Origin of the sequence: Rathayibacter sp. AY1C9, assembly GCF_002932315.1 — a bacterium.
Lineage (GTDB): Bacteria > Actinomycetota > Actinomycetes > Actinomycetales > Microbacteriaceae > Rathayibacter.
Genome location: NZ_PSVZ01000013.1, coordinates 1 through 92,822, shown reverse-complemented (window position 1 = coordinate 92,822; position 92,822 = coordinate 1). Strand labels below are relative to the sequence as shown.

Genomic DNA, 92,822 nt, shown 5'->3' with positions numbered 1-92,822 from the left:
CCTCCCGAACCGAAGGAAGACCCGCCCCCGTGAGCATCGAGATCAACAACGAGTCGAGCGTCCCCGTCGACGAGGCCGCCCTGCTGCGCCTCGCCGGCTACGCGCTCGACTCGCTCCACGTCCACCCCGACGCCGAGCTCGCGATCGTGCTGGTCGACGAGGGCGCGATGGAGCAGCTGCACGTGCAGTGGATGGACGAGCCGGGGCCGACCGACGTGCTCAGCTTCCCGATGGACGAGCTGCGTCCCGGGACCGAGGACGAGCAGACCCCCGCGGGGCTCCTCGGCGACATCGTGCTCTGCCCGCAGGTCGCGCAGTCCCAGGCCGAGTCGGCCGGCCACTCCGTGCTCGACGAGCTGCAGCTGCTGACCGCCCACGGGCTCCTGCACCTGCTCGGCTTCGATCACGCCGAGCCGGAGGAGGAGCGCGAGATGTTCGGCATCCAGCGCGACATCCTGGTCGGCTTCCACATCAGCGAGCGACGCCGCTAGAGCGCGCCGTGCCCACTCTCCAGCTCCTCATCGCCGCCCTCGCGCTCGTCGCCGTCGGCGGCTGGTTCGCCGCGACCGACGCCGCCCTCGGCGTCCTCTCGCGCAGCGACCTGCTCGACATGGCCCAGCACTCCCGCAGCGCCCGCGCTCTCCGCGCGATCGCGGGCGACATGAGCGCCCACGTCAACGTCGTCAACTTCTCGCGGATCGCGGCCGAGACGACGGCCGCGGTGTTCGTCACCACGGTGCTGGTCGTCGAGGTCCCGCAGCTCTGGCTCGCGCTCCTGCTGGCGGTCCTGATCATGGCGGCGGTCTCGTTCGTCCTGGTCGGCTCCAGCCCGCGCAGCGTCGGGCGCGCGAACGCGCGTGCGGTCCTGTCCACCAGCGCCTCGCTCGTGCACGTGCTCCGGCTCGCGCTGGGTCCGGTCGCGCACGGGCTCGTGGCTCTCGGCAACCGGGTGACGCCGGGGACCGGGCGCTCGGCGGGGTTCTCCTCCGAGGAGCAGCTGCTCAGCATGGTCGACGAGGCGACCGAGCAGGACGTGCTCGAGCAGGACGACCGCGAGCTGATCCACTCGATCTTCGAGTTCAACGACACCTTCGTCCGCGAGGTGATGGTGCCCCGCACCGACATGGTGACGATCGAGGCGACCTCCTCCGTCGGCGCCGGCATGGGGCTCCTGCTGAGCCGCGGCATCTCCCGGCTCCCCGTCATCGGCGACGGCGTCGACGACGTCCTCGGCGTGCTCTACCTGCGCGACGTGGCCCGGCACACCTACGAGCGGCCGGACGACGACGACACGGTCGCCGATCTCGCGCGCCCGGCGCTGTTCGTGCCCGAGTCGAAGAAGGCCGACGAGCTGCTCCGCCAGATGCAGCTCGAGTCCAACCACCTCGCGATGGTGGTCGACGAGTACGGCGGCATCGCGGGCCTGGTGACGCTCGAGGACCTGATCGAGGAGCTCGTCGGCGACATCTCCGACGAGTACGACCGCGAGGTCGACCTCTTCGAGGAGACGGCGCCCGGGGTCTACCGCGTCTCGGCGCGCCTGCCGGTGGACGAGCTCGGCGAGCTGTTCGAGCTCGACCTCGAGGACGACGACGTCGACTCGGTCGGCGGACTGCTGACCAAGGCCTACGGGCGCCTCCCCGAGCGCGGCGCGACGGCGCGGATCGGCGGAGTGCTGCTCGAGGCCGAGCAGGCGGACCCGCGCCGTGGGACCATCTCCACGGTGATCGTCCGCCGCGATCCCGATCTGGACACCGCCGGCGAGCCCGGCACCGGCCCCGTCGCGATCATCGCGGACGGCGGCACCACCACCCCCAGCCCGAGCACGGCTCCCACCCGCGGAGCCACGGGCGATCAGCACGAGGACGCACGATGACCGACACCACTCCCGCCGCCGCTCCCTACCGGGCGGGCTTCGTGTCCTTCGTCGGCCGCCCGAACGTGGGCAAGTCGACGCTCACGAACGCCCTCGTCGGCGAGAAGATCGCCATCACGAGCTCGAAGCCACAGACCACGCGGCGCGCTATCCGCGGCGTGGTGCACCGCACCGACGGCCAGCTGATCGTCGTCGACACCCCCGGCATCCACCGGCCGCGCACGCTCCTCGGCGAGCGGCTGAACTCGCTCGTCACCTCGACCCTCGGCGACGTCGACGTCATCGGGATGCTGTTCCCCGCGGACGAGCCGATCGGCCCGGGAGACCGCTTCATCAACGAGCAGCTCGACTCCTTCCCGCGCGCTCGGAAGGTCGCTATCGTCTCGAAGGTCGACCTCTCCTCGAAGAAGTCCGTGGCGAAGCAGCTGCTCGCCGTCTCGGAGCTGCGCGAGTGGGACACGATCGTGCCGATCTCGGCCGTGACCGAGGAGCAGCTGGACGTCCTGGCCGTCGAGCTCCTGCGCCTGATGCCCGTCTCGCCCGCCCTCTACCCGGAGGAGGCGGTGACCGACGAGGACCTGTCCTCGCGGATCGCCGAGTTCATCCGCGAGGCCGCCCTCGAGGGCGTCTCGGACGAGCTGCCGCACTCCCTCGCCGTGACGCTCGACGACATGGTCGAGCGCGAGGACGGCTCGCTGATCGACATCTACGCCAACGTCTTCGTGGAGCGCGACAGCCAGAAGGGCATCATCATCGGCAAGGGCGGCCAGCGCCTGCGCGAGGTGGGAGCCGTCTCCCGCGAGCAGATCGAGCGCCTGCTGGGCCGCCGCGTGTTCCTCTCCATCCGGGTGAAGGTCGCCAAGGAGTGGCAGCGCGACCCGAAGCTGCTGGGGCGCCTGGGCTTCTGACGCCGGAGGACGACCGCGGTCACCCTCCAGGACGACGCCCCCGGGCGCGCGGACCCGTAGCGTGGTCCTCATGCGCGCCCTCCTCGACCGACCGGCGGCCCTGCCGATCGCCGGGGCGCTGCTCGCCGCCCTCCACCTGCTGCTCGGGCTCACCGGGGCCACTCCGACCGAGCGGATCGCCGGCGGCCTCGTGCTCGCGCTGGCCCTCGCCGTCGCGGGATTCCTTCCCGCGCTCGCCCCCTCGCTCGTCGCGGTCGGCGCGCTCGCCGACGGAGGCGTCCTGCTCGGCGGCGTCCCCGTCGACGGGGTCCTCGTCGGCCTGGTCGTCCTCTGGCAGACGACCCGCCGGGTGGGCCCCTGGACCCGTGCCCTGGCGCTCGCGGGCGGCCTGATCCTCGCCGGGATCGGCGGCGTCACCGTCGCGCTCGGCCTCTCCGGCCCGCTCGATCCGTCCGGGCTCCCGGCGCGCGTGGAGTTCGTGGTCCTCGCCCTGGTCGCCCTCGCGGTCGCCTCCGTGCTCGGTGCGGCGAAGGTCCTCGTGTACCTCAACGCGCTGCGGGCGCCGGTCCTCGCGAGCGATCGGATCGACGCGCTGCTGAACCGGGTCGCCGGGCCGCAGGACCCCTTCGCGGTGGGGGTCGCCGGTGGTCAGGCGCTGGTGCTCCTCCTCGTCGCCGGCCTCCCGTTCGCCGGGGTGGAGGGCGCGATGCAGCTGCTGGTCGCGGGCGTGCTCGCGGTCGCGCTGGTGCTGCACCGGCGGTCCCCGGTCCTCGCCCTCTCGATCGCCTGGGCCGGTGCCGCCCTGCAGATGAGCGCGAGCCTCGCTCCCGGACCCGCGGATCTGGCCATCCTGGCCGTCCTCTTCGGCGCCGGCGCGTCGGAGTCGCGGCGGATGCGGATCGCGGGAGCGGTGTCGGCCGTCCTCGGCGCCGTGATCGCCGTCGTCTACCTCGTCCTCGTCTTCGACCTCGTCGCGAGCGCCTACGACGGCCTCCTGTCGGCCGGAGCCACCTTCGGCGGGATCCTCGCGACGCTCGGCCTCTCCTGGACCATAGGACTGCTCTCCCGCTCGGTCCGCCGGGCGCGTGAGGGCCAGACCCTGCGCGCGCAGGCCGAGCAGGAGCGCGCCCGGGCGCAGCGCGAGCTCGACACCGTGGAGGAGCGCAACCGGATCGCCCGCGACATGCACGACGTCGTCGCCCACTCCCTCGCCGTCGTGATCGCGCAGGCGGACGGCGCGCGCTACCTCGGCGCCACCAGCCCCGAGCAGACCGACGCCGCGCTGCTGACCATCTCCTCCGTCGCCCGGGACGCCCTCGGCGACGTGCGCGTGCTCCTCGCCCAGCTGCGGCACTCGCAGAGCGACGGCCCGCAGCCCGGCGCCCGCGACCTGCCGGCCCTCCTCGACAGCGTGGGCGGAGCCGGAGCCCCCGTCCGCGCCGAGCTCGCCGTCGACCTGGAGGCGGTGCCGCGCGCCGTCGGTCTGGCCCTGTACCGGATCGCCCAGGAGGCGACCACGAACGCTCTCCGCCACGGCCGCCCGGGCTCGCCGCTCGACATCGCCCTGCGCCAGGACGGCGGCGAGCTCGCCCTGACCGTGCGCAACGCCCGGTGCGCCGACGTCGAGCGCGACTCCCTGCCGGGCGATGGCCACGGACTGGTCGGCATGCGCGAGCGCGCCGCGCTCGTCGGGGGAGTGCTCGCCGCCGGCCCGGTCGGGGACGACTTCGTCGTCGACGCGCGCCTGCCCTCCTCCCCGTCCCTCGCCCGCACCGCCCCACCCCTCGCCTCCGGAGGCAGCCCCGCATGACCGACACCATCCGCCTCGTCCTCGTCGACGACCAGGCCCTCTTCCGCGCCGGCATCCGCATGCTGCTCGGCTCGCAGCCCGACCTCGAGGTGGTCGGCGAGGCGTCGGACGGAGCGGAGGGCGCGGAGCTGGTCGCGCGGCTGGCCCCCGACGTCGTGCTGATGGACATCCGGATGCCGGGCGTCGACGGGATCGAGTCGACCCGGCGGATCCTCGCGGACGCGCAGGAGCGGCGGGTCGAGCCTCCGCGCATCCTCGTGCTGACCACCTTCGACCTCGACGAGGCCGCCGCGCGCGCCATCCGGGCGGGCGCGAGCGGCTTCCTCCTGAAGGACACGGAGCCCGGCTTCCTCCTCGCCTCCGTCCGCACCGTGCACGCGGGGACCGCCGTGGTCGCCGCCTCCGCGACCCGCGAGCTCTTCGAGCACTTCGGAGCGGCGGGCAGCGGACGCGAGACCCCGCCCGCCTTCGCGACCCTCACCGACCGCGAGCGCGAGATCTTCCACCTGGCCGCGCGGGGGATGAGCAACACCGAGATCGCGCGCGCCGAGTTCCTGAGCGAGGCGACGGTGAAGACGCACATCAGCCGCACCCTCGGCAAGCTCGGCCTGCGCGACCGCGTGCAGCTGGTGGTCTACGCCTACGAGAACGGCCTGGTCTCCTAGAGCGGGACGCCGGGGTGACGCGCCGCGGGGGCGGTGCTACCCTGACCGGGTGCGCTTCGGACAGCTCCTCCTTCTCCGCCGCGACGAGATCTGATCCTCAGGCCATCCTCGTCGCGGAGTCCGTCGTCGGCTGAACCATCCCTCGCCCGCGAGGTCGATCCGCATCCGGATCCCCGCGAGACCGCCCGACCGGCACCGCCCACCAGCGGAGCCGCACGCGAGCGGGATCGGTCACGAGCGAGAACAGACACGTGCGCACCACTGCGCCGGGAGAGCACCTCATGCTGAACAACCAGAAGCCGTCGCCCATGCCGATCGGCAAGTACCGTCCCTTCCACGAGCTGATCGCCGTGGACCTGCCCGACCGCACCTGGCCGTCGAAGCGCATCACGACCGCGCCCCGCTGGTGCGCCGTGGACCTCCGCGACGGCAACCAGGCGCTCATCGACCCGATGAGCCCCGAGCGCAAGCGCATCATGTTCGATCTGCTGGTCCGGATGGGCTACAAGGAGATCGAGGTCGGGTTCCCGAGCGCGAGCCAGACCGACTTCGACTTCGTGCGCAGCCTCATCGAGGAGGGCGCGATCCCCGAGGACGTCACCATCCAGGTGCTGACCCAGGCCCGCGACCACCTGATCGAGCGCACCTACGAGTCGATCCGCGGCGCGCGCCAGGCGATCGTGCACCTCTACAACTCCACGAGCGTGCTGCAGCGCGAGGTCGTGTTCCGCAAGGACCGTCAGGGCATCATCGACATCGCGCTGGCCGGCGCCCGCAAGTGCCGCGAGATGGAGTCGACCGTCCCCGGCACGGCCGTCTACTACGAGTACTCGCCCGAGAGCTACACCGGCACCGAGCTCGACTTCGCCCGCGAGATCTGCGACCGGGTCGTCGAGGTCTTCGAGCCGACTCCCGAGCGCAAGGTCATCCTGAACCTGCCCGCCACCGTCGAGATGGCCACCCCGAACGTCTACGCCGACTCGATCGAGTGGATGAGCCGCAACCTCGCGCAGCGCGAGAACATCGTGCTGTCGCTGCACCCCCACAACGACCGCGGCACGGCCGTGGCGGCGGCCGAGCTGGGCTACCTGGCCGGTGCCGACCGGATCGAGGGCTGCCTCTTCGGCAACGGCGAGCGCACCGGCAACGTCGATCTGGTCGCGCTGGGCGTGAACCTGTTCACCCAGGGGATCGACCCGCAGATCGACTTCAGCGACATGGACGGCATCAAGCGCACCGCCGAGTACTGCAACCAGCTGCCCGTGCCCGAGCGCAGCCCCTGGGCGGGAGACCTGGTCTTCACCGCCTTCAGCGGCTCGCACCAGGACGCCATCAAGAAGGGCTTCGAGGCGATGCAGGCCGAGGCCGAGCGGACCGGCCGCAGCGTCGACGAGCTCACCTGGGCCGTGCCCTACCTGCCGGTCGACCCGAAGGACCTGGGCCGCTCCTACGAGGCGGTCATCCGCGTCAACTCGCAGTCCGGCAAGGGCGGAGTCGCGTACCTGCTGAAGACGGACCACGCGCTCGACCTGCCGCGCCGGCTGCAGATCGAGTTCTCGGGCGTCGTGCAGGCCAAGACCGACGCCGAGGGCGGCGAGGTCACGAGCGAGCAGATCTGGACGGTGTTCCAGGACGAGTACCTGCCCGCGCCCGCCGAGCGCGCCGACGAGAAGTGGGGCCGCTTCGAGCTGCTGCGCACGAACACGTCGAGCGATCTGGGCGGCAGCATCGCGCTGGACGCGGTCCTCCGGGTGGGCGACGAGCGCGTGTCGGCCAGCTCGCGGGGCAACGGCCCGATCAACGCCTTCGAGGCCGTGCTGGAGCAGCAGGGCGTCGAGGTCCGGGTCCTCGACTACGTCGAGCACGCGCTCAGCGCCGGCGGCGACGCGCTGGCCGCCTCGTACGTCGAGTGCACGGTGAACGGCCGCACCCTGTGGGGCGTGGGCGTGGACGCCGACATCTCGACCGCCTCCCTCAAGGCCATCGTCTCGGCCGTCAACCGCGCCCTGCGCGAGGAGGTCCCGGTCCGCGAGCTGGCCGGCGCCTCCGCCTGATCGGGCCCGATCCCCGCCGTGGGAGCCGTGATGCGTCGCGGCTCCCCCGGCGTTCCCGTGCGCGGACCGCGCGGGACTCCGCTCCCTGCGTCCGGGTCGGCCGCCGCTAGGTCCGGCGGCGCCAGCGCAGGCGCGGCACCCCGCTGAGCGCGCGCTGCTCGGGCAGGCTCCAGCCGTAGCGGACCGCGAGCAGGCGGATGACCGTGGTCACGCCCACCGCGAGCGGCGCGGCGAAGTCGATCGTCACTCCGAAGCGCAGCGCGAGGACCAGGACGCCGGTGCCCACCGAGGCGGCGACCGCGTAGAGCGAGCCGACGTGCATCAGCGCGATCGGCCGGTTCAGCAGGATGTCGCGGACGACGGATCCGCCGACGGCCGAGACGGTGCCGACGAACACGGCCGGCACCTCCGGCACGCCGAGCGACAGGGCTTTCGTGGTGCCGATCGCGCCGAAGAGCCCGAGGGTCAGCGCGTCGAGGGCGGTGATCGTCCCGTCGACCCGGTTCAGCAGGTGCTGGAGCAGCATCCCGAGCAGGGAGGCGGTCACCGCGACGATCAGGTACGCGTCGGTGTGCAGGGCCACCAGGGGCGTCTGGAGCAGCAGATCGCGGAGCACGCCGCCGCCGAGGCCGGTGGCCGTGCCGATGATCGTGACGCCGAGCAGGTCGATCCGGCGGTCGCGGAACTCGCCCGCGAACATCGCGCCCTGGAGGCAGCCGATGGCGATCGCGAGCAGGTCGGCCCAGGCCGGGATCTCGAAGAGGGAGGCTGCCACCCGGACATCGTTCCACGGCGCGGGCCCTGCTCCGGCCGGGCTGCCAGCCGGGTGTCGGGGGTCGGGGGGATAATCGGAGGATGCCCACCTATCGCGACGAAGCCGTGGTGCTCCGCACGCACAAGCTGGGCGAGGCCGACCGCATCGTGACGCTGCTCTCGCGCAGCCACGGCAAGATCCGCGCGGTGGCGAAGGGCGTTCGCAAGACCGGCTCCAAGTTCGGCTCGCGGCTCGAGCCGTTCATGGTCGCCGACCTCCAGCTCTACGAGGGCCGGAGCCTCGACATCGTCACGCAGGCCGAGTCGCTCGGCGCCTACGGTGCGCTGATCGCCGCCGACTACGACAGCTACACGGCGGCGAGCGCGATGGTCGAGACGGCGGACCGCCTCACCGACGCGGACGCCTCCCTGCAGCAGTACCTGCTGCTCGTCGGGGCCCTGCGCTCGCTCTCGAAGCACGAGCACGAGCCGGTGCTGACGCTCGACTCCTACCTCCTGCGGGCGCTCTCGATCGCGGGCTGGGCGCCCAGCTTCGAGGACTGCGCGCGCTGCGGCGCTCCCGGGCCCCACGGCGCGGTCGTGGTGCAGCTCGGAGGCGTCGTCTGCGCCGACTGCACGCCGCCCGGCGCACCGCGGGTCGCTCCGGAGGTCGTGGTCCTGCTGGGCGCACTGCTCACGGGAGACTGGGCCCACGCCGAGACCACCGAGCCGACCACGCGGTCGCGGGCGAGCGGAGTGGTCGCCGCCTACACGCAGTTCCACCTCGAACGCGGTCTGAGATCCCTGGAGCACGTCACCCGATGAAGCCCTTCACCCACAAGGACGCCGAGCCGTACCGCCCTCTCGACTGGACCGGGATCCACCCGCCCGCGATCCCGCGGAAGGCCGTTCCGGGGCACGTCGCCATCGTGATGGACGGGAACGGCCGCTGGGCGAACTCCCGCGGCCTGACGAGGATCGAGGGGCACAAGCGCGGCGAGACGGCGCTGCTGGACGTCGTGGCCGGAGCGATCCAGATCGGCGTGAAGCACCTCAGCGTCTACGCGTTCTCGACCGAGAACTGGAAGCGCTCGCCCGAGGAGGTGCGCTTCCTGATGGGCTTCAACCGCGATGTGCTGCACCGCCGCCGCGATCAGCTCAACGAGTGGGGCGTGCGCATCCGCTGGGCCGGCCGGAAGCCGCGCCTGTGGGCGTCGGTGATCAACGAGCTGCAGTTCGCCGAGCGGATGACCGCGGACAACGACGTGCTGACGCTCACCATGTGCGTCAACTACGGCGGGCGCACCGAGATCGCCGACGCGGTGCAGCGGCTCGCCGCCGAGGTCCAGGCGGGGCGGCTCAAGCCCTCCGGCATCTCCGAGAAGACGATCGCCAAGGCGCTCTACGTGCCCGAGATGCCGGACGTCGACCTCTTCGTGCGCTCCTCCGGCGAGCAGCGCACCAGCAACTTCCTGCTCTGGCAGAGCGCCTACGCCGAGATGGTGTTCCTCGACCGGCTCTGGCCGGACTTCACGCGGACCGACCTCTGGGACGCGATCGAGCACTACTCCGGCCGCTCCCGCCGCTTCGGCGGCGCGGTCGACGTGCCGGGGGCCTCCTCGTGATCCGGGTCGGAATCGTCGGCTTCGGGCTCGCGGGCAGCGTCTTCCACGGTCCGTTCCTCGCGGCGGATCCCGCTTTCGAGGTCGTCGCCGTCTCCACCCGCGACGCCGGTCGGAGGGCCGCGGCCTCCGCCGCGCATCCCGAGGCCCGGATCGTGCCCGACCTCGACGCGGTGCTCGCCGAGCGGCCGGAGCTGGTCGTGCTCGCCTCGCCGCCGTCGGTGCACCGGGAGCAGGCCGTCCGAGTGCTCGAGGCCGGAGTCGCCGTCGTGATCGACAAGCCCTTCGCACCGAGCGCGGCCGACGCGGACGCGATCATCGCCGCCTCCGAGCGGAGCGGTGCGCCCGTCTTCGTCTTCCAGAACCGGCGCTGGGACGCCGATCTGCTCACCCTCCGCCGCCTCCTGGGCGAAGGGGTCCTCGGCGAGGTCCTCCGCTTCGAGTCGACCTTCGAGCGCTGGAGCGCGCCGAAGACGGGCCGGTGGCAGAGCGAGACGGGTCCGGCCGAGGGTGGCGGGATCCTCTTCGATCTCGGCAGCCACCTGGTCGACCAGGCGCTGCTGCTGTTCGGCCCGGCGGTCGTCACGGCGGCCGAGACCCGGACCGTCCACGAGGGCTCCGCGAGCGAGGACGACGCGTTCGTCTCGCTCCTGCATCACAGCGGCGTCCGCTCCCACCTCACCATGAGCCGCGTCGCCCGGGCGACCGGCCCCCGCTTCCGCGTGCTCGGCACCCGCGCCGCCTTCAGCGTCGACGGTCTCGATCCGCAGGAGACCGCGCTCCGCACCGGCGGCGCCCGACCGGACGACGACGGCTTCGGCGAGGTCGCGCCGGAGGGATGGGGCGTCCTCGTCGACGACTCCGGCGCACACCCCGTGCCGAGTGAGCGGGGACGATACGCCGCGTTCCTCGAGCAGGTCGCGCTGTCCCTCCAGGACGGCGCTCCCTCGCCGGTCGACGTCCGCGAGGCCCGCGAGGTCGTCGCCGTGCTCGAGCAGGCGCACGCCCTCGCCGCCCGCTGACCGGGCCCGCCGCCGGCGCGCCCGGTCGCTCCCCGGTCTTGGCGATCCGGCTCCGGAGCGTCATCCTCGAGAGGTGAGCACCGCACTGCCGAACTCCGCCGACCTGCGCGCGCGCTTCGCCGGTGCCCGCGGCTACCACAACGCCTGCACCCTCGGCCTGCCGCCGCGGCAGACCGTCGAGGCGCTGCGGGCGGACCTCGACGGCTGGTCGTCCGGGGAGAGCACGGCCGCCGCCTACGGCGCTGTCGCCGAGCGCGCGCGTGCCTCGTTCGCCGCGATCGCCGGCGTCCCGGTCGACCGTGTCGCGATCGGCTCGCAGACCTCCGCCATGGCCGCCGTGCTCGCCGCCTCGCTGCCCGACGGGGCCCGCGTGCTCTGCGTGGACGGCGACTTCTCCTCCATCGTGTTCCCCTTCCTCGCCCAGGCGCACCGCGGAGTGACCGTGCGCTCCGTCGCGCTCGAGGCGCTGTCCGACTCCGTCGAGGACGGGGACGACCTCGTCGTCTTCTCCGCCGTGCAGTCCAGCAGCGGAGCGCTCGCCGATCTCGACTCCGTCCTCGAGGCGGCCGCGCGCCACCGAGTGCGGACCGCGTGCGACCTGACGCAGGCGGCCGGCGTCCTGCCGGTCGACGCCTCCCGCTTCGACGCGACCCTCACCCACGCCTACAAATGGCTGTGCTCGCCGCGCGGAGTGGCGTTCCTCACCGTCTCGCCCGCCTACGCGGCCGAGCTCGTCCCCGTGCAGGCGGGCTGGTACTCGGGGGAGGACGTGTGGTCGTCCTGCTACGGACCGGCCATGCACCTGGCCGAGAACGCCCGCCGCTTCGACGTCTCGCCGGCCTGGCAGGCGTTCGCCGGCGCCGAGGCGTCGCTCGCTCTGTTCCGCTCGCTCGACCTCGACGCGGTCTGGGCGCACGCCTCCGGCCTCGGCGACCTGCTGTGCGAGCGGCTTGACCGGGAGCCTCAGCACCGGGCGCTCGTGTCCTGGCCGGACGAGGGGGGAGCGGACCTGGAGCTGCTGCAGGCCGCGGGTCTGCGCGTCTCGGGCCGCGGCGGCCGGCTCCGCATCGCCTTCCACCTCTGGAACGACGAGTCCGACGTGGACGAGCTCGTCCGCGTGCTGCGGGAATAGCGGGGCGCCCCCTCCGTTGTCCTGGGGGGTGAGTGCTGAGCCGAGCCCCCTGTCCGTCGACGTCTGGTCCGACATCGCCTGCCCCTGGTGCTACATCGGGAAGCGCCGGTTCGAGCGCGGGCTCGAGGCCTTCCGCGCCGCGCACCCCGAGGCTCCGGAGGTCGTCGTGGAGTACCGCAGCTTCGAGCTCTCGCCGGACACGCCGGAGGACTACCGCGGGGGAGAGGCGGCGTTCCTCGCCGAGCACAAGGGGATCCCGGAGGCGCAGGCGCAGCAGATGCTCGACTCCGTCACGGCGATCGCGGCGGGCGTCGGCCTCGACTACCACTTCGAGTCGGTGCGCCACGTCAAGACGGTCACCGCCCACCAGGCGCTCCACCACGCCAAGGAGAACGGACTGCAGCTCGAGCTCGTCGAGCGTCTCCTGAGCGCGTACTTCGTCGAGGGCCGCGACCTGGCCGATCCGGAGGTGCTCGCCTCGCTCGCCGGCGAGGTCGGGCTCGACCCGGCGGAGACGCGCCGCGCTCTCGAGGACCGGCGCTACCTCGGGCGGGTGCAGTCCGACATCGCGCAGGCCCGCGAGTACGGGATCTCGGGGGTGCCGTTCTTCGTCCTCGACGGGCGCTTCGGCGTCTCCGGCGCCCAGGAGCCGGCGGCGTTCACCGAGGTCCTCGAGCACATGCTGGAGCAGCGGGCGGCCGTCGCGTGAGCGGGCCGTTCGAGATGCTCGGCGACTCCGGCGGGCCGCTGTGCGAGGACGGCGTCTGCGCCGTGCCGCAGGCCGCGGAAGCGCAGGCCGAGGTGCCGCCGATCAGCGCGGAGGCTCCTCCACGGTGATGTCGGCCACGGTCGCGCCGTAGGCGGCCACGAGGGCGTCCGCGTCGACGAAGGCGCTGCGCCCGTCGGCGCCGGCTCCCATCGCGACGCGGCGGCCGAGGATCCGCTCGTCGGCGTAGACCGGCCAGGCCGTCGTGGAGCCGATCGGGGTGATGGTGCCGCGCCGGTAGCCGGTCGCCTCGAGGGCGGCCGTCTCGTCCGGGAGGCGGAGCTTGTTCACTCCGACCACCGCGCGCAGCTTCGGCCACGCGATCTGCCGCCCGCCGGGGACGAGGGCGAACAGGTAGCCGCCGTCGTGGCGCTTCACTACGAGCGACTTCACGATGTCGCCGGGCTCGATGCCCAGCAGCGCGGCCGCCTCGTGCAGGCTGCCGGCAGCGGGCCTCTCCACGATCTCGACCGCCAGGCCGCGGGCGGACGCGTCCGCCTCCAGCCGCTGCGAACCGTCCTCCACAGGTGTGCTCCCGTTCATCTCTCCACCTCTCAGCTCGTCACTCCGCCTTCCCCAACACAGGATCTGGGAGAATCGATACCGATGTCCTCCACTCTCACGGCCGCCCCGCCCGCGCGCACCGCGCCGGCGCTCCGGATCGGCCCCCTCGAACTCGACGCGCCGGTGGTGCTCGCCCCCATGGCGGGCATCACCAACACGGCGTTCCGCCGCCTCTGCCGCGAGTTCGGCAACGGCCTCTACGTGAGCGAGATGATCACCTCCCGCGCGCTCGTCGAGCGCACGCCGGAGTCGATGCGCCTCATCCGCCACCACCCCAGCGAGTCGGTGCGCTCGATCCAGCTCTACGGAGTGGACCCGGTCACGGTCGCCGAAGCGGTCACCATGCTCGTCGCCGAGGACCGGGCCGACCACATCGACCTCAACTTCGGCTGCCCCGTGCCCAAGGTCACCCGGAAGGGCGGGGGAGCGGCCCTGCCGTGGAAGCTCCCGCTGTTCCGGCAGATCGTCGAGGGCGCCGTGAAGGCCGCCGGCGACGTCCCGCTCACCGTCAAGATGCGCAAGGGCATCGACCCGGACCACCTCACCTACCTCGAGGCCGCCCGTGCCGCCGAGGGCGCCGGGGTCGCGTCGATCGCGCTGCACGCGCGCACCGCCTCCGAGTTCTACAGCGGGCACGCCGACTGGTCGGCGATCGCCACGCTCAAGGAGACGGTCACGAGCGTGCCCGTGCTGGGCAACGGCGACATCTGGTCGGCCGAGGACGCGCTGCGGATGATGGCCGAGACGGGCTGCGACGGAGTCGTCGTCGGTCGCGGCTGCCTCGGGCGCCCCTGGCTCTTCGGCGACCTCGCCGCCGCGTTCGCCGGCTCCGACGAGCGGTTCCGCCCTTCGCTCGGACAGGTCGCCGAGGCGTTCCGCCGCCACGCGGAGCTGCTCGTCGACTTCTTCGAGAGCGAGGAGCGCGGCTGCCGCGACATCCGCAAGCACGTCGCCTGGTACTTCAAGGGCTACGCCGTCGGCGGCGACCTCCGCGCTCGCCTGGCCACCGTCGAGTCGCTCGCGCAGCTCGACGAGCTCCTGGCGACGCTCGACTGGACGCAGCCCTATCCGGGCGAGGCGGCCGAGGGGCAGCGGGGCCGCGCCGGCTCGCCCAAGGTCCCCTCCCTCCCGGACCGCTGGCTCGAGTCCCGCGAGCTCGACGCCGGGCAGCGCGACGCGGTCTCGGCCGCCGAGATCCACAACAGCGGTGGATGACCGCGCGCTCTGGGGGTACTCGCTCGTCGACACCGAGCGATTCCTGCCGGAGGACCACTCGACCCGCCGCTCCGACTTCGCCCGCGACCGCGCCCGGCTCTTCCACTCCAGCGCGCTCCGCCGCCTGGCCGCGAAGACCCAGGTGCTCAGCCCCACGGCGGGCGTCGACTTCGCGCGCAACCGCCTGACCCACTCGCTCGAGGTGGCGCAGATCGGCCGGGAGCTCGCCACGAGCCTCGACCTCGACCCCGACGTCGTCGACACGGCCTGCCTCGCGCACGACATCGGGCATCCGCCGTTCGGGCACAACGGCGAGCGCGCGCTCAACACCTGGGCCGAGGGGATCGGCGGCTTCGAGGGCAACGCGCAGACCTTCCGGCTGCTCACGCGGCTCGAGCCGAAGGTGTTCGGCGACGACGCCCGCCCCTACGGGCTGAACCTCACCCGCGCCAGCATCGACGCGAGCTGCAAGTACCCCTGGCCCGACACGCGCTCGGTCGCGGACCCGTCGGGGCGCGCCAAGTTCGGCTTCTACGCCGACGACGCCCCCGCGTTCGCCTGGATGCGCGAGGGCGCCCCCGAGGGGGTGCGCTGCATCGAGGCCGAGGTGATGGACCTCTCGGACGACATCGCCTACTCCGTGCACGACTTCGAGGACGCGGTGGTCTCCGGCTACATCGACGTCGAAGCACTCGGCTCCCGCGCCGACCACGAGGACCTCGTGCAGTCGATGCACTCCTGGGTCGGCGGGGAGGTCGGACACGACGAGCTCGTCGCCGCCTTCGACCGTCTCGACTCGCTCGACGTGTGGGTCTCCTCCTGGGACGGCTCCCGCCGCGACCAGGCCCGGCTCAAGAACCTCACCAGCCAGCTCATCGGCCGCTTCGCCGCCGCCGCCACCGAGGCCACCCGCGAGGCGTACCAGCACCCCGACCTCGTCCGCTTCGGCGGCCACGTCGTCGTCCCCCGCGAGCAGCAGGCCGAGATCGCCGTGCTCAAGGGGATCGTCGCGACGTTCGTGATGTCGCGGAACACCCGCCAGCCCATCTACGCCCAGCAGCGCGAAGTCCTCACCCGCCTCGCCGACACCCTCCTCGACCGCGGCCCGGGAACCCTCGAGCCCGGCTTCGCCGAGGACTGGCACGCCGCCCCCGACGACGACGCCCGCCGCCGCGTCGTCGTCGACCAGGTCGCCAACCTCACCGACCAGAGCGCCCTCGCCTGGTTCGAGAGGCTGTGCTGATGCGCTGAGCCGGGCGGCGCCCGGCTCAGCTGTGCCGCCGGTCCCTGCTCGGCGTCACCGCGGTCGGCTTGTCGAGGTGGTGCGTTCCAGGGAGCGGGGTGCGTCCGCCTGAGGCGATCCGCTGTTACGCGGATCGTCCGTTCGGCGGTGCTCGATTGCACGCCGGTCCTCGCCCGGCGTGGCGCGGTCGGCTTCTCGGGGTGGTGCGGTTCGTGGAGCGGGGTGCGTCCGCCTAGGGCGATCCGCTGGCACGCGGATCGGCCGTTCGGCGGTGCCGGGGGCACGCCGGTCACCGCCGGGCGTCACCGCGGTCGGCTTGTCGGGGTGGTGCGTTTCGTAATGCGGGGTGCGTCCGCCTAGGGCGATCCGCTGGCACGCGGATCGGCCGTTCGGCGGTGCCGGGGGCACGCCCGTCACCGCCAGGCGTCACCGCGGTCGGCTTGTCGGGGTGGTGGGTTCCAGGGAGCCGGGTGCGTCGTCTGAGGCGATGTGCTGGTGTGCGGGTCGGCCGGTCGGCTCGGAGGGCGGGGAGGGCACCGCACCGCGAGGCGCGGAGGGGCGCGGGGCGGCGGGTACGGTGAGGGCGTGGGAGCGGAGCGGACACGGCAGCGGATCCTCGAGGCGGCGACGGAGGAGTTCGCGGCGCACGGGCTGGCGGGAGCGCGGGTCGACCGCATCGCGGCACGGTCGGGGATGAGCAAGCCGATGCTGTACTCGCACCGGCCGACGGCGCGCGAGGCCGTCGCCGCCGTCGTCCGCGTCAGCGCGGAGGGGTACTCCGCGCCCGGCACTCCTGCCGGCTGCTTCGTGCTGAGCGAGCCGCGGCTCGAGGCCCGTCACCGCGAGATGGAGGCGCTCGTCGCTGCCCGGGTCGAACGCGGGATCGAGGAGGGCGACGTGCCGCCGGAGACGGACGCCGGATCCGTCGCCGCCTTCGTCGTCGCCGTGCTCAGCGGGATGTCGACGCAGGCCCGCGACGGAGCACCGGCGGACCGCATCGCGGTGATCGGCGAGCTCGCACTCGGCGCGCTGCCGGCGGCCACGGGCGTGCGAGCCGCAGGGCGCACGCCGGGAGCTCCCGGATGAGACTGCGTCGGCCGCGTCTCGGCCTCCTCGCCCTGGTCGTCGCGGGGCTGCTGCTGGTCCAGCCCGCCGCGGCCTCGGCGGCACCGCTGCTCCCTCCCGCGAACGGCGTCCTCGACTACCAGCTGGGAGGCGCCTACGCTCCGGCGTCGAGCGTCACCATCGTCGACCGCGACCGCACGGACGCGCCCGCCGCCGGCCGCTACAGCATCTGCTACGTGAACGCCTTCCAGACCCAGCCCGGCGAGAGCGCCGCCTTCGCGAAGCGGCACCCCGAGCTCCTGGTGAGGCGAGCGGACGGGAAGCCCCTCGCCGATCCGGGCTGGCCGGACGAGTACCTCTTCGACGTCTCGACCTCCGCGAAGCGGACCGCTCTGCTCGCGATCGTCGGCGCCTGGATCGACGGCTGCGCCGAGGACGGCTTCGACGCCGTCGAGGCCGACAATCTGGACAGCTACACCCGCTCGGGCGGGAGGCTGACGAAGTCGCAGGCGCTGGCGTTCGCCACCCTCCTGACGGCGCGCGCTCACCGCTCCGGCCTGGCGATCGGCCAGAAGAACGGAGCCGATCTCGCCGCTGCCGGGAAGAGGACGGTCGGCTTCGACTTCGCCGTCGTCGAGGAGTGCCAGGTCTACGACGAGTGCGCGGCGTACACGGACGTCTACGGGCGCCAGGTCTACGAGATCGAGTACACCGACAACGGCCGGTCCGCCTACTCCGAGGCCTGCGCCGCGCAGGGCCGGAGCATCTCGGTCACCCTCCGCGACCGCGACGTCGTCCCCCGTGGCGCACCGGGCTACGTGAACCGGCACTGCTGACGCCGGGCGGACGCTACCGCAGGGCTCCCAGCACGACGGCCGCGGCGCGGGCGACCAGCGCGTCGTCGTAGTCCGCCTCGGGGTCGTTGCGCGTCGAGAGGATCGACAGCACGACCGCGTCCCGCCTGGGAGGCGTCACCACGGCGACGTCGTTGCGGATCCCGCCGGCGCCCCCGGACTTGTCCGCGACGCTCCAGCCGGCCGGAGCGCCCGCCCGGACGAGAGTGTCGCCGGTCGCGTTGCCGCTCATCCAGTCGAGCAGGAGCGCCCGGTCCTCCGCGGACAGCACGTCACCTGTGGCGACCGCGGCGAGGTCCGCCGTGAACGCGGCCGGGGTGGTGGTGTCGTCGATGCTGCCGGGCTCGATCGTGTTCAGAGCGGGCTCCTCGTTCACCACCTCGGTGGTGGTGTCGCCGAGAGCCTCGAGTCCACGGTCGAGGGCGGAGGGTCCGCCGAGGCGCCGGAGGACGAGATTCAGCGCTGTGTTGTCGCTCCGGCGGACGGCCGCCTCGGCGAGCTGCGACAGCGGCAGGCCGGTGGCGGTGCTCTCCTCCGTGACGGGGGAGTAGCCCGCCGCCTCGACGTCGGCGACGGTCCAGGTGACCACCTCGTCCCGCTCGGCGGCGGGGACGGTGCGCAGGAACTCCGCTGCGGCGAGGGCTTTGAGGCTCGAGGCGAAGCCGAAGCGCTCGTCGGCCCGGTGATGGACCCGGCGGCCCGAGCCGGTGTCGACGGCGCTGACGCCGATCCGGGCGTCGAACTCGTTCTCGAGCGCGGCCAGCTCGGCGGAGACGTCGATCGGAGGAGGGGTGGCGGAGGACACCGACGACGGCACCGAGGCGGACGACGGCGGCGCGACCGGGGTGTCCGCCGTGGTGGTGCACCCTGCGAGGGCCAGGAGGAGGGCGGAACCCGCGAGTGCGCGGAGGGTCAGCGACGACCCTCTCGAACGGTTCACAGCGCGGAGTAGACGACGAAGAAGGCGACAGCGGCCGCCGCGGTGACGCCGAGCGCCGCGAGCGAGACGAGTGCGCGCGGCCTCCTCTGCACGACGGCCAGGACGAGGAAGCCCGCGCCCAGGACGATCTGGAGCCACCAGTACACCGGACTCGTGGTGTCGGCGACCGCGCCCAGCGCCCAGACGCCCTCGCCGATCAGCACGCCCGAGAGCGGCGCGACAGCCAGGACGCGCCACGTCCTCGAGCCGTAGAGGGTGAGTGCGGCGGCGGCGCCCAGGATCGGCCCGGCGGGGACGGCGAGCAGCCAGAAGACGTCCGTGAAGGGAGGCGAGTAGCCGAAGCCGCGCGCCGCGGTCACCAGGTCGTAGCCCTCGAGCAGCGCCCAGAAGCTCAGCAGGCCGAGAGCGGTCGCCGCCGCCGGTCGGGCGCCGCCGAGGCGCACGAGCGCGAACACGAGCATGGACCAGCCCCCGGAAGAGTTGGCGAACGAGCTCACCGACGGCGGGAGGGAGCCCTGCAGCAGGCTGGTGAGCCCGCCCAGGACGAGACCGCCGAGCAGGGCGACGAGCAGAGCACGCAGGAGAGGCGGGCGGGAGGCGGCAGGGGGCATGGGTCGATTCTCGGAGACGGCGGGCGGGTGCGGATCAGGGATGACCCTGATCTCGGGGTGCGGGGCCGATCACAGGTCTCCGGGGTGATCCGCGCCGCCCTGGTGCAGTTCTCCCCACCCCGGCTCGGCGGCCCCGGCGGCCGATACGATGGACCCCATGCCTCGGATCCGACAGTCAGATGTCGAGGAGGTCAAGGCGCGGGTGAACATCGGCGACGTGATCGGCGAGTACGTCACGCTGAAGTCGGCCGGCATCGGCTCGCTGAAGGGCCTCTGCCCCTTCCACGACGAGCGCAGCCCCAGCTTCCACGTCCGCCCGCAGGCCGGCTTCTACCACTGCTTCGGCTGTCAGGAGTCGGGCGACGTCTACAGCTTCGTCATGAAGATGGACCACAGCTCGTTCAGCGAGACCGTCGAGCGCCTCGCCGGGCGGATCGGCTTCCCGCTGCAGTACGAGGACGGCGACGGCCGCGCGCCCGAGACCGGCGGGCGAGCGCGCCTCCTCGCCGCGAACGACGCCGCGGAGGAGTACTTCCGCGAGCAGCTCGCGACCCCGGGCGCCGACGTCGGCCGGCGCTTCCTCGGCGAGCGGGGCTTCGACCGCGCCGCCGCCGACCGCTTCGGCGTCGGCTTCGCACCCGACGGCTGGGACGGGCTCACCACCGCGCTCAAGCGCCGCGGCTTCTCGGAGGAGGAGCTGACCACGGCCGGCCTGGTCAGCAGCAACAACCGCGGCGGCGTCTACGACCGCTTCCGCGGCCGCCTCGTCTGGCCGATCCGCGATGTGACCGGCCAGACCGTCGGCTTCGGCGCCCGCCGCCTCCTCGAGGAGGACAAGGGCCCCAAGTACCTCAACACCCCCGAGACGCCCGTCTACCACAAGTCCCAGGTGCTCTACGGGCTCGACCTCGCCAAGCGGGACATCTCCCGCGGGCACCGAGTGGTCGTCGTCGAGGGCTACACGGACGTCATGGCCTGCCACCTCGCCGGCGTCACCACCGCGGTCGCCACCTGCGGCACCTCCTTCGGCGTCGACCACATCAAGGTGCTGCGCCGGGTGCTGGGCGACGACAGCGGCGTCGGCGAGGTCGTCTTCACCTTCGACCCCGACGCGGCGGGCCAGAAGGCGGCGATGCGCGCGTTCCAGGAGGAGCACCGCTTCGCCGCGCAGACCTTCGTCGCCGTCGCGCCCGAGGGCCTGGACCCCTGCGACCTCCGCCTGAACCGCGGAGACGACGCCGTCCGCCGCCTCATCGACGACAAGAAGCCGATGTTCGAGTTCGTGATCCGGCAGCTGCTGGACCGCTACGACCTCGAGACGGTCGAGGGCCGGATCGCGGCCCTGCGCGCGGCCGCCCCGGTCGTCGCCGAGATCCGCGACCCGGCGCTGCGGCCCGGCTACTCCCGCGAGCTCGCCCGGATGCTCGGCCTGGACATGGCCGAGGTCAACTCCGCCGTGCGCTCCGCCGGATCCCGGCCCCGCTCCTCCGGACCCGAGGGCCGCGACCAGCAGGGCGGGCGGGGCGGCGGCGAATCGTCCGCGGCCGAGGCGCCCCTCGGCGCGCGCATCGCCGACCTCCCCGTCGACGTCGTCACGCGCATCGAGCGCGAGGCGCTGATGGCGATGCTCCAGCTTCCGCAGGCGATGGGTCCGGAGCTCCTGGCCCGGGCGGCGCACGCGGCGGTCACCAACGAGACCCTCCGCGTGGTCCGCGACGCCGTGGTCGCGAACCTCGAGCGGGCGGAGGACCGCGACTGGGTCGAGCACGTCGCCGACGACGTCCCCGGCCCCTTCGCCTCGCTGGTGCGCCAGCTCGCGGTGGCGCCGATCCCGGCCGCCGACGAGGAGGGGCTCGCCCGCTACTCCCGCGACGTGGCGATCTCGCTCATCGAGCGCGACCTGCTCCGCGAGATCGCCGAGCTGCGCGGGGCGCTCCAGCGCGCGTCCGCCGATCCGGTGATGGCGCGCGCGGTGCAGGTGCGCCTGGTCGAGCTCGAGCGCGAGAAGCGGGCGCTGCGCACGGAGTGAGCGTGTTGCGGTCGTGTGAAGAAATCGGCCGCACGCCCGTGCCGGTTCGGAGAGCGCTTCCAACTGTGTTACCTATGAGGAACAGCAATGCGGGCGTCCAGTGTCGTGACGCCACAGCCCACAGGAGATCTGTGTGCCGAGAGTCCGCGCGCCCGGAGCGCGCCCGCATCCCATCCTTGACAGGAAGAGGCAGACGGAGATGAATTCCGCATCCACTCGCGGCACCCGCGCACTGGCCGCCGCCGCAGGCTTCGCCGCGGTCGCGCTCGTGCTGACGGGCTGCGCCGCCGGCGGGAACGACTCGTCCGGCGGCAGCGCCGGAGGGGCCCTGACCATCGGCACCACCGACAAGATCACGACGCTCGACCCCGCGGGCTCCTACGACAACGGCTCGTTCGCCGTGATGAACCAGGTGTTCCCGTTCCTGATGAACACCCCCTACGGCAGCCCGGACGTCGAGCCCGACATCGCCGAGTCGGCGGAGTTCACCGCTCCCACGGAGTACACCGTGAAGTTGAAGGAGGGACTGAAGTGGGCCAACGGCCACGACCTCACCTCCTCCGACGTGAAGTTCTCCTTCGACCGCCAGGTCGGCATCGCGGCTGAGAACGGCCCGTCCTCGCTCCTGGCGAACCTCGACAGCGTCGCGGCTCCGGACGACACGACCGTGGTCTTCACGCTCAAGTCCGAGAACGACCAGACCTTCCCCCAGATCCTCTCGAGCCCCGCCGGCCCGATCGTGGACGAGGAGGTCTTCTCGGCCGACGAGCTGACCGCGGACGCCGACATCGTCTCGGGCGACGCCTTCGCCGGCCAGTACACGATCCCGAACTACGACGTGAACAACCTCATCCAGTACAAGGCGTACCCGGACTACCAGGGCGTTCTCGGCGAGGCGAAGACGGACACCGTCAACGTCAAGTACTACGCGGACTCGTCCAACCTCAAGCTGGACATCCAGGAGGGGAACATCGACGTCGCGTTCCGCAGCCTCTCGGCGACGGACATCGACGACCTCCGCGGCAACGACACGGTCAAGGTCGTGGACGGCCCCGGCGGCGAGATCCGCTACATCGTCTTCAACTTCGACACCCAGCCCTTCGGCGCGACCACCGGTGAGGCCGACAGCGCCAAGGCCCTCGCCGTGCGCCAGGCCGTCGCCGACCTGATCGACCGCGACGAGATCGCCGACCAGGTCTACAAGGGCACCTACACCCCCCTCTACTCCTACGTCCCCGCAGGCCTGACCGGCGCGGTCGAGCCGCTCAAGTCGCTCTACGGCGACGGCAACGGCGCGCCCGACGCCGACAAGGCGAAGGCGACCCTCGAGGCCGCCGGCGTCACCGCTCCGGTCACCCTGAACCTGCAGTACTCGAACGACCACTACGGTCCGTCCTCGGGCGACGAGTACGCGCTGATCAAGGACCAGCTGGAGTCGACCGGCCTCTTCACCGTGAACCTGCAGACCACGGAGTGGGTGCAGTACTCGAAGGACCGCTCGAGCGACGTCTACCCGGCCTACCAGCTCGGCTGGTTCCCCGACTACTCCGACGCCGACAACTACCTCTCGCCGTTCTTCATCAAGGAGAACTTCCTCGCGAACCACTTCGACGACGCCGAGGTGCAGAGCCTGATCGCACAGCAGGTCTCGACCACCGACGCCGACGCGCGCACCGCGCTGATCGAGCAGATCCAGGAGAAGGTCGCGGCGCAGCTCTCGACCGTCCCCTACCTGCAGGGCTCGCAGGTCGCGGTCGTCGGCAGCACCGTGAGCGGAGCCGAGGACACCCTCGACGCCTCGTTCAAGTTCCGCTACGCGGCACTCAGCAAGGGCTGATCCACCCCCCTCGCGGCCGGCGCCTCCCCGACAGGAGGCGCCGGCCGTTCTCCACGAAAGGCATCACGTGACGACAGCCACGACGGCTGCGGCGACGGCGCCCACCCGGCGACCGCGCGGCTCCGGGGGCGGACTCGGGCGCTACCTGCTCGTCCGCTTCCTGCTCATCATCCCCACCGTCTTCATCCTCGTGACGCTGGTGTTCCTCCTCATGCGCTCCACGGGCGACCCGATCACGGCGGCCCTCGGCGGCCGCCTGACCGCGGACCAGCTCGCCGAGCGTGTGGCCGCCGCCGGCTACGACCGGCCGCTGATCGTGCAGTACCTCGAGTACCTCGGCAAGCTGCTGACCGGCGACTTCGGCACCACTCTGAGCGACAACCGCCCCGTGACCGAGGTGCTCCTCACCTACGGCGCCGCGACGGTCGAGCTCGCCTTCTACGCCCTGATCGTGGCGTTCCTGGTCGGCATCCCGCTCGGGATGCTCGCCGCCTACCACCGCGACCGCACCCCCGACGCGGTGCTGCGCATCTTCGCGATCCTCTGCTACGCGACTCCGGTGTTCTTCGCGGGCCTGCTGCTGAAGCTGGTGTTCTCCGTCTGGCTGAAGTGGTTCCCCGTCGCCGGGCGCGCCTCGACGAGCACCGAGCTCTCGCTCCAGTTCCTCGAGAACAAGACCGGCATCTACCTGATCGACGCGATCCAGACCGGCGACCCGGCCGCGATCTCGGACGTGCTCTCGCACGCGGTGCTCCCCGCCGTCGCACTGGGACTGCTCACCGCGGGCATCTTCCTGCGCCTGGTGCGCACCAACGTGATCGGCACGCTCGGCACCGATTACGTGGACGCGGCGCGCTCGCGCGGCGTCAGCGAGTTCCGGCTCGTCCGCACCCACGCCTACCGGCCCGCGCTCATCCCGATCATCACTGTGATCGGCCTGCAGATCGCCCTGCTGCTCGGCGGCGCCGTCCTCACCGAGACCACCTTCGAGTGGAAGGGCCTCGGCTTCCAGCTCGCCGAGTACCTCCAGGCCCGCGACTTCGTGGCCGTGCAGGGCATCGTCGCCCTGCTCGCCGTCATCGTGGCGCTGACCAACTTCATCGTCGACGTCATCGCGGCGCTCATCGACCCGCGAGTGAGGTACTGAGCATGAGCACCACCTCCCCGGCGCGTCCGCGCCGCCGTCTCGTCGACCGTCTGCCGGTCGTCCACCAGCTCCGGCAGAGCGTCGGCCTCCAGCGGGGGATGCTCGTCACCGGCCTGATCATCACCGGCGCGTTCCTGCTGGTGGCCCTGTTCGCGCCCCTCATCGCGCCCTACGGATACTCGCAGCTGCGCTCGGGCGGCGAGTCGTTCGGCGCGCAGGAGCCGCCGAGCGCGGAGCATCTGCTCGGCACCACCGTCGGCGGCTACGACGTCCTCTCGCGAGTGATCTGGGGAGCGCAGACCGCGTTCCTCGTGATCGTCGTCGCCGTGGTCCTGTCGATCTTCCTCGGCGTCTTCCTCGGCCTCGTCTCCGGCTACCTCGGCGGTTGGCTCGACCGCGTGCTCGTCGTGATCTGCGACGCGATCTACGCGTTCCCGACCCTGCTGCTGGCGATCGTGATGTCGATCGTCATCTCCGGCGGGCAGTCGAACCTCTGGGCCGGCATCTTCGCCGCGGCGGTCTCGATCACCGTGGTCTACATCCCGCAGTACTTCCGCGTGATCCGGGCCGAGACCGTGCGGATCAAGGGCGACGCCTTCGTCGAGTCGGCGAAGGTCATCGGAGCGTCGACGCCCCGGATCATGTTCCGCCACGTCCTGCGGAACGCGACGCGCACGCTGCCGCTGATCTTCACGCTGAACTCCTCCGAGGCGATCCTGACCCTCGCCGGCCTGGGCTTCCTCGGCTTCGGCATCGAGCCGACGTCGGCCGCGGAGTGGGGCTACGACCTCAACAAGGCGCTGTCGGACGTCACGAGCGGCATCTGGTGGACCTCGGTCTTCCCAGGCCTGGCGATCGTGCTCGTGGTGCTGGGCATCACCCTCGTGGGCGAGAGCCTGAACGACCTCGCCGACCCGCGCCTGCGCGGTCGGCGCGCGGTGGCCGCCGGTGCCGGCGACGTCGCCGCGACGTCCGTCGTGCCGGGCGGCGTCCTCGCCGCCGACGGCTTGGAGACGCCGGGGCACGACCCCGTCGCCGGAGTGGAGGAGACGCGATGAGCGACCAGCGCATCGTCCGGGACGCCTCAGCGCGTCCGATCGTGGACATCACCGACCTCGAGGTCGCCTTCGCGAGCGACCGCGGCGCCGTCCGCGCCGTCGCCGGGGTGAGCCTGCGCGTCGAGCGCGGCGAGGTCCTGGCGATCGTCGGAGAGTCCGGCAGCGGCAAGACCGTGACCGCGAAGACCATCCTCGGCCTCCTGCCCGAGACGGCCACCGCCTCCGGAGTGGTCCTGCTCTCGAAGAAGGACGGCAGCGCGGCGACCGATGTCGTCTCCGTGCCGAAGGCCCGCCTCCGGGAGCTGCGCGGCACCGACGTCGCCATGGTCTTCCAGGAGCCGGGCACCGCCCTCAACCCGGTCTTCACGGTGGGCTGGCAGATCGCGGAGGGACTTCGCGCTCACGGCTCCGTCTCGAAGAAGGAGGCGCGCAAGCGCGCGATCGACGTCCTCCGCACCGTCGGCATCCCGGAGCCGGAGAAGCGGGTCGACTACTACCCGCACCAGTTCTCGGGCGGCCAGAAGCAGCGCGTGGTCATCGCGATGGCGCTGGTCCTGGATCCCGGTCTGATCGTCGCGGACGAGCCGACCACCGCGCTCGACGTGACCGTGCAGGCCGAGATCCTCGACCTGCTCCGCCGGTGCCGCGACGAGTTCGGCACCTCGATCGTGCTGATCACCCACAACATGGGCGTCGTCGCCGATCTGGCCGACCGCGTCGCCGTGATGTACCAGGGCGAGCTGGTCGAGGAGGCGACGGTCTCCGAGCTGTTCTCGGCGCCGAAGGCCGAGTACACGAGGAAGCTCCTCGCCGCCGTCCCGCACGTGGGCCAGGGCGTCGAGCGCGCCCGCGTCCGCGCCGTCGAGCGCGCCGAGGCCCCCGAGGCCGAGACGCTCGTCGCCGCCGAGGGCCTGCGGATCCAGTACCCCGGCCGGCTCGGCCGTCCCGGCTTCGTCGCGGTCGACGGCGTCTCGCTGCGCATCCGCGCGGGCGAGGTGCTCGGCCTCGTCGGCGAGAGCGGCTCGGGCAAGACCACCATCGGGCGTGCCATCGCGGGCCTGACGCCGGTGACCGGCGGGTCGCTGAAGGTCCTCGGCAAGGAGATGCGCGGCATCCGCGAGCGCGCCTTCCGGCCGGTCCGCGGCGACATCGGCTTCGTGTTCCAGGACCCGGCGTCGAGCTTCAACCCGCTGCTCACCATCGCGGAGTGCGTGGCCGAGCCGCTGATCGTGCACGGACGGGCCGGCGACGCCGCCGGGGCGCGCTCGCGCGTCGACGAGCTCCTGGAGGCGGTGCAGCTGCCCCGCTCCTACGGCGACCGCTACCCGCACGAGCTCTCCGGCGGCCAGCGCCAGCGCGCCAGCCTCGCCCGGGCCCTGGCCCTCGAGCCGAAGCTGCTGATCGCCGACGAGCCCACCTCGGCGCTCGACGTGTCGGTGCAGGCCCGCGTGCTCGAGCTGTTCGCCGAGCTGCAGCGCGAGTTCGGCTTCGCCTCCCTGTTCATCAGCCACGACCTCGCCGTGGTCGACCTGCTCGCCGACCGCATCGCGGTGCTCTACCGCGGCGAGCTGGTCGAGGAGGGGACGGGGGCCGAGGTGCTCGCCGCGCCGAAGCACCCCTACACGCAGCGCCTGCTCGCCTCTCTGCCCGTGCCCGACCCGGTCGAGCAGGCCTCGAGGCGCGAGCTCCTGCGCAGCATCGTCGAGGCGGAGCGCCGGGCGTGAGCCGGACCGCCGAGGATCAGGCCCCTATCGTCGTCGACGACCTCAGCGTCGAGTACCCGCCGCGCGGCATCAGCCGCCGGTGGACGGCGCTGCGGGGAGTGAGCCTCCGCGTGGAGCCGGGGGAGGTGCTCGGGATCCTCGGCGGCAGCGGCTCGGGCAAGTCCACGCTCGCGCGCGTGCTCGGCGGCGACGGCCTGGGGCACGACGGAGGCCGCACGCGCCCGGTGATCATCGGAGGGGACGCGACGGTCGCGGGGCACCGCCTCCGCTCGCTCCCCGCCCGCGAGCTCAAGCGCTTCACCGTCGACGTCGCGCATCTCGCGCAGGACGCCGGAGCGGCCCTCCGCCCCGAGCTGACCGTCTCGGAGCTGATCGCCGAGCCGATCTTCCTCCGCGACCGCCACTACGACCCGAAGGCCGCGGCGGTGCGGGTGGCGACGCTGCTCGACTCCGTGCACCTGCCGCTGTTCCTGCTCGACCGCTACCCCTACGAGCTCTCCAGCGGCCAGCGCCAGCGCGTGGCCGTGGCCCGCTCGCTCGTGCTCGGGCCGAAGGTGCTGATCGCCGACGAGCCGACCTCGGGCATCGACGCGACGGTGCGCGAGTCGATCGTCGACCTCCTCGCCGACCTGCGGCGCCGGGAGGGCTTCGCCGCCGTCGTGGTCAGCCACGACATCGACGTGCTGAGCCGGGCGACCGACCGGATCGCAGTGCTGGTCGGCGGCGAGGTCGTCGCGTACGGGCCGCTGCTGGAGGTTCTGATCGAGGCCCGGCACCCCTACGTGCGCGAGCTCGGAGCGGCCTTCGCCGAGTACGAGCGCTTCGACGCCTCCCGAGCGCAGCGCGTCGAGGCGGCCGACCAGTGACCGTCCCGCGCGTCGCGGTGCTCCCGCGGCCGAAGCCGGTGTTCGCCGAGGCGGTCGAGTCGGGCGGTGGAGTGGTCGTCGGACTCGACGGGAGTCCGGACGCGCTGCTCTGGCTGTCCTACGGCCGCACGGACGAGCTGGCCGCTGTGCTGGAGGAGCACCCGTCGATCCGCTGGGTGCAGCTGCCCTGGGCCGGCGTCGACGTCTTCGCGCCCGTGCTCGCCGCGTCCCGCGCGGACGTCGTCTGGACCAGCGCCAAGGGCGCCTACGCGGAGCCGGTGGCCGAGCACGCGCTCGCGCTGGTGCTCGCCCTCCTGCGCTCGCTGCCGGAGCGGGCGCGCGCCGTGTCGTGGGGGCCGAAGAAGGCGGTCACGCTGCACCGCGCCTCCGTGGTGATCGTCGGAGCAGGAGGGATCGCTCGCGAGCTCCTGCGGCTGCTCGCCGTCTTCGACTGCCGGGTGACGATCGTCCGCCGCGGAGACGAGCCGGTGGAGGGCGCCGCCCGCACCCTGCCGGCGTCGCGGCTCGCCGAGGCCGCGGCGGACGCCGACGTGCTGGTCCTGGCCGCCGCCGCCACCGCGGGCACGGAGCGGATGGTCGACGCGGGTCTGCTCGCGCGGCTCCCCGCCCACGCCGTGCTCGTCAACGTCGCCCGGGGGAGCCTCGTCGACACGGACGCGCTCGTCGCGGCCCTCGCCGAAGGCCGTCTCGCGGGCGCCGCGCTCGACGTGACGGACCCCGAGCCGCTGCCGGACGGGCATCCGCTCTGGAGCGAGCCCCGGTGCCTGATCACGCCCCACAGCGCGGACACCCCCGAGATCACCGCGCCGCTCCTGGCCGAGCGCGTGCGCGCCAACGTGGCCGCCTGTGCCGCCGACGGGCCGTTCGTCGGCCGCGTCGACCCGGGCTCCGGCTACTGAGTGCGCGCCCGATTTTGCGTTCGCGGAGAGTTTGCTAAAGTAGTACCGCGCTGATCACCTCCGGGTGGTCGGATGATCCTCGATAGCTCAATTGGCAGAGCAATCGGCTGTTAACCGGTAGGTTCTTGGTTCGAGTCCAAGTCGGGGAGCGAAGGGTCCGGGACTCCACTCTCGGGCCCTTTTTTCGTGCCCGCGAGCGGTCGCCCTCGAGGGCCCACCCGCTCGGACCGACGATCGGAGGCGCGATGCGCGAGGACGTGCTCGCTCTCCTGCGCCGCCGCCCCGACGTCGAGGCGCCGGATCTCGTCGCCGTCGACGCCAGCGACCGCCTGCTGCTCGACCTCGCCGCCGATCGCGGCCGCCTCGCCGTGATCGGGGACGCCTACGGGGCGCTGAGCCTCGGCCTCGCCGCCGACGGACGTGCCGTGCGCGTCGTGCAGGACTCGATCACCGCCGAGCGCGCTCTCGCGCAGAACCTCGAGACGGTGCGGGGGTCGGGCGTCGATCTCGCGCCGATCGAGATCGTCGACTCCGTCGCGGAGGCCGTCCGCGACGCCGACGCGGTGCTCCTGCGCCTGCCGCGCTCACTCGACGCCCTGGCCGCCGTCGCGGCCGGGACTGCACTCGCGAACCCGGCGGCGACCCTGATCGGCGCGGGCCGTATCAAGCACATGACCCGCACGATGAACGACGTGCTCGCCGTGCGCTACGAGCGGATCGACGTCTCCCTCGCCCGGCAGAAGTCGCGCGCCCTGCTCGCGAGCGGCGCGCTCCCCGACCAGCCGCCCGCGCCCGGGCCCGAGCGGCGCCGTCTGGACGAGCTCGACCTCGAGGTCGTCGCACTGCCGGGAGCCTTCGCAGGTGCACGACTGGACCTCGGCACCCGCGCCCTCCTCGCCGCCCTCGATCTCGACTCCCTCCCCGCGGGCACCGCACTCGACCTCGGCTGCGGAACCGGCGTGCTCGCCGCCGTGGTGGCCCGGGCCCGCCCCGACCTCGCCGTGATCGCGACGGACACCTCGCGTGCCGCGGTCGAGTCCGCCCGGGCGACCGCGGCGGCCGATGGGCTGGCCGTCCGCGTCCTCCGCGACGACAACGCCTCGACTCTGGAGGCGTCCTCCGTCGACGTCGTGCTCTGCAATCCGCCGTTCCACTCCGACGGAGCCGTCACCGACCTCGTCGCCCGGCGCATGCTGCGCGCGGCCGGCCGCGTGCTGCGCCCCGGAGGCGTGCTGTGGACGGTCTTCAACTCCCACCTCGCGCATCCGGCCGAGCTGCGCCGCGCGGTCGGGCCGACCACGGTGGTGGCGCGCGACCGCCGCTTCACCGTCACCCGCTCCGTGCGCTCCGACGGCTGAGTACGGCTCCGCAACCCCCTCCGCGGCCTCAGGTCCGCTGTCCGCGGCGCGGGTACGATCTCTCTCCGGCGCTCCTGTGCCGAACCCGTCCCGTCCCCCCGGAGGCCGTCGTGCTCGAAGTCGTCCTCGTCCTCGCCCTGATCGCCCTGGTCGCGGTCGTCGTGCTGTGGCGCCGCGCCGTCGGCGCCGAGCGCCGTGCCGCCGAGAGCCGTGCGGAGGAGGCGGCGCGCGTCGTCCGCCTCGAGCTGGCGGTCGGCGAGCAGGAGGCGAGGCTCCGCATCGTCGGCGAGCTCGAGCAGCTCGCGGTCCGCAGCGCCGCGCACGTCGTCGAGGAGGCCGAGAGCGTCCGGCTCACGATCGACCGCGACCCCGCCGCAGCCGCGCGGTCGGCGCAGCGTGCCGTGCGGGCGGCCGAGGCCTCGCTGGCGCAGCTGCGCCGCATCGCGACCGTAGCCTCCGTCGATCCGGGGGAGCTGCCGCGCACCGGCGGCTCCGTCCCCCTGATCGAGGGCGCCCGCGAGCGAGGCCTGAGCGTCCGCGAGGAGTCGTTCGGCGAGCCGTTCCCGCTGCAGGACGGCGCCGAGGTGGCCGTGCTCCGGGTGCTCGAGTACGCCTTCGACTCGGCGCTGGAGACCGGCGGCGCGGGGACCGAGGTCCGCATCAGCTCCCGATGGACGACCACCGGCCTCCGGGTGGAGGTCGACGACGACCGCGAGCAGCACGGCGCTGCGGAGCAGGACGCCAGCGCTCTCGAGGCGGATCTGCGCTCGCTCACCGAGCGCATCGACAGCCCCGCGCTCGCCGAGCTGCGCGAGCGGGCCGCCCTCTTCGGCGGTGACGTGACCGAGAAGCGGACGCCCGGCGTCGGCCGGAGCGTCACCGCCTCGTTCCCCGCGATCCGCCACCACAACGGCGTGCACGGGGTCGACCTGGCCTGAGTCAGTCCTCGAGGTGCTCCACGCCGGGCAGCCACGAGACGCCGGGGCCGCCCCAGCCGCGCTTCCGGGTGATCTTCGCGACCGGCTTGTGGTAGTCGTGCTCGAGGCGGTCGATGTAGAGCACGCCGTCGAGGTGGTCGAACTCGTGCTGGAACACGCGGGCGAACCAGCCGTCCGCGACGATCTCGAACGGCTCCTGCTCGAGGTCGACCGCGCGGAGGATCGCGCGCTCGGAGCGGCGGAGCGGGAAGCGCTCGCCGGGGAAGGAGAGGCACCCCTCCGACTCCGTGTCCTCGTCCGCCTCGCCGAGCGGGGTCGGCGTGACGAACAGCTCGGGGTTGATCGCGACGCCGCGGCGGGGGGTGCCGTCGTCGTCGGCGTAGTCGTAGACGAACAGGCGCAGCGGGACGCCGACCTGCGGGCCGGCGAGGCCGACTCCGGGGGCGGTGTCCATCGTCTCGAACATGTCGGCGACGAGGGTGCGCAGCGCATCGTTGAACTCGGTGACGGGGGCGGCGGGGGAGTGCAGGACGGGGTCGCCGGCGATGCGGATGGGGAGGACGGCCATGGTGGACAGGGTACCGCGGGGCCGCCGACCGGGTCCGCGAGGATCATCCGCTGGGCTCAGCCCCTCACCCGTGCGTCGGAGGACTCCCGGAGGCGTTCTGGGTAGGGTCGACCCCATGCCCGCCGATCTCGCCGAACTCCTCAACGACCCGGCGAAGTTCATCGGCATCCCGATCGCTCTCGTGGGCGCGGTGTTCCTCTCCCTCGGCGCGCAGTTCCAGCACCGGGGAGTGGCGAAGGTGGAGCGGTTCTCGAAGCGCTCCGGCTCCTCCGGGCTCAGCGGCGGCCAGCTGGTCGCGCTGCTCTCGCGCCCCTCGTGGGTGATCGGCACCCTGCTCCTGGGTCTCGCGATCGTCTTCCAGCTGACGAGCCTCGGCTTCTCCCCGCTCATCGTGGTGCAGCCGCTCGGAGCGGTGGCGCTCGTGATCACCGCGGTCGTCAACGCGCGGGTCAGCCGGGTGCGACTGAACGCGGCGTCGATCCGGGCGATCGTGCTCTGCGTCGGAGGCGTCGGCACGTTCGTCCTCGTGGCGGCGTTCAACGCGGTCGACAAGTCCATCCAGACGCCCGAGCTCATCACGATCCTCGTGATCCTCGCCGTGGTGCTCACGGTCTTCGTCATCGCCTTCCGCGTCTTCCGCCGCGGAGCGAAGGCGATCTTCTACATCGTGGGTGCCGGAGTGGTCTACGGCTTCGTCGCGACTCTCGCGAAGGTCGTGCTCAACCGCATCAAGTACGGCGAGTTCGACCCGCTGACGGTGGTCTGCATCGTGGCGCTCCTGGCCGCGACCGCGCTCGGCGGGTACTTCGTGCAGAACGCCTACTCCTCCGGCCCGCCGGACCTCGTCGTCGCGGGCCTCACCGTCATCGACCCGCTGGTCGCCGTCGCGATCGGCATCGTCGTGCTCGGGGAGGCGCAGTACGCGGCCCCGTGGGCGATCCCGCTCTTCATCGCGGCCGGTGCCGTCGCCATCTACGGCGTCTTCCTCCTCGCCAAGCACCACCCGCAGGCGCGCTGACGGCGCGGGATCCCGAGTGGTGAGGACTCCTCTGCCTACAATGGCTCCGCGCCGAGAGCCACGAAACCGACCGACCTCCGCCGATCGCTCCCTTCTCTCCCCGAGCGGCACGACACCGATAGGACCTCCCGTGTCAGATCCCCGCGACGCGTCCCGACCGGGATCGCCCGACTCCCGACCGCTGACGGTCGTGATCGGCTGCGACACCTTCGCTCCCGACGTGAACGGAGCCGCGAAGTTCGCCGAGCGCCTCGCCGCCGGTCTCGCGCAGCGCGGCCACGAGGTCCACGTCGTCGCCCCCTCTGCCGACGGCTGGAGCGGCACCCGGGTCGAGACGCACGAGGGCCAGCGGATCATCGTGCACCGGCTCTACAGCTGGCGCTGGTACCCGCACGACTGGCTGCGCTTCGCGATGCCGTGGCGCATCCGGCAGAACAGCGCGCGCATCCTCGACGAGGTGAAGCCCGACGTCGTGCACTTCCAGTCGCACATCATCGTCGGCCGCGGCCTCGGGATCGAGGCGGCCAAGCGCGGCATCCGCATCGTCGGCACGAACCACTTCATGCCCGAGAACATGCTCGAGTTCACCCTCCTGCCGAAGGCCGTGCAGGCCAAGGCCGTGGCGATGGCGTGGCGGGCCGCGCGCCGCACCTTCGGCCGGGCGGAGGCGGTCACCACGCCGACCCGCAAGGCCGCGCAGTTCCTCGAGAAGTACACGGGCCTCCGGGGCGTCCACGCGATCTCCTGCGGCATCGACGCCGACAACTACACGCCCGACTTCACGGCGCGCGCCGGCGACTCGATCCTCTTCGTCGGCCGCGTGACCGGCGAGAAGCACATCGACGTCCTGCTCCGCGCCGTCGCCCTGCTCGATCCGGCGCTCGACGCGAAGCTCGAGATCGTCGGCGGCGGCGACCAGATGCGCAACCTCCAGCAGCTCGCCGCGACCCTCGGCATCGCCGACCGCGTGCGCTTCACCGGCTACGTCTCGGACGCCGAGCTCAAGGAGGCGTACACGCGCGCCACCGTGTTCGCCATGCCGTCCATCGCCGAGCTGCAGAGCATCGCGACGATGGAGGCGATGGCCTCGGCCCTCCCCGTCGTCGCCGCCGACGCGATGGCCCTCCCGCACCTCGTCCACGACGGCGAGAACGGCTACCTCTTCGCGCCGGGCAGCGCCGAGGCCCTCGCCGACCGCCTCACCGCCGTGCTCACGGCCGACCAGGAGGACCTCGAGGCGATGAAGCGCGCCTCCCTCCAAATCGTCGCCGCGCACGACATCAACCGCACGATCAGCACCTTCGAGAGCCTGTATCGTGGGGAGCCGGTGGCCGATCCGGCCTCCGACGCAGCGTCCGCACCCGCCGCCACCTGACGGCCGCTCGGACGGCCGCCGCGGGGCGTTAGCTCAGCCGGTCAGAGCAGCGGACTCATAATCCGTCGGTCACGGGTTCAAGTCCCGTACGCCCTACTCCGCTCCACCCGCGGTGGTTCCTCCTCTCCAGCGCCGGGTCGGGCCTCCACCTGATGCCGGTCTCGTCGGGGCGGGCGGTCCGGCCCCGTCAGGCCGACTGGCCGTGCCTCAGGACGGCGCCGACGCGGTCGTCGCCGGCACGCCGACCGCGGACGAGTCGGAGGCGACGTCGCGGACGACGACGGCGCCGGCTCCGACCCGCACACGGTCGCCGACGGTCACGTCCCCGACGATCGTCGCGCGGGCGCCGATGTAGACGTCGTCGCCGATGACGGGCGTCCGACCCTTCGACTCGCCGATGGTGACGCCGTGGTAGATGAACGCGTTCCTCCCGATGACCGTGCGCGGGTGCAGGATCACGCCGCGGCCCCAGTGGGGGAGCCGCAGGCCGGGCCCGACCTGAGCGGCCGGCGGCAGCTCGGCTCCGACGATCATGCGGGTCCAGACGAGATCGACCAGGCGGTAGACGAGGTGGAGGGGGAGCCGGGTCCTCCGAGAGCTCGAGTACTGCCCGAGTCGGAGGACGAGGACGGTGAGCCGGTCGGAGGCGTGGCCCTTGGCGGCCAGGTCCGCGCGGACGACGGCGCGGAGGTCAGCGAGATCCATGCTCCCAGTCTGAGTGGGCGCCTCGCGGGTGGGTCCGGGCCGTCGGAGATCGTCCGGGGCGTGGCGAGCATCCGCGAGCGGACGACACGGTGGCGCGATGCGCTAGCACGTCCCGACGCGCCGCGCCCGTACTGGCCGCTCCCCGCTCGACGTGATTGCCTGATCCTGTGCCTGATCTTCCGATGTTCCCGCTCGGCTCCGTGCTCCTGCCGCACATGCCGCTCCCGCTCCGGCTGTTCGAGCCGCGGTACCTGCGGATGCTCGGCGACGTCCTCGAGGACGAGACCCTCGCGTTCGGCGTCGTGCTCATCGAGCGCGGCCAGGAGGTGGGCGGCGGCGACCAGCGGTTCGCGGTCGGCGCCCGCGCGCGCATCCTGAACATCGACGGGGCGGAGTCGTTCGTCACGCTCGACTCCGTGGGCGAGGAGCGCTTCGAGGTCGTCCGCTGGTACGAGGACGACCCGTACCCGCGCGCCGAGGTCCGCCTGCTGCCCGATCTGGAGTGGGACGAGAAGCACGCCCCCGCGCTGGCTGCGGCGGAGTCGGCGGTCCGCACGGCACTGGCGGTCGCGAGCGAGTTCGTCGAGCAGCGCTACGGCGCGGTCGTCGAGCTCGCCGAGGATCCGGCCGCGCACGCTTGGCAGCTCGCCGGCGTCGCACCGGTCACCGAGCTCGACCGCCTCGCGTTCCTCCGCAGCTCCACCATGGAGGAGCTGCTGGAGTCGGTCCGGGAGCGCTCCGCCGAGGCGACCGAGTCGTTCCGCGCCGGCTGGGCCTGAGCCCCGTCCCGGCGTCCCACGACGAGCCCGTCAGTCCTCGAGGCTGACGCCGCGCTCCTCCGCCAGCTTGACCAGGTCGTCGACGACCACGAGCGCCATCCGGACCGAGCGGTCGCGGCGGTACTCCTCGTCGTCCGGGTCGATCCGCGAGGTGCGGTCGAGGGTCTCCTCGATCGACTGCGCGAGCTCGCGCCACGCGTCCTGACGGGCGTCGTCGACGAGCGTCGCGAGGTACTCCTCGTCCTGCGCCCGCCTGTGGAGGGAGTCGGCGACGAGGAGCGAGAGCCGCTCGCGGTGGTCGAGGTTGTCGACGTCGGCCGAGCGGTAGTCGTGCACGTGGTCGGAGCGGCCGCCCACCGAGGTCACGTCGGCGGCGATGCCGCGCAGGCGCTCAGCGGCCGCCTCTGACTCGCGCGCCAGCTTCTCGAGCTCCTCCGCGGCGACGACGGAGTAGCGGCCCGAGTCGAAGGGGACGTCGGCGCCGAGGCCGTCCATCAGCACCCGGTTCTTCACGGCCATCCGGCTCGCGTACTGCGCGAGCATCAGGCCCTCCTCGGCGGCCTCCTCGACGGAGGCGGGCTCGCGCGACGGGTTCTCATCGGGGTCGTACGGCTCCATCTTGAACCTGCGTCGACGCCGGAACCACACGTGCGTCACCTACATCCCGGAGCAGGCGCCCCGCCCGCCGGAGCACCTCTTCGAGAGTACCCGGCGGGCGGGCGCCGTGGTCGGCGGCTCAGGCCTCGCGCCAGTCGTCCTGCCGGAGGTGGGAGCCGGCCTGCGGCCCCATCTGCAGCATCCCGCCGTCCACGACGTACGAGGATCCGGTGATGTAGGAGGCGGCGGGAGAGGCCAGGAAGGCGACCACCGCCGCGATCTCGCGGGCGTCGCCGGGGCGGCCGAGGGGGATGCCGGGGCGGTCGATCGTGACGGGGTCCACGTCCTCGGCGTCGTTCATCGGCGTGGCGATCTCCCCGGGGGCGACGGCGTTGACGGTGATGCCGAGGGAGCCGAGCTCGAGTGCGGCGACCTTCAGCAGGCCGCCCAGCCCGTGCTTGGCGGCGGTGTAGGCGACGGAGCCGACCCGCGGCTGGTGTTCGTGGACGCTGGTGACCGCGATGATCCTGCCGCCCGTGCCCTGGGCCGCCATGCGCCGCGCGGCGCGCTGGAGGCAGACGAACGCTCCGTCGAGGTTCAGGGCGACGGTCGAGCGCCAGCTGTCGAGGCTCTGCTCGAGGAAGGGCTCGCCTCCGCCTCCGCCCGCATTGCTGACGGCGACGTCGAGCCCGCCCAGTCGATCCGCGAGGTCGTCGATCACGTCGCCCGCGCCCTCCAGATCCGTCGTGTCGAGGCGCGCGATCTCGGCGCGCCGCCCGAGGGAGCGCACCTCCTCCGCCGTGCCCTGCGCGCCCTCCTCGTCGCTGTGCCAGGTGATGCCGACGTCCATGCCCGCCTCGGCCAGTGCCACCGCGATCGCCCGGCCGATGCCGGAGTCCGAGGCGGTCACCAGTGCACGGGTGGGCCGGAAGTCTCGAGGTCCCTGGGTCATGTCGTCTCCTGTCTCGATCGGGCCGCCGATCCGGCGGACACGGGTCGATCCCATCAGCGGATCCGGCGCGCTCGGGAGCCGGTTGACAGGTCCGGGCTCGCGCGAGACGCGTGGCGGTGTCCCCGCTGAGCGCCCCGATCGCGTTGACTGGGCGGATGGATCACCGGCGCATCTCGGTCGTCGTCCCCGTGAAGGACGACGCCCGCCACCTCGAGCAGCTGCTCGAGCTCCTCCGCGAGCAGACGCTCGCTCCGTTCGAGATCGTCGTCGTCGACGACGGGAGCACCGACGACAGCGCCGCCGTCGCGCGAGCGGCGGGCGCGCGGGTGGTGCGGCACGACGGAGCCGGGATCCCGGCGAGCACGGCGCACGGCTTCGACGAGGCGCACGGCGACGTCCTCGCACGGCTCGACGCCGACTCCCGCCCGGGACCCGACTGGCTGGCGCGCCTGGCCGGCCACTTCGCCGATCCCGAGGTCGGAGCGGTGACCGGTCCCGGACGCTTCGACGAGCTCGGCCCGATCGCCCGGGTGATCGCACGGGTCGCCTACATGGACGCCTACTTCGTGCTGATGGGGTCGGCGCTGGCCAACTGGCCGCTCTTCGGCTCCAACTGCGCCGTCCGCCGGTCGGCGTGGGAGGAGATCGCGGAGGAGATGCACCGGCACGACGCCTACGTGCACGACGACGTCGAGATCAGCGTGCACCTGGGACTCCGACACCGGATCGTGCTCGACCGCCACCTCGAGGTCGGCATCTCGGCCCGCCCCTTCGGCGCCTTCGCGGACATGCTCCGCCGGTTCGACCGCGCTCTCCACACGCTGGCGCGGCACCCCGGGATGGGGTCGTCCCTGCAGCGCTGGACGCACCGGGTGCGCCGCACCCACCGCGACCGACTGCGAGCGACGGCCGCGGCGCGCCGCTCCGGCTGACGACGAGAACCGACGGCGACGCCTGAAGGCTAGGGCTGGGCCGCGTCCGGCCGGGCCGCGTCGGGCTCGGCCTCCGCCGCCCGATCGTCTCCGGGCGCGGTGCGCCCCTCCTTCGGCATCGCCCAGACCGCGGCGAGCATGCCCACGGCGAGGACCGTGAGCGCGATGCAGACGAAGCGGGTGCCCTCGGCGAGGTCCGCCGGTGCGGGGACGCCGCCGCCCGCCTTCGCGTTCACGATCGCGCCGAACACGGCCACGGCGACGGCGCTGCCGATGTTCCGGGCGAAGAAGTTGGTCGAGGAGACCACTCCGCGCTCGTTCCAGTCGACGCTCGACTGCGCCCGGATCAGCGTCGGAGTCGCCACGAGCCCCATGCCGGCGCCGATCAGCACGCAGAAGCCGGCGATCTCCCACAGCGTCGAGGAGGCGCCGAGCAGGATGGTCAGCGCCGTGCCGATCACGACGAGCCCCGCTCCGAGGAAGCCCGTGTTGCGGAAGCCGATGCGCAGGTAGAGCCGGCCCGACAGGCTCGCCGCGACCGGCCAGCCGAGCGTCATCGCCGCGACGGCGAAGCCCGCGCCGAGGGCGGAGCTGCCGAGCACGCCCTGCGCGAAGGTCGGGAAGTACGAGGTGACGCCGAGCGTGATCGCGCCGACGGTCACCGAGACCAGGCTGGTCGAGATCAGCACGCGCCGCGTGAGGACCCAGAGGGGGAGCACCGGGGCGGCAGCTCGCCGCTCGATCGCGACGAAGCCGGCGAACGCGAGGGCCGAGACGACGAACACGCCGACTCCGGCGGGGGAGAGCCACGGCCAGGCGCTGCCGCCCTCGAGCAGCCCGAGGATGAGCAGCGCGGTGCCCACGGCGAGCACGGAGGCGCCCGCCACGTCGATCCGCTGCTTCTCGCCCCGCGTGGTCTCGCGGAAGCTGCGGATCAGGAGGAACGCCGCCAGGAGGCACAGGGGGATGTTGACGAGGAAGATGCCGCGCCAGGCGCCCAGGTCCGAGAGCACGCCGCCGAGGGTCGGCCCGACGACAGAGGAGGTGCCCCAGACGCTCGCGAGGTAGCCCTGGGTCTTCGCACGCTCGGCGACCGTGTAGATGTCGCCGGCGATGGTGATGCCCATCGGCTGGATCGCTCCGGCCCCCAGGCCCTGCAGGGCTCGGAACGCGATCAGCGCGGGCATGCTCCAGGCGAGGCCGCACAGGAGCGAGCCGACCAGGAACAGGGCGATGCCGATCAGCATGATGGGCTTGCGCCCGATCACGTCGGCGAGCTTGCCGTAGAGGGGGACCGAGACCGCCTGGGCCAGCAGGTAGATCGAGAACAGCCAGGGGAACTGCTCGAAGCCCCCCAGGTCGGCGACGATGGACGGCACGGCCGTCGAGAGGATCGTGGCGTCGAGGGCGACCAGAGCGGTCGAGATCATCAGGGACAGCAGGATCGGGCCGCGCTCCGAGCGCAGTCCGACACTCGCGCGGGTGGGGGCGTCGGTCACTCTGCCCAGGCTATTCCATAGCCGGGGGATGGAAGCGGGGCGGAGAGGATCCGCTCCGGGGCTCGGTAGACTGGCGGCATGGAACTCGTTCTCTGGCTCGTCGTGTCCGCCATCGCCGGTGTCGGCCTCGTCTCCGGAGTCGCGGCTCTCATCGCCATGACGCGGGCGCCCTGGTCGGCCGACAAGTAGCCGCCCGGCCGGCCTCGCGCCGGCACTACTCGTAGATCCGCACCACGCTCCACTGCGGCTCCGTCGACGCGACCACGTCGAGCACGAACGCTCCGCCGGTCGCGAGGTCCGTCGCCTGGAAGCGCCAGCCGCCGATGCTCACCGGTGTGCGCCCGAACGTCGGCGGGAACCCCTCGAGGGGCGCCCACCACTCGCTCGTGCAGGTCCACACCGTCGGCCGGTCGGTCACCCGGTAGCTCCCGCCCCGCCACTCGAGCGCGATCGGCACTCCCTCGCCGTCGGTCGAGACCAGCGCCGTCTCGTCGATCACCGCCATCGTCGTGCTCCCGTTCACTCGCCGGACCCGGTTGGCCGTTCGAACATGTGTTCGATAGTCTGCGAGTGTACGCCGCGGCGCTCGTGCTCGCCACGGCCGCGGATCGACCGGTGGGAGGCGCGATGATCGAGTGGAGTCCGCTCCAGATGCTGCGCAGCAGCGGGCAGGACGAGTGGGTGATGGTCGACGCCCTGCGCACCGGCCGGATCGGCCTGGTGCGCCGCATCGAGACCGGCCCGTACCGCGAGACCTGGTTCCGCGCGGTGACCTGGGCGGCCGAGCCGGAGAGGCGGACGCTCGTAGGCTACTCCCGCTCGATGGACACCATCGCGGCCGCCCTGTGGGCCCATCAGCCGCCGACGGCGCAGGAGAAGCCCTTCCCCGGCTACCCGCCCTCGCGGCCGTCGGCGTGACTCCTTCAGCGAGAGGGGGCCCTGCCGTCCCCGCGACGGCGGCCTCCGTGTCCGCCACGGGGGAGAATGGCCCGATGCTCCTCGCACTCGTCGGCGGCCCCACGGGGGCGTGGCGGGCGGTCGACCCCGTCGGCGGCGCCGAGGCCGGGAGCGGCAGGGGGCCGGCCGAGCTGGCGGCGTTCGTCCGGGAGCGGGAGCCGGAGCGCCCGCGCTGGGTCTGGGACGACACCGCGCGCTGGTACCCCGCACTGCTGTCGGCCGGGGTGGTCGTCGCCCGGTGCCACGACCTCCGGCTGGCCCGCGCGATCCTCCGCCGCTCGGTCTCCGCCGCCTCATCGGCTCTCGCGCGCTCGCCCCTCGACCCGTGGGACGCGGGAGCCGCGGCCCCCGCCGCGCAGGACACGCTGATCGGGTTCGAGGAGGCGGCGGGCGGCTCCGACGAGCTCGACCCCGTCCTCGAGTTGGCCCTGCAGGAGGAGGCGCTCTCCGGCGCCGCCGAGGCCGGCCGGCTCCGCCTGCTGCTCGCCGCCGAATCCGTCGGCGCCCTGATCGCTCGCGAGATCGCCCACGCAGGGCTGCCCTGGCGCGCCGATATGCACGACCGGGTGCTCACCGGGATGCTCGGCCCCCGCCCGCTCTTCGGCGGCCGCCCGGCCCGGTTGGAGGCGCTGGCCGACCGCCTGCGCGACGAGCTCGGCGCGCCCGAGCTCAACCCCGACTCGCCGGCTGAGCTCCTCAAGGCGCTGCGGCGCGCGGGTCTGCCGGTCGAGTCGACGCGCTCCTGGGAGCTGCAGTCCCTCGAGCACCCCGCGGTGCCGCCGCTCCTGGAGTACAAGAAGCTCTCCCGGCTGCTCACCGCCAACGGCTGGGCCTGGCTCGACGCGTGGGTGCGCGACGGACGGTTCCGGCCGGAGTACGTGGTGGGCGGCGTCGTCACCGGCCGCTGGGCGACCTCGGGCGGAGGGGCGCTGCAGCTGCCGCGGCAGATCCGCGCCGCGGTCACCGCGGATCCGGGCTGGAGCCTCGTGGTCGCGGATGCCGCGCAGCTCGAGCCGCGCATCCTCGCCGCGCTCTCGGGCGACTCGGCCATGGCCGCCGCCGGGCGGGGCCGCGACCTCTACCAGGGCATCGTCGACGCCGGCGTGGTCCCCGACCGGCCGAGGGCGAAGGTCGCGATGCTGGGGGCGATGTACGGGGCGACGAGCGGGGAGGCCGGACGGCTGCTCCCGAGGCTCGCCCGTGCCTACCCGCGCTCGGTCGCGCACGTCGAGGCGGCGGCTCGGGCGGGGGAGCGCGGCGAGAGCGTCTCGACGTGGCTCGGGCGCAGCTCGCCTCCCGGCCCCGAGGGGCTCTCGGCCGATGCGGCGCGAGCGCGCGAGTGGGGACGCTTCACCCGCAACTTCGTGGTGCAGGGGACCGCGGCCGAGTGGGCGCTCTGCTGGATGGGCGAGCTGCGGGCGCGACTGCGCGCCGAGGGCGGCGCGGTCGGCCGGGCGCACCTCGTCTACTTCCTGCACGACGAGGTGATCGTGCACGCTCCCGCCGACGTCGGCGAGCGGGTCGCCGCGATCGTCCGCGAGGCGGCGGTGCGCGCCGGACGCTCGCTCTTCGGAGTGGGCGAGGTCGACTTCCCGGTCACCGTCGCCGTCGTCGACTCCTACGACCAGGCGAAGTGAGACGCGGGATCAGTACCAGTGCGGCGAGCGGTTGTTCCAGCTCGACCACGCGTTGCAGGGCGAGCCGTAGGCGCTCTTGATGTACGAGAGGCCCCAGTCGACCTGCGTCGCCGCGTTCGTCTGGTAGTCGGCTCCCGAGTTGGCCATCTTGCTCGCCGGGAGGGCCTGCGGGATGCCGTAGGCGCCGGAGGAGCGGTTCAGCGCGTTCCAGCGCCATCCCGACTCGCCGTTCCACAGCGGGATGAGGCACCGGTCGACCTGGTCGGCGCCCCAGCCGAAGCGGCCGACGGCGGTCCGGGCGTAGGCCTGGGCCTGCGCGGGGGAGAGGCCGTCCGTGCGTCCGGCGTAGGTGCCGAGGGCGGCGATGGTCTTGGCGGAGCTGTTGCGCGCGCCGGTCGGGTCGTCGTCGCCGAGCTCGACCGGGCCGCCTCCGCCGCCTCCACTGTTGGAGGGCGCTGCCGGAGCCGCGGCCGCGGCGGGAGCCGACGCGGCGCGCTGGCGGGCGGCCTCGGCCTCGGCGGCGAGGCGGGAGAGGCGCTGCTGCTCCTCGAACGCCGACTTCGCGTCCTGGCCGTCGGCGTACTCCCGCTCGATCTCGGCGGTGGTGTTCTTGAGCGAGGCGAGCTGGGTGTAGAGCTCCTGGCTGTACTTCTCCTGGTCGGCGACCTTGGCGTCGGCCTCGGCCTGAGCGGAGCGGGCGACCGAGAGCGCGTCGGCCGCGGCGGTGGCGAGGGAGACGCGCTCGCCCCGGGCCTGCTCGGCCTGAGCGGCGAGGGAGACGGCCTGGTTCTCGGTCGACTGCGCCGCGGTCTGGAGCCGGCTGGTCTGCTGGGTGAGCTGCGTCATGGTGCCGAGGCGGTAGAGCAGCTCGCTCGACTCGTCGCCGCCGATGAGGAGGTTGAGCGTCGCATCGGTCCCGCCGTTGCGGTAGAGCTGCGCGGCGAGACGGCCGGCCTGCTCCTTCGCTGCGTCGGCGTCCGAGCGGGCGGCGGAGGCGCGCTCCTCCAGGGCGCTCACGCGCTGGGTCGCCTCGTCGAGAGCGCTCTGCGCGGCGTCCGCCTCGGCGGCCCGGCTGATGGCGGCGTCGGTGAGGGCGGCGGCCTGGTCGCGCAGGTCGGCGAGGAAGGCGGTGATGCGGTCGACCTCGGCGGCGGTGGCGCTCTCGCTCGACTTCGCGGCCTCGACATCGGACCACGAGGGGTAGTCGGACGGGTCGTAGGCGGCGGACGCGGAGAGCGGGGCGGCGAGGGCGGCGCACAGGACGAGGACCGTGCCCGCTCCGGCGGCGACGAGGCGCCGGCGCGCCCGGGAGGGGACGCGGAGACCGAGGGGGGTGCGGGACATGCGAACCACCCTAGGCGACGGCACCCGCGCCTGTCTCGTCCTAGCTCGAGGCTCGACGGCCCCGGCGGGGACGCTCGAGAGCGTATCCGCGGACGCCCCGTCCCGGCCCGTCGCCCGTGAGCTCGTCGCGGGCCGCCTCGAGGAGGCGCCGCAGGGCCTCCTCCCGCACGCGGGCGGCGATCGCGGCGAGGCGGCGCTGCGGGTGCGCGTCCTCCTCCTCCGCCTGCTCGTCGGCGGTGGCGGGCAGCGAGCTCTCGTACGCGTCGAGGACGGCGGCGAGGTCGGCGCCGGACAGGCTCGAGGCCAGCAGCACCCGGTCGAGGACGTCGTCCCAGTCCTCCTCCGGGGACGCTCCGCCACCCGTCAGCCAGGCGGCCGCCTCCGCGCGGCCCTCGCCGGTGAGCGCGTGCAGGGGGAGGCCGTCGTCGGTGGACCCGGCCGAGACGACGAGGCCCCGCTCGCGCAGGCGCTCGAGCGTCGAGTAGATCTGGCCGACGTTGACCCGGGGCCGGTGCGCGGCACGGTCGAGGAGCTCGGCGTGCAGCTGGAGGCCGTAGGCGGGGCCGAGCGTGAGCAGGGCGAGCAGGCCGTCGCGGACGGACACGGTGCTCCTCCCGGCGGGCGTCTGGCGGTGTGCGGCGTCCGGCGGCGCGGACGACCTGAGTATAGGCAGGAGCCGCCCACGGCCGGTCGAGCAGGCGCGGCGAGCCGCCTTGACGGAGGTCCGCCGCTCCTGCATGATCGGGCGTGGTGGCACGTCCACCGTCATAATCGAAGAAGGCGCACCGCAGAGTGTTCCGTGGTCCGGGTCGTTGGGGAAGACGCACCGGGACGAACGGAGGACACCATGGTGGCGCAGCAGACTCGGGGTGTGCTCTTCGTGCACTCCGCCCCCCGCGCGCTCTGCCCCCACCTCGAGTGGGGGACAGGTCGCGCCCTTGGTCGTGCCGTGAACTTCGCCTGGATCGAGCAGCCCGTGCTCCGCAGCACACTGCGCGCCGAATTCGCCTGGGAGGGCCCGGTCGGAACCGGTGCCGTCATCGCCTCCGCTCTCCGCGGCTGGGCCGACGTCCGCTACGAGGTCACCGAGGAGCCCTCGCCCGGCGTCGACGGAGGCCGCTGGATGCACACGCCCGAGCTCGGCATCTTCTACGCCCAGACCGACAGCGCGGGCAACACCGTCGTGCCCGAGGACCGCATCCGCTCCGCCATGGAGCTCGCCGGCGCCGACCCCATCGAGCTGCACCGCGAGCTGCGCCTCGCCCTCGGCCAGGCCTGGGAGGACGAGCTCGAGCCCTTCCGCTACGGCGGCGACTTCGCCCCCGTCGTCTGGATGCACGGGGTCGGCTGAGTTCGTTCGACGCCGCTCCTCGCGCGGCGTCGCGCAGTCGGCTCGGTCGGGTGGTCGGGTTCCGTGGAGCGGCCGGCGTCCGGCGACGCCGATCCGCTGGCACGCGGATCGGCGGATACGCCTCGCGGCAATCGTTCGCTCCCGCCTCCCTGAACCAGGCGGCCAGCGGACCCCCCGTTCCGGCAGAGGTCCGCCTCGAAGGCGCGTCGTCGCCTCACGGTTGCCGCTCGCTGGCACGTCGACCAGACGGTCGGCGGAGCACCGCGTTCCGGCGGAGGGCGTCGGAAGACTCGTGGACCCGCCCGCACCTCTGTCGCGCACGACGCCGACGGCCCGAGTAATGGCGAGTCGCACGCTCCCCACGAGCGCAGCCGCCCTGATCCGAGCATCCGACCCGAGTCGCGGCGAAGCCCGCGCTCCCCTCGAGCACAGCTGCTTGAACCGAAGCTTTCGACCCGAGTCGCGGCGAAGCCCGCGCTCCCACCCGGACAGCTTCCGCGATCGGAGTATCCGACGCGAGTCGCGGCGAAGCCCGCGCTCCCACCCGGACAGCTTCGTTGATCCGAGCATCCGACCCGAGCCGCGGCGAAGCCCGCGCTCCCCACCAGCACGGCGTGCTCACCAGCCCGCACCAGACGGCGGCGCAGATCCCTCGCGGCACGAGGCGTATCCGGGGATCCGCGTTCCAGCGGATCACCGTCGCCGCACCGCACCGGCCCTCGGAAACCCCGCCCCCCTCCCCAGCGGACGCGCCTGCGCCGCGCAAGGAGCGGCGCAGCCCGCTTTCCGCACGGTGGAGCGGGGCTACGCCCCGCTACACCGTCCGGAAAGCGGCAACAGCATTGTGCCCCCCGAACCCGAACGAGTTCGAGATGGCGACCAGCGGTCCGTCGCCGAGGGCGCGGGGGCTGGTGACGACGTCGAGGGGGATCTGGGGGTCCTGCTCGAAGAGGTTGATGGTGGGGGGTGCGGTGCGCTCGTGGAGGGCGAGCACGGTGAAGATGGCCTCGAGCGCGCCGGTGCCGCCGAGGAGGTGGCCGGTGGACGCCTTGGTCGCGGAGACGGCGATGTTCGGGAGGTGGTCGCCGAAGACGCGCAGCAGGGCGCGGTACTCGGCGATGTCGCCGACCGGGGTGCTCGTCGCGTGGGCGTTGACGTGGGTGACGTCGGTGAGCGCGGCTCCGGCCTGCTCGAGGGCGCCGATCATGGCGCGGGCGGCGGCGGAGCCCTCGGGGTCCGGCGCCGTGATGTGGTACGAGTCGCTGGTGACGGCGCCGCCGGCGAGCTCCGCGTAGATGCGGGCTCCGCGGGCGAGGGCGTGCTCCTCGGTCTCGAGGATGAGCGTCGCGGCGCCTTCTCCGAGGACGAAGCCGTCGCGGGAGACGTCGTAGGGGCGCGAGGCGGTCGCCGGGTCGTCGTTGCGGCGCGAGAGGGCCTGCATCGACGCGAAGGCGGCGATCGGGAGCGGGTGGACGACCGACTCCGTGCCGCCGGCGACGACCACGTCGGCGAGGCCGAGCTGCATGTGCTCGTAGGCGTTCGCGAGGGCCTCGGTGCTGGAGGCGCAGGCCGACACGTCGGTGCGGGCGTAGGCGCGGGAGGGGATGGCCATGCTGATGGCGGCGGCGGCCGCGTTGGGCATGAGCATCGGGATGGTCATCGGGAGGACCCGGCGGGGTCCGCGCTCGCGCAGGGTGTCCCACGCGTCGACGAGGGTCCAGAGGCCGCCGATGCCGGTCGAGTAGTCGACGCCCACGCGGAGCGGGTCGACGTCGGTGATGCCGGAGTCGGCCCAGGCCTCGCGGGCCGAGATGAGCGCGAACTGGCTGGAGGGGTCGAGGCGCTTCGCCTCCGGGCGGGAGAGCACCTCCTCCGGGCGGACCTTGGCCTGGGCGGCGAAGGTGACCGGGATGTCGTACTGGGCGACCCAGTCCTGCTCGAGGGAGCGGACGCCTGATTCGCCGGCGAGGAGTGCGTTCCAGGACTCCCGGGCGGTCCCGCCGAGGGGAGTGCTGGCACCGATTCCGGTGACGACGATCTTCTTGGTCATGACGAGCTTCTCTGTTCCGTGTGGGTGGGTGCCGGGCTCACCCCGGCCGACGATCGCCGGCCGGGGTGTCCGCCACGAGGACGGGGTGCGCGGGCGACGACTACTCGGACGCCTTGACGATGAAGCGGACCGCGTCGCCGACCGTCTTGAGGTTCTTGACCTCGTCGTCGGGGATCTTCACGTCGAACTTCTCCTCGGCGTTGACGACGATGGTCATCATCGAGATGGAGTCGATGTCGAGGTCGTCGGTGAACGACTTGTCCATCTCGACGGAGTCGGTGGCGATGCCCGTCTCGTCGTTGACAAGCTCGGCCAGGCCGGCGAGGACTTCTTCGTTGGACAGTGCCATGGTTCTCTCCTTGGGGGTTCTTCGGGTGTTCGTCAGTGACCGTAGGTCAGTTTAGGGGTGGGGTCGCGCCGGTCACGGGAGCACCACGACCTGCGCGCCGAACACCAGTCCGGCGCCGAAGCCGATCTGCAGCGCGAGTCCGCCGTGCAGCTCCGGGTGCTCCTCGAGCAGGCGGTGGGTGGCGAGCGGGATCGACGCGGCGGAGGTGTTGCCGGTGGTCTCGATGTCGCGGCCGATAGCGACGGTCTCGGGCAGCTTCAGCTGCTTCGCGAGCTCGTCGATGATGCGCATGTTCGCCTGGTGGGGGATGAACGCGGCGAGGTCCTCGGGCTGGACGCCCGCCTCCGCGAGCGCCTGCTTGGCGACCTTGGCCATCTCCCAGACCGCCCAGCGGAAGACCGACGGGCCGTCCTGGCGGAGGGTGGGCCATTCGGCGGTGCCGTCGCGGTAGGCCGCGAGCGGGTTGTCCATGCCGACGGTGTCCCACTTGGAGCCGTCGGATCCCCAGACGGTCTTCGAGATGCCGGCGGTGTCGCTGGGGCCGACGACCGCGGCGCCCGCGCCGTCGCCCAGGAGGAAGGAGATGCTGCGGTCGGTCGACTTGACCAGCTCGGACAGCTTCTCGGCTCCGACGACGAGCACGTACTCGGCCAGGCCGGAGCGGATGAAGGAGTCGGCCTGGGCGATGCCGTAGGTGTAGCCGGCGCAGGCGGCCGAGATGTCGTACGCCGGGGCGGGGTTCGCGCCGATGCGGTCCGCGAGGAGCGCGGCCAGCGACGGGGTCTGCACGGTGTTGCTGATCGTGGAGACGAGCACGACGCCGATCTGGTCCGGGCGGATGCCCGCCTTCTCGATCGCCTCGAGGGAGGCGGTGGTCGCGAGGTCGACCGCGTGGATGTCGGCGGAGGCGCGGCGGCGCTCGATGATGCCGGTGCGCTGGCGGATCCACTCGTCGGAGGAGTTGATCGGCTCGATCAGGTCGTCGTTCGGGACGACGAGGTCGCCGCGTGCCGCGCCGATGCCGAGGATCCGGGTGTACGCGCTGCCGCTGGACTGGGTGAGGGAAGGGGTCGTCATGGGGTCTCTCCTGCTAGGCGGCGTGCTCGTCGAGGAAGGCGCGGGCGGCGTCCACGTCGTCGGGGGTCGTGATGGCGATGCTCGGCACGCCCTTGAGGCCGCGCTTGGCGAGGCCGACCAGCGCGCCGGCGGGTGCCAGCTCGATGATCCCGGTGACGCCCGCGTCGGCGAAGGCCGCCATGCAGAGGTCCCAGCGGACGGGGGAGGCGACCTGGCCGACGAGCAGCTCGAGGAACGCGGCACCGGAGTCGACGACCGACCCGTCGCGGTTCGTCCAGAGCCGGAGCGTCGGGTCGGAGGGGGTCAGCCCGGCGGCGACGCCGGCGAGGGAGTCGCGGGCGGGCGCCATGTAGCGGGTGTGGAAGGCGCCGGCCACCTGCAGGGGGATCACGCGGGTCCCGCGGAGCGGCTCCGCCTTGAGTGCCTCGAGCGCGTCGACCGCGCCGGCGACGACGATCTGCCCGCCGCCGTTGTAGTTGGCCGGCTCGAGGCCGAGCTCGTCGAGACGGGCGATCAGGGCCTGCTCGTCGCCGCCGAGGACCGCGCTCATCGCGGTCGGCTCGGCGGCGGCCGCAGCGGCCATGGCACGGGCGCGCTCGCGGACGAACACCAGCGCGTCGGCCTCGGTGAGGACCCCGGCTCCGGCGGCCGCGGTGATCTCGCCGACGGAGTGGCCGGCGATGCCCGCGATGCGCTCGCGCCGTCCGCCCTCGAGGAGGGCGGCGAGGCTCACGAGTCCCGCGGAGACGATCAGGGGCTGGGCGACCGCGGTGTCGCGGATGGTGTCCGCGTCCGAGACGGTGCCGTGCGCGGCGAGGTCGATGCCGACCGCCTCCGAGTGCGCGGCGACCTGCTCGGCCACGGAGGGGATCTCTAGCCAGGGGGCGAGGAATCCGGGGGTCTGGGAGCCCTGACCCGGGGCGACGACGACGATCACGGTATTCAGTCTTCCGATCTGCGCTCGCACGTGCGGCGCGTGGAGCCACTGACAAAGCACAAAGAGCTTGTCGCGGGTCTACAAGTGTTCAGGGGCGGGAGGGGTTCGGCGAGCGGAGGGCCTCAGCGTCGGGACGGCTTCCGGCGGACGGCGCCGTCCGGGTCGCTCATGGAGCCGAGGATGAGGGCGGACTGGAGGATGAGCGCCTCGCGGGCGCCCGTCGCGTCCCAGCCGATCACCTCGGCGACCCGCTTGAGGCGGTAGCGCACCGTGTTCGGGTGCACGAACAGCTCGCGGGCGGTCGCCTCGAGGGAGCGGCCGTTGTCGAGGTAAGCCCACAGCGTGGTCAGAAGCTCGGTCGAGTGCTTCTGCAGGGGCCGGTAGATCTGCGTGATGAGGCTCTGGCGGGCGAGCGGGTCGCCGGCGAGGGCGCGCTCGGGAAGGAGGTCGTCGGCGTTGACCGGTCGCGGCGCGTTCCGCCAGGAGCGGGCGACCGCGAACCCTGCGAGGGCCGCGCGGGCGCTGCGGGACGCCTCGACCAGGGTCGGCACCTCGTGGCCGAGGACGAGGTGGCCGGTCCCGAAGCCGGGCTCGAGCGCCTCCGCGATCTCGAGGAACGCGACCGGCGGGCCGGTCTCCTCCGTGGCGTTCTCGCTCGGCTCGGCGCGGCCGATGACCAGGACGAGCCGGCTGCCCTGCACGCCGATCAGCACGTCGGCGTCCATGTGCCGGGCCGTGCGGCGCAGCTGGTCGACGTCGAGCATCTTGGGAGCGGTGCCCACCAGGACGGCGACCTCGCCGTGGCCGTGCCAGCCGAGGGCGGCGATCCGGCTGGGCAGCTCGTCGTCGGCCTCGCCCGTGAGGATCGAGTCGACGACCAGCGCTTCCAGGCGCGCGTCCCAGAGACCTCGGGCCTCGGCGGCGCGCGCGTAGACGTCGGCCGCGGCGAAGGCGATCTCGCGCGAGTAGAGGAGGATCGCCTCGCGGAGGTCCTCCCCGCCGTTCTTGATCCGGTCCTCGACGACCTCGACCGTCACCTTGATCAGCTGCAGCGTCTGCGTCAGCGAGACGGAGCGCAGCAGCTCGCGGGGAGCGGCTCCGAACACGTCCGCCGCGATCCACGGCGTGGCCGACGGGTCGTCGAACCACGAGATGAACGAGGTGATGCCGGCCTGGGCGACGAGGCCGACCGCCGAGCGCCGACCGGGGGGCATGCTGCCGTACCAGGGCAGCGTGTCCTCGAGTCGCTTGATCGTCTGCGTCGAGAGCTCACCGGCGAGGGTGCGCAGCCAGGCGAGGGTCTGCTCCTTCGTGCGGGGAGCGCCCGGCCGGGTGGCCGGACGCTCCGCCGCAGGAGCAGGACCCCGCGCACTCGACGGTGCGGGTTCCTGCGAGAGCACGGACTCGTCCGTCAGCTCTCGCCGCCCGCGTTGCCGGTGGTGCCGGCGTTGACGTCGAGGAGGCGGTACTTCTCGATCGCCTGGACGGCGAGCGAGGGGTCGACCTCGCCGCGCTTGGCGAGCAGCTGCAGCGTCCGCACGACGACCGAGGGGCCGTCGATCTGGAAGTAGCGCCGCGCCGCCGCACGGGTGTCCGAGAAGCCGAAGTCGTCCGCGCCGAGCGTCGCGAAGTCGCCCGGGATGAACTGGCGCAGCTGGTCGGGGACCTGGTGCGAGAAGTCCGAGACGGCGACGAAGGGGCCCTTCGCGTCGGCCAGCTTCTGCGTCACGTACGGCACCTGCTCGGCGTCCTCGGGGTGGAGGAAGTTGTGCTGCTCGGCCTTGATGCCGTCGCGGCGCAGCTCGTTCCACGAGGTGACCGACCAGACGTCCGCCGAGACGCCCCAGTCCTCGGCGAGGAGCTTCTGCGCCTCGATCGCCCACGGCACCGCGACGCCCGAGGCGAGGAGCTGGGCCTTCGGCCCGTCCCACTGGCCCCAGGAGATGCGGTGGATGCCGCGGACGATGCCCTCGACGTCGACGTCCTCCGGCTCCTTCGGCTGCACGATCGGCTCGTTGTAGACCGTGATGTAGTACATGACGTTCGGGTCGGTGTGCTTCCCGCCGTACATGCGCTCGAGACCGGACTGCACGATGTGCGCGATCTCGTACCCGTAGGCCGGGTCGTAGCTCACGACCGCGGGGTTGGTCGCCGCGAGGATCGGGGAGTGCCCGTCCGCGTGCTGGAGGCCCTCGCCGGTCAGCGTGGTGCGTCCTGCGGTGGCGCCGATCATGAAGCCGCGCGACATCATGTCGCCGGCCGCCCAGATCGCGTCGCCCGTGCGCTGGAACCCGAACATCGAGTAGAAGACGTAGACCGGGATGAGCGGCTCGCCCTGCGTCGAGTACGAGGTGCCGATCGCGGTGAACGCCGCGAGGGCGCCCGCCTCGTTGATGCCGACGTGGAGGATCTGACCCTGCGGGCTCTCCTTGTAGGCCAGGAGGAGCTCGCGGTCGACCGACGTGTAGTGCTGGCCGCGCGGGTTGTAGATCTTCGCGTTCGGGAAGAACGCGTCCATGCCGAAGGTGCGCGCCTCGTCCGGGATGATCGGGACGACGCGGTTGCCGAAGTCCTTCGACCGGAGGATGTCCTTGAGGATGCGGACGAACGCCATGGTGGTGGCGATCTCCTGCGTCCCGGAGCCCTTCTTGCCGACCGCGTAGGCCGAGTCCTCGGGGAGGTTCAGCTGCGTGTACTTCGAGCGGCGCTCGGGGAGGTAGCCGCCGAGCGCGCGGCGGCGCTCCTGCAGGTACTCGATCGCCTCGTCGTTCTGACCGGGGTGGTAGTACGGCGGGAGGTAGGGGTTCTCCTCGAGCTGCGCGTCCGTGATCGGGATGCGCATGGTGTCGCGGAACGACTTGAGGTTGTCCAGCGTCATCTTCTTCATCTGGTGGGTCGCGTTGCGGCCCTCGAAGCTGCGGCCGAGACCGTAGCCCTTGATGGTGTGGGCGAGGATGACGGTGGGCTGGCCCTTGTGCTCCGTCGCGGCCTTCATGGCCGCGTAGATCTTGCGGTAGTCGTGGCCGCCGCGGCGCAGGCCCCAGATCTGCTCGTCGGAGTAGCCCTCGACGAGCTTCTTGGCGCGCGGGTCGCGGCCGAAGAAGTTCTCGCGGACGTAGGCGCCGTCCTCCGTCTTGTAGGTCTGGAAGTCGCCGTCGGGCGTCTTGTTCATCAGGTCGAGCAGCGCGCCCTCGGTGTCGCGGGCGAGCAGGTCGTCCCACTCGCGGCCCCAGATGAGCTTGATGACGTTCCAGCCCGCGCCGCGGAAGTACGACTCGAGCTCCTGCACGATCTTGCCGTTGCCGCGGACGGGTCCGTCGAGGCGCTGGAGGTTGCAGTTGACGATGAAGTTCAGGTTGTCGAGGCCGTCGTTCGCGGCGACCTGGAGCTGACCGCGCGACTCGACCTCGTCCATCTCGCCGTCGCCGAGGAACGCCCAGACCTGCTGGTCGGAGGCGTCCTTGATGCCGCGGTTGGTGAGGTACTTGTTCGCCTGCGCCTGGTAGATCGCGTTGATCGGGCCGAGGCCCATCGACACGGTCGGGAACTGCCAGAACTCCGGCATGAGCCGCGGGTGCGGGTAGCTGGAGAGCCCGCCGCCCCGGTGCGACTTCTCCTGGCGGAATCCGTCGAGCTGGTGCTCGCTCAGGCGTCCCTCGAGGAAGGCGCGCGCGTACGGGCCGGGGGAGGCGTGGCCCTGGATGAAGATCTGGTCGCCGCCGCCCGGGTGGTCCTGACCGCGGAAGAAGTGGTTGAAGCCGACCTCGTACAGCGAGGCGCTCGACGCGTACGTCGAGATGTGGCCGCCGACCCCGATGCCGGGACGCTGCGCGCGGTGCACGAGGATGGCCGCGTTCCAGCGGATCCACGCGCGGTAGCGGCGCTCGACGTCCTCGTCGCCCGGGAAGTCGGGCTCGTTCTCGGGCGCGATGGTGTTGATGTAGTCCGTGGTGGGCACCATCGGCACGCCGAGGTGGAGCTCCTTGGAGCGCTTGAGGAGGCTGAGCATGACGTCGCGCCCGCGACCCCGGCCCCGCTCCTCGACGAGCGCATCGAGCGACTCGTTCCACTCCGACGTTTCCTCGGGGTCCGAGTCCACGTGACCGACGGAATACGGGTCCTGATCGTTAACAGTCACCCTCGACCTCTCTCTGGGGGCAGATCGTGCCCGAGACATCACTCTCATGAAGCGGTGCGGATCCGCGGATCCGGGGCTCGGATGACGAGCCGCGCGCGGGCACCTCCGTCAGCCTAGCGATTCCCGTGCCCCGAACCTGGAATCGCACTGTGGTGATCCACGAGGGATGTGCGCCGACGACTGTAGGAGAGCGCCAGACGGGACGCGTCGACCGGCCCGTGATCGGGGGAGACGGGCCGTTCCTTGGAGTCTGCGCGGAGCGGGTCTAGCATTGCCCCTCGTGCTCGCGCGACTCTCGTGCGCACGGAAGGACATCGGACCGATGGCTCTCGAGAAGCTGACCCTGGCTCCCGACTTCGAACTCGCGAACCAGTACGGCGAGCGCATCCAGCTGGGCGACTTCCACGGGCGGCGCAACGTCGCCCTGGTGTTCTTCCCCCTCGCCTTCTCCGGCACCTGCACGGGCGAGTTCTGCGCGCTGCGCGAGAACCTCTCCCTCTTCGAGCACGCCGACGTGGAGCTGATCGGCATCTCGGTCGACTCCAAGCACACGCTGCGCGCCTGGGGCGAGAAGCAGGGCTACGACTTCACGCTCCTCTCCGACTTCTGGCCGCACGGCGACGTCGCCAAGCAGTACGGCGTGTTCACCGAGGCGAAGGGCTACGCGACCCGCGCGACCTTCCTGATCGACAAGGCCGGCGTCATCCGGGACACGTTCATGACCGCCCCGGGCGAGGCGCGCTCGATCGACGCCTACCGCGCCGCGATCGACGCGCTCGCCCCCGCGCACGTCTGACCCTCCGGAGGCGGACCGCCCCGGTCGTCAGCTGAGGATGTTGACGGCCCGCGAGATCACGAGAGCCAGCAGGACGAATCCGGTGAACGCCTCGGCGATCATCAGGAGCTTCATCCGGCTCGACAGCGGCATCGTGTCGGTCGGGCTGAACGCCATGGTGTTCGTCGTCGAGACCGAGAGGTAGTCGACGAAGCCGGGCCGCCAGTCGGCGCGCTCGGAGGAGGTCGCGGCGACCTCGGGCGCGGTGTCGCGGTAGGTGTCCTGCGGGAAGGCGAAGTCGGCCGCCGGCAGCTCGGTGCGGGGAAGCGTTCCGCGGGCGACCGGACCGCCGCGGTCGAGCTCCCAGAACAGCAGCGCGTACGCGACGACGTTGGTGACCCAGACCTGGAGCGCGGTGAGCAGCAGCGGCGGGCCGTCGGCCGTCCCGTCGACGAGGTCGATCACCACGGCGACCACGTTCACCTGGTTCGCCACGGCGAGCACGACCGCCAGGGCGATGGAGACCCCGCGCGACCAGCGCGTCTCGCTGTCGAGCCGGTGCGGGTTGACGACGAACAGCGGCACGAGCAGCGCGAGCGTGATGCCGGCGGCGACGAGGCGGACCATCGAGGTGTCGGCGCTGTGGCCGGCCACGTTCAGGGCGACGGCCACCAGGATCGCGGCGGAGGCGGGCCAGCGGCTCTCGGCGCGCCGCCTCGCCCGGGAGTCGCTGTCGGCGGTCATGTGCCGAGGCTAGTGCCCGCAGGGGGCCGCTCCGCCTGCCGTAGGATCGAGTCGATCGTCCGCGGGTGCGCCCGCGACGGGGGCCTTTAGCTCAGTTGGTAGAGCGCCACGTTTACACCGTGGATGTCATCGGTTCGAGCCCGGTAGGGCCCACCACCTCCGCCGATCGGACACTGCGCGTCAGCGGGACTGGCGGCGCTTGTAGGGCTTCGGCTGGCCCTTGACGATCGGCGCGCGCCCGGTCCCCTTGGAGGCCTTGGCCTTGCCTCCCGACTTCGGGGCCGCCTCCGGCTCGTCGCCGAGCGCGGCGAGCTCCTCGCGGGCCGAGGCGAGGCGCTGCCGCCCGGCCGCGGTGAGGGTCGTGGCGGCGGCACCGGGCTCGAAGAGCGGCTTGCCGAGGTCGAGCTCGACGGCGGCGACGGAGGAGTCGAGCTTCTGCCGCGAGATGCCGAGGCGCTCGGCGGCGCGCACGAAGTGCAGCTCCTCGGCGACCGCCACGAAGTGGCGCAGCTGGCTGATCTTCATCCCGAACCCTTCACGGCCGCTCCCTGCGGCACGACCACGGTACGCGGTCCGGGAGGGGGCGCCGACCGCCGGGAGCGCCACCAGGAGCAGCGGCGACCCGTCGATCCGCGCCAGAGGCCCCGGCGGACATTGCCGGACGGAGGCGGGAGGCCTACGGTCGCGCCCGTGGGCGGTCCCGAAGCCGGCCACGGAGAGAGGCCGACGTGGGCGCGCTCATCTACAGCTCGATCGCGTCGCTCGACGGCTACGTGAACGACGCGGACGGCGGATTCGCCTGGGCGGAGCCGCGACCCGCCGTGCACCGCTTCATCACGGAGCGCGAGGGGCGGGTGCGCACGTACCTGTACGGGCGGCGCATGTACGAGGTCATGCGCGCGTGGGAGCAGACCTGGGCACTGGCGGAGGAGTTCGCGTTCATCCGCGACTTCCAGGAGATGTGGCGGGCGGCCGACAAGGTCGTGTACTCGACGACGCTGGAGTCGGCCGAGACCCGCCGCACCCGCGTCGAGGGCGGGTTCGACCCGGTCGTCGTCGCCGCGCAGGTCAGCGCCGCCGACCACGACGTCTCGATCGGCGGGCCGACCCTCGCCCGGCACGCGCTGCTCGCCGGGATCGTCGACGAGGTGCAGGTCTACACGGTGCCGGTGGCGGTGGGCGGCGGGACCCACTTCCTCCCGTGCGGGTTCCACGCGCGCCTCGACCTGCGCGAGGAGCACCGCTTCGCCGACGGCACGGTCTTCACGCGCTACAGCGTGCGGCGCTGAGACCGGCTATTCGGCGCCGACCAGCGCGGCGATCCGCGAGGCGAGCCGGGCGCCCTGAGCACGTCCGGAGCGGGCGGAGGCGGCGCGGACGGCCGGGTCGAGCGAGTTCGGGCCGAAGGCGCGCACCGACTCCTCGTCGGCGTAGAGCACCTCGACCCGCGAGTCCGCGAGGGCGTCGAGCTCGCCGGTCGGGATCAGGCCCGCGCCGGGCGTGCCGACTCCCGGCAGCGGAGTGACGATCAGGACCCAGTCGGCTCCCGCGGCGAGGTCGGCGTTGCTGCCGGAGCGCACGCCGCCGTCCATGTAGCGGACGCCGTCGATGCTGACGGGAGGCCAGACCCCGGGGACGGCGCAGCTGGCGGAGATCGCGTCGACGAGGCCGACACCGCTCTCGCGGTCGAACACGCGCAGCTCACCGGTGGCCGTGTCGACCGCGGTGATGAGCAGACGCTGCTCGGGCCAGTCGGCGTCGCCCACGCGGGCCGAGATGACGGCCCGGCGCGTGTCCTCGGGGAGCGTCTCGGCCTCGAGCGCGAGGGTGCCGATGCGGCGCCGCGCGTCCTGGGGCGAGGTCGCGCCCTCGACGGCCGCGGCGAAGAGGGCCTGGAGGCGCTCACCGTCGACGTCCGCTCCGATCTCGGCGGACTCCTCCTGGAGCTGGGCCTCGTACGACTCGTCGAGGCCGGTGCCGGTGCTCAGCTGCGCGGCGACCGCGGAGCCCGCGGAGGTGCCGATGAAGGTCGTCGACGGATCGAGCAGGAGGCGGGCCCCCTCGGGGGAGGCGTCGGCGAGGCCGCGGAGGACGCCGAGCTCCCAGGCGATTCCGGCGAGGCCGCCGCCGGCGAGGACGAGTGCACCAGGCATGGGGAGGTCCTTTCGATCAGGATCAGGAGGGGGCGGGCGCTGCGGAGCGCCGCAGCACCAACGCTGTCACATCGTCGTGCGCGTCGTCTGCGAGAGCATGCAGACGCTCGAAGAGAGCGGGGTCGTCGTTGCTCCGCACCAGCTCGGCGAGACGGTCGAGCGCGTCGAGGCGCCCGCCGAAGACGTCGAGCAGGCCGTCGCTGCAGGAGAAGAGCGCGTCGCCGGGGGCGAGCACGCGCTGCTCCTCCTCCCAGGAGACGTCGGCGGCGATGCCGAGCGGGACGCCCGTGGAGGCGAGCCGCTCCGTGGTGCCGTCGGCGCGCAGCAGGAGGGTGAGGCCGTGGCCGCTGTCCACGAACGAGACGGCGCCGCTCGCGAGGTCGACCCGGGCGATCAGCGCGGTCGCGAACATCCCGGTCGCGGTCAGGTCGGGCAGGAGCTGGCGGTTGACGGCCTCGACGGCTGCCGCGGGAGGGAGCTCCGGCCGCGCCTGGAACGCGGAGCGGATCGCGGAGGCGACGATCGCCGCCGACACCCCCTTGCCCATCACGTCAACCAGCTCGAGGGAGAGATCGTCCCCGCTGCGACGCCACGCCGTGTAGTCGCCGGCGACGTCGTGCAGCGGCGTGGTCAGCGAGTCGAGGCTCCACTCGCCGAGGTCGAGGCGCGGGGGCCAGAGCCGCTCCTGCGTCTCGCTCGCGCGTCCGGAGAAGGCGATCTCGCGCAGCTCCCGCTCCGCCCACCGGCCGAGGTCCTCGAGGATCTCGCGCTCCTCCTCCGAGAAGCCGCGCACCTCGCTGTCGATGATGCAGATCGTGCCGACGCGGAGGCCGTCCCCCACGACGAGCGGGCGGCCCGCGTAGAAGCGCACGTGAGGGGATCCGGTGACGACTCCGCGGTCGGCGAACCGCGGATCGGCGGTGGCGTCCTCGACGACGAGGATGTCGCCCTGCTGGACCGTGACGTCGCACATCGAGTCGGCGCGCAGCATCCTGCTCGCCCGCGCCGAGCGCTGGGGCGACTTCGTGAACTGCGTCGACTCCTCGAGGATGTTGATCTCGGCGAGGGGGACGCGCAGGAGCCGGCGGGCGATGCGGGTGATCCTGTCGAAGCGCTCCTGGGGGGTGCTCAGGCCGATCCCGAGCTCGGCGATCGCGGCGAGGCGGGCGCGCTCGGTCGGCTCGCTCACGTGCGGGTCCGGGCGAGTGCCCAGAGGTTCTGCCCGTCGACACGGCGGTAGGAGAACTCGGTGACGAGGGCGTGGATGAACGGGATCCCGCGGCCTGCCTCGTCCCACTCGTCCGGCATGTCGCGGGGGTCGGCGACCTCGGCGGGCGCCTCCTCGGCGGAGTCGTTGAGCGAGGCGCGCAGCTCGGTCGCGTCGACGCGGATCTCGACCAGGCAGATGATGTGCCGGTACGACCGGGCGTGCTGGACGATGTTCGAGGTCAGCTCGACCAGCGCGGTCTCGAACGACATCCGGTCGACCGGCGCGACGCCCGGCTCCTCGAGCCACAGCTCCTCGAGCGCCTCGTGGACGGCGGTGACGCCGTCCTCGGGCGGCGTGCGCACGACGAAGGAGCGCTCAGGCACGGTAGGCCTCCTCGACGGTCTCGGCGCTCCCGAGCAGGCGGTCGAGGTTGGACAGGCCGAGCACCATGGCGGGCTGCTCGCCGGCGGCGGCCACGCGCAGCTCGCCGCCCGCCTTCCGCGCCTCCTTGAGTCCGGCGACGAGGACGCCGAGCCCGGACGAGTCGAGGAACTCGACGGCCGCCAGGTCGACGACCACGCGGACCTCTCCCGCCTCGAGCGCGCGCTGGAGGACCGCTTCGAGCTCCCACGCCGTGGACAGGTCGAGCCGGCCGACGGGGCGGATCACCACGATGTCGGGCTCGATCCGCTCGGTGCTGATCCTCGAGCTGGGCTCCATGGTGTCCTCCTGACGGGACGGCACGCGGTTCCGCAGGGCTCGGAGACGTGGTGAGGACGCGGTCGGGCGCGCGACCGAGGGGCTCCGGATCCGATGCGGGGGTGAATCGGGGAGTTCGTCCGCCTCCGACCGTACAAGGGAACGGGGCGCCCCGTGGGAGGCGTGACCGCATCCGCGCTGCGACACGCGGTGCGCGGCCCCGGGAGGAGGCTCCGCTCAGCCCCTCGCGGCGGCGAGAGCGTCGGCGGCGAGCCGCACGGAGGTGTCCCGGCCGGTCAGCCAGAGCGGCACGGAGCGGGCGCGGAGGCCCGCCGACTCGAGCGCCGGGACCGCGTCCGCGTCCTCCTCGCCGACGAGCCAGGCGTCGAGGAGGCCGCCCCCGCTCCGGGCTCCGTAGTGCCGGCCGACGGCCTCGGCGGAGGTCTCGACGCCGATCGCGGCGAGGCAGGCGTCGGCCATGCCGCGCACCACCGCGCCTCCGATGACGGGGGAGACGCCCACGACGGGTGCGGAGGTCCGGCGGAGGGCGTCCGCGATCCCGGGGACGCCGAGGATCGTGCCGATCGAGACGACGGGATTGGAGGGGGCGACGAGCACCGCGTCGGTGTCGGCGATCGCCTCCAGCACGCCCGGGGCGGGGCGGGCGCTCTCCACCCCCTGCTGGACGAACCGGCGGGCGGGCGCGGACGCGCGCAGCCGCACCCACCACTCCTCGAAGTGGAGGAGCCGCACGCCCTCGCCGGGGAGCTCGACCTCGACGTGGGTCTCGACGTCCTGGTCCGACATCGGCAGCAGGCGGACCCCCAGCGGCCAGCGGGCGGTGATCCGGGCGGTCGCCTCCGAGAGGGTGAGGCCGTCGCGCAGCATCGAGCTGCGGGCGATGTGGGTGCCGAGGTCGAGGTCGCCCAGGGTGAACCACGGCCAGCCGACACCGAAGGCGGTGAGCTCGGCCGAGACCCGCTCGCTCTCGCCGGCCCGCCCCCAGCCGCGCTCCGTGTCGTTCACTCCGCCGAGCGCGTAGGTGATCGAGTCGAGGTCGGGGCAGACCTTGAGGCCGGTGAGCCACATGTCGTCGCCGGTGTTGACGACGACGGTGATCTCGCTCGCCTCGCCGCCGGCGGCCTCGAGATCGCGGAGGTGCTCGCGGACCGCCGAGGTGAAGCGGGCGCCGCCGACGCCTCCGGCCAGGATCGTGATGCGCATCCGCCCACGCTAGCGGCACCGACGGATTCCTCCCCCGGCGAGCCTTAATGCTGCGGATCCGCGCCGGAAACACCGGGGAAACGTCGAACCCCGACGATGAAGCCCTGTCCCCGGAGCCGGACGGTCCGTCATTGCCTTCGGGCCCGGCGGGGACCACAGTGGGTCCACGTCCCCGGCTCCGCACCGCCTGGCGGAGCACACCGGAGCCGGACAGGGACGCCCGAGCATGGAGGTACCGATGACCATCGTCCGCGCAGCGATCACCCAGACGACCTGGACCGGCGACAAGGAGTCGATGCTCGACAAGCACGAGCGGATGGCCCGGGACGCCGCAGCCGACGGCGCGCAGATCGTCTGCTTCCAGGAGCTGTTCTACGGCCCGTACTTCGGCATCACCCAGGACAAGAAGTACTACCGCTACGCCGAGCCCGCCGACGGGCGGATCGTGCAGCGCTTCGCGGCCCTCGCGAAGGAGCTGGGCGTGGTGATGATCCTCCCGATCTACGAGGAGGAGCAGACCGGCGTCTACTACAACACCGCGGTCGTGGTCGACGCCGACGGGACGATCCTCGGCAAGTACCGCAAGCACCACATCCCGCACCTGGACCGCTTCTGGGAGAAGTTCTACTTCCGGCCCGGGAACCTCGGCTTCCCGGTCTTCGACACCGCGGTCGGCAAGGTCGGCGTCCACATCTGCTACGACCGCCACTTCCCGGAGGGCTGGCGGGAGCTGGGCCTGAACGGCGCCCACCTCGTCTTCAACCCCAACGCCACCAAGCCCGGCCTGTCGAACCGCCTCTGGGAGGTCGAGGGCCCGGCGGCCGCGGTGGCGAACGGCTACTTCGTGCTGCAGCCCAACCGCGTCGGCCGGGAGGACAACGAGTACGGCGACCTCGCGGTCGACTTCTACGGCACCAGCCAGATCATCGATCCGCGGGGGGAGTTCGTCGGCGAGCGGGGCTCGGGCGAGGCCGAGGAGATCCTGATCCGCGACCTCGAGATGGACATGGTGCAGGAGATGCGCGACGACTGGCAGTTCTACCGGGACCGCCGGCCGGAGTCGTACACCAGCATTCCGAAGCCGTGACCGCAGACCGAGACGGGGAAGACCGATGAAGACCCTCATCACCGGCGGGACGGTCGTCAACGCGACCGGCACCGGAGCCGCAGACGTCCTGATCGACGGCGAGACCATCGCCGCCGTCCTCGCCCCCGGCTCCACGCTGCTGGGCTTCGATCTGGCGGCCCACGTCGACCGGGTGATCGACGCGAGCGGCAAGTACGTGATCCCGGGCGGGATCGACGCGCACACGCACATGGAGATGCCGTTCGGCGGCACCTCCGCCTCGGACACCTTCGAGACCGGCACGCGCGCCGCGGCCTGGGGCGGCACGACGTCGATCGTCGACTTCGTGGTGCAGTACCCGGGCGAGAGCGTCGTCGACCGGTTCCAGGCGTGGCAGGAGAAGGCGGCCGGCAACTGCGCGATCGACTACGGCTTCCACCAGATCCTCTCGGACGTGCAGGACTCCTCGCTCGTCGCGATGGACGAGCTGATGCGCGAGGGGGTGACCAGCTTCAAGCTGTTCATGGCCTACAAGGGCGTGTTCCTCTCGGACGACGGGCAGATCCTCCGGGCGTTCCAGAAGGGCGCGGAGAACGGCGCGATGATGATGATGCACGCCGAGAACGGCGCCCTCATCGACGAACTGGTGAAGCAGACCCTCGCCGCCGGGAACACCGCGCCGTACTTCCACGGCACCTCTCGCCCCTGGCAGGCGGAGGAGGAGGCGACGCACCGGGCGATCATGATCGCCGACCTCACCGGCGCGCCGCTGTACGTGGTGCACGTCTCCGCGAAGCAGGCGGTGGAGCAGATCGCCCAGGCCCGCGACCGCGGCATGAACGTCTTCGGGGAGACCTGCCCGCAGTACCTCTACCTCTCGCTCGAGGAGCAGCTCGGCGCTCCGGGCTTCGAGGGTGCGAAGTGGGTGTGCTCCACGCCGCTGCGCTCGAAGGCGGAGGGGCATCAGCACCACATGTGGCAGTCGCTGCGCACCAACGACATCCAGATGGTCTCGACCGACCACTGCCCCTTCTGCATGAAGGGCCAGAAGGACATGGGGATCGGCGACTTCTCGAAGATCCCCAACGGCATCGGCTCGGTGGAGCACCGGATCGACCTGATGTACCAGGGCGTGGTGTCGGGGCAGATCTCCCTGCCGCGCTGGGTCGAGCTCACCTCGACCACCCCGGCGCGGATGTTCGGGATGTACGGGAGGAAGGGCGTCATCCAGCCCGGGGCCGACGGCGACGTCGTCGTCTACGACCCGAGCGGGCACACCTCGATCGGGATCGGCGAGGGCCGAAGCCACCACATGAACATGGACTACTCGGCCTGGGAGGGCTTCGAGATCGACGGCCACGTCGACACGGTGATCTCCCGCGGCAGGGTCGTCGTCGACGACGGCTCCTACGTCGGCACGAAGGGCGACGGGGCGTACATCCCGCGCGGTCTGAGCCAGTACCTGATCTGAGCCGGCACCCGATCCGAGCCAGCACCTGATCGAGCAGAAGGAACCCCATGGACTTCGGAGTCGTCCTCCAGACCAACCCGCCCGCCTCGCGCACCGTCGCGCTCGCCGTCCTCGCGGAGACGCACGGCTTCGACTACGCGTGGACCTTCGACTCGCACCTGCTCTGGCAGGAGCCCTACGTGATCTACTCGCAGATCCTCGAGAGGACGCACCGGATCACGGTCGGCCCGATGGTCACCAACCCCGCCACGCGCGACTGGACGGTCATCGCCTCGCTGCACGCGACGCTCAACGAGATGTACGGGAACCGCACGGTGTGCGGGATCGGACGCGGCGACTCGGCGGTGAGGGTGACCGGAGGAGCTCCGACGACGCTCAAGACGCTGCGGGAGTCGATCCACGTCATCCGCGAGCTCGCCAACAGCCGTCCGGTCGAGTACAACGGCCAGACGCTGCAGTTCCCGTGGAGCCGGGGCTCGTCCCTGGAGATGTGGGTGGCCGCCTACGGCCCGCTCGCCCTGAAGCTCGCGGGCGAGGTCGGCGACGGCTTCATCCTGCAGCTGGCCGACGTGGACATCGCGCGCTGGATGATCGGCGCCGTCAAGGAGGCGGCGGCGAACGCCGGCCGGGATCCCGAGTCGCTGCAGTTCTGCGTCGCGGCGCCGATGTACGTCGGCACCGACCGGGAGCACATGCGCGACCAGTGCCGCTGGTTCGGCGGTATGGTCGGCAACCACGTGGCCGACATCGTGGGCCGCTACGGCGCCTCCGGAGCGGTGCCGCAGGCGCTGACGGACTACATCGCCGGGCGCGAGGGCTACGACTACAACGAGCACGGCCGCGCGGGCAACAGCCACACCGCCTTCGTGCCGGACGAGATCGTGGAGCGCTTCTGCGTGCTGGGCACGGCGGACGAGCACGTCGAGAAGCTCCGGGCGCTCGCCGACATCGGCGTGACGCAGTTCGCGGGCTACCTCCAGCACGACAACAAGGAGGAGACGCTGCGCGTGTACGGCGAGCGGATCATCCCGGAGCTGCGCGAGCACATCGTGGCCCGCGCATGAGACCGGCCCTCGCGCGCGGGCTCGTGCTCGGCGCCGCCGGGCTGCTCCTGCTCGCGCTGGTGTGGGAGGGCTGGAAGGCGCTCGGGCCCGAGGCCGGGGTGGTCGTCGGAGGAGTCACGGTGCTCCCGCGCACGAGCGCCATCGCGATGCCCCACCTCTGGGAGATCGCGGCCCGGCTCGGCGAGCCGGTCACCGGAGCGCGGAACGCCCCGGCGCTCTGGTCGGCCGTCGTGGGGGCGAGCGCCTTCTCGCTCGGGATCGCCGCGGTCGGCTGGGTCGTCGGCACGGTCGTGGGGCTGCTCCTGGCTCTCCTGATGCAGCGGTTCCGCACGGCGGAGTCGGCGGTGCTGCCCTGGATCGTGCTGAGCCAGACGGTGCCCCTGATCGCGATCGCCCCACTGGTGCGGCGCTGGGGGTCGCAGCTCGAGCTCGGACCGGTGACCTGGGAGAACTGGATGTCGGTGGCCCTGATCGCCTCCTACCTCGCGTTCTTCCCCGTCTCGATCGGGGCGCTCCGCGGGCTCGGCTCGCCGACGGCCCACCAGGTCGAGCTGATGCACGTGTACGGCGTCGGCTGGTGGAAGACGATGGTGCGCCTGAGGCTGCCGGCGAGCGTGCCCTACCTGCTGCCGGCCCTCCGGCTCGGAGCGGTCAGCGCCGTCGTCGGCACGATCGTCGCCGAGGTCTCGATCGGCCTGCGCGGCGGGATCGGCCGCATGATCATCGAGTTCGCCTCCGCTGCCGGAGGCGACCCCGCCAAGCCCTGGGCGCCGATCCTCGGGGCGGTGCTGGTGGGCCTCGCGGCCGCCGGCGCCGTCGCTCTGCTCGGCACCCTCCTCCGTCCGTACCGCCGAGGGGAGCAGCCCGCATGAGCCCTGCAGGATCCGCGGTCGTCGTCGACTCCGTCACGAGGACCTTCACCACCGCCCGCGCCGCGAGCGTCACGGCGCTCCAGGACGTCTCGCTCGAGGTGGCCGCGGGGGAGTTCGTCTCGCTGATCGGCCCGTCCGGCTGCGGCAAGTCGACGCTGCTGCGGCTGATCGCCGACCTCGACGAGCCGGACTCCGGCTCGATCGCCGTGTTCGGCAAGACGGCCCGGCAGGCGAGGCTCGACCAGGACTACGGGATCGCGTTCCAGCAGGCGGGCCTCCTGCCGTGGCGCACGATCCGGGCGAACATCGCCCTGCCGCTGGAGCTGCACGGCGTCGCCGCGACCGCCCGGCGCTCGCGCGTCGACGAGCTGCTGGCGCTGGTCGGGCTCGGCGACTTCGCCGACTCCTACCCGGACCAGCTCTCCGGCGGGATGCAGCAGCGCGTCGCCATCGCGCGGGCGCTCGCCGAGAGCCCGCGCCTGCTCCTCATGGACGAGCCGTTCGGGGCGCTCGACGAGATGACCCGCGAGCGGATGCAGACGGAGCTGCTGCGGATCCGGCGCGAGACCGGCGCCGCCGTCGTCTTCGTCACCCACTCGATCCCGGAGGCGGTGTTCCTCTCGGACCGCGTCGTGGTGATGTCGCCGCGGCCGGGCAGGATCCGCGACGTCCTCCCGGTCGGACTCCCCGGAGCATCCGAGCGCGACGCGGCGGTCAGGGAGGACACGGCGTTCTTCCGCGACGTGAGCGCCGTGCGCGAGCTGCTGCACGGCGATCCCGCCGCCGTGCCGCGCGGAGTGGAGAACCGGTGAGCACGACGGCGCTGGCGCGCAGCGTGCTCGCGCCGGTCGTGCTCGGGATCGCCGCGGTCCTGCTCTGGCAGGCCGGGGTCACCGCTCTGGCGATCCAGCCGTTCGTGCTCCCGTCGCCGCTGGCGATCGGACGGGAGTTCGCCGCGAACCTCGGCTCCGTCGCCGAGGGCAGCGCGGTGACCGGCCGCAACGCGCTGGTCGGCCTGATGGTCGGCGCAGTGCTGGCGGTCGTGGTCGCCGGACTCTCGGCGCTCGCGCGGGTGTTCGACGGACTGGTCGCGCCGATCGTGGCCGCGGCCGCTGTCGTGCCGATCGTCGCCCTCGCTCCGGTGCTCTACACGATGTTCGGAGCGAACGCCGAGACCGCGAGGCAGCTCGTCGCGGCGCTCGCCGTGTTCGTGCCGGTGTACGTGACGACGCTGCGCGGGCTGCGGCAGGCCGCTCCGGTGCACCGCGACCTGCTGAAGGCCTACGCGGCGACCCCCTGGCAGACCGCCCGCACGATCACGCTGCCGGGAGCGGTGCCCTACGTCTTCACGGGGCTCCGCATCGCCTCCTCGCTCGCGGTGATCTCGGCGCTGGTCGCCGAGTACTTCGGCGGACCCGTGGGCGGGCTCGGCAAGTCGATCACGACGGCGGCCTCGGGCAGCGACTACGCGCTCGCCTACGCCTACGTCCTGGGCGCCGTGCTCGTCGGCCTCGCGTTCTACTGCGTGACGGCCGCGCTCGAGGCGTTCGCGCTGCGCCGCAGCCGGCTGCGCTGAGCGCGGCGCCGCGCGTCCCCGCACCCTCCTCGGTCCTCCCGATTCCCGACTCCCGATTCCCGACTCCACCCGACGCACCATCCGCACCGCCCGCATCATCAGCGCCACCTGCACCACAGCACCACCTGCACCGCCGCACCACGGGGCGCGCCGCACCGGCGACCCCGCAGACCGCACCAGGAGGACCCGTGACCAGACGCACCCGCATCACCCTGACGACGACCGCCGCCTTCGCGGCCGTGGGCCTCGCGCTCACCGGCTGCAGCGCCTCCGGCGGCTCCGACCCGGGGTCGGCTTCCAGCTCCGGCGGCCTCGCGCCGGTCACCCTGCAGCTGCAGTGGGTGGCCCAGGCGCAGTTCGCCGGGTACTACGCCGCGCTCGACCAGGGCTACTACGAGGACGAGGGCCTCGACGTGACGATCGCCGAGGGAGGCGGCGACATCGTCCCCCAGGACGTGCTCGCCTCGGGCGACGCGGACTACGCGATCTCCTGGGTGCCCAAGGTCCTCGGCTCGATCGAGCAGGGGGCCGGGATCACCGACGTCGCGCAGATCTTCGAGCGCAGCGCCACCACGCAGATCTCCTTCAAGGACAAGGGGATCACCTCGCCCGCCGACCTCGCCGGGAAGAGCGTAGGCAGCTGGGGCTACGGCAACGAGTGGGAGCTGTTCGCCGGCATGCAGAAGGACGGCGTCTCCCTCGACGACATCTCGCTGGTGCAGCAGCAGTTCGACATGAACGGCTTCCTCGCGGGCGACATCGACGCGGCCCAGGCGATGACCTACAACGAGTACGCCCAGGTCCTCGAGACCGTGAACCCCGCCACAGGCGAGCTGTACCAGCCGGACGACCTGAACGTCATCAGCTGGAACGACATCGGGACCGCGATGCTCCAGGACGCGATCTGGGCGGACGCGGGCAGGCTCGCCGACGACGACGCGTACGCCGAGCAGACGGTCGCCTTCATCAAGGCCTCGATCAAGGGCTGGATCTTCGCGAAGGACGACCCGCAGGCGGCGGCCGACATCGTCACCGCGGCCGGATCCACGCTCGGCACCAGCCACCAGCTCTGGATGACCAACGAGGTCAACAAGCTGATCTGGCCCTCGACGAGCGGCGTCGGGATGATCGACGAGGCCGCGTGGCAGCAGACGGTCGACATCGCGAAGGAGACGGAGAACGAGACGGGGGCGACGATCATCAGCGCGGACCCGCCCGCCACCGCCTACTCGAACGAGTACATCGAGAAGGCGCTCGCGGAGCTGGCCGACGAGGGAGTGGACACGAGCGGTGCCGACTACGCGCCGATCGACGTGACGCTGGAGGCCGGCGGCGCCTGAGCCCGGACTCCGCCCCTCCCGGCTCCTCCCGGCCCCTCCGGCCCCGGAGGGGGCCGGGAGGGGTAGGCTGGACCCTCGTGACTACTTTCAAGAAGACGCCGTTCACCGTGAACGTGCGCGACCTCGTGAGGCGACCGGGCGAGATGCGCGAGCACCGCCTCGAGCTCGAGGCGCCGGAGCAGTTCGGCGAGGGGATCGTCGCGGTCCGCAAGGGATCGGCCGTCGATCTCGACGTCCGGCTCGAGTCCGTGCACGAGGGGATTCTGGCCAGTGTCGAGGTGTCGGCGAGGGCCGACGGCGAGTGCAGCCGGTGCCTGACCGACATCTCCCTGCCTGTCGATGTCGAGTTCCAGGAACTTTTCGCGTACTCTTCTGACGAAGCTTTCGACTATGAGGTTCACGACGACCACGTGGATCTTGAACCTCTGGTCAGGGATGCGGTGGTTCTGTCGCTGCCGTTCCAGCCGGTCTGCCGGCCGGACTGTCCGGGCCTCGACCCCGTCACGGGGGAGCGGCTGGCCGATTCCTCCACGCCCGAACCCGAGGCGCCGCGCGACTCCCGGTGGGCCGCGCTCGCGGGGTTGAGCGAGGAGGACGGCGGGGCTGTAGCGCCCGGAGCTTCCACCGACAGAGCTTCCGCAGACAGCGGTGAGGGCGCGACCGCCCGCACCGAATCCGACTAGAGGTAGAGAAGAGAGAATCATGGCTGTTCCCAAGAGGAAGAAGTCCCGCGCGAACACCCACGCCCGTCGTTCGCAGTGGAAGGCCGAGGTCCCCACCCTCGTCAAGACCATCGAGAACGGCAAGGTCGTTTACAGCCTTCCCCACCGCGCCAAGGTCGTCGAGGACTCCGCGGGCACCGCGCTGTTCCTCGAGTACAAGGGCCGCAAGGTCGCCGACGTCTGATCCCGCTCCTGGTCCGCACGGCGCGGGGCGCACCGCCTCTCGACGAACGGACCGCGGTCCATGGTGAACCAGACCTCCGCACGACCCTCCAGCGACGACCGGTCGCGTCTGGAGGCCACGCTCGGCGTGAGCCTCGACGGTGAGCTCTTCGAGCTCGCCCTGACGCACCGGTCGTTCGCTTTCGAGCACGGCGGCATCCCGCACAACGAGCGCCTCGAGTTCCTCGGCGACTCGATCCTCGGGCAGGCCGTGACCGTCATGCTCTACACCGAGTACCCCGCCCTCAGCGAGGGCGACCTGGCCAAGCGCCGGGCGAGCCTCGTCTCGACCGTCGCGCTCGCCGAGATCGCCCGCGGCATCGGCCTGGGCGAGTTCCTCCGCCTCGGACGCGGCGAGGAGCTGACCGGCGGCCGCGACAAGGCGTCGATCCTCGCCGACACCGTCGAGGCCATCATCGGCGCCGTCTACCTGGGCACCGGGCCCGACGCGGCCCGCGACCTGGTGCTGCGCCTGATCGCCCCCCTCCGGGCCGATCCGCTCCGCTTCGGCGTCTCGATGGACCCGAAGACGAGCCTCCAGGAGGCGGCCGCCGAGCGCGGTGCGCCGGCCCCGCGCTACGAGATCGCCGCCACCGGCCCCGACCACAACAAGGTGTTCGTCGCCACCGTGATCGTCGGCGGACTCGTCACCGCTCGCGGCGAGGGGACGAGCAAGAAGGCGGCCGAGATGGCCGCCGCGCTCGACGCGTGGACGCGTCTGGCGGCCCCCGGCGCACCCGTCGCTCCAGCGGTCTCGGACTGACCGTGCCCGAGCTGCCCGAGGTCGAGGTGGTGCGGGCGGGTCTCGCTCCCGCGGTCACCGGCTCCCTGGTGACCGGCGTCGAGATCGTCGACGAGCGCTCGCTGAAGCGGCACGTGCATCCGCACGGGACCTTCGAGCGCCTGCTCGTCGGGCGCCGGCTCGAAGCGGCGGTGCGGCGCGGGAAGTTCCTCTGGCTGCCCGCGGGCCGCGACGAGGCGCTGCTGGTGCACCTCGGCATGAGCGGCCAGGTGCTGCTGCGCACGGCGGATGCGGCGCTGCCGCGGCTGGCGCGCATCCGGATCGGGATCGAGCACCCCGAGCACGGCGAGCTCGCCCTGCACTTCGTCGACCAGCGGATCTTCGGCTCGATGGCGGTCGACGCTCTGGTGCCGACCCCGGACGGAGCGCCGGGCGGCTACGCGGGCGTGGAGGCCCGCGGAGGCGGCTGGCTGCGCGCCGTGCCCTCGCAGGTCGCGCACATCGCCCGCGATCCGCTCGACCCCTCCTTCGACCTGGGCTCGGTCGTCGCGTCGCTGGCGAGGAGGAGCAGCGGGATCAAGCGGGCGCTGCTCGACCAGACGCTCGTGAGCGGCATCGGGAACATCTATGCGGACGAGTCGCTGTGGGCGGCGGAGCTGCACCCGGAGCGGCCGAGCTCGTCGCTCGGCGAGGCGCGCATCCGCCGCCTCTTCGCCGAGGTCCGCTCGGTGCTCGAGCGGGCGCTTGCCGAGGGCGGCACCAGCTTCGATGCGCAGTACGTGAACGTGAACGGCGCCTCCGGCTACTTCTCGCACAGCCTGCACGCCTACGGGCAGACGGGGAAGCCGTGCGCCCGGTGCGGCGAGGCGATCGTGCGGGTGCCGTTCATGAACCGCTCCTCGCACCTCTGCCCGCACTGCCAGCAGCTGCCGCGCTGAGGCACCGGAAGGCGCCGCCTCAGGCGGCGGCGTCGGCGGGCGCCGGAGCGTACCGGGAGTGGACGACGAGCTCGCCCAGCAGCGTCGCGACGAGCGTGATGACGGCGGCGATCGCCAGGCCGAGCCAGAGTCCGACCAGCAGGGCGAGCGCGCCGACTCCGGCACCCGCGGCGATCAGGACGATCGCGGCCGCGCGGCGGAACCACGGCTGACCGGAACCACCCGCCAGGCGGGAGTCCGCAGCGAGGCCCGTGATCGTCGAGGTGACGACGACCGTCGTGACGTCCTTGACGGCGAGGTGGCGGGCGGTCGCGGCCTGGAGGCCCATCGCCCCGCCCAGCGCGCCGGTGACGGTGAAGGCGAGCGGCTCGGGGTGCTCGGGCACGACCGCGAGCACGATCGCCAGGACGCCGAGCAGGATGCCGACCACCGCGAAGAGCCAGGTCGAGCGCGAGGTCCAGCCCTTCTTCACCGGGCGGAGCACCCGGCCGCCGATCACCGCGCCGATCATGAAGGCGCCCAGCGCGATCAGGGGCCCGACCACGGGCAGGTCGGCCGCGCCGGAGAGGGCCATGCCGAGGATGACGACGTTGCCGGTCATGTTGCCGGCGAAGACGCGGTCGAGCCCGAGGTACCCGACGGCGTCGATGATGCCGGTCGAGAAGGTGAGGGCGAGCATCAGGCCGAGGGTCGCGCCCTCGGAGCGGGTGCGCAGGCGTCGGAACACGGGAGTCCTGTCGTCGGGGGCGGGTCTGGAGAATCGTGGCACACGCGTGCACATGCTCGAAACACGGCGCGGTTAGGGTCGGACGGCGCGGACGGGCCGCGCGGGAGGCGGACGCGCATGCGGTGGACGGAGTGGGCGGTGCAGCCCGGTGAGGGAGTGCCGCCGGGGGTGGACTACCTGCCGGCCGAGCCGGGTTCGGTGCTGTGGGGGCGCCTGCCGTGCGCGGCGGACGTGTCCGTGCTCACCGTCGACTCGGGGGCCGAGGTCGTCATCGACACGCTCAGCCACGAGGGCGTGCTGGAGGATCAGGGCCGCGATCCGGTCGCCTTCTTCGGCCGCCACGGTGTCGCTCCGGAGGGGGTGCTGCGCGACGCGGTCGCGCTCGCCGCGGACGGGCCGTTCCGCGACGGCGAGACGGACGGGCCGCACGTGGTCACGGGGCCGATCGCCGTCCGGGGAGCGCTGCCGGGGGACCTGCTCCGGATGACCCTCCTCGAGGCCGAGCCGCGCGTGCCGTACGGAGTCGTCTCAAACCGGCACGGCCGCGGGGCGCTGCCGGGCGAGTACCCGCTGCAGGAGGGGCCGTTCAGCGTCTTCGCGCGCGTCGACGAGGACGCGCAGGGCGGTCTCCGCGGCGTGATCCCGCTGGTGCCGGGAGGAGAGCGGGCCGCCCGGTTCCCGCTCCGGCCGTTCCTCGGGATCATGGGCGTCGCCGTCGCAGGGGAGGAGCGCCCGCACTCCGTGCCGCCCGGTGCGCACGGGGGCAACATCGACATCGCACTGCTGACCGCCGGAACCAGCCTCTACCTTCCCGTGCAGGTCCCGGGCGCGCTCGCGTACGTCGGCGATCCCCACTTCGCGCAGGGCGACGGCGAGGTGGCGCTGACGGCGATGGAGGCGAGCCTGCGCGTCCGGGTGCGCCTGGAGGTCGTCCCGCGTGCCGAGGCGATCGCGGCGTTCGGGGAGCTGCTCGGGCCGATGGGGGAGACCGGCGAGTTCCTCGTGCCCACCGGGATGGACGAGGACCTGGACGTCGCCGTGCAGAAGTGCGTCCGCGCGGCCATCGCGCTGCTGGCGGCCCGCTACGGGATGGACCCGGCTCACGCCTACGCCTACCTCAGCGCGGCGACCGACTTCGACATCTCGCAGGTCGTCGACCTGGTGAAGGGCGTGCACGCCCGCGTCCGGACGGCCGACTTCGATGACTGACCCGCGGGTGACGACGCTCGAGGGTGACCTGCCGGACGGGCTGGTGGACGCGGTTCTGGCGTACGAGGCGGCGCTCGGGGCTGACGACGTCGCGGCGCTCGCCGACGCGTTCGTGGACGCGCCGACGACGCTCCGGGGCGACGCCTCCGGACTGCTCGTCGGCCACGCGGTCATCACCGGCTTCCGGGGTCGTCGCGGCGGGGCGCCGGTGCGGGAGCTGGTCGAGCTGCACGTGCGGGCGGTCGATGCGGACACGGCGCTCGTGGTCAGCGTGAACGCTCCGGCCCGTGGCGGGCGCGGGCTCGTCACGCAGCTGTGGTCGCGCGAGGGCGGGACCTGGAGGGTGCGCGCCGCGCAGGTGCAGGCGCCCTCGCCCGCGCTGGACCCCCGTGTCTGGCGGGCCGTCGGCGCGCCGCTCGTGCCGGCCGCCGGCTCCGGGACCCTCGACGGACTGGACGTCGCGGTCAAGGACCTCTTCGCGATCGAGGGCCAGCGGATCGGCGCGGGAGTGCCGGCCCGCCTCGCTTCCGCGCCGATCGAGGCGGCGACCGCTCCGGCCGTCGCGCAGCTGCTCGCAGCGGGAGCGTCGGTGCGCGGGATCGCTCAGACCGATGAGTTCGCCTACAGCATCGCCGGCCGGAACTCCGGCTACGGGACGCCGCCCAATCCGGCCGTGCCCGGAGCGATCCCGGGCGGATCGTCGAGCGGACCGGCGACCGCCGTGTCGCTCGGGCAGGCAGCCGTCGGGCTGGCGACCGACACCGCGGGATCGATCCGGGTACCCGCCTCCTACCAGGGCCTGTGGGGGCTGAGGACGACCCACGGTGCAGTGCCCGTCGAGGGGCTGCTGCCGCTGGCGCCGAGCTTCGACACCGTCGGGTGGCTGACGCGGGACCTCGGCACGCTGAGGCGGGTGGCCGAGGTCTGCCTGCCGTCCGGCCCGCCGGTGCGGAGTCTCGCGGTGGCGCCGGCACTGCTGGGCGGAGTGGACGCGGCCGTCCGGGCGGCGTTCGGATCGGCCGTCGGGAGGATGAGCACCGAGGAGGTCGAGCTGCCCCCCGTGGCGGAGATGCTCGAGGCGTTCCGGCTCGTGCAGGCGGCGGAGGCGTGGCGGTCGAGCGGCTCGTGGGTCGCGGCGCATCCGGGAGTGCTGGCGGCGGACGTGCAGGCGCGCTTCGACGCGGCCTCGCTCGTCGACGAGCAGACGGAGGCGGCCGCACGGGCGCGGGTCGCGGGGTTCCGGGAGGCGCTCGACCGTGCGCTCGAGGGGCGGGTGCTCCTCCTGCCGTCGACGTCGTCGGTGGCGCCGGCCCTCGATGCGTCGGCCGAGGCGATCGACGCGGCGCGGACGGCGACGCTCGGCCTGACCTGCGTCGCCGGGATCGGCGGGTATCCGGCGCTGTCGGTGCCGCGATTGAGTGTCGGCGGCGCTCCGGTGGGGCTCTGCCTGGTGGGACCGCGGGGGTCGGATCTCGCGCTGCTGGAGCTGGCCGGCACGCTCTGAGGGGGCCACGCCCCGAGCTCGTCCTCTCCCTCGTCGTGAATCGGGGCGGACGCCGTGACCCGTTCTCCCGCTCGCCGCCTCTCCCTCTCCCTCTCCCTCTCCCTCTCCCTCTCCCTCTCCCTCTCCCTCTCCCTTTCTCTCTCGCTCCGTCCCTCCGTCCCTCCGTCGCTCCGTCCCTCCGTCCCTCGTCGTGGATCCGAGGCGGAAGCTGCGCCGTCGCGCCCGAGTCGCTGCGGTGATCGGTGTCTTCGAGTGCGATCTCAGCGGTGAGCAGGGGCGCCGAGCCCGGAGGGTGGAACGAGCCCGGGTGCAGCGAGTGCGGGCTCGGTGGACCGGTTCGTCGGCGGGCGTGCCGGACGACCGTCTTCCACGGCTCGGCCCTCGGCTGAGACAGGCCGGTGGATCGGACCCGCGCGGCGCGAGCGGGCGTGCACGAGCACGCCCGCTGGAGCACGCCTGCAGGAGCGCGGCTCCTTCCGCCGTCAGAACGGGGGCGGCGCATCGCTGAAGCTCGGCCTGCGCCGCGGCGGGGCTGGCGGCGCGGGCGGATCGGGTGGACGGGTGACCACGCGGCGGCCCGTGGGGGTGGTCCAGTCGGCCGATCCGTCGGGGTGGAGCGTGTAGGTCCAGCGGTCGCCGTGGCGGACGTGGTGGTGGGCGACGCAGAGCGACGCCAGGTTGTCGAGGGCGGTGGCGCCTCCGTGACGCCACTCGAGCGTGTGGTCGGCCTCGGCGGTCGCCGCGGGCCGGGTGCAGCCGGGGAAGCGGCAGGTCCGGTCGCGCAGCTGGAGGGCGAGGCGCATCCGCGGGGGAGGGAGGCGGTGCGTGCGTCCGACGGAGACCACGGCGCCCGTGCTCGGATGGGTGAGCACCGGGGTGACGGCCGAGTCGGCTCCGAGGAGCTCGCGCGCGACGCCGGCCGGGATGAGGCCGTAGCCGTCCAGTTCCGCGGGGGTCTCGTCCTGCCCGGCCGCGGTGCTCGCGGCGAGGGTCAGACGCACCTCGGCCCGGATGCCGCGAGCGGACGTGCGCGGACGCTCGTCGCCCGGCGCCGTGCCGGACACGTCGCCGTCGCAGAGCAGGTCGACCAGGGCGTCGGCCCGCAGCTGCGCGAGCGTGCGCTCCTCCGCTGCACCGCTCCCGTCGCGGAGGGCGCGGGCGATCCGGTCGAGCCGCGCGAGCGCACCGAACGCTGCCGGAGCGGGGAGGGTCGCGCAGAGCGTGGCCATGCCGTCCTGCTCGGGCGAGACCCGGACCGACCGGTCCTCCCGAGCGCGGGCGTGCCGGTCGGCCAAAGGACTCTCGTGGAGTTCGTCCCGCAGCCGGGCGAGGCGTCGCCGCAGCTGGGTCGGCGTCATCGAGGCGGCCAGTCCCGCGGCGCGCTCGTCGAACTCCGGGAGGGTGGCCGGCGGCAGGGTGGCCGCGACTCCGCAGATGATCTGCCCCGCCTCCCAGCGCAACCGCGCCTCGACCAGCGCGGCGCGCGTGCAGGGCAGGTGGTCGACCAGCAGACGGGCGTGCTCGAGCTCGCGCGCGGCCACACGCTCGGACACGGCGAGTGCGACGGCGAGCTCGGCCCGGACGGAGCGCTCCACGAGGTCGCGCGACTCGGCGGGAGACTTGCCGCGGGCGAACGCCTCCGGGCGACGCAGAGCAGCCCTGTACGCCTCGTGCAGCGCCTCGGCGGAGGCGAGGTGGAGCGGAGCCGCGGAGCGGGCGAGCAGCGCCGCACGGCCGCCGAGGGCGCGGACCTCCTCGAGTCCCTGCCGCATCCCATCCGCCATACCCGTATTGAACCAGCGACCACCGACACGCGGGCAGCAGATGCGCCCGATCGGGAGGACCCGCTTCCGGAAGACGTCTGTGGAGGAGCGTCTGTCGAGAATCTCGACCCCCGCCACACCGCGAAACACCGGCGAAACGTCCGTCGCATAGGCTCTCCGGGTGAAACGACTGTTTCTCTCCCGCTCGTGAAGAGGTGGCCCATGACCGCGCCCGCACCGTTCCTCCCCGTCGATCCGCCGCCGCGCCTGCTGATGGGGCCGGGCCCGATCAACGCGGATCCGCGCGTCCTGCGTGCGATGTCGGCGCAGCTGGTCGGGCAGTACGACCCGTTCATGACGGCGACGATGACGGAGACGCAGGAGCTGTACCGGCAGGTGTTCCGCACCCGCAACGAGAAGACGATGCTCGTCGACGGCACGAGCCGTGCGGGCATCGAGGCGGCGCTGGTCTCGATGCTGGAGCCGGGCGACCGCGTGCTCGTGCCGGTCTTCGGGCGGTTCGGGCACCTCCTCCGGGAGATCGCGGAGCGCTGCGGCGCGGAGGTGCACGTGATCGAGGCCGAGTGGGGGCAGGTCTTCCCCGTCTCGGCGATCGCCGAGGCCCTGGCCCGGGTGAAGCCGAAGATGCTGGCCGTGGTCCACGGCGACACGTCGACCACCATGGCGCAGCCGCTGGAGGAGCTCGGCGCCCTCTGCGAGAAGCACGGCGCCCTCTTCTACACCGACGTCACCGCCTCCCTCGCGGGCAACGCCTTCGCGACCGACGAGCTCGGGCTCGACGCGGTCACCGCGGGGCTCCAGAAGTGCCTGGGCGGCCCGTCCGGATCGGCTCCCGTCACCTTCTCGGAGAAGGCCGTCGCGGTGATCGAGTCGCGCAGGAGCATCGAGGCGGGGATCCGCGACGAGGGCGACACTGTCAGCGCCCGCCGCGTCCGCTCCAACTACTTCGACCTCGGGATGATCTTCGACTACTGGGGGCCGCGCCGCCTCAACCACCACACCGAGGCGACCACGATGCTCTACGGCGCGCGCGAGTGCGCCCGCATCGTCGTCGAGGAGGGCCTGGACGAGACGGTCGCCCGCCACGCGCTGCACGGGTCGGCGATGCTCGCCGGAGTCCGCGGCCTCGATCTCGAGGTGTTCGGCGACGTCGGGCACAAGATGACGAACGTCGTCGCGGTGCGCATCCCGCAGGGCGTGAACGGTGACGCGGTGCGCGGGGAGATGCTCGCCGACTTCGGCATCGAGATCGGCACGTCCTTCGGGCCGCTACACGGGAAGGTCTGGCGCATCGGCACGATGGGCTACAACGCCCGGACGGACGCGGTGCTGACCACCCTGGCGGCGCTGGAGGCGGTGCTGCGCCGCGCGGGCGCCTCCGTGCCGGTGGGCGGCGGAGTCACGGGGGCCTACGAGGTCTACGGGGCGGCACGCGCATGACCGGCACCACCACGGACCCCGCCACCACGACCGCGCCCCCCGCCGCCACCGCCGCCCCCGCCCTCGACGCCGCCGCGATCATGGCCCGCTGCGACGAGCTCGCCGCGGTCTCCTCCAGCCGCGACGGCATCGAGCGGGTCTACCTCTCGCCCGAGCACGCCCGGGTGAACGCGATGGCCGCGCGCTGGATGACCGAGGCGGGCATGCGCACCTGGCAGGACGCGGCCGGCAACCAGTGCGGCCGCTACGAGGGCGCGACTCCGGGACTCCCGGCGCTCCTGCTCGGCTCGCACCTCGACTCGGTGCCCGACGCGGGCCGCTACGACGGGATCCTCGGCGTGATGCTCGCGATCGCCGTGGTGTCGCGCCTGCAGGGGGCGGGCCGGCGCCTGCCGTTCGCCGTCGAGGTCGTCGCGTTCGGCGACGAGGAGGGCACCCGCTTCGGCACAGCGCTCCTCGGCTCCCGCGCCCTCGCCGGCACCTGGGACGAGCACTGGTGGGAGCTCGAGGACGCCGACGGGACGACGCTCGTCGAGGCGTTCCACGAGTTCGGGCTGGACCCCTCGCGCATCCGCACCGCCGCGCGCGACGCGCAGGACGTTCTCGCCTACCTCGAGGCGCACATCGAGCAGGGCCCCTACCTGGAGGAGGCTGACCGCGCCCTCGCCGTGGTCTCCTCGATCGCGGGCGCCCGCCGCTTCGCACTCACCCTCACCGGCAAGGCCGGGCACGCGGGCGGAGTTCCGCTCGACCGCCGCCGCGACGCGCTCACCGGGGCGGCCGAGGCCGTGCTCGCGGTGGAGCGCATCGCGCGGGAGCAGGGCGTGATCGCCACGGTCGGCCGGCTCGAGACCTTCCCGGGCGCGGTCAACGTCATCCCCGGCCGGGTCGAGTTCAGCCTCGACCTCCGCGCCGAGACCGACGCCCAGCGCGACACGGCGTGGGACGCCATCGAGCACGCGATGTCGGAGTCGGCGTCGCGCCGCCGTCTCGCGCTGACGGTGGAGGAGACCCATTCGGCCCCCGCGGTCGTCGCCTCCTCTCGGCTGCAGGACGTCGTGCGCGCGGGCATCCGCGCGACCGGGGACGCGGAGCCGATGGTGCTGTTCTCCAAGGCCGGCCACGACGCGATGGCGGTCGCCGACCTCGCCGAGTACGCGATGCTCTTCCTCCGCTGCGAGGGCGGCGTCAGCCACCACCCGGACGAGAACGTGACCGAGGCCGACGTCGCGACCGCGCTCGACGCGTTCGAGGCGGCCGTGCTGGCGCTCGCCCACGGGACGCCGACCGCGTGACCCCCGCCCCGGCCCCCTCGACGAGCATCGGTCACCGCATCGATGCCGGCTACGCCGCGCTGTCGCGGCAGGAGCAGCGGGCGGCCGACTTCATCCTCGACCACCTCGGCGACCTGGCCGTCTACACGGCGACCGAGCTCGCCCAGCACAGCGGAGTGTCCAAGGCCACGGTCTCGCGGCTGTTCCGCCGCCTGGGGTTCTCGAACTCGCAGGAGGTGCGCGAGCACGCCCGGGCGCTGCGGTCCTCCGGTGTGCCAGTCGGTCCCGCGCAGGGACAGGGGGATCCGCTCGCCGCGCACCTCGAGAGCGAGCGGGCGAACCTGGCCCGGCTGGCCGCCGCGTTCGGCGACGGGCGGCTGGAGGAGGCGGTGCGGCTGATCGCGGGAGCGCGCGAGGTCGTCGTGATCGGACTGCGCAACAGCTACCCGGTGGCGCTGCACCTGCGCCAGCAGCTCGCGCAGGCGCGCGGACGCGTCCGGATCGCCCCGCAGCCCGGCCAGTCGCTCGGTGAGGAGCTCGAGGGGCTCGGAGCCGAGGACGTCGTGGTGCTGGTCGGCTTCCGCCGCCGCCCCGCCTCCTTCGCCGCCCTGATCGGGACGCTCGCCGCGCGCGAGGTGCGCGTGGTGCTCCTCGCGGATCCGCCCGCCCGGCGCTACGCGGAGCACGCGGCGGTCTGGCTGGAGTGCCCGGTCGACAGCGGCACGGCGCTGGACAGCTACGCGGCGGCGATGAGCGCGGTCGCGCTCGTGGCCTCCGGAGTGCTCGGGGCGTCGCCGAGGGAGTCGCGCGAGCGGATCGCCGGGATCAGCACGGCCTACGCGGAGCTCGCCGAGCTGGAGGACCGGCCGTGAGCGAGGCGGCGGAGCTGATCCGTGCGCACGCCAAGGACCCCGTCGGGCAGGCCGACCCGACTCCGTCCCTCGGCCGTGCCGAGCTCATCACCCCCACCTGCGGCGACCGGATCGAGCTGCGCGTCGACGGCGGCGTCGAGCAGGTGCGCCTCGCCTGGAGCGGGCGGGGGTGCGAGGTCTCACGGGGATCCGCGTCGCTGCTCGTGGACGGTCTCGACGGGCTGCCGGCGCCGGCGGTACGGGAGCGGATCGACGCGTTCCTCGCGGCGATGGCGCACCGGGAGGGTGCTCTCGCCGGCGAGGAGCAGGCGCTGCTCGCGGTGGCGGGCAATCCCGTCCGCTCCGTCTGCGCGACCCTGGCCTGGCGGGCGCTGGCCGCCGCCCTCGACGACGCGGGCCTGGCGTGAACCGCTCAGTCCGGCCCGTCGCGGTCGGCTCCCGACCACAGATCGCCGCACTCCACCCCCCGCGCGCCCCTCGCGCGGAGCAGGTCGCGCGCGCCGGAGTCGCCGTGCACGCCCTCGAGGAGCTCCGGCCAGTGGTCCCGTCCCAGCAGCACCGGATGACCGGGCCGACCGCGGAAGACCGCGCGGGCGAGCACGTCCGGCGCGACCGGCGCCTCCGCGAGCAGCCGGGCCCCCACGCTCGGCGGCTCCTCGGGCAGGTCGACCAGGGCGACCAGCGCGGCGACGCCCTCGGCCGCGGCGAGACCCGCGCGGAGCGACGCCGAGAGGCCGGTCTCCCACTCCGCCGCGACGACCACGTCCGCGGACGGCGGCACCAGGAGGCGCGCCCGTCCGGCCTCCGCGCCCAGGACCACGAGCACCCGCTCGCAGCCCACCGCGCGGAGCCTCTCGACGGCTCGCTCCACCCAGGGAACTCCCGCCGCGTCGCACCGCAGCGCTTTCGGGCCGCCCGCCCGGCGCCCCGCACCGGCCGCGAGCACCAGCCCGACGAGGTCCCGACTCCCGACCAGATCCATCCGACCATCGTGCCGCAGGCCGAGCCCCTGCTCCGCCGGACGAAGGAGACCGCATGACCGACACCCGATCCGAGACTGCCCGCGACGTGCTGCTCGCGTGCCTCGCCGTCCCGCGCTGGGCCGACGAGGTCGCCTCCGGCGCGCCCTACCCGTCGGCCGACGCGCTGGCCGACGCGGCCGAGCGGGCCGCGCGCACGCTCACCGAGGAGGAGGTGGAGGCGGCGCTGGCCGACCACCCCCGGATCGGCGAGCGGCACGCGGGCGCGGGGCGCTCCTCCGCGTTCTCGGCCGCGGAGCAGGCGGCGAGCCGCACGGGCGACGAGGAGCTGACCCGGCGGCTGCTGGCCGGCAACCGCGCCTACGAGGAGCGGTTCGGGCGCATGTTCCTCCTCCGTGCGGCCGGCCGCGACCGGGCCGAGGTCGTCGCGGAGCTGGAGCGGAGACTCGGGCTCGACGACGAGACGGAGGCCCGCATCGTCGCGGAGCAGCTGCGGGAGATCACGGTGCTGCGGGTCCGCGGCCTCGACGACGGGCGCCTCGTCCGGGCGGAGGCCGCACGATGAGCGGGCACGCCAGCCGCGTCACCACCCACGTGCTCGACGCCGTCCGCGGCCGCCCCGCGCGCGGGGTCCCGGTGGCTCTCGACGCCCGTGTCGGCTCCGGCTGGGAGCGCCTCGCCGAGGCCCGCACCGACGACGACGGCCGCGTGGCGGCCTTCGGGCCGGAGCGCCTGGCCGCCGGGGTGCACCGGGTCGTCTTCGACACCGGCGCCTGGTTCGCCGCCTCGGGCACCGAGTCGTTCTACCCCGAGGTCGTCGTCGCCTTCCGCCTCGACGACGAGGAGGCGCACTTCCACATCCCGCTCCTGCTCAGCCCCTTCGCCTACTCGACCTACCGGGGCAGCTGATGCAGCTGCAGGACGTCCTCGACGCGCCGCAGCTGCGGCTGCGCGTGCTGGTCGCCGGCGACGGGGCGCTCGCGCGGCCGGTCGACGGCATCTTCACGACCGATCTCCTCGATCCGCGCCGCTACATCTCGCGCGACCAGCTGGTGCTGACCGGTCTGGTCTGGCGTCGGGACGCCCAGAACAGCGCGGCCTTCGTCGCCGCGGTCGCGGACTCGGGTGCCAGCGCTCTGCTCGCCGGCGAGGGGCTGCTGGGCTTCGTGCCGGACGACCTCGTCGTCGCCTGCCGCGAGCACGACGTCCCGCTGATCGCCGTGCCGGCCGAGGTGTCGTTCGGCGCGATCACGGCGCACCTGTCGAACGCTCTCGCCGGCGACCGCGTGGCCCGGCTGACGGCAGCCCTCGCCCGCCAGCGGGAGCTGCTGACGGAGGTCTACCGGGGGCAGCAGCTCGACGAGCTCGTCACGCGCACCTCGCGCGAGCTCGGACTCCCCGTGTCGGTGCTGACCGCGACCGGCCGGACCGCGGCCTCCGCCTCGCCCCTGGGGCTGGGGGAGATCGAGCGGGTCGTGCACGCGGCGCTCACGGCCCGGCGCAGCCCGGTCGTGGTCGCGGACGCCCGCGGCGGCGCCCTGTCGGTCCTCACGGTCGCCGGAGCGGGCGAGCACCGCGCCACCTCCTGGCTGGTCGTCGTCGGGGGCGACTGGAACGACTGGCCCGCCGCAGTACTGGACGCCGTGACCGAGCTCGCCGGAGTCGTGGGGGTCTACCGGCTGCAGCGGGAGGCGGCGCTCTCGGCCGACTCCGCTCTCGCCGACCGCCTGCTCGAACTCGTGGAGGAGGACAGCGAGCAGCCCGAGGCCGCGGTGTACCTGCGGCAGCTCGGACTCGGCGGCGCCGGGCGGTGCGCCGTGGTCGCCGCCGAGTTCGAGGGCGACGCGCCCCCGGACCTGGCGCGCCGTGTCCTGGTCGACGCCGCCGCGCACCTGGGCCGCGCCGTGGTCGGACGCGACGCCCAGGGCTGCGCGGTGGCGGTGCTGCCCACCGAGGCGACCGATGCGATCCCCACCGGCGCGGATCCGCTCGCCGTCGTCACCTCGGCGCTGCGACGAGCGGGAGCCGCGTGGCCGGGCGCCGTGCTGCGCGTCGGGACGAGCGCCGCGACTCCGCTGCCCGCGCTCGGCGGCGCCCTCCGCTCGGCACGCTACGGGATGCTGCTGCCGGGCTCTCCTGGCGACGACGCTCCGGTGCGGGTCAGCGACTCCGGGGAGGTCACCTCCGCCGTGCAGCTGCTGAGTGCGGTCCCCGACCACCTGCGCTCGGTGTTCGTCGAGCTGGTGCTCGGGCGGCTCGTCGAGCACGACGCGCGCTACGGCTCGCAGCTGGTCGCCACGCTCGCGGCGTTCCTCGACTGCGGCGGCTCGTGGGTGCGCACGGCGGAGCAGACGCACCTGCACCTGAACACGGTGCGGTACCGCATCGCGAGGGTGGAGGAGCTGACGCAGCGCGACCTGTCGGACACCGCGGACCGCGCCGACCTGTTCCTGGCGCTGCGCCTGCGCTGACGGCCGGGTGCGCGCGGTCCGCACCGCGCCGCCCCGGCCGGCCCCGTCACTCCGGAGACGCGATCCGCCTGCCCCGGACGTGCACCGCGGCGATCGCCGGCTCGCGCAGGGTCATCAGCAGGGCGAAGAGCAGCTGGGCCGTCGCCTCCTCCTCGTCGTCCGCGCGGATCCCGTGGGCGAGGACGTCGGCGAGCGGCTCCCACCGGTCGGGCTCGATGCGGAGGAAGTCCGCGTCCTTCCCGGGGTCAAGGCTGCCGAACCGGTCCTCCTGGTCGAGCGCCCGCGCGCCGGCGAGCGTCGCCGTGAACAGGAGCTCGGCCGGATGCAGGGCGACGGCCGCGTCGCCGGGCTCCGAGAGGTGCACCTTGAAGGCGTCGTTCGCCACTCGCGCCAGCAGCCACTCGTCGCCCGCGCCCACGTCCGTGCCGAGGGCGACGGTGACCCCCGAGGCGACGGTCCGGCGCCAGGGCATGGTGCCGGAGCCGAGGAACTGCTGCGAGGTCGGGCAGTGGGCGATCGAGGTGCCGGTCTCCTCCATCCGGTGCAGCTCCGCGTCCTGGCAGTGCACGGCGTGAGCGAGGATCGTGCGCGGCCCGAGGAGGGAGGAGCCGCCGCGCGCGGAGCCGGGCAGGAAGAGCCCGTCGTAGGTGTCGAGGTAGCTGCGGGTGCCGTACGAGCCGAGCACGGCGGCGATCTCGCCGTCGCCGGGCCGGTCGTTCTCGTTGAGGTGGCTGTGCACGTAGACGCCGCGTCCGCGGACGTCGTCGTAGAGGTCGCCGAGCGCTCCGAGGGTCCGGGGAGTGACGGACAGCGAGAACCGCGGGACGAGCGCGACCTGCAGGAGCGGGTTCCTCCCGTGCCAGCGGTCGATCTCCTCCGACGCGAGCGTCAGCGCCTCCGCCTCCGAGGTGATCAGGGGCGCCGCCGAGGCCGGGCCCGTGGTCTGGATCCCGCGCCCCGACACGATCCGCAGCCCCGCCTCGCGGGTGCGCTCGAAGAGGGCGTTCTGCGCGGCCGGGAACGCGGAGCCGAAGACCATCGCGGCGGTCGTGCCCGCGGCCACCCGCCGCCGGGTGAAGGCGCGCGCGACGACGTCGGCGAACTCCGGGTCGGCGAGCCGCGCCTCCGCCGGGAACACCGTCCGGTCGAGCCACTCGAGCAGCTGGCCGCCGCCGAAGCCGTCGGTCGAGAACGTCTGGGGGAAGTGCACGTGCGCGTCGACGAAGCCGGGCAGCAGGATCGACGCGGCGTCGCCGGAGACCGGCAGGAGAGCGAAGCGGTCCGGCAGCTCGCGGTACGGACCGACCCAGGCGATCGTGCCGTCCTCGTCCACGGCGAGAGCGCCGTCCGGGATCGACACCAGCGACTCCCGCGCGGTCGCGAGCGTCGCACCCCCGGCGACGTGCAGCACGTGCCCCCGGTGGACGCCCCCGGCGCCGGTCACACCAGGCCCGTGTAGGCGGTCCAGGCGGATCCCGCGGGCGGCGCGTCGTCGCGGGTGACGCTCGCCTGGATCAGCCCGTAGGGGCGGTCGGCGGCGTGGAAGACCTCGTTGTCGTTCTCGACGCCGAAGGGCGAGAGGTCGTAGACGAAGTGGTGCTTGTTCGGCGCGGAGAGACGGATCTCGACGATCTGCGGGTACTCCTCCAGGACCGCCTTCCCCATCTCGAAGAGCGTCTGCTGGAGGGCGAGGGAGTGCACGGTCGCGAAGCGGCTCGTCATGAGCGCCTTGACGCCCGCGTAGACCGCCTCCCAGTCCATCGCCGCGATCTCGTCCTCGCTCAGGGCGAAGCGCCACTTCGCGACCAGCGAGGTCGCCATCACCCGGTCGTTCGTCGGCTGGAGGACCGTGTACGGGTCGGTGAGGAAGCCGTGGAACTCGCTCCCCGTGGACTTCAGGATCGTGAGGTCCTTGAAGCCGCCGGTGATCCAGATCCGCCGCTCGTCGCCCGAGCCCTCGACCGTGACCGACGCGATCCGCGTCTCCTGGCCCTTCCGGACCCAGGTGTGGTCGTGCTCGCGCCCGTCCACCAGCACGCGCTCCCAGGCGAACTCCTCGATCTCGATGCGGGCGCCGTGGACGGGCTCGTAGCCGTCGACGAAGTGGCGGGCCAGCTCGAGGCCGTAGGGCTCGATCGAGCGCAGGCCCTTCTCCTTGGCGAAGGCGTACGCCGTCTGCTTCTGCGTGTCCGTGGGCAGGACGGCCGACTGGTCGCCCTCTCGGTGCGCGGCCTCGAAGTCGCCGCGGAGGGCCGTGGAGACGTTGACGTCGTGGATCTCGTGCCGCGGGGTCTCGCGGTAGATCCGCACGACGCGGTTCTCGGCCTTCCCGTACTGGTGGTCCCCGAGGATGATCGACATGTCCGCTCCTGTCCGTTCCGTGCGGCCGGGCCCGGTCACGCGGTGGTGACCGTCCTGCTCGCGGCTCCTGCGAGCCCGTCTGCCAGCCTCGCGCCTGCCGGGGGCTCCGCGCACCGGCGGAGCATCCCGAGGAGCCGCCGCCGGGACTCCGAGTCTTGTGCGATCCGCCCGCTCCGCGGCTCCGACCCGCCTCCGTTCACACGCTCGAAACCTGCCGATGACACGGCGGCGCTCGGCGTGAGCGGGGGGAGCTCCCCGAGGTGTCGTCAGGGAGGCGGGGCATCGGCGGGTCGAGGTCAGGGGCGGCTGAGGAGGCGCCCGGCGGGCGGGACCGTCGCGGCGGTGACGCGTCGGCCGCCGACCCAGGTGGCGGCGACGGCGCCGCGGAGGACGCGGCCCTCGTAGGCCGAGACGGGGTTCCGGTGCGAGAGGGCGTCGACGTCCACGCGCCACTGCGCCTCCGGGTCGAACGCGACCAGGTCGGCGTCGGATCCCGCGTGCAGCAGGCCCTTCTGGCCGAGCCCGGCGAACGCGGCGGTCGCCGTGGACATCCAGGCGACGACCTGCTCGAGCGGGATGCCCCGCTCGCGGGCCCCGGTCCAGACCGCGCGGAAGCTCAGCTCGAGTCCCGAGATCCCGCCCCAGGCGACGCCGAAGTCGCCGCCGGCGGGGAGCTTCAGCTCGGCGGTGGCGGGGGAGTGGTCCGAGGCGATGATGTCGATCGTCCCGTCGAGCAGCCCCTTCCAGAGCTGCTCGCGATTGCGCTCGTCGCGGATCGGCGGGCAGCACTTGAACTGCGTGCCGCCGTCGGGGATCGAGCCGGCGTCGAAGGTGAGGTAGTGCGGGCAGGTCTCGGCGGAGATCGGCAGCCCCTCGGCCTTCGCCTCGCGCAGGAGCGGCAGCGCGTCGGCGGAGGAGAGGTGCAGGATGTGCGCGCGGCAGCCGGTCTCGCGGACGGCCTCGATCACGTGCAGGATCGCGTTGCGCTCGGAGGCGGGCGGGCGGGAGTCGACGAACTCGCCGTAGGAGGCGCCGGGCTCCAGCGCGCTCGCCTCCAGCTCGGCCGGGTCCTCGGCGTGCACGATCAGCAGTCCGTCGAAGGCGGCGATCTCGCGCATCGCCTCGACGAGCTGCTCCCGGCTCAGGTGCGGGAACTCGTCCACTCCGCTCGGCGAGAGGAAGCACTTGAAGCCGAAGACGCCCGCGTCGTGGAGCTCGCGCAGCGTGCCGAGGTTCGAGGGGATCGCCCCGCCCCAGAATCCGACGTCCACCTGCGCCTGCGGCCCGGCGGCCGCGCGCTTGGCCTCGAGCCCCGACACCGTGGTGGTCGGCGGGATCGAGTTCAGCGGCATGTCGATGATCGTGGTGACGCCCCCGGCGGCGGCCGCGCGGGTGGCGGAGGCGAAGCCCTCCCACTCCGTGCGGCCCGGCTCGTTGACGTGCACGTGGGTGTCGACGATCCCCGGGATCAGGACCTGGCCCTCGGGGAGGACGATCTCCTCCGTGGTCCGCCAGGGGGCGTCCCGCTCGCCGACCGCGACGATCAGGCCCTCGGCGATCGCGATGCTGGCCGGACGCCGGCCGTTCTCGGTCAGCACGTCGGAGGCGCGGATCACGAGGTCGAGGAAGGGAGCGTCGTCAGGCATGGATCGACCCTATACTCGGCATGTTTCCTGCGTGTGAGCGCCCGTCGGCGGCTCCGCCCGGCCTTCCCGCAGCCCCGGCGCCGTCGCCTCCCGTCCGAGAAGAGGAGGCCGTCGTGCTCGACATCGCCGACCCCCTGCTCGAGCGCGTCGAGGCGGGCGGGAGCGTCGCGGTCGTCACGGTCACGCACGTCTTCGGCTCGGCTCCCCGCGCTCTCGGGTCCTCGATGGCGGTGGACGCGGAGGGGCGCGCGATCGGCTCGATCTCCGGCGGCTGCGTCGAGGCGCAGGCGTACGCGCTGGCCCAGGAGGTGCTCGGCACCTCGGGCAGCGCGTCCGAGCACTTCGGCTTCGACGACGAGGCGGCCTTCGCCGCGGGCCTGTCCTGCGGGGGGCAGCTGCGCGTGTTCGGCCAGGTCGTCGACTCCGGCTCCACCGCGGTCCTCGCCGAGCTGCGCGCCGCCCGCGCCGGCCGCTCGGCCGCGCTGGCGATCGTCGTCGGCGGCCCGGAGGAGCTGATCGGCCTCGTCCTCACCGGAGCGACGCGCCTCCAGGACGTCGTCGGCCCGCACCTGGACGAGGACACCGCCCGCCGCATCCTCGCCGAGCGCGAGGCGCGCCTGGCCTCCGGCCGCTCGGCCACGGTCGAGACCGCCTGCCGGAGCGCCGAGCTTGAGATCGCCTACATCGTGCACGCCGAGCGGCCGCGCCTGCTGATCTACGGCGCCGTCGACTTCTCCGCCGCGCTCTGCTCCGCAGGCGCCCTGCTCGGCTACCGCGTGACCGTCTGCGACGCGCGTCCGGTGTTCGCGACCGCCGAGCGCTTCTCCGGCGCCGACGAGGTCGTGGTCGAGTGGCCGTCCGACCACCTCGCCCGCGCCGAGGTCGATTCGCGCACCGTGATCGCGGTGCTCACGCACGACGAGAAGTTCGACATCCCGCTGCTCGAGACCGCGCTCGCGCTCCCGGTCGCCTACGTCGGCGCGATGGGGTCGCGGCGCACCCATGAGCGGCGGCTGCGGCTGCTGCGCGAGGCGGGAGTGACGGAGGAGGCGCTCGCCCGCCTGCACTCGCCGATCGGCCTGGACATCGGCGCGTCGACGCCGGAGGAGACGGCCGTGTCGATCCTCGCGGAGGTCCTCGCCGCGCGCACGGGGACGTCCGGGGAGCCGCTCGCGGGGCGCTCGGGCCCGATCCACGCGGCGCGCTGAGCCGCACGTCCTCCCTCGATGGCGCGCCGTCGTGATCGCGCCGGCCTGCTCGCACTCCGGCGGGAAACGGCCGCGAAACACCGCGCTGCCATGCTCGGGGCATGCAGCGCCACGTCCTCACCGGAGCCCACGTCGCCACCGTCGACGCGCACGGGACCGAGCACCCCGTCGGCCACGTCGTCGTCGACGACTCCCGCATCGTCGCCGTCGGAGCCGGCGACCCTCCGGCGTGGGCCCTCGACGGACGGTCCCCGACGGGCCTGCCGGCGCAGGAGGCGATCGCGCTCACGCGGGTCGACGGCCGCGGCCACCTGCTCACTCCCGGGCTCGTCAACACGCACCACCACCTCTACCAGTGGCTCACCCGCGGCTGGGCGCAGGACTCGATCCTTTTCGACTGGCTCGTCGCGCTCTACCCCGCCTGGTCCCGCATCGACGCCGACCTGACCCGCTCCGCCGCCCTCGGCGCGATGGGCGTCCTCGCCCGGTCCGGCTGCAGCACCGTCGCCGACCACCACTACGTCTTCCCTCGGGGCTCCGGCGACATCGTCGGCGGCATCGTCGACGCGGCCGGCACCCTCGGCCTCCGGCTGCACGCGACCCGCGGGTCGATGGACCTCGGCGAGTCCCGGGGCGGCCTCCCGCCGGACTTCGCCGTCGAGACCACGGCGGCCGCGCTCCAGGCCAGCGGAGAGGCGGTCCAGCTGTACCACGACGCCTCCGCCGACGCGATGGTGCGGGTCGCGATCGCCCCGTGCTCGCCGTTCTCGGTGACCACCGACCTGCTGCGAGAGTCGGCCGTCCTCGCCCGTCAGCTCGGGGTCCGGCTGCACACCCACGGCTCCGAGACCGTGGAGGAGGACGCCTACACGCGGGAGGCGTTCGGCCTCTCGCCCACCGACCACCTGGAGTCGCTCGGCTGGCTCGGCGACGACGTCTGGATGGCGCACTGCGTCCACCTCGACGCCGACGCGATCGCGAAGTTCGCGGCCACGGGCACCGGAGTCGCGCACTGCCCGTCCTCGAACGGCCGGCTCGCGGCGGGCATCGCGCCGATCCCGCAGCTGCTGGCTGCGGGAGCCCCGGTCGGCCTCGGCGTGGACGGCGCGGCGTCGAACGAGTCCGGTCAGCTCGGCTCCGAGATCCGCGCCGCGGTGCTGATGAACCGCCTGCGCGCCGGCGCCGACCGGATGAGCGCCCGGCAGGCGCTCTCGGTCGCCACCATCGGCGGGGCCCGGGTGCTCGGTCGGCAGGACGAGATCGGCTCGATCGAGGTCGGCAAGCTCGCCGACCTCGCGCTCTGGCGGATCGACGGGATCGAGCACGCGGGCATCGCGGACCCGGTCGCGGCGCTCGCACTCGGAGCGCAGCCCCCGCTGAGCCTGCTCCTGGTGCAGGGTCGCCCGACGGTGCGGGAGGGACGGCTGGTGAACGCGGACGAGGACGCGATCGCCCGCGAGGTCGCCCGGGCGAGCACGGAGCTGGCGTCGCGCGTCTGAGCTGCGGCAGCCGATCGGCGCTCAGCTCGTCGTCGTTCAACCGGGCGGCGCCTCCGCCTCGACGGTCGCGACCGGGGCGGCGTCCGGGTGCAGGAGCCGCCAGATCCGGTCGCGGGAGAGCGGCAGCTCGGTCGGCCGCACGCCGATCGCGTCGCGGACGGCGTTGGCGAGTGCGGGGGCGACCGGGTTGTAGGGCGCCTCGCTCATCGACTTCGCGCCGAACGGCCCGAGCTCGTCGGCGGTGTCCGCGAAGAGCACCTCGGTCTCGGGCACGTCCGCCATCTGCGGGATGTGGTAGTTCCGGAGGATGGCCGTGGTCACGGTGCCCTCGCCGTCGAGGATCACCTCCTCGTACAGCGCCGAGCCGATCGCCTGCGCCACTCCGCCCTCGACCTGCCCGCGGCACTGCGCCGGGTTGATCACGAAGCCGGCGTCGGCCGCCTGCACCGACTGCAGGATCCGCACCTCGCCCGTCGGCTCGTGCACCGCGACCCGGAAGCCCTGGACGTTGAACGCGAGCGAGCGCTGAGCGCCGTCCTCGCTCCCGGTCGCGGTGACCGGTCCGCCGGCCGCGCGGACCAGATCGGCGAACGCGACCCGGGTGCCGTCCGGAGCGAGCAGGCCCTCGTCGTCGGGCTCGAAGGTCTCGTCGTGCCCGGTCAGCCGCTTCGCGAGCGCCTGCAGCTCGGCGAGGAGGCGCGTCGCGGCCGAGTGGACGGCCTTGCCCGCGACCACCGTGCCGGCGCTGCCGAACGCTCCGGTGTCGTAGCGGGCCGCGTCCGTGTCGGACTGGCGGATCCGCACCCGGTCGGCCGAGGCGCGGAAGGCGCTCGCGACCAGCTGCGTGTGCACGGTGGTCGTCCCGTTGCCGAACTCGGCCGTGCCGACGCCGATGGTCAGCACTCCCTCGGCGTCGACGGTGACGGTCGCCTCCGAGAAGTGGCCCCGCGGTGGGATGGTGGCGATCATCGCCAGTGCCGTGCCCTGCCCTGTCCGCCACCCCGGTCCGTCGGGGGCGGGGGAGCCGCCGCCGCCGGCCAGGGCCGCCTCGGTGAGGTCGAGGCACTGGTCGAGCCCGTAGGAGGCGAAGCCGATGTCGTCGCCCTCGACGTGCGTGACCACCAGCGGCTCGCCCGGGCGCACCGCGTTGATCCGCCGCAGCTCGAACGGGTCGATCCCGAGCTCGCGGGCGAGATCGTCCATCGCCGACTCGATGCCGAAGATCACCTGCCCGAGGCCGTAGCCGCGGAACGCCCCCGAGGGGAGGTTGTTCGTGTAGACGGCCTGCGCGTCGACGCGCTTGCTGGGCGCGCTGTAGACGGCGACCGACTCCGAGGTGCCGTGGAACATCACGCCGGGTCCGTGGTTGCCGTAGGCGCCGGTGTCCGAGAGCACGTCCACGGCGAGGGCGGTCAGCCGTCCGTCGCGCCGGGCGCCGAGCGTGACGCCGACCCGCATCGGGTGTCGGCAGGGGGCCATCGTGAACTCGTCGCTCCGGGTGAACTCGAACTGCACGGGCCGGCCGGTGGCGAGCACGGCGAGGGCGACGACGTCCTCCGTCAGGATCTCCTGCTTGCCGCCGAAGCCGCCGCCCACCCGTGCCGTGAAGACGCGGACGGTCGACGGATCGCGGTCGAACAGGCGCGCGATCTCGTCGCGCACGAGGAAGGGCACCTGCGTCGAGGTCCGCAGCACCAGCTCTCCGCCCTCGAGCCAGCCGATGGTGCCGTGGGTCTCGAGCGCCGTGTGCGCGACCCGGGAGGTCGAGTACCGGCCCTCGACGACCACGTCGGCCTCCGCGAGTCCGGCGGCCACGTCCCCGTACTCTCCGTGGAGCTCCGCGACGACGTTCGCCTCCGGCCGGGCGATGCGCGAGGCGATCGGATCCTTGTCGGCGTGCAGGAGCGGCGCGCCGGCCGAGCGCGCCTCCTCCGGGTCGAAGACGGCGGGCAGCACCTCGTAGTCGACCTCGACGGCGCGGCAGGCCGCCTCCGCCTCGGCCACCGACTCCGCGACCACCACGGCCACGCGCTGCCCGCGGAACCGGACGACCGTGTCGAGCATGCGCGTGTCGTCCGGGTCGTCGAGCCGGGACTCGTGGCGGGCGGTGGAGTAGAGGACGTCCGGGACGTCCTCGGCGGTGAGGACCGCGACGACGCCCCGCATCGCGCGGGCGGCGGTCGTGTCGATCGAGCGGATGCGCGCGTGGGCGTGCGGGCTCTGGACGACCTTCAGGTGCAGCAGGCCGGGGACGGCGACGTCGAGGGTGAACGGCTCGCGGCCCTGGACGATCCGCCGGCCGGCGGGCGCGCCGAGCGAGCGGCCGACCCGGGACTCCTCGGCCGACGGGCGACCGGTGCGGCGGACGGGGGTGAGACCCGACGGCGGGGCCGCGTGCCGTCCGCGGACCGGGGCCTCCGTGCGATCCGCTCCGGACGGCTCGGCCGCGTGCGCGCCGTGCCCGGACGCGCAGGCGCCCGTCACGGCCTCGCGGATGGGGCGGTAGCCCGTGCACCGGCAGAGGTTGCCCTTCATCAGCCGCGGCACGTCCTCGGCGCGGACTCCGTCGAGCGCCGTGGCCGTGACCACCATGCCGGCCGTGCAGAAGCCGCACTGGAACGCGCCGGCCTCGACGAACGCCTCCTGCACCGCGCTCGGCTCCTCGGGCGTGCCGAGGCCGGCCGCGGTCGTCACCTCGCGGCCCTCGACGCGGTGGGCGGGGTAGAGGCAGGAGTGGAACGGCGTCCCGTCGACGAGGACGGAGCAGGCGCCGCAGTCGCCGGCGTCGCACCCCTTCTTCACCTCGAAGTGCTCGTGGTCGCGGAGGAGGGTGCGCAGCACCTGGCCGGGGCGGGGGGAGGCGTCGACCGGCTCCCCGTTGACGGTGAACCTCATCGGGCGCCTCCGGCCAGCTCGGAGCGGATCTCCTCGGCGAGCACGCGGACGACGGCGTGGCGCCAGTCGGCGGCTCCGTGCGGGTCGGTGAACCAGGTCGCGACGCCGTCGACGGCCGCGGCGAGCTCGGCCGAGGAGGGAGCGGCGGCGAAGCGGAGCAGCTCCGGCCGGACGGTCGCCGCGGTGATCGTGAGCACGAACGCGCCGTCGGTGTCGAGGCGGCCGATGACGACGGCGCCGGAGCGTCCGAGAGGGGAGAGCGCCGTCTTGCGGAACGCGGTGCGCGCCCGGAGGGAGGAGAGCGCGATCTCGATCGAGCGGATGACGTCGTCCTGGGCCAGGGAAGTGGTCATGTTGCCGGTCACGAGCTCGGCGACCGGCACGGCGACGTCCGAGCCGTCGGCCCGCCAGACGAGGGCGGTGGCGTCGAGCGCGGCGGCGAGGCTGATCATCGGTCCTGCGGGCAGGGCGTTGGCGATGTTGCCGCCGACAGTGGCGACGTTCCAGATCTTGAAGGAGCCCAGCAGTGCCGTGCAGCACTGGAAGAAGAGCGGGTGGGCTGTGTCGCCCGCGTCGGGCATCGCGGCGAGCTCGCTGAGCGTGCAGGTCGCCGCGATCGAGAGCCCGGCGTCCGTGCGCACGATCGGCTCCCACGCGAATCCCTGCAGGTCGAGGAGCTCGTCGAGGTGGTCGTGGGGGAGGGAGAACACCCAGGAGCCGCCTCCGATGACCGCTGAGCGCGGCCCGCGGCCCGCCAGCTCGGAGCGCTCGCGCACCACCCGGACGCGCTGGATCGTGTTCAGGTCCATGCAGCGCCTCCGTCCCGCGCCCGTCGGGCGTCTCCCCCCAGTGAACCCCACCCGTGTGACGCCCGTGTTTCCCCACCCCGTCC

88 protein-coding genes and 3 tRNA genes are annotated in these 92,822 nt (G+C 73.1%); 58 read left to right on the top strand and 33 right to left on the bottom strand.

The annotated features are described in order from the left end of the window. Positions 1-29: 29 nt before the first annotated feature. The 6 genes from ybeY (at position 30) to leuA (ending at position 7,313) form a co-directional block, all read left to right on the top strand. Entirely contained in the window at positions 30-491 is a 462-nt protein-coding gene (gene ybeY, locus C5D09_RS10620; RefSeq protein ID WP_104223424.1) for an rRNA maturation RNase YbeY, read from the top strand. Positions 492-499: 8 nt separating this feature from the next. Continuing rightward, a complete protein-coding gene (locus C5D09_RS10615) occupies positions 500-1,876 on the top strand; it encodes a hemolysin family protein (RefSeq protein WP_104223425.1) in 1,377 nt (458 codons plus the stop codon). Beyond that, a complete protein-coding gene (gene era / locus C5D09_RS10610) occupies positions 1,873-2,784 on the top strand; it encodes a GTPase Era (protein WP_104223426.1) in 912 nt (303 codons plus the stop codon). The genes C5D09_RS10615 and era overlap by 4 nt, the downstream gene beginning before the upstream one ends. Before the next feature lie 70 nt (positions 2,785-2,854). Beyond that, a complete protein-coding gene (locus tag C5D09_RS10605) occupies positions 2,855-4,594 on the top strand; it encodes a sensor histidine kinase (RefSeq protein ID WP_146085628.1) in 1,740 nt (579 codons plus the stop codon). After that, positions 4,591-5,259, top strand: a complete 669-nt coding sequence (locus C5D09_RS10600; RefSeq protein WP_104234459.1) for a response regulator transcription factor — start codon at positions 4,591-4,593, stop codon at positions 5,257-5,259. The genes C5D09_RS10605 and C5D09_RS10600 overlap by 4 nt, the downstream gene beginning before the upstream one ends. Positions 5,260-5,540: 281 nt before the next feature. Then, positions 5,541-7,313 (top strand): 2-isopropylmalate synthase, encoded by a 1,773-nt coding sequence (leuA, locus tag C5D09_RS10595; protein WP_104238221.1) that lies wholly within the window; start codon positions 5,541-5,543, stop codon positions 7,311-7,313. Between the two features lie 106 nt (positions 7,314-7,419). On the opposite strand, the gene C5D09_RS10590 is transcribed toward leuA, so the two are convergent. Beyond that, complete coding sequence (locus C5D09_RS10590) at positions 7,420-8,088, bottom strand: trimeric intracellular cation channel family protein (RefSeq protein ID WP_104223430.1); 669 nt, start codon at positions 8,086-8,088, stop codon at positions 7,420-7,422. A gap of 80 nt (positions 8,089-8,168) precedes the next feature. Between C5D09_RS10590 and recO the strand changes: the two genes are divergently transcribed. The 5 genes from recO (at position 8,169) to C5D09_RS10565 (ending at position 12,551) form a co-directional block, all read left to right on the top strand. Continuing rightward, positions 8,169-8,891: a DNA repair protein RecO gene (gene recO / locus C5D09_RS10585; protein WP_104223431.1), complete on the top strand. Its 723-nt coding sequence runs from the start codon at positions 8,169-8,171 to the stop codon at positions 8,889-8,891. Next, complete coding sequence (locus C5D09_RS10580; RefSeq protein ID WP_104234456.1) at positions 8,888-9,691, top strand: isoprenyl transferase; 804 nt, start codon at positions 8,888-8,890, stop codon at positions 9,689-9,691. Before recO ends, C5D09_RS10580 begins: the two co-directional genes overlap by 4 nt. Continuing rightward, complete coding sequence (locus C5D09_RS10575) at positions 9,688-10,710, top strand: Gfo/Idh/MocA family oxidoreductase (protein ID WP_104260974.1); 1,023 nt, start codon at positions 9,688-9,690, stop codon at positions 10,708-10,710. The genes C5D09_RS10580 and C5D09_RS10575 overlap by 4 nt, the downstream gene beginning before the upstream one ends. 73 nt (positions 10,711-10,783) lie before the next feature. After that, a complete protein-coding gene (locus C5D09_RS10570) occupies positions 10,784-11,842 on the top strand; it encodes an aminotransferase class V-fold PLP-dependent enzyme (protein ID WP_104247507.1) in 1,059 nt (352 codons plus the stop codon). A 28-nt stretch (positions 11,843-11,870) separates the two neighbouring features. Next, positions 11,871-12,551, top strand: a complete 681-nt coding sequence (locus C5D09_RS10565) for a DsbA family protein (protein WP_104269263.1) — start codon at positions 11,871-11,873, stop codon at positions 12,549-12,551. Positions 12,552-12,653: 102 nt separating this feature from the next. Here the strand turns inward: C5D09_RS10565 and C5D09_RS10560 are convergent, their stop codons facing one another. Further along, complete coding sequence (locus C5D09_RS10560; RefSeq protein WP_104223436.1) at positions 12,654-13,151, bottom strand: aminoacyl-tRNA deacylase; 498 nt, start codon at positions 13,149-13,151, stop codon at positions 12,654-12,656. A gap of 63 nt (positions 13,152-13,214) precedes the next feature. Between C5D09_RS10560 and dusB the strand changes: the two genes are divergently transcribed. The 4 genes from dusB (at position 13,215) to C5D09_RS10540 (ending at position 17,531) form a co-directional block, all read left to right on the top strand. Beyond that, positions 13,215-14,387, top strand: a complete 1,173-nt coding sequence (gene dusB / locus C5D09_RS10555) for a tRNA dihydrouridine synthase DusB (protein ID WP_104223437.1) — start codon at positions 13,215-13,217, stop codon at positions 14,385-14,387. Continuing rightward, positions 14,380-15,630, top strand: coding sequence for a deoxyguanosinetriphosphate triphosphohydrolase (locus C5D09_RS10550; protein WP_104223438.1), 1,251 nt, complete (start codon positions 14,380-14,382; stop codon positions 15,628-15,630). The genes dusB and C5D09_RS10550 overlap by 8 nt, the downstream gene beginning before the upstream one ends. A 585-nt stretch (positions 15,631-16,215) precedes the next feature. Beyond that, positions 16,216-16,716, top strand: coding sequence for a TetR family transcriptional regulator (locus C5D09_RS17840; protein WP_181027184.1), 501 nt, complete (start codon positions 16,216-16,218; stop codon positions 16,714-16,716). Beyond that, a complete protein-coding gene (locus C5D09_RS10540) occupies positions 16,713-17,531 on the top strand; it encodes an endo alpha-1,4 polygalactosaminidase (RefSeq protein ID WP_104247510.1) in 819 nt (272 codons plus the stop codon). The genes C5D09_RS17840 and C5D09_RS10540 overlap by 4 nt, the downstream gene beginning before the upstream one ends. Before the next feature lie 13 nt (positions 17,532-17,544). On the opposite strand, the gene bla is transcribed toward C5D09_RS10540, so the two are convergent. After that, entirely contained in the window at positions 17,545-18,489 is a 945-nt protein-coding gene (gene bla, locus C5D09_RS10535) for a class A beta-lactamase (RefSeq protein WP_258066975.1), read from the bottom strand. Further along, a complete protein-coding gene (locus C5D09_RS10530) occupies positions 18,486-19,100 on the bottom strand; it encodes a DUF6518 family protein (protein ID WP_181133912.1) in 615 nt (204 codons plus the stop codon). The genes bla and C5D09_RS10530 overlap by 4 nt, the downstream gene beginning before the upstream one ends. Positions 19,101-19,257: 157 nt before the next feature. Here C5D09_RS10530 and dnaG point away from each other — a divergent pair, with 157 nt between their 5' ends. From dnaG to C5D09_RS10480, 10 genes are all read left to right on the top strand, one after another. Beyond that, positions 19,258-21,129 carry a DNA primase gene (gene dnaG / locus C5D09_RS10525; RefSeq protein ID WP_104269262.1) on the top strand — a complete coding sequence of 624 codons (1,872 nt, stop codon included), beginning with the start codon at positions 19,258-19,260 and terminating at the stop codon, positions 21,127-21,129. Between the two features lie 199 nt (positions 21,130-21,328). Next, a complete protein-coding gene (locus C5D09_RS10520; RefSeq protein WP_104269261.1) occupies positions 21,329-22,966 on the top strand; it encodes an ABC transporter substrate-binding protein in 1,638 nt (545 codons plus the stop codon). Positions 22,967-23,033: 67 nt separating this feature from the next. Next, positions 23,034-24,113 carry an ABC transporter permease gene (locus C5D09_RS10515; RefSeq protein WP_104223444.1) on the top strand — a complete coding sequence of 360 codons (1,080 nt, stop codon included), beginning with the start codon at positions 23,034-23,036 and terminating at the stop codon, positions 24,111-24,113. A 2-nt stretch (positions 24,114-24,115) separates the two neighbouring features. Continuing rightward, entirely contained in the window at positions 24,116-25,171 is a 1,056-nt protein-coding gene (locus C5D09_RS10510; protein ID WP_104226685.1) for an ABC transporter permease, read from the top strand. Then, positions 25,168-26,895 carry an ABC transporter ATP-binding protein gene (locus C5D09_RS10505; RefSeq protein WP_104226684.1) on the top strand — a complete coding sequence of 576 codons (1,728 nt, stop codon included), beginning with the start codon at positions 25,168-25,170 and terminating at the stop codon, positions 26,893-26,895. Before C5D09_RS10510 ends, C5D09_RS10505 begins: the two co-directional genes overlap by 4 nt. Further along, complete coding sequence (locus tag C5D09_RS10500) at positions 26,892-27,761, top strand: ATP-binding cassette domain-containing protein (RefSeq protein WP_258060485.1); 870 nt, start codon at positions 26,892-26,894, stop codon at positions 27,759-27,761. The genes C5D09_RS10505 and C5D09_RS10500 overlap by 4 nt, the downstream gene beginning before the upstream one ends. Next, positions 27,758-28,681 carry an NAD(P)-dependent oxidoreductase gene (locus tag C5D09_RS10495; protein ID WP_258066974.1) on the top strand — a complete coding sequence of 308 codons (924 nt, stop codon included), beginning with the start codon at positions 27,758-27,760 and terminating at the stop codon, positions 28,679-28,681. The genes C5D09_RS10500 and C5D09_RS10495 overlap by 4 nt, the downstream gene beginning before the upstream one ends. Positions 28,682-28,757: 76 nt before the next feature. Further along, positions 28,758-28,830 (top strand) — tRNA-Asn (locus C5D09_RS10490). A gap of 96 nt (positions 28,831-28,926) precedes the next feature. Further along, positions 28,927-30,039: a class I SAM-dependent methyltransferase gene (locus tag C5D09_RS10485; protein WP_104269260.1), complete on the top strand. Its 1,113-nt coding sequence runs from the start codon at positions 28,927-28,929 to the stop codon at positions 30,037-30,039. A 110-nt stretch (positions 30,040-30,149) separates the two neighbouring features. Continuing rightward, positions 30,150-30,977, top strand: a complete 828-nt coding sequence (locus C5D09_RS10480) for a hypothetical protein (RefSeq protein WP_104223449.1) — start codon at positions 30,150-30,152, stop codon at positions 30,975-30,977. A gap of 1 nt (position 30,978) precedes the next feature. On the opposite strand, the gene def is transcribed toward C5D09_RS10480, so the two are convergent. After that, entirely contained in the window at positions 30,979-31,545 is a 567-nt protein-coding gene (def, locus tag C5D09_RS10475) for a peptide deformylase (RefSeq protein ID WP_104269259.1), read from the bottom strand. Positions 31,546-31,660: 115 nt separating this feature from the next. Here def and C5D09_RS10470 point away from each other — a divergent pair, with 115 nt between their 5' ends. The 3 genes from C5D09_RS10470 to C5D09_RS10460 all read left to right on the top strand — a co-directional run bounded on the left by C5D09_RS10470 (position 31,661) and on the right by C5D09_RS10460 (position 34,034). Beyond that, a complete protein-coding gene (locus C5D09_RS10470) occupies positions 31,661-32,563 on the top strand; it encodes a DMT family transporter (protein ID WP_104223451.1) in 903 nt (300 codons plus the stop codon). Between the two features lie 130 nt (positions 32,564-32,693). After that, entirely contained in the window at positions 32,694-33,938 is a 1,245-nt protein-coding gene (locus C5D09_RS10465; RefSeq protein ID WP_258059440.1) for a glycosyltransferase, read from the top strand. Between the two features lie 22 nt (positions 33,939-33,960). After that, positions 33,961-34,034: transfer RNA gene (locus C5D09_RS10460), tRNA-Ile, on the top strand. Between the two features lie 111 nt (positions 34,035-34,145). Here C5D09_RS10460 and C5D09_RS10455 read toward each other — a convergent pair. Next, on the bottom strand, positions 34,146-34,643 hold the full coding sequence (locus C5D09_RS10455) for a DapH/DapD/GlmU-related protein (protein ID WP_104269258.1): 498 nt from the start codon (positions 34,641-34,643) through the stop codon (positions 34,146-34,148). Positions 34,644-34,810: 167 nt separating this feature from the next. Here C5D09_RS10455 and C5D09_RS10450 point away from each other — a divergent pair, with 167 nt between their 5' ends. Then, entirely contained in the window at positions 34,811-35,422 is a 612-nt protein-coding gene (locus C5D09_RS10450; RefSeq protein ID WP_244229436.1) for an LON peptidase substrate-binding domain-containing protein, read from the top strand. A gap of 30 nt (positions 35,423-35,452) precedes the next feature. Here the strand turns inward: C5D09_RS10450 and C5D09_RS10445 are convergent, their stop codons facing one another. Together C5D09_RS10445 and C5D09_RS10440 are read right to left on the bottom strand one after the other, a co-directional pair. After that, complete coding sequence (locus C5D09_RS10445) at positions 35,453-36,040, bottom strand: hypothetical protein (protein WP_104223455.1); 588 nt, start codon at positions 36,038-36,040, stop codon at positions 35,453-35,455. Between the two features lie 118 nt (positions 36,041-36,158). After that, positions 36,159-36,971 (bottom strand): SDR family oxidoreductase, encoded by an 813-nt coding sequence (locus tag C5D09_RS10440; RefSeq protein ID WP_104269269.1) that lies wholly within the window; start codon positions 36,969-36,971, stop codon positions 36,159-36,161. Positions 36,972-37,126: 155 nt separating this feature from the next. Between C5D09_RS10440 and C5D09_RS10435 the strand changes: the two genes are divergently transcribed. Continuing rightward, positions 37,127-37,903, top strand: a complete 777-nt coding sequence (locus C5D09_RS10435) for a glycosyltransferase family 2 protein (protein WP_104223456.1) — start codon at positions 37,127-37,129, stop codon at positions 37,901-37,903. Positions 37,904-37,932: 29 nt separating this feature from the next. Here the strand turns inward: C5D09_RS10435 and C5D09_RS10430 are convergent, their stop codons facing one another. Further along, positions 37,933-39,333, bottom strand: coding sequence for an MDR family MFS transporter (locus tag C5D09_RS10430; protein WP_104269268.1), 1,401 nt, complete (start codon positions 39,331-39,333; stop codon positions 37,933-37,935). A gap of 283 nt (positions 39,334-39,616) precedes the next feature. Then, positions 39,617-39,925 (bottom strand): hypothetical protein, encoded by a 309-nt coding sequence (locus C5D09_RS10425; protein ID WP_104226677.1) that lies wholly within the window; start codon positions 39,923-39,925, stop codon positions 39,617-39,619. A 47-nt stretch (positions 39,926-39,972) separates the two neighbouring features. Here C5D09_RS10425 and C5D09_RS10420 point away from each other — a divergent pair, with 47 nt between their 5' ends. Both C5D09_RS10420 and C5D09_RS10415 read left to right on the top strand, forming a co-directional pair. Then, on the top strand, positions 39,973-40,320 hold the full coding sequence (locus C5D09_RS10420; protein WP_104260982.1) for a hypothetical protein: 348 nt from the start codon (positions 39,973-39,975) through the stop codon (positions 40,318-40,320). 74 nt (positions 40,321-40,394) lie between these two features. After that, entirely contained in the window at positions 40,395-41,996 is a 1,602-nt protein-coding gene (locus C5D09_RS10415) for a bifunctional 3'-5' exonuclease/DNA polymerase (protein ID WP_104269257.1), read from the top strand. A gap of 9 nt (positions 41,997-42,005) precedes the next feature. Here the strand turns inward: C5D09_RS10415 and C5D09_RS10410 are convergent, their stop codons facing one another. After that, complete coding sequence (locus C5D09_RS10410) at positions 42,006-43,340, bottom strand: hypothetical protein (RefSeq protein WP_104269256.1); 1,335 nt, start codon at positions 43,338-43,340, stop codon at positions 42,006-42,008. 40 nt (positions 43,341-43,380) lie between these two features. Then, positions 43,381-43,944 (bottom strand): PadR family transcriptional regulator, encoded by a 564-nt coding sequence (locus tag C5D09_RS10405; protein WP_181129978.1) that lies wholly within the window; start codon positions 43,942-43,944, stop codon positions 43,381-43,383. A gap of 243 nt (positions 43,945-44,187) precedes the next feature. On the opposite strand from C5D09_RS10405, the gene C5D09_RS10400 reads away from it, so the two are divergent. Continuing rightward, entirely contained in the window at positions 44,188-44,691 is a 504-nt protein-coding gene (locus C5D09_RS10400; protein WP_104226674.1) for a DUF3145 domain-containing protein, read from the top strand. Positions 44,692-45,505: 814 nt separating this feature from the next. Here C5D09_RS10400 and C5D09_RS10395 read toward each other — a convergent pair. The 6 genes from C5D09_RS10395 to aceE all read right to left on the bottom strand — a co-directional run bounded on the left by C5D09_RS10395 (position 45,506) and on the right by aceE (position 53,242). After that, entirely contained in the window at positions 45,506-46,741 is a 1,236-nt protein-coding gene (locus tag C5D09_RS10395; protein ID WP_104226673.1) for a beta-ketoacyl synthase, read from the bottom strand. 100 nt (positions 46,742-46,841) lie between these two features. Next, positions 46,842-47,090, bottom strand: coding sequence for an acyl carrier protein (locus C5D09_RS10390; RefSeq protein WP_104223463.1), 249 nt, complete (start codon positions 47,088-47,090; stop codon positions 46,842-46,844). 72 nt (positions 47,091-47,162) lie between these two features. Further along, the gene (locus C5D09_RS10385) at positions 47,163-48,167 is read right to left on the bottom strand and encodes a beta-ketoacyl-ACP synthase III (protein ID WP_104223464.1); all 1,005 of its coding nucleotides are present in this window, start codon (positions 48,165-48,167) and stop codon (positions 47,163-47,165) included. A 13-nt stretch (positions 48,168-48,180) separates the two neighbouring features. Then, on the bottom strand, positions 48,181-49,104 hold the full coding sequence (locus tag C5D09_RS10380) for an ACP S-malonyltransferase (RefSeq protein WP_104226672.1): 924 nt from the start codon (positions 49,102-49,104) through the stop codon (positions 48,181-48,183). Between the two features lie 122 nt (positions 49,105-49,226). Beyond that, entirely contained in the window at positions 49,227-50,393 is a 1,167-nt protein-coding gene (locus C5D09_RS10375; protein WP_181027189.1) for a CdaR family transcriptional regulator, read from the bottom strand. A 122-nt stretch (positions 50,394-50,515) separates the two neighbouring features. Next, entirely contained in the window at positions 50,516-53,242 is a 2,727-nt protein-coding gene (gene aceE, locus C5D09_RS10370; protein ID WP_104223467.1) for a pyruvate dehydrogenase (acetyl-transferring), homodimeric type, read from the bottom strand. A 322-nt stretch (positions 53,243-53,564) separates the two neighbouring features. On the opposite strand from aceE, the gene C5D09_RS10365 reads away from it, so the two are divergent. After that, a complete protein-coding gene (locus C5D09_RS10365; RefSeq protein ID WP_104223507.1) occupies positions 53,565-54,038 on the top strand; it encodes a peroxiredoxin in 474 nt (157 codons plus the stop codon). Positions 54,039-54,065: 27 nt separating this feature from the next. On the opposite strand, the gene C5D09_RS10360 is transcribed toward C5D09_RS10365, so the two are convergent. Further along, positions 54,066-54,761 (bottom strand): hypothetical protein, encoded by a 696-nt coding sequence (locus C5D09_RS10360; RefSeq protein WP_104269255.1) that lies wholly within the window; start codon positions 54,759-54,761, stop codon positions 54,066-54,068. 80 nt (positions 54,762-54,841) lie between these two features. Between C5D09_RS10360 and C5D09_RS10355 the strand changes: the two genes are divergently transcribed. Beyond that, positions 54,842-54,917 (top strand) — tRNA-Val (locus C5D09_RS10355). Positions 54,918-54,941: 24 nt separating this feature from the next. Here the strand turns inward: C5D09_RS10355 and C5D09_RS10350 are convergent. Beyond that, the gene (locus C5D09_RS10350; protein WP_104223469.1) at positions 54,942-55,286 is read right to left on the bottom strand and encodes a LysR family transcriptional regulator; all 345 of its coding nucleotides are present in this window, start codon (positions 55,284-55,286) and stop codon (positions 54,942-54,944) included. A 203-nt stretch (positions 55,287-55,489) separates the two neighbouring features. Here C5D09_RS10350 and C5D09_RS10345 point away from each other — a divergent pair, with 203 nt between their 5' ends. Then, complete coding sequence (locus C5D09_RS10345; protein WP_104226668.1) at positions 55,490-56,050, top strand: dihydrofolate reductase family protein; 561 nt, start codon at positions 55,490-55,492, stop codon at positions 56,048-56,050. A 6-nt stretch (positions 56,051-56,056) separates the two neighbouring features. Here C5D09_RS10345 and C5D09_RS10340 read toward each other — a convergent pair whose 3' ends face one another. The 5 genes from C5D09_RS10340 to cofD form a co-directional block, all read right to left on the bottom strand. Further along, positions 56,057-56,914, bottom strand: a complete 858-nt coding sequence (locus C5D09_RS10340) for a patatin-like phospholipase family protein (RefSeq protein WP_104269254.1) — start codon at positions 56,912-56,914, stop codon at positions 56,057-56,059. Between the two features lie 22 nt (positions 56,915-56,936). Further along, a complete protein-coding gene (locus C5D09_RS10335) occupies positions 56,937-58,103 on the bottom strand; it encodes a PP2C family protein-serine/threonine phosphatase (RefSeq protein ID WP_181129940.1) in 1,167 nt (388 codons plus the stop codon). Further along, positions 58,100-58,507: an ATP-binding protein gene (locus C5D09_RS10330; protein ID WP_104223473.1), complete on the bottom strand. Its 408-nt coding sequence runs from the start codon at positions 58,505-58,507 to the stop codon at positions 58,100-58,102. The genes C5D09_RS10335 and C5D09_RS10330 overlap by 4 nt, the downstream gene beginning before the upstream one ends. Next, on the bottom strand, positions 58,500-58,844 hold the full coding sequence (locus tag C5D09_RS10325; RefSeq protein ID WP_104223474.1) for an STAS domain-containing protein: 345 nt from the start codon (positions 58,842-58,844) through the stop codon (positions 58,500-58,502). Before C5D09_RS10325 ends, C5D09_RS10330 begins: the two co-directional genes overlap by 8 nt. A 216-nt stretch (positions 58,845-59,060) precedes the next feature. Continuing rightward, positions 59,061-60,047 (bottom strand): 2-phospho-L-lactate transferase, encoded by a 987-nt coding sequence (gene cofD, locus C5D09_RS10320; RefSeq protein WP_104260989.1) that lies wholly within the window; start codon positions 60,045-60,047, stop codon positions 59,061-59,063. A gap of 238 nt (positions 60,048-60,285) precedes the next feature. Between cofD and C5D09_RS10315 the strand changes: the two genes are divergently transcribed. The 11 genes from C5D09_RS10315 (at position 60,286) to mutM (ending at position 70,060) form a co-directional block, all read left to right on the top strand. Continuing rightward, positions 60,286-61,134 (top strand): nitrilase-related carbon-nitrogen hydrolase, encoded by an 849-nt coding sequence (locus C5D09_RS10315; RefSeq protein ID WP_104269253.1) that lies wholly within the window; start codon positions 60,286-60,288, stop codon positions 61,132-61,134. Positions 61,135-61,159: 25 nt separating this feature from the next. After that, positions 61,160-62,584, top strand: a complete 1,425-nt coding sequence (gene hydA / locus C5D09_RS10310) for a dihydropyrimidinase (protein ID WP_104226664.1) — start codon at positions 61,160-61,162, stop codon at positions 62,582-62,584. A 47-nt stretch (positions 62,585-62,631) separates the two neighbouring features. Further along, positions 62,632-63,648 (top strand): TIGR03842 family LLM class F420-dependent oxidoreductase, encoded by a 1,017-nt coding sequence (locus C5D09_RS10305; RefSeq protein WP_104269252.1) that lies wholly within the window; start codon positions 62,632-62,634, stop codon positions 63,646-63,648. Beyond that, positions 63,645-64,520: an ABC transporter permease gene (locus tag C5D09_RS10300; protein ID WP_104269251.1), complete on the top strand. Its 876-nt coding sequence runs from the start codon at positions 63,645-63,647 to the stop codon at positions 64,518-64,520. Before C5D09_RS10305 ends, C5D09_RS10300 begins: the two co-directional genes overlap by 4 nt. Further along, positions 64,517-65,332: an ABC transporter ATP-binding protein gene (locus tag C5D09_RS10295; RefSeq protein ID WP_104226661.1), complete on the top strand. Its 816-nt coding sequence runs from the start codon at positions 64,517-64,519 to the stop codon at positions 65,330-65,332. Before C5D09_RS10300 ends, C5D09_RS10295 begins: the two co-directional genes overlap by 4 nt. Continuing rightward, entirely contained in the window at positions 65,329-66,096 is a 768-nt protein-coding gene (locus tag C5D09_RS10290; RefSeq protein ID WP_104269250.1) for an ABC transporter permease, read from the top strand. The genes C5D09_RS10295 and C5D09_RS10290 overlap by 4 nt, the downstream gene beginning before the upstream one ends. A 188-nt stretch (positions 66,097-66,284) precedes the next feature. Next, the gene (locus C5D09_RS10285) at positions 66,285-67,436 is read left to right on the top strand and encodes an ABC transporter substrate-binding protein (RefSeq protein ID WP_258066973.1); all 1,152 of its coding nucleotides are present in this window, start codon (positions 66,285-66,287) and stop codon (positions 67,434-67,436) included. Between the two features lie 143 nt (positions 67,437-67,579). Further along, positions 67,580-68,119, top strand: coding sequence for a DUF177 domain-containing protein (locus tag C5D09_RS10280; RefSeq protein ID WP_104269266.1), 540 nt, complete (start codon positions 67,580-67,582; stop codon positions 68,117-68,119). 19 nt (positions 68,120-68,138) lie between these two features. Continuing rightward, on the top strand, positions 68,139-68,342 hold the full coding sequence (gene rpmF / locus C5D09_RS10275) for a 50S ribosomal protein L32 (protein WP_104223482.1): 204 nt from the start codon (positions 68,139-68,141) through the stop codon (positions 68,340-68,342). 60 nt (positions 68,343-68,402) lie between these two features. Next, positions 68,403-69,143, top strand: a complete 741-nt coding sequence (rnc, locus tag C5D09_RS10270) for a ribonuclease III (RefSeq protein WP_104247527.1) — start codon at positions 68,403-68,405, stop codon at positions 69,141-69,143. Positions 69,144-69,145: 2 nt separating this feature from the next. Continuing rightward, positions 69,146-70,060: a bifunctional DNA-formamidopyrimidine glycosylase/DNA-(apurinic or apyrimidinic site) lyase gene (gene mutM / locus C5D09_RS10265; RefSeq protein WP_104269249.1), complete on the top strand. Its 915-nt coding sequence runs from the start codon at positions 69,146-69,148 to the stop codon at positions 70,058-70,060. A gap of 19 nt (positions 70,061-70,079) precedes the next feature. On the opposite strand, the gene C5D09_RS10260 is transcribed toward mutM, so the two are convergent. Then, positions 70,080-70,787, bottom strand: a complete 708-nt coding sequence (locus C5D09_RS10260) for a YoaK family protein (RefSeq protein ID WP_308471021.1) — start codon at positions 70,785-70,787, stop codon at positions 70,080-70,082. Between the two features lie 117 nt (positions 70,788-70,904). On the opposite strand from C5D09_RS10260, the gene C5D09_RS10255 reads away from it, so the two are divergent. After that, the gene (locus tag C5D09_RS10255; RefSeq protein WP_104269248.1) at positions 70,905-71,996 is read left to right on the top strand and encodes an acetamidase/formamidase family protein; all 1,092 of its coding nucleotides are present in this window, start codon (positions 70,905-70,907) and stop codon (positions 71,994-71,996) included. After that, on the top strand, positions 71,989-73,500 hold the full coding sequence (locus C5D09_RS10250; RefSeq protein WP_104247530.1) for an AtzH-like domain-containing protein: 1,512 nt from the start codon (positions 71,989-71,991) through the stop codon (positions 73,498-73,500). The genes C5D09_RS10255 and C5D09_RS10250 overlap by 8 nt, the downstream gene beginning before the upstream one ends. A gap of 482 nt (positions 73,501-73,982) precedes the next feature. Here the strand turns inward: C5D09_RS10250 and C5D09_RS10240 are convergent, their stop codons facing one another. Continuing rightward, positions 73,983-75,272, bottom strand: coding sequence for an HNH endonuclease signature motif containing protein (locus C5D09_RS10240; RefSeq protein ID WP_181135030.1), 1,290 nt, complete (start codon positions 75,270-75,272; stop codon positions 73,983-73,985). Between the two features lie 213 nt (positions 75,273-75,485). Between C5D09_RS10240 and C5D09_RS10235 the strand changes: the two genes are divergently transcribed. The 4 genes from C5D09_RS10235 to C5D09_RS10220 are packed head-to-tail and all read left to right on the top strand — an operon-like array spanning position 75,486 to position 79,277. Further along, positions 75,486-76,724 carry an alanine--glyoxylate aminotransferase family protein gene (locus tag C5D09_RS10235; RefSeq protein ID WP_258066972.1) on the top strand — a complete coding sequence of 413 codons (1,239 nt, stop codon included), beginning with the start codon at positions 75,486-75,488 and terminating at the stop codon, positions 76,722-76,724. After that, entirely contained in the window at positions 76,721-78,019 is a 1,299-nt protein-coding gene (locus C5D09_RS10230; protein ID WP_104269245.1) for an allantoate amidohydrolase, read from the top strand. Before C5D09_RS10235 ends, C5D09_RS10230 begins: the two co-directional genes overlap by 4 nt. Further along, complete coding sequence (locus C5D09_RS10225) at positions 78,016-78,870, top strand: MurR/RpiR family transcriptional regulator (RefSeq protein WP_104269244.1); 855 nt, start codon at positions 78,016-78,018, stop codon at positions 78,868-78,870. The genes C5D09_RS10230 and C5D09_RS10225 overlap by 4 nt, the downstream gene beginning before the upstream one ends. Further along, a complete protein-coding gene (locus C5D09_RS10220) occupies positions 78,867-79,277 on the top strand; it encodes an iron-sulfur cluster assembly scaffold protein (protein WP_104226650.1) in 411 nt (136 codons plus the stop codon). The genes C5D09_RS10225 and C5D09_RS10220 overlap by 4 nt, the downstream gene beginning before the upstream one ends. A gap of 5 nt (positions 79,278-79,282) precedes the next feature. Here C5D09_RS10220 and C5D09_RS10215 read toward each other — a convergent pair whose 3' ends face one another. Beyond that, a complete protein-coding gene (locus tag C5D09_RS10215) occupies positions 79,283-79,852 on the bottom strand; it encodes an NTP transferase domain-containing protein (RefSeq protein WP_104223492.1) in 570 nt (189 codons plus the stop codon). 53 nt (positions 79,853-79,905) lie between these two features. Here C5D09_RS10215 and uraD point away from each other — a divergent pair, with 53 nt between their 5' ends. The 3 genes from uraD to C5D09_RS10200 are packed head-to-tail and all read left to right on the top strand — an operon-like array spanning position 79,906 to position 82,321. Continuing rightward, the gene (gene uraD / locus C5D09_RS10210) at positions 79,906-80,415 is read left to right on the top strand and encodes a 2-oxo-4-hydroxy-4-carboxy-5-ureidoimidazoline decarboxylase (RefSeq protein ID WP_104269243.1); all 510 of its coding nucleotides are present in this window, start codon (positions 79,906-79,908) and stop codon (positions 80,413-80,415) included. Further along, entirely contained in the window at positions 80,412-80,759 is a 348-nt protein-coding gene (gene uraH, locus C5D09_RS10205; protein WP_104223494.1) for a hydroxyisourate hydrolase, read from the top strand. The genes uraD and uraH overlap by 4 nt, the downstream gene beginning before the upstream one ends. Then, on the top strand, positions 80,759-82,321 hold the full coding sequence (locus C5D09_RS10200; protein WP_104269242.1) for a PucR family transcriptional regulator: 1,563 nt from the start codon (positions 80,759-80,761) through the stop codon (positions 82,319-82,321). The genes uraH and C5D09_RS10200 overlap by 1 nt, the downstream gene beginning before the upstream one ends. 46 nt (positions 82,322-82,367) lie before the next feature. Here C5D09_RS10200 and C5D09_RS10195 read toward each other — a convergent pair whose 3' ends face one another. From C5D09_RS10195 to allB, 3 genes are all read right to left on the bottom strand, one after another. Next, positions 82,368-83,765 (bottom strand): amidohydrolase family protein, encoded by a 1,398-nt coding sequence (locus C5D09_RS10195; protein ID WP_104269241.1) that lies wholly within the window; start codon positions 83,763-83,765, stop codon positions 82,368-82,370. Then, positions 83,762-84,682 carry a factor-independent urate hydroxylase gene (gene pucL / locus C5D09_RS10190; RefSeq protein ID WP_104234587.1) on the bottom strand — a complete coding sequence of 307 codons (921 nt, stop codon included), beginning with the start codon at positions 84,680-84,682 and terminating at the stop codon, positions 83,762-83,764. Before pucL ends, C5D09_RS10195 begins: the two co-directional genes overlap by 4 nt. 296 nt (positions 84,683-84,978) lie before the next feature. After that, positions 84,979-86,328: an allantoinase AllB gene (allB, locus tag C5D09_RS10185; RefSeq protein WP_104269240.1), complete on the bottom strand. Its 1,350-nt coding sequence runs from the start codon at positions 86,326-86,328 to the stop codon at positions 84,979-84,981. Positions 86,329-86,441: 113 nt separating this feature from the next. Between allB and C5D09_RS10180 the strand changes: the two genes are divergently transcribed. Continuing rightward, positions 86,442-87,536 carry an XdhC family protein gene (locus tag C5D09_RS10180; RefSeq protein WP_104269239.1) on the top strand — a complete coding sequence of 365 codons (1,095 nt, stop codon included), beginning with the start codon at positions 86,442-86,444 and terminating at the stop codon, positions 87,534-87,536. A gap of 101 nt (positions 87,537-87,637) precedes the next feature. Continuing rightward, complete coding sequence (locus C5D09_RS10175; RefSeq protein WP_104269238.1) at positions 87,638-89,035, top strand: 8-oxoguanine deaminase; 1,398 nt, start codon at positions 87,638-87,640, stop codon at positions 89,033-89,035. 36 nt (positions 89,036-89,071) lie between these two features. Here the strand turns inward: C5D09_RS10175 and C5D09_RS10170 are convergent, their stop codons facing one another. Together C5D09_RS10170 and C5D09_RS10165 are read right to left on the bottom strand one after the other, a co-directional pair. Then, positions 89,072-91,930, bottom strand: coding sequence for a molybdopterin cofactor-binding domain-containing protein (locus tag C5D09_RS10170; protein WP_104269237.1), 2,859 nt, complete (start codon positions 91,928-91,930; stop codon positions 89,072-89,074). Further along, the gene (locus tag C5D09_RS10165; RefSeq protein ID WP_104269236.1) at positions 91,927-92,739 is read right to left on the bottom strand and encodes an FAD binding domain-containing protein; all 813 of its coding nucleotides are present in this window, start codon (positions 92,737-92,739) and stop codon (positions 91,927-91,929) included. The genes C5D09_RS10170 and C5D09_RS10165 overlap by 4 nt, the downstream gene beginning before the upstream one ends. Positions 92,740-92,822 lie beyond the last annotated feature (83 nt).

Bases quoted from the DNA above. Each gene is read 5' to 3' on its own strand.
- era (WP_104223426.1), top strand. From the start codon at position 1,873: ATGACCGACACCACTCCCGCCGCCGCTCCCTACCGGGCGGGCTTCGTG.
- C5D09_RS10605 (WP_146085628.1), top strand. From the start codon at position 2,855: ATGCGCGCCCTCCTCGACCGACCGGCGGCCCTGCCGATCGCCGGGGCG.
- C5D09_RS10600 (WP_104234459.1), top strand. From the start codon at position 4,591: ATGACCGACACCATCCGCCTCGTCCTCGTCGACGACCAGGCCCTCTTC.
- leuA (WP_104238221.1), top strand. From the start codon at position 5,541: ATGCTGAACAACCAGAAGCCGTCGCCCATGCCGATCGGCAAGTACCGT.
- recO (WP_104223431.1), top strand. From the start codon at position 8,169: ATGCCCACCTATCGCGACGAAGCCGTGGTGCTCCGCACGCACAAGCTG.
- C5D09_RS10580 (WP_104234456.1), top strand. From the start codon at position 8,888: ATGAAGCCCTTCACCCACAAGGACGCCGAGCCGTACCGCCCTCTCGAC.
- C5D09_RS10560 (WP_104223436.1), bottom strand. From the start codon at position 13,151: ATGAACGGGAGCACACCTGTGGAGGACGGTTCGCAGCGGCTGGAGGCG.
- dusB (WP_104223437.1), top strand. From the start codon at position 13,215: ATGTCCTCCACTCTCACGGCCGCCCCGCCCGCGCGCACCGCGCCGGCG.
- C5D09_RS10540 (WP_104247510.1), top strand. From the start codon at position 16,713: ATGAGACTGCGTCGGCCGCGTCTCGGCCTCCTCGCCCTGGTCGTCGCG.
- C5D09_RS10530 (WP_181133912.1), bottom strand. From the start codon at position 19,100: ATGCCCCCTGCCGCCTCCCGCCCGCCTCTCCTGCGTGCTCTGCTCGTC.
- dnaG (WP_104269262.1), top strand. From the start codon at position 19,258: ATGCCTCGGATCCGACAGTCAGATGTCGAGGAGGTCAAGGCGCGGGTG.
- C5D09_RS10520 (WP_104269261.1), top strand. From the start codon at position 21,329: ATGAATTCCGCATCCACTCGCGGCACCCGCGCACTGGCCGCCGCCGCA.
- C5D09_RS10510 (WP_104226685.1), top strand. From the start codon at position 24,116: ATGAGCACCACCTCCCCGGCGCGTCCGCGCCGCCGTCTCGTCGACCGT.
- C5D09_RS10505 (WP_104226684.1), top strand. From the start codon at position 25,168: ATGAGCGACCAGCGCATCGTCCGGGACGCCTCAGCGCGTCCGATCGTG.
- C5D09_RS10485 (WP_104269260.1), top strand. From the start codon at position 28,927: ATGCGCGAGGACGTGCTCGCTCTCCTGCGCCGCCGCCCCGACGTCGAG.
- def (WP_104269259.1), bottom strand. From the start codon at position 31,545: ATGGCCGTCCTCCCCATCCGCATCGCCGGCGACCCCGTCCTGCACTCC.
- C5D09_RS10470 (WP_104223451.1), top strand. From the start codon at position 31,661: ATGCCCGCCGATCTCGCCGAACTCCTCAACGACCCGGCGAAGTTCATC.
- C5D09_RS10455 (WP_104269258.1), bottom strand. From the start codon at position 34,643: ATGGATCTCGCTGACCTCCGCGCCGTCGTCCGCGCGGACCTGGCCGCC.
- C5D09_RS10445 (WP_104223455.1), bottom strand. From the start codon at position 36,040: ATGGAGCCGTACGACCCCGATGAGAACCCGTCGCGCGAGCCCGCCTCC.
- C5D09_RS10440 (WP_104269269.1), bottom strand. From the start codon at position 36,971: ATGACCCAGGGACCTCGAGACTTCCGGCCCACCCGTGCACTGGTGACC.
- C5D09_RS10435 (WP_104223456.1), top strand. From the start codon at position 37,127: ATGGATCACCGGCGCATCTCGGTCGTCGTCCCCGTGAAGGACGACGCC.
- C5D09_RS10430 (WP_104269268.1), bottom strand. From the start codon at position 39,333: ATGATCTCGACCGCTCTGGTCGCCCTCGACGCCACGATCCTCTCGACG.
- C5D09_RS10415 (WP_104269257.1), top strand. From the start codon at position 40,395: ATGCTCCTCGCACTCGTCGGCGGCCCCACGGGGGCGTGGCGGGCGGTC.
- C5D09_RS10410 (WP_104269256.1), bottom strand. From the start codon at position 43,340: ATGTCCCGCACCCCCCTCGGTCTCCGCGTCCCCTCCCGGGCGCGCCGG.
- C5D09_RS10400 (WP_104226674.1), top strand. From the start codon at position 44,188: ATGGTGGCGCAGCAGACTCGGGGTGTGCTCTTCGTGCACTCCGCCCCC.
- C5D09_RS10395 (WP_104226673.1), bottom strand. From the start codon at position 46,741: ATGACCAAGAAGATCGTCGTCACCGGAATCGGTGCCAGCACTCCCCTC.
- C5D09_RS10390 (WP_104223463.1), bottom strand. From the start codon at position 47,090: ATGGCACTGTCCAACGAAGAAGTCCTCGCCGGCCTGGCCGAGCTTGTC.
- C5D09_RS10385 (WP_104223464.1), bottom strand. From the start codon at position 48,167: ATGACGACCCCTTCCCTCACCCAGTCCAGCGGCAGCGCGTACACCCGG.
- C5D09_RS10365 (WP_104223507.1), top strand. From the start codon at position 53,565: ATGGCTCTCGAGAAGCTGACCCTGGCTCCCGACTTCGAACTCGCGAAC.
- C5D09_RS10360 (WP_104269255.1), bottom strand. From the start codon at position 54,761: ATGACCGCCGACAGCGACTCCCGGGCGAGGCGGCGCGCCGAGAGCCGC.
- C5D09_RS10350 (WP_104223469.1), bottom strand. From the start codon at position 55,286: ATGAAGATCAGCCAGCTGCGCCACTTCGTGGCGGTCGCCGAGGAGCTG.
- C5D09_RS10340 (WP_104269254.1), bottom strand. From the start codon at position 56,914: ATGCCTGGTGCACTCGTCCTCGCCGGCGGCGGCCTCGCCGGAATCGCC.
- C5D09_RS10325 (WP_104223474.1), bottom strand. From the start codon at position 58,844: ATGGAGCCCAGCTCGAGGATCAGCACCGAGCGGATCGAGCCCGACATC.
- cofD (WP_104260989.1), bottom strand. From the start codon at position 60,047: ATGCGCATCACGATCCTGGCCGGAGGCGTCGGCGGCGCCCGCTTCACC.
- C5D09_RS10315 (WP_104269253.1), top strand. From the start codon at position 60,286: ATGACCATCGTCCGCGCAGCGATCACCCAGACGACCTGGACCGGCGAC.
- hydA (WP_104226664.1), top strand. From the start codon at position 61,160: ATGAAGACCCTCATCACCGGCGGGACGGTCGTCAACGCGACCGGCACC.
- C5D09_RS10305 (WP_104269252.1), top strand. From the start codon at position 62,632: ATGGACTTCGGAGTCGTCCTCCAGACCAACCCGCCCGCCTCGCGCACC.
- C5D09_RS10300 (WP_104269251.1), top strand. From the start codon at position 63,645: ATGAGACCGGCCCTCGCGCGCGGGCTCGTGCTCGGCGCCGCCGGGCTG.
- C5D09_RS10295 (WP_104226661.1), top strand. From the start codon at position 64,517: ATGAGCCCTGCAGGATCCGCGGTCGTCGTCGACTCCGTCACGAGGACC.
- C5D09_RS10280 (WP_104269266.1), top strand. From the start codon at position 67,580: ATGCGCGAGCACCGCCTCGAGCTCGAGGCGCCGGAGCAGTTCGGCGAG.
- rpmF (WP_104223482.1), top strand. From the start codon at position 68,139: ATGGCTGTTCCCAAGAGGAAGAAGTCCCGCGCGAACACCCACGCCCGT.
- rnc (WP_104247527.1), top strand. From the start codon at position 68,403: ATGGTGAACCAGACCTCCGCACGACCCTCCAGCGACGACCGGTCGCGT.
- C5D09_RS10255 (WP_104269248.1), top strand. From the start codon at position 70,905: ATGCGGTGGACGGAGTGGGCGGTGCAGCCCGGTGAGGGAGTGCCGCCG.
- C5D09_RS10250 (WP_104247530.1), top strand. From the start codon at position 71,989: ATGACTGACCCGCGGGTGACGACGCTCGAGGGTGACCTGCCGGACGGG.
- C5D09_RS10240 (WP_181135030.1), bottom strand. From the start codon at position 75,272: ATGCGGCAGGGACTCGAGGAGGTCCGCGCCCTCGGCGGCCGTGCGGCG.
- C5D09_RS10235 (WP_258066972.1), top strand. From the start codon at position 75,486: ATGACCGCGCCCGCACCGTTCCTCCCCGTCGATCCGCCGCCGCGCCTG.
- C5D09_RS10230 (WP_104269245.1), top strand. From the start codon at position 76,721: ATGACCGGCACCACCACGGACCCCGCCACCACGACCGCGCCCCCCGCC.
- C5D09_RS10215 (WP_104223492.1), bottom strand. From the start codon at position 79,852: ATGGATCTGGTCGGGAGTCGGGACCTCGTCGGGCTGGTGCTCGCGGCC.
- uraD (WP_104269243.1), top strand. From the start codon at position 79,906: ATGACCGACACCCGATCCGAGACTGCCCGCGACGTGCTGCTCGCGTGC.
- uraH (WP_104223494.1), top strand. From the start codon at position 80,412: ATGAGCGGGCACGCCAGCCGCGTCACCACCCACGTGCTCGACGCCGTC.
- C5D09_RS10200 (WP_104269242.1), top strand. From the start codon at position 80,759: ATGCAGCTGCAGGACGTCCTCGACGCGCCGCAGCTGCGGCTGCGCGTG.
- pucL (WP_104234587.1), bottom strand. From the start codon at position 84,682: ATGTCGATCATCCTCGGGGACCACCAGTACGGGAAGGCCGAGAACCGC.
- allB (WP_104269240.1), bottom strand. From the start codon at position 86,328: ATGCCTGACGACGCTCCCTTCCTCGACCTCGTGATCCGCGCCTCCGAC.
- C5D09_RS10175 (WP_104269238.1), top strand. From the start codon at position 87,638: ATGCAGCGCCACGTCCTCACCGGAGCCCACGTCGCCACCGTCGACGCG.
- C5D09_RS10170 (WP_104269237.1), bottom strand. From the start codon at position 91,930: ATGAGGTTCACCGTCAACGGGGAGCCGGTCGACGCCTCCCCCCGCCCC.
- C5D09_RS10165 (WP_104269236.1), bottom strand. From the start codon at position 92,739: ATGGACCTGAACACGATCCAGCGCGTCCGGGTGGTGCGCGAGCGCTCC.